Source organism: Dolosigranulum pigrum ATCC 51524 (assembly GCF_000245815.1).
Classification (GTDB): Bacteria; Bacillota; Bacilli; order Lactobacillales; family Carnobacteriaceae_A; genus Dolosigranulum; species Dolosigranulum pigrum.
The window spans coordinates 1013109-1128451 of sequence record NZ_JH601103.1 but is presented as its reverse complement, the minus strand read 5'-3'; the positions used below and the strand labels follow the sequence as shown (position 1 = coordinate 1128451).

General features: G+C 36.8%; 113 protein-coding genes (2 of these 113 cut by a window edge). 14 read left to right on the top strand and 99 right to left on the bottom strand.

Going from position 1 to position 115343, the window contains the following annotated elements:
• From pflB to parE, 3 genes are all read right to left on the bottom strand, one after another.
• Window positions 1-1306 carry the 5' portion of a formate C-acetyltransferase gene (gene pflB / locus HMPREF9703_RS05215; RefSeq protein WP_004636172.1) on the bottom strand. It extends 944 nt beyond the left edge of the window, so 1306 of the gene's 2250 nt are visible here — the first part of the coding sequence; it begins with the start codon at window positions 1304-1306; its stop codon lies off the left edge, out of view.
• A gap of 237 nt (window positions 1307-1543) precedes the next feature.
• Window positions 1544-4015, bottom strand: a complete 2472-nt coding sequence (parC, locus tag HMPREF9703_RS05210; protein WP_004636171.1) for a DNA topoisomerase IV subunit A — start codon at window positions 4013-4015, stop codon at window positions 1544-1546.
• On the bottom strand, window positions 4016-6043 hold the full coding sequence (parE, locus tag HMPREF9703_RS05205) for a DNA topoisomerase IV subunit B (protein ID WP_040376824.1): 2028 nt from the start codon (window positions 6041-6043) through the stop codon (window positions 4016-4018).
• A 206-nt stretch (window positions 6044-6249) separates the two neighbouring features.
• On the opposite strand from parE, the gene plsY reads away from it, so the two are divergent.
• Window positions 6250-6846, top strand: a complete 597-nt coding sequence (gene plsY / locus HMPREF9703_RS05200; protein ID WP_004636169.1) for a glycerol-3-phosphate 1-O-acyltransferase PlsY — start codon at window positions 6250-6252, stop codon at window positions 6844-6846.
• A 1065-nt stretch (window positions 6847-7911) separates the two neighbouring features.
• Here the strand turns inward: plsY and HMPREF9703_RS05190 are convergent.
• The 11 genes from HMPREF9703_RS05190 to HMPREF9703_RS05145 all read right to left on the bottom strand — a co-directional run bounded on the left by HMPREF9703_RS05190 (window position 7912) and on the right by HMPREF9703_RS05145 (window position 19806).
• Entirely contained in the window at window positions 7912-8244 is a 333-nt protein-coding gene (locus HMPREF9703_RS05190; protein ID WP_004636168.1) for a YlbF family regulator, read from the bottom strand.
• 69 nt (window positions 8245-8313) lie between these two features.
• Window positions 8314-8520 carry a hypothetical protein gene (locus tag HMPREF9703_RS05185; RefSeq protein WP_004636167.1) on the bottom strand — a complete coding sequence of 69 codons (207 nt, stop codon included), beginning with the start codon at window positions 8518-8520 and terminating at the stop codon, window positions 8314-8316.
• A gap of 575 nt (window positions 8521-9095) precedes the next feature.
• Window positions 9096-9326, bottom strand: a complete 231-nt coding sequence (locus HMPREF9703_RS08960; RefSeq protein WP_004636166.1) for a hypothetical protein — start codon at window positions 9324-9326, stop codon at window positions 9096-9098.
• A 93-nt stretch (window positions 9327-9419) separates the two neighbouring features.
• A complete protein-coding gene (locus HMPREF9703_RS05180) occupies window positions 9420-10628 on the bottom strand; it encodes a hypothetical protein (protein WP_004636165.1) in 1209 nt (402 codons plus the stop codon).
• A gap of 176 nt (window positions 10629-10804) precedes the next feature.
• On the bottom strand, window positions 10805-12742 hold the full coding sequence (locus HMPREF9703_RS05175) for a lantibiotic dehydratase (protein ID WP_040376822.1): 1938 nt from the start codon (window positions 12740-12742) through the stop codon (window positions 10805-10807).
• Window positions 12711-13727 (bottom strand): lantibiotic dehydratase, encoded by a 1017-nt coding sequence (locus HMPREF9703_RS05170; protein WP_004636163.1) that lies wholly within the window; start codon window positions 13725-13727, stop codon window positions 12711-12713. Before HMPREF9703_RS05170 ends, HMPREF9703_RS05175 begins: the two co-directional genes overlap by 32 nt.
• Before the next feature lie 12 nt (window positions 13728-13739).
• Window positions 13740-15392: an ATP-binding cassette domain-containing protein gene (locus tag HMPREF9703_RS05165; protein WP_004636162.1), complete on the bottom strand. Its 1653-nt coding sequence runs from the start codon at window positions 15390-15392 to the stop codon at window positions 13740-13742.
• 13 nt (window positions 15393-15405) lie between these two features.
• Entirely contained in the window at window positions 15406-16560 is a 1155-nt protein-coding gene (locus tag HMPREF9703_RS05160) for a lanthionine synthetase LanC family protein (RefSeq protein ID WP_004636161.1), read from the bottom strand.
• Between the two features lie 21 nt (window positions 16561-16581).
• Window positions 16582-17763: a hypothetical protein gene (locus HMPREF9703_RS05155; protein ID WP_004636160.1), complete on the bottom strand. Its 1182-nt coding sequence runs from the start codon at window positions 17761-17763 to the stop codon at window positions 16582-16584.
• 20 nt (window positions 17764-17783) lie between these two features.
• A complete protein-coding gene (locus HMPREF9703_RS05150) occupies window positions 17784-18887 on the bottom strand; it encodes a hypothetical protein (RefSeq protein ID WP_004636159.1) in 1104 nt (367 codons plus the stop codon).
• A 34-nt stretch (window positions 18888-18921) separates the two neighbouring features.
• Window positions 18922-19806, bottom strand: a complete 885-nt coding sequence (locus HMPREF9703_RS05145) for an ABC transporter ATP-binding protein (RefSeq protein ID WP_004636158.1) — start codon at window positions 19804-19806, stop codon at window positions 18922-18924.
• 488 nt (window positions 19807-20294) lie between these two features.
• On the opposite strand from HMPREF9703_RS05145, the gene HMPREF9703_RS05140 reads away from it, so the two are divergent.
• From HMPREF9703_RS05140 to HMPREF9703_RS05130, 3 genes are all read left to right on the top strand, one after another.
• Entirely contained in the window at window positions 20295-20912 is a 618-nt protein-coding gene (locus HMPREF9703_RS05140) for a phospholipase A2 family protein (protein ID WP_004636157.1), read from the top strand.
• Between the two features lie 37 nt (window positions 20913-20949).
• On the top strand, window positions 20950-21231 hold the full coding sequence (locus HMPREF9703_RS05135) for a hypothetical protein (RefSeq protein WP_004636156.1): 282 nt from the start codon (window positions 20950-20952) through the stop codon (window positions 21229-21231).
• 69 nt (window positions 21232-21300) lie between these two features.
• Complete coding sequence (locus HMPREF9703_RS05130) at window positions 21301-21588, top strand: hypothetical protein (protein WP_004636155.1); 288 nt, start codon at window positions 21301-21303, stop codon at window positions 21586-21588.
• Window positions 21589-21655: 67 nt separating this feature from the next.
• Here HMPREF9703_RS05130 and HMPREF9703_RS05125 read toward each other — a convergent pair whose 3' ends face one another.
• From HMPREF9703_RS05125 to HMPREF9703_RS05095, 6 genes are all read right to left on the bottom strand, one after another.
• A complete protein-coding gene (locus HMPREF9703_RS05125; RefSeq protein ID WP_004636154.1) occupies window positions 21656-22339 on the bottom strand; it encodes an ABC transporter ATP-binding protein in 684 nt (227 codons plus the stop codon).
• Between the two features lie 15 nt (window positions 22340-22354).
• Window positions 22355-23488 (bottom strand): ABC transporter permease, encoded by a 1134-nt coding sequence (locus HMPREF9703_RS05120; RefSeq protein WP_004636153.1) that lies wholly within the window; start codon window positions 23486-23488, stop codon window positions 22355-22357.
• 10 nt (window positions 23489-23498) lie between these two features.
• Window positions 23499-24527: a hypothetical protein gene (locus tag HMPREF9703_RS05115; RefSeq protein WP_004636152.1), complete on the bottom strand. Its 1029-nt coding sequence runs from the start codon at window positions 24525-24527 to the stop codon at window positions 23499-23501.
• Between the two features lie 130 nt (window positions 24528-24657).
• Window positions 24658-25593 (bottom strand): YncE family protein, encoded by a 936-nt coding sequence (locus HMPREF9703_RS05110; protein WP_004636151.1) that lies wholly within the window; start codon window positions 25591-25593, stop codon window positions 24658-24660.
• 376 nt (window positions 25594-25969) lie between these two features.
• Complete coding sequence (locus HMPREF9703_RS05105; protein WP_004636150.1) at window positions 25970-26476, bottom strand: GNAT family N-acetyltransferase; 507 nt, start codon at window positions 26474-26476, stop codon at window positions 25970-25972.
• Between the two features lie 803 nt (window positions 26477-27279).
• Window positions 27280-27627, bottom strand: a complete 348-nt coding sequence (locus tag HMPREF9703_RS05095) for a hypothetical protein (RefSeq protein WP_004636148.1) — start codon at window positions 27625-27627, stop codon at window positions 27280-27282.
• Window positions 27628-27783: 156 nt separating this feature from the next.
• Here HMPREF9703_RS05095 and HMPREF9703_RS05090 point away from each other — a divergent pair, with 156 nt between their 5' ends.
• Together HMPREF9703_RS05090 and HMPREF9703_RS05085 are read left to right on the top strand one after the other, a co-directional pair.
• Window positions 27784-28230, top strand: coding sequence for a flavodoxin (locus HMPREF9703_RS05090; RefSeq protein WP_004636147.1), 447 nt, complete (start codon window positions 27784-27786; stop codon window positions 28228-28230).
• An 80-nt stretch (window positions 28231-28310) separates the two neighbouring features.
• Window positions 28311-29546, top strand: coding sequence for an aminopeptidase (locus HMPREF9703_RS05085; protein ID WP_174263865.1), 1236 nt, complete (start codon window positions 28311-28313; stop codon window positions 29544-29546).
• 80 nt (window positions 29547-29626) lie between these two features.
• Here the strand turns inward: HMPREF9703_RS05085 and HMPREF9703_RS05080 are convergent, their stop codons facing one another.
• The 27 genes from HMPREF9703_RS05080 to HMPREF9703_RS04950 all read right to left on the bottom strand — a co-directional run bounded on the left by HMPREF9703_RS05080 (window position 29627) and on the right by HMPREF9703_RS04950 (window position 55980).
• Window positions 29627-30250, bottom strand: coding sequence for a GNAT family N-acetyltransferase (locus HMPREF9703_RS05080; RefSeq protein ID WP_004636143.1), 624 nt, complete (start codon window positions 30248-30250; stop codon window positions 29627-29629).
• Window positions 30243-30683: an OsmC family protein gene (locus tag HMPREF9703_RS05075; protein WP_004636141.1), complete on the bottom strand. Its 441-nt coding sequence runs from the start codon at window positions 30681-30683 to the stop codon at window positions 30243-30245. The genes HMPREF9703_RS05080 and HMPREF9703_RS05075 overlap by 8 nt, the downstream gene beginning before the upstream one ends.
• A gap of 91 nt (window positions 30684-30774) precedes the next feature.
• Entirely contained in the window at window positions 30775-31626 is an 852-nt protein-coding gene (locus HMPREF9703_RS05070; protein ID WP_004636139.1) for a metallophosphoesterase, read from the bottom strand.
• Between the two features lie 233 nt (window positions 31627-31859).
• Window positions 31860-33344, bottom strand: a complete 1485-nt coding sequence (locus HMPREF9703_RS05065) for a DUF1538 domain-containing protein (protein ID WP_004636137.1) — start codon at window positions 33342-33344, stop codon at window positions 31860-31862.
• Between the two features lie 16 nt (window positions 33345-33360).
• Window positions 33361-34026: a hypothetical protein gene (locus HMPREF9703_RS05060; protein WP_004636135.1), complete on the bottom strand. Its 666-nt coding sequence runs from the start codon at window positions 34024-34026 to the stop codon at window positions 33361-33363.
• Window positions 34027-34136: 110 nt separating this feature from the next.
• The gene (locus tag HMPREF9703_RS05055) at window positions 34137-34457 is read right to left on the bottom strand and encodes a thiamine-binding protein (protein ID WP_004636132.1); all 321 of its coding nucleotides are present in this window, start codon (window positions 34455-34457) and stop codon (window positions 34137-34139) included.
• 2 nt (window positions 34458-34459) lie between these two features.
• Window positions 34460-35293, bottom strand: coding sequence for a hydroxyethylthiazole kinase (thiM, locus tag HMPREF9703_RS05050; RefSeq protein ID WP_004636131.1), 834 nt, complete (start codon window positions 35291-35293; stop codon window positions 34460-34462).
• 139 nt (window positions 35294-35432) lie between these two features.
• A complete protein-coding gene (locus HMPREF9703_RS05045) occupies window positions 35433-35873 on the bottom strand; it encodes a hypothetical protein (protein ID WP_004636128.1) in 441 nt (146 codons plus the stop codon).
• Window positions 35874-36028: 155 nt separating this feature from the next.
• Window positions 36029-36838 carry an ABC transporter ATP-binding protein gene (locus HMPREF9703_RS05040; RefSeq protein ID WP_004636126.1) on the bottom strand — a complete coding sequence of 270 codons (810 nt, stop codon included), beginning with the start codon at window positions 36836-36838 and terminating at the stop codon, window positions 36029-36031.
• Entirely contained in the window at window positions 36835-37722 is an 888-nt protein-coding gene (locus HMPREF9703_RS05035) for an ABC transporter permease (protein ID WP_004636124.1), read from the bottom strand. The genes HMPREF9703_RS05040 and HMPREF9703_RS05035 overlap by 4 nt, the downstream gene beginning before the upstream one ends.
• 1 nt (window position 37723) lies before the next feature.
• On the bottom strand, window positions 37724-38698 hold the full coding sequence (gene trpX, locus HMPREF9703_RS05030; RefSeq protein ID WP_004636122.1) for a tryptophan ABC transporter substrate-binding protein: 975 nt from the start codon (window positions 38696-38698) through the stop codon (window positions 37724-37726).
• A 344-nt stretch (window positions 38699-39042) separates the two neighbouring features.
• A complete protein-coding gene (rnhB, locus tag HMPREF9703_RS05025) occupies window positions 39043-39816 on the bottom strand; it encodes a ribonuclease HII (RefSeq protein WP_004636121.1) in 774 nt (257 codons plus the stop codon).
• Window positions 39797-40669 (bottom strand): ribosome biogenesis GTPase YlqF, encoded by an 873-nt coding sequence (gene ylqF / locus HMPREF9703_RS05020; RefSeq protein WP_004636119.1) that lies wholly within the window; start codon window positions 40667-40669, stop codon window positions 39797-39799. The genes rnhB and ylqF overlap by 20 nt, the downstream gene beginning before the upstream one ends.
• 142 nt (window positions 40670-40811) lie before the next feature.
• Complete coding sequence (gene lepB / locus HMPREF9703_RS05015) at window positions 40812-41429, bottom strand: signal peptidase I (protein ID WP_004636118.1); 618 nt, start codon at window positions 41427-41429, stop codon at window positions 40812-40814.
• Between the two features lie 40 nt (window positions 41430-41469).
• Window positions 41470-42942 carry a S41 family peptidase gene (locus tag HMPREF9703_RS05010; RefSeq protein WP_004636115.1) on the bottom strand — a complete coding sequence of 491 codons (1473 nt, stop codon included), beginning with the start codon at window positions 42940-42942 and terminating at the stop codon, window positions 41470-41472.
• A 75-nt stretch (window positions 42943-43017) separates the two neighbouring features.
• Complete coding sequence (gene deoD, locus HMPREF9703_RS05005; RefSeq protein WP_004636113.1) at window positions 43018-43728, bottom strand: purine-nucleoside phosphorylase; 711 nt, start codon at window positions 43726-43728, stop codon at window positions 43018-43020.
• A 16-nt stretch (window positions 43729-43744) separates the two neighbouring features.
• The gene (locus HMPREF9703_RS05000) at window positions 43745-43972 is read right to left on the bottom strand and encodes a YozE family protein (RefSeq protein WP_004636111.1); all 228 of its coding nucleotides are present in this window, start codon (window positions 43970-43972) and stop codon (window positions 43745-43747) included.
• 25 nt (window positions 43973-43997) lie between these two features.
• Entirely contained in the window at window positions 43998-44612 is a 615-nt protein-coding gene (locus tag HMPREF9703_RS04995; protein ID WP_004636110.1) for a YpmS family protein, read from the bottom strand.
• A gap of 91 nt (window positions 44613-44703) precedes the next feature.
• Window positions 44704-44901 (bottom strand): CsbD family protein, encoded by a 198-nt coding sequence (locus HMPREF9703_RS04990; RefSeq protein WP_004636108.1) that lies wholly within the window; start codon window positions 44899-44901, stop codon window positions 44704-44706.
• 90 nt (window positions 44902-44991) lie between these two features.
• Complete coding sequence (locus HMPREF9703_RS04985; protein WP_004636106.1) at window positions 44992-45372, bottom strand: Rid family detoxifying hydrolase; 381 nt, start codon at window positions 45370-45372, stop codon at window positions 44992-44994.
• Window positions 45373-45391: 19 nt separating this feature from the next.
• Entirely contained in the window at window positions 45392-47224 is a 1833-nt protein-coding gene (locus HMPREF9703_RS04980; RefSeq protein WP_004636104.1) for a glycoside hydrolase family 13 protein, read from the bottom strand.
• Between the two features lie 86 nt (window positions 47225-47310).
• Window positions 47311-49746 carry a glycogen/starch/alpha-glucan phosphorylase gene (locus HMPREF9703_RS04975; protein ID WP_004636102.1) on the bottom strand — a complete coding sequence of 812 codons (2436 nt, stop codon included), beginning with the start codon at window positions 49744-49746 and terminating at the stop codon, window positions 47311-47313.
• A gap of 90 nt (window positions 49747-49836) precedes the next feature.
• Complete coding sequence (glgA, locus tag HMPREF9703_RS04970) at window positions 49837-51270, bottom strand: glycogen synthase GlgA (RefSeq protein ID WP_004636100.1); 1434 nt, start codon at window positions 51268-51270, stop codon at window positions 49837-49839.
• 3 nt (window positions 51271-51273) lie between these two features.
• Window positions 51274-52440, bottom strand: coding sequence for a glucose-1-phosphate adenylyltransferase subunit GlgD (gene glgD, locus HMPREF9703_RS04965; protein WP_004636098.1), 1167 nt, complete (start codon window positions 52438-52440; stop codon window positions 51274-51276).
• Complete coding sequence (locus HMPREF9703_RS04960) at window positions 52430-53575, bottom strand: glucose-1-phosphate adenylyltransferase (protein WP_004636094.1); 1146 nt, start codon at window positions 53573-53575, stop codon at window positions 52430-52432. Before HMPREF9703_RS04960 ends, glgD begins: the two co-directional genes overlap by 11 nt.
• 20 nt (window positions 53576-53595) lie before the next feature.
• The gene (gene glgB, locus HMPREF9703_RS04955; protein ID WP_004636092.1) at window positions 53596-55542 is read right to left on the bottom strand and encodes a 1,4-alpha-glucan branching protein GlgB; all 1947 of its coding nucleotides are present in this window, start codon (window positions 55540-55542) and stop codon (window positions 53596-53598) included.
• Between the two features lie 138 nt (window positions 55543-55680).
• A complete protein-coding gene (locus tag HMPREF9703_RS04950) occupies window positions 55681-55980 on the bottom strand; it encodes a rhodanese-like domain-containing protein (RefSeq protein ID WP_004636090.1) in 300 nt (99 codons plus the stop codon).
• A 119-nt stretch (window positions 55981-56099) separates the two neighbouring features.
• On the opposite strand from HMPREF9703_RS04950, the gene HMPREF9703_RS04945 reads away from it, so the two are divergent.
• Window positions 56100-56705 carry an NUDIX hydrolase gene (locus HMPREF9703_RS04945; protein ID WP_004636087.1) on the top strand — a complete coding sequence of 202 codons (606 nt, stop codon included), beginning with the start codon at window positions 56100-56102 and terminating at the stop codon, window positions 56703-56705.
• Between the two features lie 67 nt (window positions 56706-56772).
• On the opposite strand, the gene HMPREF9703_RS04940 is transcribed toward HMPREF9703_RS04945, so the two are convergent.
• Window positions 56773-57678, bottom strand: coding sequence for a DUF368 domain-containing protein (locus HMPREF9703_RS04940; protein ID WP_004636086.1), 906 nt, complete (start codon window positions 57676-57678; stop codon window positions 56773-56775).
• 133 nt (window positions 57679-57811) lie between these two features.
• Between HMPREF9703_RS04940 and HMPREF9703_RS04935 the strand changes: the two genes are divergently transcribed.
• Together HMPREF9703_RS04935 and HMPREF9703_RS04930 are read left to right on the top strand one after the other, a co-directional pair.
• Window positions 57812-58552 (top strand): ion transporter, encoded by a 741-nt coding sequence (locus HMPREF9703_RS04935; RefSeq protein ID WP_004636085.1) that lies wholly within the window; start codon window positions 57812-57814, stop codon window positions 58550-58552.
• Window positions 58553-58597: 45 nt separating this feature from the next.
• Window positions 58598-59653 carry a PTS sugar transporter subunit IIC gene (locus tag HMPREF9703_RS04930; protein ID WP_004636084.1) on the top strand — a complete coding sequence of 352 codons (1056 nt, stop codon included), beginning with the start codon at window positions 58598-58600 and terminating at the stop codon, window positions 59651-59653.
• Between the two features lie 67 nt (window positions 59654-59720).
• Here the strand turns inward: HMPREF9703_RS04930 and HMPREF9703_RS04925 are convergent, their stop codons facing one another.
• Window positions 59721-60947 (bottom strand): MFS transporter, encoded by a 1227-nt coding sequence (locus tag HMPREF9703_RS04925; protein ID WP_155800822.1) that lies wholly within the window; start codon window positions 60945-60947, stop codon window positions 59721-59723.
• Between the two features lie 180 nt (window positions 60948-61127).
• Between HMPREF9703_RS04925 and HMPREF9703_RS04920 the strand changes: the two genes are divergently transcribed.
• Window positions 61128-61334, top strand: coding sequence for a hypothetical protein (locus HMPREF9703_RS04920; protein WP_004636082.1), 207 nt, complete (start codon window positions 61128-61130; stop codon window positions 61332-61334).
• Between the two features lie 9 nt (window positions 61335-61343).
• On the opposite strand, the gene HMPREF9703_RS04915 is transcribed toward HMPREF9703_RS04920, so the two are convergent.
• Complete coding sequence (locus tag HMPREF9703_RS04915; RefSeq protein WP_004636081.1) at window positions 61344-62321, bottom strand: asparaginase; 978 nt, start codon at window positions 62319-62321, stop codon at window positions 61344-61346.
• A gap of 175 nt (window positions 62322-62496) precedes the next feature.
• Here HMPREF9703_RS04915 and HMPREF9703_RS04910 point away from each other — a divergent pair, with 175 nt between their 5' ends.
• Window positions 62497-63606 (top strand): AI-2E family transporter, encoded by a 1110-nt coding sequence (locus HMPREF9703_RS04910; RefSeq protein ID WP_004636080.1) that lies wholly within the window; start codon window positions 62497-62499, stop codon window positions 63604-63606.
• An 80-nt stretch (window positions 63607-63686) separates the two neighbouring features.
• On the opposite strand, the gene asnB is transcribed toward HMPREF9703_RS04910, so the two are convergent.
• The 15 genes from asnB to pepA all read right to left on the bottom strand — a co-directional run bounded on the left by asnB (window position 63687) and on the right by pepA (window position 80923).
• Window positions 63687-65540, bottom strand: coding sequence for an asparagine synthase (glutamine-hydrolyzing) (gene asnB / locus HMPREF9703_RS04905; protein ID WP_004636079.1), 1854 nt, complete (start codon window positions 65538-65540; stop codon window positions 63687-63689).
• A gap of 186 nt (window positions 65541-65726) precedes the next feature.
• Window positions 65727-66620, bottom strand: a complete 894-nt coding sequence (locus HMPREF9703_RS04900) for a DegV family protein (RefSeq protein ID WP_004636078.1) — start codon at window positions 66618-66620, stop codon at window positions 65727-65729.
• A gap of 86 nt (window positions 66621-66706) precedes the next feature.
• Complete coding sequence (locus tag HMPREF9703_RS04895) at window positions 66707-66988, bottom strand: DUF503 domain-containing protein (RefSeq protein WP_004636077.1); 282 nt, start codon at window positions 66986-66988, stop codon at window positions 66707-66709.
• Between the two features lie 71 nt (window positions 66989-67059).
• A complete protein-coding gene (locus HMPREF9703_RS04890; RefSeq protein WP_004636076.1) occupies window positions 67060-67803 on the bottom strand; it encodes a glycosyltransferase family 2 protein in 744 nt (247 codons plus the stop codon).
• A 26-nt stretch (window positions 67804-67829) separates the two neighbouring features.
• A complete protein-coding gene (locus HMPREF9703_RS04885; protein ID WP_004636075.1) occupies window positions 67830-70355 on the bottom strand; it encodes an LTA synthase family protein in 2526 nt (841 codons plus the stop codon).
• A gap of 24 nt (window positions 70356-70379) precedes the next feature.
• On the bottom strand, window positions 70380-71462 hold the full coding sequence (locus HMPREF9703_RS04880) for an EpsG family protein (RefSeq protein ID WP_004636074.1): 1083 nt from the start codon (window positions 71460-71462) through the stop codon (window positions 70380-70382).
• 38 nt (window positions 71463-71500) lie between these two features.
• Window positions 71501-72286 carry a glycosyltransferase family A protein gene (locus HMPREF9703_RS04875; protein ID WP_004636073.1) on the bottom strand — a complete coding sequence of 262 codons (786 nt, stop codon included), beginning with the start codon at window positions 72284-72286 and terminating at the stop codon, window positions 71501-71503.
• A 30-nt stretch (window positions 72287-72316) separates the two neighbouring features.
• Window positions 72317-73297, bottom strand: coding sequence for a hypothetical protein (locus tag HMPREF9703_RS04870; RefSeq protein ID WP_004636072.1), 981 nt, complete (start codon window positions 73295-73297; stop codon window positions 72317-72319).
• Window positions 73285-74481, bottom strand: coding sequence for a hypothetical protein (locus HMPREF9703_RS04865; RefSeq protein WP_004636071.1), 1197 nt, complete (start codon window positions 74479-74481; stop codon window positions 73285-73287). Before HMPREF9703_RS04865 ends, HMPREF9703_RS04870 begins: the two co-directional genes overlap by 13 nt.
• A 63-nt stretch (window positions 74482-74544) precedes the next feature.
• Window positions 74545-75966 (bottom strand): lipopolysaccharide biosynthesis protein, encoded by a 1422-nt coding sequence (locus HMPREF9703_RS04860; RefSeq protein ID WP_004636070.1) that lies wholly within the window; start codon window positions 75964-75966, stop codon window positions 74545-74547.
• A gap of 54 nt (window positions 75967-76020) precedes the next feature.
• Window positions 76021-77037 carry a glycosyltransferase family 2 protein gene (locus tag HMPREF9703_RS04855; RefSeq protein ID WP_004636069.1) on the bottom strand — a complete coding sequence of 339 codons (1017 nt, stop codon included), beginning with the start codon at window positions 77035-77037 and terminating at the stop codon, window positions 76021-76023.
• 219 nt (window positions 77038-77256) lie between these two features.
• Window positions 77257-78588 carry a UDP-N-acetylmuramate--L-alanine ligase gene (gene murC, locus HMPREF9703_RS04850; protein WP_004636068.1) on the bottom strand — a complete coding sequence of 444 codons (1332 nt, stop codon included), beginning with the start codon at window positions 78586-78588 and terminating at the stop codon, window positions 77257-77259.
• Between the two features lie 65 nt (window positions 78589-78653).
• The gene (locus HMPREF9703_RS04845) at window positions 78654-79190 is read right to left on the bottom strand and encodes a hypothetical protein (RefSeq protein ID WP_004636067.1); all 537 of its coding nucleotides are present in this window, start codon (window positions 79188-79190) and stop codon (window positions 78654-78656) included.
• A gap of 31 nt (window positions 79191-79221) precedes the next feature.
• Window positions 79222-79824, bottom strand: a complete 603-nt coding sequence (gene ytpR, locus HMPREF9703_RS04840) for a YtpR family tRNA-binding protein (RefSeq protein ID WP_004636066.1) — start codon at window positions 79822-79824, stop codon at window positions 79222-79224.
• A 25-nt stretch (window positions 79825-79849) separates the two neighbouring features.
• A complete protein-coding gene (gene pepA / locus HMPREF9703_RS04835) occupies window positions 79850-80923 on the bottom strand; it encodes a glutamyl aminopeptidase (protein WP_004636065.1) in 1074 nt (357 codons plus the stop codon).
• A gap of 201 nt (window positions 80924-81124) precedes the next feature.
• On the opposite strand from pepA, the gene HMPREF9703_RS04830 reads away from it, so the two are divergent.
• Window positions 81125-81463, top strand: a complete 339-nt coding sequence (locus HMPREF9703_RS04830) for a PepSY domain-containing protein (protein ID WP_004636064.1) — start codon at window positions 81125-81127, stop codon at window positions 81461-81463.
• An 82-nt stretch (window positions 81464-81545) separates the two neighbouring features.
• On the opposite strand, the gene trmB is transcribed toward HMPREF9703_RS04830, so the two are convergent.
• The 4 genes from trmB to HMPREF9703_RS04810 form a co-directional block, all read right to left on the bottom strand.
• Window positions 81546-82205: a tRNA (guanosine(46)-N7)-methyltransferase TrmB gene (gene trmB, locus HMPREF9703_RS04825; protein WP_004636063.1), complete on the bottom strand. Its 660-nt coding sequence runs from the start codon at window positions 82203-82205 to the stop codon at window positions 81546-81548.
• Between the two features lie 43 nt (window positions 82206-82248).
• On the bottom strand, window positions 82249-83037 hold the full coding sequence (locus tag HMPREF9703_RS04820) for a phosphotransferase family protein (RefSeq protein ID WP_004636062.1): 789 nt from the start codon (window positions 83035-83037) through the stop codon (window positions 82249-82251).
• 168 nt (window positions 83038-83205) lie between these two features.
• Window positions 83206-84411, bottom strand: a complete 1206-nt coding sequence (locus HMPREF9703_RS04815; RefSeq protein ID WP_004636061.1) for an ABC transporter permease — start codon at window positions 84409-84411, stop codon at window positions 83206-83208.
• A gap of 6 nt (window positions 84412-84417) precedes the next feature.
• Entirely contained in the window at window positions 84418-85149 is a 732-nt protein-coding gene (locus tag HMPREF9703_RS04810; RefSeq protein WP_004636060.1) for an ABC transporter ATP-binding protein, read from the bottom strand.
• 118 nt (window positions 85150-85267) lie between these two features.
• Between HMPREF9703_RS04810 and HMPREF9703_RS04805 the strand changes: the two genes are divergently transcribed.
• On the top strand, window positions 85268-85705 hold the full coding sequence (locus tag HMPREF9703_RS04805; protein ID WP_004636059.1) for an HIT family protein: 438 nt from the start codon (window positions 85268-85270) through the stop codon (window positions 85703-85705).
• A complete protein-coding gene (locus tag HMPREF9703_RS04800; protein WP_004636058.1) occupies window positions 85702-86046 on the top strand; it encodes a YtxH domain-containing protein in 345 nt (114 codons plus the stop codon). Before HMPREF9703_RS04805 ends, HMPREF9703_RS04800 begins: the two co-directional genes overlap by 4 nt.
• A gap of 93 nt (window positions 86047-86139) precedes the next feature.
• On the opposite strand, the gene HMPREF9703_RS04795 is transcribed toward HMPREF9703_RS04800, so the two are convergent.
• The 30 genes from HMPREF9703_RS04795 to comGA all read right to left on the bottom strand — a co-directional run.
• Entirely contained in the window at window positions 86140-87192 is a 1053-nt protein-coding gene (locus tag HMPREF9703_RS04795; protein ID WP_167535651.1) for a peptidylprolyl isomerase, read from the bottom strand.
• Window positions 87193-87365: 173 nt separating this feature from the next.
• The gene (locus tag HMPREF9703_RS04790; protein WP_004636056.1) at window positions 87366-88313 is read right to left on the bottom strand and encodes a 3'-5' exoribonuclease YhaM family protein; all 948 of its coding nucleotides are present in this window, start codon (window positions 88311-88313) and stop codon (window positions 87366-87368) included.
• Window positions 88306-91017, bottom strand: coding sequence for an ATP-binding protein (locus HMPREF9703_RS04785; RefSeq protein WP_004636055.1), 2712 nt, complete (start codon window positions 91015-91017; stop codon window positions 88306-88308). Before HMPREF9703_RS04785 ends, HMPREF9703_RS04790 begins: the two co-directional genes overlap by 8 nt.
• A gap of 11 nt (window positions 91018-91028) precedes the next feature.
• Window positions 91029-92246, bottom strand: a complete 1218-nt coding sequence (locus HMPREF9703_RS04780; protein WP_004636054.1) for a metallophosphoesterase family protein — start codon at window positions 92244-92246, stop codon at window positions 91029-91031.
• A 91-nt stretch (window positions 92247-92337) separates the two neighbouring features.
• Window positions 92338-92745 carry a YlbF/YmcA family competence regulator gene (locus HMPREF9703_RS04775; RefSeq protein ID WP_004636053.1) on the bottom strand — a complete coding sequence of 136 codons (408 nt, stop codon included), beginning with the start codon at window positions 92743-92745 and terminating at the stop codon, window positions 92338-92340.
• Window positions 92746-92809: 64 nt separating this feature from the next.
• On the bottom strand, window positions 92810-94897 hold the full coding sequence (locus HMPREF9703_RS04770; protein ID WP_004636052.1) for a PBP1A family penicillin-binding protein: 2088 nt from the start codon (window positions 94895-94897) through the stop codon (window positions 92810-92812).
• A gap of 95 nt (window positions 94898-94992) precedes the next feature.
• Window positions 94993-95961, bottom strand: a complete 969-nt coding sequence (locus HMPREF9703_RS04765; RefSeq protein WP_004636051.1) for a DHH family phosphoesterase — start codon at window positions 95959-95961, stop codon at window positions 94993-94995.
• A gap of 18 nt (window positions 95962-95979) precedes the next feature.
• The gene (locus tag HMPREF9703_RS04760) at window positions 95980-97278 is read right to left on the bottom strand and encodes a DRTGG domain-containing protein (RefSeq protein ID WP_004636050.1); all 1299 of its coding nucleotides are present in this window, start codon (window positions 97276-97278) and stop codon (window positions 95980-95982) included.
• Between the two features lie 11 nt (window positions 97279-97289).
• A complete protein-coding gene (dinB, locus tag HMPREF9703_RS04755) occupies window positions 97290-98420 on the bottom strand; it encodes a DNA polymerase IV (protein WP_040376959.1) in 1131 nt (376 codons plus the stop codon).
• A gap of 147 nt (window positions 98421-98567) precedes the next feature.
• Window positions 98568-100067 (bottom strand): sensor histidine kinase, encoded by a 1500-nt coding sequence (locus HMPREF9703_RS04750; RefSeq protein ID WP_004636048.1) that lies wholly within the window; start codon window positions 100065-100067, stop codon window positions 98568-98570.
• Window positions 100064-100756, bottom strand: coding sequence for a response regulator transcription factor (locus HMPREF9703_RS04745; RefSeq protein WP_004636047.1), 693 nt, complete (start codon window positions 100754-100756; stop codon window positions 100064-100066). Before HMPREF9703_RS04745 ends, HMPREF9703_RS04750 begins: the two co-directional genes overlap by 4 nt.
• A gap of 162 nt (window positions 100757-100918) precedes the next feature.
• Window positions 100919-101281 carry a YbaN family protein gene (locus HMPREF9703_RS04740; RefSeq protein ID WP_004636046.1) on the bottom strand — a complete coding sequence of 121 codons (363 nt, stop codon included), beginning with the start codon at window positions 101279-101281 and terminating at the stop codon, window positions 100919-100921.
• Between the two features lie 11 nt (window positions 101282-101292).
• The gene (locus HMPREF9703_RS04735) at window positions 101293-101949 is read right to left on the bottom strand and encodes a deoxynucleoside kinase (protein ID WP_004636045.1); all 657 of its coding nucleotides are present in this window, start codon (window positions 101947-101949) and stop codon (window positions 101293-101295) included.
• A gap of 180 nt (window positions 101950-102129) precedes the next feature.
• The gene (gene gnd, locus HMPREF9703_RS04730; RefSeq protein ID WP_004636044.1) at window positions 102130-103569 is read right to left on the bottom strand and encodes an NADP-dependent phosphogluconate dehydrogenase; all 1440 of its coding nucleotides are present in this window, start codon (window positions 103567-103569) and stop codon (window positions 102130-102132) included.
• Between the two features lie 340 nt (window positions 103570-103909).
• Entirely contained in the window at window positions 103910-105595 is a 1686-nt protein-coding gene (gene recN, locus HMPREF9703_RS04725; protein WP_004636042.1) for a DNA repair protein RecN, read from the bottom strand.
• A gap of 21 nt (window positions 105596-105616) precedes the next feature.
• Window positions 105617-106423 carry a TlyA family RNA methyltransferase gene (locus HMPREF9703_RS04720; RefSeq protein ID WP_004636041.1) on the bottom strand — a complete coding sequence of 269 codons (807 nt, stop codon included), beginning with the start codon at window positions 106421-106423 and terminating at the stop codon, window positions 105617-105619.
• Window positions 106424-107314 carry a polyprenyl synthetase family protein gene (locus HMPREF9703_RS04715; protein ID WP_004636040.1) on the bottom strand — a complete coding sequence of 297 codons (891 nt, stop codon included), beginning with the start codon at window positions 107312-107314 and terminating at the stop codon, window positions 106424-106426.
• Between the two features lie 10 nt (window positions 107315-107324).
• The gene (locus HMPREF9703_RS04710) at window positions 107325-107546 is read right to left on the bottom strand and encodes an exodeoxyribonuclease VII small subunit (RefSeq protein WP_004636039.1); all 222 of its coding nucleotides are present in this window, start codon (window positions 107544-107546) and stop codon (window positions 107325-107327) included.
• Window positions 107543-108898: an exodeoxyribonuclease VII large subunit gene (gene xseA, locus HMPREF9703_RS04705; RefSeq protein ID WP_004636038.1), complete on the bottom strand. Its 1356-nt coding sequence runs from the start codon at window positions 108896-108898 to the stop codon at window positions 107543-107545. Before xseA ends, HMPREF9703_RS04710 begins: the two co-directional genes overlap by 4 nt.
• 31 nt (window positions 108899-108929) lie before the next feature.
• Window positions 108930-109424 carry a transcription antitermination factor NusB gene (gene nusB, locus HMPREF9703_RS04700; protein WP_004636037.1) on the bottom strand — a complete coding sequence of 165 codons (495 nt, stop codon included), beginning with the start codon at window positions 109422-109424 and terminating at the stop codon, window positions 108930-108932.
• A 42-nt stretch (window positions 109425-109466) separates the two neighbouring features.
• Complete coding sequence (locus tag HMPREF9703_RS04695; protein ID WP_004636036.1) at window positions 109467-109838, bottom strand: Asp23/Gls24 family envelope stress response protein; 372 nt, start codon at window positions 109836-109838, stop codon at window positions 109467-109469.
• A gap of 22 nt (window positions 109839-109860) precedes the next feature.
• Window positions 109861-110418 carry an elongation factor P gene (gene efp / locus HMPREF9703_RS04690; protein WP_004636035.1) on the bottom strand — a complete coding sequence of 186 codons (558 nt, stop codon included), beginning with the start codon at window positions 110416-110418 and terminating at the stop codon, window positions 109861-109863.
• Between the two features lie 16 nt (window positions 110419-110434).
• Window positions 110435-111496 carry a M24 family metallopeptidase gene (locus HMPREF9703_RS04685; protein ID WP_004636034.1) on the bottom strand — a complete coding sequence of 354 codons (1062 nt, stop codon included), beginning with the start codon at window positions 111494-111496 and terminating at the stop codon, window positions 110435-110437.
• 244 nt (window positions 111497-111740) lie between these two features.
• Entirely contained in the window at window positions 111741-112574 is an 834-nt protein-coding gene (locus HMPREF9703_RS04680; RefSeq protein WP_155800819.1) for a coiled-coil domain-containing protein, read from the bottom strand.
• Window positions 112567-113001 carry a competence type IV pilus minor pilin ComGF gene (gene comGF, locus HMPREF9703_RS04675; RefSeq protein ID WP_004636032.1) on the bottom strand — a complete coding sequence of 145 codons (435 nt, stop codon included), beginning with the start codon at window positions 112999-113001 and terminating at the stop codon, window positions 112567-112569. The genes HMPREF9703_RS04680 and comGF overlap by 8 nt, the downstream gene beginning before the upstream one ends.
• Window positions 112985-113308: a type II secretion system protein gene (locus HMPREF9703_RS04670; protein WP_004636031.1), complete on the bottom strand. Its 324-nt coding sequence runs from the start codon at window positions 113306-113308 to the stop codon at window positions 112985-112987. Before HMPREF9703_RS04670 ends, comGF begins: the two co-directional genes overlap by 17 nt.
• The gene (comGD, locus tag HMPREF9703_RS04665; protein ID WP_004636030.1) at window positions 113292-113738 is read right to left on the bottom strand and encodes a competence type IV pilus minor pilin ComGD; all 447 of its coding nucleotides are present in this window, start codon (window positions 113736-113738) and stop codon (window positions 113292-113294) included. The genes HMPREF9703_RS04670 and comGD overlap by 17 nt, the downstream gene beginning before the upstream one ends.
• A gap of 6 nt (window positions 113739-113744) precedes the next feature.
• Window positions 113745-114068 (bottom strand): competence type IV pilus major pilin ComGC, encoded by a 324-nt coding sequence (comGC, locus tag HMPREF9703_RS04660; RefSeq protein ID WP_004636029.1) that lies wholly within the window; start codon window positions 114066-114068, stop codon window positions 113745-113747.
• Window positions 114065-115129 carry a competence type IV pilus assembly protein ComGB gene (comGB, locus tag HMPREF9703_RS04655; RefSeq protein ID WP_004636028.1) on the bottom strand — a complete coding sequence of 355 codons (1065 nt, stop codon included), beginning with the start codon at window positions 115127-115129 and terminating at the stop codon, window positions 114065-114067. Before comGB ends, comGC begins: the two co-directional genes overlap by 4 nt.
• Window positions 115083-115343, bottom strand: the 3' portion of a protein-coding gene (gene comGA / locus HMPREF9703_RS04650; RefSeq protein WP_004636027.1) for a competence type IV pilus ATPase ComGA. 804 nt of this gene lie beyond the right edge of the window; only the last 261 of its 1065 coding nucleotides appear in the window; its start codon lies beyond the right edge, outside the window; it ends in the stop codon at window positions 115083-115085. The genes comGB and comGA overlap by 47 nt, the downstream gene beginning before the upstream one ends.

Genomic DNA, 115343 nt, shown 5'->3' with positions numbered 1-115343 from the left:
CTTTTCCTAAGTTCGCACGCGCTCCGAAAAATTGCATTTGTTTTCCAATTTCCATTGCAGATACACAACAAGCAATTCCGTAATCATCACCGTACTCTGGACGCATGACTTCATCGTTCTCGTACTGAACAGCACTACTTTCAATAGATACTTTAGCAGAGTATTCTTTGAAGTTTTGAGGTAAGTCTGGTGACCATAGAACTGTTAAGTTTGGTTCTGGTGCAGGCCCTAAGTTTGTCAATGTGTGTAAGAAACGGAAACTGTTTTTCGTTACAAGTGGACGTCCGTCAAGTCCAACCCCTGCGATAGCTTCTGTTACCCAAGTTGGGTCCCCACTGAATAATTCATTGTATTCTGGTGTACGAGCAAATTTCACAAGACGTAATTTCATAACGAAGTGGTCAACGAATTCTTGAGCTTCTTTTTCTGTAATAACGCCTCGCTCTAAGTCACGTTCAATATAAATGTCTAAGAATGTAGAGACACGACCCAGTGACATAGCAGCCCCATTTTGTTGTTTAATGGCAGCCAAGTATGCCAAGTATGTCCACTGGAAGGCTTCTTGAGCTGTTTCAGCTGGACGAGATAAGTCGTATCCGTAAATACGGCCTAATTCAATTAATTCGTTTAATGATTTGATTTGTTCGGACAACTCTTCACGTTGACGGATAACCGCCTCAGTCATTTTGCCGTTACCATAAGTGCTGTGTTCACGTTTTTTGTCTTCAATTAAGAAGTCCAATCCGTATAAAGCCACACGACGGTAATCTCCGATGATTCGTCCACGTCCGTAAGCATCTGGCAATCCAGTAATAACTCCACTACGACGAACTTCTCTCATTTCCGGTGTGTAGGCAGAGAAAACTCCATCGTTGTGTGTCTTACGGTAGTCACGGAAGATGTGTGACATTTCTGAATCAATTTCGTATCCATATGCTTCAGCAGATAATTCAGCCATGCGGATACCACCAAATGGTTGGAATGAACGCTTGAATGGTTTATCTGTTTGGAAACCAACAATCGTTTCTAATTCTTTATTCAAGTATGCAGCGCCGTGTGATGTAATGGTAGATACAACTTCTGTATCCATATCCAAGACGCCACCTGCTGCAAATTCTTTACGGTTAAGCTCCATTACTTGTTCCCATAATTGTTTAGTTGCATCTGTTGCCTCGGCTAAGAAACTTTCGTCCCCTTCATAGAGATCATAGTTGTTCTGGATAAAATCTCTTACATCAACACTTTCTTGCCATTTTCCTTCTTTGAATCCGTCCCACTGTTTAATATCGGCTACTTTTGTATTCATAAGTATCCCCTTCCAAATTAGTTATTATTTATTTGTTACGTTCACTATATCACATTTATTTGTGAAAGACAATACTTTTTGTAACAGATATCAAAATAATTATCAAAAAACAGGATAAATACACAATAAATCTTGTTGTAACAAGCTTTTTCTTGTTTTTCAAGAAAAAATATCTGTTATAAAAAACAAAAAAGCACCCAAAAAGGATGCTTTAAAAATTATATTGTTCAGTAGTTATTAATTATTCGTTTCGATAATATCCAAGAGTTGGTAACGGTAACCCGTAATCTCACCATCTTCATCTGTATTTAAGATAAAGGAGCCATTATTATCGCGTGTAGCTGGTGTATAATCAGCCGGGTTAACGGCAAATAGCTTGTCTTTATCAGTTAACAGCTGAATTGGATCAGGTTCATTCATATCTACATCAATCACATATTGAATGCGATGTGGATTTGTTTTTAGTTGACGAATAATCTTCAAGCCTCGATTCGCACGTGACCCTTCATCGAAGCTTGCTAATGATAGTTTTTTCACACTTCCTCGGTGTGTAATAACCATCGCTTCTTTACTTGGATCTTCCCGTTCGAAGATAATCCCGCTCACAACAACATCATCATCTTTCAAGTTGATTGATTTCACACCAATCGCATTAGCTCCAACAGTTGACACTTCTGACAGCTGGTAACGGAGCCCGTAACCTTTCGCCGTGGCAATAAAGATATCCTTATGTTGATCACTTTCAATTCGATATAATCCCACAACATAATCTGCATCAGACTTTAATTTAATAGCTGTAGAACTCCGTGATTTGTACGTCCGTTTTGGTTCGAATTCATTCTCCAAGGTTTGTTTAATATAACCATCTCTCGTAATGAAGACATACTTAGCTGTATCACTCAATTCACGGTAACTGTAGACTGCTTTTATTATTTCGCCGCTTGCTAAGGACAGACTACGTGATAAATGTTCACCGACATCCTTCCACCGAATATCTGGTAGTTCATGCACGGGTCGATTAATCACATTTCCTTTGTTCGTAAAAATGAGCAAGTGGTCTAAAGTTGATAACTCTTCAGCAAATAGCAATATATCGTCTTGTTTCTTACCAAGTTCCTCAACTTTAGAAGCGGCATAAGAACGTAAGCTGGTCCGCTTTAAGTAACCCTGTTCTGTGACTGTTACAATAGCTTGTTCTTCTGTTACTAGTACTTCTGTCTCAACTTTTAGCTTCTCGATCTTATCTTCGACTTGCGTTAAACGTGGTGAGCCATAAGCTTTTTTAACAGCCAACAATTCCTCTTTGACAATTTCATCAAGTGTCGATGCATTGGATAAAATATCTTGATAATGTGCAATATTGCCAGCTAATTCATCTGCTTCTTCCTGTAGTTGCGTAATATCCGTGTTCGTTAAACGATATAATTGTAACGTTACAATCGCTTCTGCTTGAGCATCTGTAAATCCATACTCATCCATAATATTAGCTTTTGCATCAGCTTTATTTTCACTGCTACGAATCGTTTTAATCAACTTATCCAAGATAGAGACGGCTTTAATTAAACCTTGTACAATATGTTGACGTTTCTCAGCTTTGTTCAGCAGGAAGGTGGTTCGCTTCGTAATGACATCTTTTTTATGTTCTAGATACGAGTTTAATATTTGAGCTAAACTGACTTGTTGTGGTCGGCGATGATCGATAGCAATCATATTCAGATTGTACGACACTTGCAGATCAGTATGCTTCAAAATATAGGTCAAAATCCCTTCTGCATCCACATCACGCTTCATCTCAACAACAATACGAAGCCCTTCACGATCCGTCTCATCTCGCACATCAGCAATCCCATCTATTTTCTTCTGAATTCGAATATCATCAATTTTACGTACTAACTTCGACTTGTTTACCTCATACGGAATTTCAGTAATCACAATTTGTTCTTTACCGCCACGAATCGATTCAATCATTGTTTTTCCGCGAACAATAATTTTTCCTTTACCTGTTTTGTATGCTTTTTTCAGCCCTTTTGTCCCTTGCATAATACCACCAGTGGGAAAATCAGGTCCTTGAATGTAATCCATCAATGTCTCTAAACGCGCATTCGGATACTTTAATAGATGTATGGTTGCATCGATCACTTCAGCTAAATTATGCGGTGGAATATCCGTTGCATAACCAGCTGAGATTCCAGTTGCTCCATTGACCAGTAAATTTGGGTAGCTAGCTGGTAAGACAGTGGGCTCTTCCAGCGTATCATCAAAATTCAGGACATGTTGGACGGTTTCTTTATCAATATCACTCAACAGTTCGCCGGCAATTTTAGATAAACGAGCTTCCGTATAACGCATCGCTGCTGGAGGATCGCCATCCATACTTCCATTATTCCCGTGCATATCAATTAGGGGCTGTCTCATTTTCCAATCTTGGCTCATCCGTACCATAGCATCATAGACTGAAGAATCACCGTGTGGATGATAATTTCCAATAACATTCCCGACTGTCTTAGCAGACTTACGGAAGGCTTTATTGTACGTGTTATTATCCGCATACATTGCATAGAGAATTCGGCGTTGAACCGGTTTCAGACCATCTCGTACATCAGGCAAGGCCCGATCTTGAATAATATACTTCGAATAGCGACCGAACCGATCACTCATAACATTCTCTAATGTTAATTCTTGAATTTGTTGGGGTTGTTCCTGAGCCATTTAGTCATTATCCTTTCTACCTGTCATGTCTACTGTTTCATCTGGCACGTGATCTCCACCGACATTCGTCTCTAAGATACTGCCATCTTCAGCTAATGTAAACTCAACATGCTCTTCAATCCATTCTCGACGCGGATCTACTTTACTTCCCATTAAGGTCGAAACGCGTCGCTCTGCTTTTTCGCTATCTTCAATTGTCACACGGATTAAGGTTCGGGTTGCAGGATCCATGGTCGTCTCCCATAATTGATCAGCATTCATCTCACCGAGACCTTTATAGCGTTGAATTGTATAAGGTTTGCCCACCACATCCAACATACGCTCTAAATCTTCATCTGTCCAGGCATATTCAATTGTTTTTTTCTTGCCACGACCAGACTCCACCTTATAAAGAGGCGGCAGGGCTAAATAAACTTTACCGGCTTCAATTAATGGCTTCATATACCGGTAAAAGAATGTCAATAGTAACACTTGAATATGCGCTCCATCTGTATCAGCATCCGTCATAATAATGACCTTATCATAATTACAATCAGCTAAATCAAATTCTGGCCCGGCGCCAGCCCCGATCGTATAAATCATCGTTGAAATCTCTTCATTTTTCAAAATATCTTGGAGTGAAGCTTTTTCCGTATTGATGACCTTTCCTCGCAAAGGCAGAATCGCTTGAAACTTCCGGTCACGTCCTTGCTTCGCTGAGCCACCTGCTGAATCCCCCTCCACTAAATATAATTCATTCTTATCCGCATCCTTACTCTGGGCGGGTGTTAATTTTCCAGATAATAACCGTTCACGCTTTTTCTTTGAAGTGCCATTACGAGAGTTATCTTTTGCGCGACGGGCTGCTTCTCGTGCTTTTCGGGCTTTAATCGCTTTGCGTAAGAGTTTTTTAGATAATTCACCGTTTTCGGCTAAGAAGTAACTCAACTGATCACTAATGATGCTATCAACAACACCACGCGCTTGAGGCGTGCCGAGTTTTTCTTTCGTCTGGCCTTCGAATTGAAGGAGCGCTTCTGGCACACGAATGGACAATACCATTGCAATTCCTTCGCGCACATCACTACCTTCCAAGTTCTTATCTTTATCTTTCAAGAGATCCACTTTACGTGCATAGTCATTGAATGTCTTCGTAATGGCACTCTTCGCTCCTGTCTCATGTGTTCCACCATTACGCGTCCGCACATTATTAACAAAACTTAAGAGCGTCTCTGAGTAGCCATCATTATATTGGAACGAAAACTCGACCTCAATTCCTTGAGCAGTTCCTTCAAAATAAGCAATTTCTGATAGAGTATCTTTTTCTTCGTTCAGATACGAGACGAACGCTTGGATGCCATCTTCGAATAAAAACTCATCAGCTTCCTGATCCCCACGTTCATCTTTTAGCGTCATTTTTGTTCCTTTAACTAAGAAGGCTGATTCACGCAAACGTTCCTTAATCGTCTGATAATGAAAGGCCGTACTTGAGAAAATCTCCGCACTTGGCTTGAAGCGAATCATTGTTGAGCTTTTTTTATGCGAAATTTTTTTCTTCACAACACCGCCTTCCGGATGACCTCCATTAACAAATTGTTGTGTGTAACGATAGCCACCCTTCTCAACCGTCACCGTCAACCACTCGGAGAGCGCATTTACAACAGAAGCTCCAACACCATGCAGTCCACCTGACGTTTTATACGCACCATCACCGCCAAATTTTCCACCAGCGTGCAGTACGGTAAAAATGACTTGCATGGTTGGAATACCTGATTCATGCATCCCAACCGGAATCCCTCGCCCATTATCAGTAATCGACACACTACCATCTTTATGTACAACGACATCGACTTGATCCGCATAACCTGCCAAGACCTCATCGATCGCATTATCAACAATCTCATATACTAAGTGATGTAGTCCTCTACTATCCGTTGATCCAATATACATCCCTGGCCGCTTGCGAACCGCATCCAATCCTTCTAATATTTTAATCGACGCATCTGTATACCCTTGCTCTGCCACATTAGCCACTCCTTTTTTAATCATGCCTTTTTATCATACCATACTTACAACCATTTTTAAATCACACCATTTTTTACTAAACCATGACAGTTCCTACAACAAAAGCAACATAATTGTCTACCGATCATTCATCATTTAATTTTTTTTAACATTATTTTTATGATAAACTATAGATATTAAATAAAAATAAATTAAATTTCTACCTATCAATTTAAATAAAGGAGCATTTTATGATTAACTTACTGGCCATGATCATCGCTTACTTACTCGGATCGATTCCAAGCGGGATTTGGATTGGAAAATTATTTTACGGAAAAGATATACGGAACTACGGTAGTGGAAATTCAGGAACAACGAATACCTTTCGGGTCCTTGGCGTGCCAGCTGGGATTGCTGTCTTCATTATTGATACCGCAAAAGGAGCGATTCCTGTCTTACTGCCATTGGTGTTAGCAACGTCGGTTCATCCTCTTTTATTTGGTTTAGTTGCTGTATTGGGTCATACATTCCCAATTTTTGCCAATTTTAAGGGCGGAAAAGCTGTCGCAACAACAGCAGGTGTTGGCTTAGGAATCTATCCTGTCTTTGTTCTCACTATGGCTGCTGTCTTCGCTACTATCCTGTTTATTAGCAGCATGGTAAGCTTATCGAGTATGTTGACAGTCGGAATTGCTATTCTTGCTAGCCTCTACATTGGTGACACGATTTTTACTGGAACAGTTGTTGTCTTATTTCTCATCATCGTTATCCGGCACAAATCAAATATTAAACGAATCCTAGACGGCACCGAAAGCACCGTCCCCTTTGGCTTACGAAAAGACAAATAATTCAAACTATTAATGCTAAACTTAACTTATACGACTATTATGACGTATCTCTCCTTGTTTTACATTGCAATGCATTATCGTAAAAAGTTTAACACATATTGAAAAGATATTAGGTAAAAAATATTTTCTATTTTCTATAATGTATAATGGTTAAAATAGAAAAATGGGCGTGCTCAACATGCTAAATCAGATAAACTACCTATCAGTACTGATAAGTAGTTTATCTGATTTTTAATAGTGTTAACGTCATAAGTGTAACAGCTCAAACGGAGGCTGAATATAATATAAATGAAGAGAATACATTTGACACAACAGATCATGAAGAATTTCTAACAAATAATCCCGATATAAAATCCATGGTTGAATCAATAGATGCTTATATAATTCAACAGGAAGTTATGGGAATTACTGTGGAGAGCATGACCGTTGCTTTAAAGGATTTACAAACCCCGCTAGTAAACCTTGTAATAGAGCATTTGTAAAAAGATTATTACCTATCGTTCAGCTAAATAACGGTAAACTGACATATAAAGCTAACTATGCTCGAGCCGCCATGGTCTTGTTTAGCAAAATGATGTAGCTCAAGAATTGACCCCTATAAACATAATAAATAACAATATATACACTAATCCCAGCATAGTAAACACGTGAAAAATAATGATGGGAATAAAAAATATTTTAACCTCTTTCTTGTTTTTTACAACACTATATATGATTATTGCATTTAAAATGATCAAAAAACTAATAATTAATAATATTATAATCTTGTTTTCCGTAAGAAACACATGATACCCCCCTTTTTTATTATGTATAGATGATAACATTTTTTGTGAAATTTAATACTAAAAAGCCTCGGGACAGGAAGTATGAAGTGAATTTTTTAGAGGCTTTTTAGTGATAAATCGAGTAGGAGACTAGCCACTAATTGACTAGTCTCCTACTCGATTAAATTTTATGATCTTTATCCTTGTCTGATTGATGGACTCTTCAGCACATAATATTAGTAATGATAAAATTAGCACATTAGTAATAGAATGAGTACTTAACTAATACTATAATTATATTTTATTTATAACTATCATAAAAAGCTTCTTTCACCTCATCTCTCAACCCATCAACTAACTCTTCAATAAAAAAATATACTTTTGTATCATACTCGATAAAATCTTTTAATATCTCTTTTTTCGTTAGCATCCTTGTTACATCAGTGTATCTTTCCATCTCATCATCTGGAATATCCTCACCATTTTTCTTTCTCTCTATAAACAAAGCTGTTGTTTCTCTATACTCATCTAGTATGGCTGATGCTTCTTCATTATTAGATACTTGTTTCAAATATTTTTTGTAATTCTGAAGCATTTTAGATTTTCGAAATTCAGTTAAAAACTCCTCTAACATTCTCTTCTCTCCTCTAGTAACTTTATGACCTCAAAATTATTATAATATAGCGCAATGAGTTGTATTTTTTTATCTTCTATGGATTGTTGGACAAATCATTGTTTTTAAAGTACATCCTGGATTAGTATGTCTAGTAGATGGTTCGATTTTCCCAAATGATGGTGGTTCTATACATGGATTAACACCTCCTAAACCTCCTACAGCATTTTTTGATATTTGCTTGTCAACAGTATGAAGGGTTACGCTCTTTACGTTTAAATCAAACATATCTTTCATTATTTTTCCTTCCTCTCTTATACTCATTGCGCTACACTAATATTCTAACTTCACTTTATATCTAGCAAATCTTACACAGTCTTCTACTTTGTTATACATCAAGTAATCATAAAAAATTCCTTGAAACACAGGGATAAGTTTAGTGATTAATAGTTATCAAGGTTGTAAACTAGGCTTAATTCTCAATCATATCCTCTTGGTCTATCAAATGTGAAAAAATATCTATGGTAACGGTATCATTTTAGTGCAAATTTTAATTGACTTCTTCCGTTAAAGTGGACAATTTAAACTGATCAAAATGATACTCCCTCTTAATTTCTTTACAAACTAAAGTTACGACCCTATTGATACTCGAATAAAATACTTTTTTATCATCTTCCTTCATGATCACCTTTTAATAAAAGTAACTCACTTCCTGTAATCTTCACAGCTAGTAGAAGTAAATAGATTTTAATCTTTTTACCATAACTGGCCTTAAAAACAATTTGCTGTCAAAGACTACTATCCACTAAAATGACTATCAATATTTCAATATAAAAAGTATAGTTTTCGTCTATTTTTCTGTATTTTAAAAATTATTGGTTTCCATTATTGTTCTTAAATGGAGCTGGACAAATCATTGTTCTCAGAGTACATCCTGGATTTGGATGTCTGGTGCCGCCAGTATTTCCACCTACACCTGATCCATAGCCGGTCATAACAGTATTACAACCTGTTGTTGGGACAGTTAAGTTCTGCCGAGAAGAATTTTCTCCTATCGATTTTATTGTTGCACTTTTAATATTTAAATCAAATAAATTCCGCATTATATTATCCTCTCTTCTATTCTAATTTTTGAATATTTTCATTAATTTCCACATAATTTTCATACTGCTGAGATACATCTTATAGCATTAATTCTAAACCTTTTCTATCACACTTATAACTACATACGATAATAAATACACTGACACCAATGCTATACTCATAGATATTCCGAATTCCCTAAAAGAAAATGCTCCTTCTGTAAAAAAATGTTCCTGCACCCCCCAAACTAAGTTCCCTATTTCTACATAAGAGAACGGATTATACTGCATCCAACTTCCTTCCACTCCTAATACATTCACTATGGGAAGAAACAAAATCGCAAGTGAAATTATTATCATCGTTATAAGTTCTTCCTTAAACAATACATTAAACAACGTAATCAGTCCCGTTATCAATAGGTTAAAGAACCATAATATCAACAGACACAAGGTTAATACACCAAACACAGGGATGATTCGATAGTCTTTATTCCAGGTCCCACTCCAAAACGTTACTGTTGTTGCTGAAATATCACCAAATTCATTCAACATGCCATAAATAAATGTCACAACTAAAAACATACTAATCTCAAAAATGGTAACTAGCGTACCGTGACCAATAGCTGTTTTAACAGCTTCCCTTGACTTGTATTGGGGTAACACTTCTAAAAATGACTGATGTCTTTTTTCAGACAAAGATAAATGGCTACTAACAAGTAATGTCACCAACAATGTGATATGCCAAGTATATCGTCCTATAAAAGTCCAACTTCGAAACACGGAGAAAAGTTCAGTGAGCATAGTAATTGAGGTTGTAAATAGAGCTTGATCTTCAGTCAATCCCTCTTGGTCTATCAATTGTGAAAAAGCATGCTCCTGATAGCGGTACCATTTCAGTCCAAACTCTTGATTATCCTCTTCCGTTGCGGTGAATGATTTAGCCCAATCAAAACGATATCCCCCTCTTAGCTGGAATTGCTCATACATATGAGACAAAAAAATGTCTACTACACGATGTCTGGCTTCAACATATGTTTGATAGTCCTCCTTTATTAGGCTATCATACGCTTTAAGACTGGCGTTCAATCGTTGCTCATATAAATAAGCTTGTTCATCATCTTCTCCATAATGTTCTCTTAAAGAAAGTTTTTCACTTTCCGAGATCTGCGCATCTAACTCAACTGTGTACAGTTCACTTTCTTTACTATGATCATCTTTGAAAATAAATTGCCACCATAAACCGCCTACTAACAATACAACCAACAATAGTTTAAACCGAAAAACAGGTTTTTTCCATAGTAATTTTAATTCAAATAGACTCATAGTTCTCACAAATCCTAACATCCAATTTTCTACATAACAAAATAAATATTCTGCTCATATTATCATCCTCCTTTCTATTCTAACTATAGTATACTATTTTATTTCATAAAAAGTAACTAAAACAATCATTTTTTTTTAATAATTTTATATGTTTATTTGTGAAATAACATATTTACTTACCTAATTTTTAATTTTACGTAGGTATCTCTGTTAATAATACGAAGTAACAACTTATACATTTGATTTTCAGAAATGGTACTATTTTTTCCAATTCTGTTTACAAACATGTGTAAAATAGATCCTATAAATTTTCTTTTACTGACTGTTTTTGGTTCTAAATTTGCCATTTGAGTTAGTATCTTTCTACATTCGATTATATTCTTTCTTACTTCATAAACTTTTTTATTCTGTCTATCACTAATATATTTTTTATAAACTTCCTGTGTACTATCTGCTATCGGTTCCGTATTATCAATAATTGATTTCAATATTTTTTTACTTTCTACTAAATCACTTTTTGTTAACTCATTCAAAATTAATAACAAGCACTTAATACTAATATATATAATATCTTCTTCTTTACATGACAATAACTGAATAATTAACTTAGATTCTGCAATAAAATATTGTTCGACATATTTGTATAGTTTTTCCCCACCATATCGATTTATCTCTGGTAAAAAATTATCCGTTGTATATCTGAAAATTACTCCACTATCTAAATAACCTAATTTTTCTACAGCCTTTAATATTTCTTCAGTAATTATAAATTTTTTCTCTCCACAATTTCGAATACGGAGGCGCAGATGGAAAATCGGATCCCAATACCTAATAAAGAAAAAATCTTGCTCTTTCAATATCTTAGGTAACATTTCAGATAAATTAATTAATATCTCATCAGCATATATTTCTCGTGTATATAAATTGAGATATACCGTATCACTGTAATCTATCATTCGTACACTATCTTTAGGTAATAACACATCTTCATCCAATGTCTCAATGTAATTACAACTATTCTTTTTACAAATTGAGAAAACATATTGTGAAAAATGATATCCCTGGTGTTTTTCACAATCATATTCAAATCCTAATTCTTCTAATATTAACACTTTATATTTTTTAAGATTCTTATAGAAAATGTGTAGAAATCTATTATTTTTTAAATACAAATATTGTACATCCCCAAACTGTTCTATTCCAACATGATCAGGTAAGCCTTGTTCCTCCATGTATCTATAAAATTCATTTTTAAATAGATTAAAATTTTTTTGGCTTTCTTTTGAAAAATCATCTATCAATACCCTATATTTAGCTTTAGATATAACCATACCCTTATACGTAATTCTAGGCATATAGTTGCTATTTGAAATAAATTGATTAAGTAATGATTGATAGGGTTTAGCAACAGAAATATATATAAGCATTAAAAATTTTTCAACACGAGAAAATCCTGAAAACAAATTTACCATATTATTTAAAATAGGGAGCAAAATTTTCCCCTTATACTTTAAATATATTTCTCCGTTGGATAGACCAACTAAAATTTTATTTAAAGGGATTTCATTATTTACATTCACAGTATTACAAGTTATTTTTGGAATAGAACTTTCCACACTAGTAAAAAGATTGTTGATCTTACCACTTTTATCACTTAATGTCGTAATTTCTGCTTCTATAAATGGATGATTGTTGAGATATAAATTATTATCGTATTTTATTCGCAACTTATTATCAAACATATAAGCAAAACGACCCATTAAACTTTCAACTCTACACCCAGTTAAAGTGTGGTTAATAATAATATTTTCATTACACTCATCTAATGATTCAACAATTAATGTATAATCTACGGGGGTATTATTTACATATTTTCCTAAAGTATTTAATATCTCATCATTAATTTCTATACTCCTTCCTGAATTCTTATTAAACCAATTCAATATTATATTGATTCTTTTCGATAGATACTCGTCTTCTTCATTATATCCTGTAAAGACCAATTCTTTCATAGCATTTTCTGAATACAAAAATTCTAATAGTGGAATCTCATCATTCATCTCATAATATTTATTGAAATAATTAACAATTTTTTTGATTCCCGAATTTTCCATAATCATTGTACAGAAAATATTTATTTATTTGTTCTAATTGATCTATCTTTTGTTTTACACCTAATAATAATGAAGTATCTTTGCAATCTTTTGTATCAACATGGAAGTAATCTCCTTTAAAATCAGATAGTATGTCATCCATCATTCGCCTTATATCATCTATCTGATATAACGAATTATTTTCATTTATTCTAATAATTATTGTATTCAGAGACAACAATTTTTCATATATAATCTTATCAGTCAAGTTGTTTTTGATAAAAAAATTAAGTATTCTATCTAAAGAATTAATAAATGGTGGCTGCGGTTGAAGATTGCTAAATAACAATTTTTCTTTCATTAATTTTTTGAGATATCTTATCACATCTTCTCTACTAGCATTGTATTTATTTAATATATGTTTTATTAAATTTTGAACAGACATAGAATTATTTCCCATAAGATTAATAATATAACTTAATAGCGGTGTTAATTCTATAATTTTTGATTGGTTAGCATCTTTGTTATTCAATACTAACACAGAATTATTTTCAAATAAGATTTGTGGTGATATTTTCAAACTCAACACTTCAAATATATCCAAATTTTTTTCTAGTGAACTGATCAATTTTGATATCCACTGCATATTAATATTTAAATACATCTTTGTCTTCATCAAATTATATGGAACACTATTCTCTTTTTTATTTTCTGAAACAAAAATCCCTCTACCTACACTCGCAAATTTTCCATATGGAGTAGGTCGTAACGCCGCTCTAGAGGCATAATTAATAAGCGATTCATGTGTTTTTATGGACTGTTTAGTTCTATTCTTATCGTAATTACTGATGGCCTCTAATAAATTATTTGATGTAAACTTGATCGCTGTAACTAATCCTGGTAATTTCACTAATTCCCTTATTTCTTCTTCACTTTTTATAATATCATTAAAATATTTATCTATAGAGAGTAATGCCGTCCTTGTATAATAGGTCTCATTTATCATTATATTTGCCTCCTAAGTAACTATTTTTTTTAAATGTATAACATTATCATCTTTCTTAATTAAATGTGTTTTATGAGTTATTACAATTACTATATTCTCCTTTGCCAATTTTCTCAATTCATGATCTATTACTTTACATCCTTTCTCATCAATCATTGAATTAGGTTCATCAAAAATATAGATACTAGCTTCTTTGAATAATGTTCTACCAAATGCAATTTTCTGCCATTCGCCACCTGAAAAGTCTCTCGCTCCTTCAAACCATGATCCTAGCTGTATATCATTATTTTTTGATTCCCATTCAATAAAGTTTAACAATTCTTTGTTCAGTATCATATCTAAGCGATCTTTATTTTCTTTTTCTTTATAATCACCAAAAAATATGTTCTCTTTTAATGTATTTTCATACCGCTTAAAGTTTTGGAATAATACTGATGATTCTTGCTTTAAAATATCTGATGTTCTCTCACATACACGATTATTGATTACAATATTACCGCTATCTGGTTTATACAAACCAGATATTAATTTTAATAGCGTTGTTTTTCCACTTCCATTATCTCCTATTACAAAATACAATCCTCTCTCTAAGTGTAAATTGAAATTTTGAAATACTGGAATATCATCTCTAAAAAATGATATATTTTTCAATGTTATTGATTTTATTTTTTGATTGTACCGTACCTCTTTATCATTACGTTTATCTTTACTAATATTTAATACATCAATAAGTTCGTCAATATAGTAAGAATTTTTCTCCAGTGAAATAATGTTTCCGCTTAATTCTTTGCTAGAATCAAGAATCTGAAATGTCATTTGAAGCATCGCTACAATAGATCCCACTAAAATTGTTCCTATGATAGCCTCCCTAAGTAAGTGATATATCACTAATATAACAAGTAAAATATTAGCTAGCTCCGGGACGAACGATATCTTTGAATCAAATTTAAATAATTCTTTTGTGTCTTGAATAAAAGATCCAACATTTTTTCTATATTTTTGAATTAAATATCTAGAAAATTTAAATATTTTATTTTCTCTAAAGGCATCATCTTGTGTGAGTAAAAATGTAATATACCAATTAATTTTCTTTGGTTCAGTTTGCTTTATACTAACTCGATAATGTTCCTGATTAATTCTAATATATAGTTTATAGAACAAAAATGGAAAAATAAGTACAGTAATACCAATAAATATATTCCATTGAGAAATATATATTACTGATATGATAATAGTTACAACAGTTGTTAGTGTATTAATAAATATTGTAATGTTAGATACAAATACTCCCAGTGAGTTTTCCATAGCTCGTCGAATCTGATTCTGAAAATCATGCTGTTCAAATTGAAACAAAGTCAAATTCTCCGTTGATTCCATGATATTAATAGCAATCTGATTTCCAAGTGTTAATTCCATCATATCACTAGCAAACGAATTTATTTTCGTAACAATGTATTGTAATAAAGATACAGTTAAATATATCATAACAGCTACATTCAAGTCACTTACCGTAAAATTAGTTAATGAATTCAAAATATATCGTATGAAAAATATGTTAAAAAAAGGAAATATTGCTATGATAATAGTTGATATCCCATACACGTACATGTATACAGTACTATAATTCTTCAAAATATCATAATATTTTTTAATTTGATTAATCACCATTATCCCCCATCTAATATCCCAAAAAAGTATCTATTTTCAGTTTTTTTAAATTTTCAGCTTGTAAGGCGATAATAAAACTTCCTAGTTCTCCTTGCAGAAATGAATAATCTTCTATTGAACTGATAACATCAATCATCATATTAGCTAGTTCTTTTGTGAATATTTCATTATAATAATTGAACTTGTTCATCATTGTATATATAATTCCAAATGATCCATGACAAATAGAATTATTTTCAAATAATACATCTTTCTTAACTGAATTAAATAATTGGATTATATTCTCTCTCACATTTTGTGCGTTTTCTTCTTTTCCTAATAACTTAAATCCCTTGTACACCAATGTTGAAATGCCTACCATACCCCTACACCATGTAAATGTAGACACCTCTTTTATCTTATGTTTCCAAATTAACGTAATTTCATCGTTCCAATACCAATAATCATCTGTATATTTTCTGCTACTCATATATATCAATAATAAGCTATCTATAGCCTTTTTTATACGTTCAATAATTGAATCAAAATATCTATTCTCCTTATTTTCTTCATAGAAATCAATAAGAAAAGATAGTAGTCCTGCTAATCCATGACTCAGTCCTAGATTATATGTAATTGATGTAGCATTTATGCCTATCCCATTTTCTATAAAGAAATAAGCTACTCTATCATGCATAATTTTATCAACAAATTTTTCTGTTTCTAGAACCAATTTTTCAGTAAGTGCTAATAAATCATTTGCATACTTTTTTTCTCCTAACAGTACTTTTCCACAACCTATTAGTCCTCCATAAAGTTCGTAGTATACAAAAGTCTCTAAATGATTATTCTTTTCTATGATTTGAGAACACTTGTTTAAAGTATATTGATAAATCATATCTTCATACTCAGTTAACTCTGTACGTTGTTTAAAATATAATCCTACTCCGCTTATCCCGTCAAATATTCCTGGATAAATTGGATTATTCTTCAAATTATGCCATAAATATTTTAAGACTTTCTCGCGTTGATCCATATAATCAATAGTTGATAAATATTTTTGTTCATGGATTATATCCAGTAACAATAGCTTCCCTACATTACCGTTGTTCAAAGAATAATCATTATCGTGTATATTATTAAGTATCAATTTAATTTTTTCTCTCGTTTCCTCAGTATTTCCCATTATTTCCCCCCCTATTTCTTCTCAATTTCTTTGTTTAAAATAAGCAACTCCATATAGCATCCCATAAATAGCTGTGACAGTGAAGACTATCGACCACCAGAATTCTTTCAATGAGAAAGAACCTTCTGTAAAAAAGTAATGCTGAACTCCCCAAACGACATGACCAATCTCTACATAAGAAAATGGATTATATTGAAACCAACTAGCATCTACTTCTAATGTATTCACCATAGGAATAAAACAAATGAATAATACTACCACAAATAAAGTAAGCACTTGATTATTGAACAGTTGATTGAACAGAGCAGTTAATGCTGTAATTAACATATTCAAGCCCCACAACATAGCTAAACATAAGGCGATCACCACAATTAATGACATGAAACCACTACTACCAAACCGTCGAATAGTTACAGATAAATGCCCAAAAGAATAAACAAACGTATAACTTATCAAAACTAATATTAGTAATAGTATCTGAAATATTGTAACCACTACCGCATTACTGACTGTAGTAGCTATTGTATGAACTGCTTTAGATTGTGGAATAATTTCTGTAAATGACTGGTGATTCTTTCTCCCTTCTAAACATGTCTGGCTAACTAAAAACAGTGTCACTAAAAAGACTGCTAACCAAAAATTAATAAACTGAGGGCTCTCTCCTAAAAACAAACTCCGTACCATCATCGTCGTATGCTTACCTAATGCTTCAGGTTGTGATATTGTATCTTGAGCCAATAGTTGCTCCAATGAATGAGCTGTCGCCTGATACAGCTCCAAACCTAATGCCTCAACTTTATCAGTGGTTGCTGCTTCAAATGCAAAGTTATCTAGCACATTTGACTGGGCCCAATTTAATTCTTCAATTGCTTGTTGATGGGCTTGAAGAAATTTATATCTCTTTTGAACAAATGCCCGATAATCTTTCCTTTGAAGAGCTTGACTTTGATCTTCAGCCAAACTAGCTAACTGTATCATCATCTGTACATCTTTATTATTTTCTCCGTATGTCTGCATCATTTGATTGGCACTCGCTAAGTAATAATCTTGAGAGAGTTGATTAGATTCTATAATAGCCAATTCTCGTTCAGACAAATCTTCTATCATTACAAAAAATAATCCACACGTCAGCATCACTATCGTAAGTAACTTAAAGCGAAATAGACGTTGTCGCCACAAAAGTTTCCATTCAAAACCACTCATACTTATCCCTCCCTAAACTATCACAACTTAAATAATAGCCTTTTGGTTACCCGTAATTTATGTATCACCCAAATAATTAGTTGCAGTATTAAAACGTAACCAATAGATATCCCTAATTGTTTAGTTATATCTATCACTAAAGATCCACTTTGCTGATGAAAAACAGGATAAAGTATACTATGACTATATGGTAAATAATTAACCCATGCACTCGTAAAAAATATCGGTAAACTAACTAAAGCAATAAAGATTAATGCTGAAAAAATACTATCTTGCAGTATTGGAGTGACAATAAATAAGAACTGATAAGCTAGCGCTGTCGCAACTAATGTCATCAGTAGTGACCAAGCAATGATTTGCCAATTTGCCAGTGCAATATAGCTATCTCCTTGAGAAATTAAGTAAGGATGTTGCCAGACATGGCTATTCACTGCCAAAGAATAGCCTAACAGTACTAACAATATCGCTAGTATGGGTAACATAAAATAAACAACTACTGTATATCCATAGTAACTCATATGTCGTATAAATAATTTTTCAGGAATAGCTTCCAATAGCGTTTGCTTTAATTGATGACTAACTAATAATTCACTACTGAGCAATGCATAGATAAACAGTCCACCACCTAGCCCCAATAGAACAACTATATTTTGAACAACTATATTATTGGATGCATAATCACTGATAAGTAATTCATGATCTGATAAGTATTGTATGATAGTCTTGTCTTTTTGTATACCATCAATACTTTCTAAATACTCGTCTGCTAAATAGCCTAACAACTCATCTGCTTGTTCTCTTAGGACTATGCGCTCATCAATTGCGGCAGGTAAGGAACTAATATTTTTATCTACTTGGTAAATTCCGCGTTGTCGATTATATGTGCTACGATATCGCGATATAAAGTCAGATCGCTCATCTGTCAAAGCCTCACTATATTTCAATTCTGCCTCTAATTCTCTCACTTGATTAATCGCTTGATCTAATTCATAATAGATCTTGCCTTCTTGAAATAACTTAAAGTAACCCACTGACAACAACATACTGCAACAAGCCAACGCTAGAAATTTCCACATCAAGTGCTTCTTTAAGAAATTCTTCCAGTCCAACTGTATGAGCTTCATCTTTTTATACTCCTTTGCTAATCGGGCACATTAACTACCTATCATATAATTCTCTAAACAGTTTATGACAACCTTTCGTCCCCAATTTTACTTCACCCACTCTGTCTAAGTGAGTTGTCAACCATCTAAATATTTCCTCTAACATGAACTCATCGATCAATGGTACGTCAATATATAGACTATCATTATCAAACTGAATAGGAATATCTGTAAATGTATCTATAAAAGACTTCTGGTGAACTTCATCACTGAATTGCACTGAGAGCATCTCACGTTGAGATATCGCTGGTTCATATCTAAATGCCAACTGATGATCTTTCATAAAATAAACGACATCTGCAATCTGATCCAAATTTTCTAATAGGTGAGAAGCAATAAGCATCGTCGTACCTTTCTCTTTTAATTTAAATAAAATATCAGAAATCATATCAACATTATCTGGATCTAATCCATTCATCACTTCATCTAACAGTAAATACTGAGCTTTTGTCACTAACATAAGTGCAAAACAAACTCTTTGGCGCATGCCTAATGAATAAGATTTAATTGGATTATCACAATAAGATGACATATTCAAGGTTTGGATGACAACCTCTACATGCTCTTTTTCTACTTCCCACAAGCTAGCGTAATACCTCAAATGATCTCTTGCGGTGAGTTCATCATATAAATCCATTTGATCCGGCATTTTCACAATTTGACGTCGCATATAAATCAAATCAGTTTCATAAGTATGGCCATCTAAATTAATGTCTACTTCCGGAGCTGACAGATGACCTGAAATCAACTTGATAAAGGTCGATTTTCCCGTTCCATTTGGTGCAACTAAACCAATAATTTGTGGCTTTGTTAATTCAAGCGATATATCTTTTAAGATAAGATTTGTTCCATAACTAAATTCTGGTATCGTAATATTCATTTGTTGCCTCCCCTTATATAAGTTATATGAGATTATTTCTCTAATATACGCGATGAAGTAATTAGCTATATTATCACATATTGATTTGCCCATGCGTATGATTTCCCAAATGTAATCGCTATATTCAATCTTATTATATCATAAAAATTATTTGAAAGTTAAGTATTTTATGTTTATTATTTATTTTTTATTTTTTTAATTTCTAAAAACTCTAAACAAGATACATTAACTAAAATTCATTTAGAGTTCTCTTCAATATTTTTATTTCACTATTCCCCAGTAATATATCTACAAATTTACCGTTAACAGCAACATTATCTCTTTAAGGAATTTATCATAAACATGGCATAGAACTCATCATAATATAGTATTAATTTGTTGAAAGCGTTTTGCTTTATTGGTAAAATATACATAATAAATTATATATGCTCAAGGGAGATCATATACAGCATATTGACATATTGTTCTCAACCAAAGGAGGAAAATTAATGTTTAAACTAGTCAGAAAGTTTACAATCGTTATGTTAGTTACTTTAATAGGAATGTTTTCTGCAGCTCAGATTACCACTATCAGTGTTCATGCTCATGAGAATAAATATAATATAGAATCGTCGGAAAATATTGAAACTACAGAAGAAGATATTGCTGAACTTAGAAGTACCTTGGGAAGTGTAGAAGCATATATAGATATGGATGGAGATCAATTATTTAATGAAGAACTTGCACGTCAGAACAATGAAAGTCAAGAAGTGATTGAGGCTGGATTAACTTATAATGACATGATACTAACTGAACAAGGGGCTCTGACTAGTAGAAGCATTATAGATTATGGAAATTGGTGTGGACCTGGGGATAAAGGCTCCCCTCCTATCGATACACTTGATCGACAGTGCCAAAAACATGATAAATGTTATGAGCAAAATGGATGGGGAAATACAAAATGTGATATTAATTTTGTTCATAATATTGCCTCTAATTTTGGAAGTATAAAAGGAACTGGAGCTCAAGCTTATGCAATCGCTGCTATCATGACTTTTGCAGCTAAGGTCGGGGGTACCACAGCATTAGCTATTCAATACCCAATATTAGCGCCGTTCTTACCATAAGATAAGTATGTCTGAAAATAGCAAGTAGGTGATTCAAATGACTATCAGCAATTTGACAAATAATTGGAAAAACATGAATGGATTAAGTCGTACAGCTTTTGTAGCTGTTGGAACGCTGGTACTAACAATCATTATTACAGTAACATTAGATATAGGATTTGATTTTAACCTTCTCTCATGGACGCAATTGAACGATTTATATTTTCTTTGTTTAGGATTATGCATTATTGCTCGAGAATGGAAATTAATGATCTCGACAATAATTGTTATTAGAGTAATGTTTGCCCTTGTTGTTGGAATTGGTATGATGATTCCTTAATGGCCAGATAATCTTAGACAGTATTTTGCTAAACTACATCACACAAAACGTTAATTGAAGGTGATTAACATGAATGACAGACAACTAAAAACAAAGTGGGCACAGCTCAACTGGAGAAGCCGTATTGCTTATCTGTCAATTGTATTTGTTTTACTATTCATTCCATTTGTTAGAATTGTATTGGAAACATTATTTGGCGTTGAACTTAACAGCTTCCTTATCATTGTGATTGCCTGGGGATTCAGTGTATTAGCTAACCTAATTGCAGTAGAATGGAAATGGTTGATTTTCGCTGCCGTTGTTCCCATAGAGTTGTATTTATTTACCAGTCGAGTCATTGAATTACTCCCACTTTAACAGACGATGAACATCTAACTAACCCCCTCTACTTTTACTGCTGAAATCCTAGAGGGGGTTAGTTTATTTATTTAGCTACTTCCCACAACTGTCTATCTCGCAATTCTACTATCCGATTGCAGTTATGAGCAACTTCCAAGTCATGGGTGACAATTACCATTGACATACCTTGGCTGTTAATAGACTGAAATAGTTCCATAATATCTTGGCTGGTGGATGCATCTAAGTTTCCTGTTGGTTCATCAGCAATTAAGATGTCTGGCTTACTGACAAGCGCTCGTGCCAAAGCAACACGCATTTGTTGCCCACCTGATAAGTTAGCTGCCTTCTCGCTTGCTTTATCAGCTAATCCAATCTTCTCAACTATTGCCAGACTTCTCTCTTTTCGTTCAACCTTACTCACTCCGGCATATCCTAGTGGCATCTGGACATTTTCCATAACTGTCATATCAACTAATAAATTGTGATATTGGCACATATACCCAATATGCGCCATTCTCAGACTAAATAACTCTTTTGTTGTTAAGTGAGAAGTGTCTTCTCCTAAGAGTGAATACTGCCCATTATAATCAGTATCTAAGAGAGCAATGAGATTTAATAAAGTTGTCTTCCCTAAACCAGATTGTCCTACAATAGCCACACTCTCTCCGCATTTCATCACAAAATTGAGTTGTCTGAAAATATCTACTTCACTGCTTCCTTGTCGAAATGTTTTATGAATATTTGATAATTTAATAAGTGTCCCACCCATAAGATCTCCTTTCGATTAAATCAGCCAATTCGTCAATTTCAGTCGAGATAAGTTGTAAGTCATCCACACTGTATTAATCATAATGATGCTGATGACAATGAAACCCGTCAGTCCAACACTGCTTCCATGTGTGACAATTGGAAAGTAATCTGTTGACAACTCAGGTTGAATCAATCCCGCAGCGACAATTGACAAAAGAAAAGCACTAATCATCAAAATAGATAGCTCACTGGCCATTTGAATAGCTAATATTTGCCAAGTTGCACCGAACAAATGATGAATGATATAGGATTTTTGCCGTTTATGAAAAATTAACATCATGATTCCAATGATACCAAAGGCAATCATAATCATTGCCACATAGCCAATCCAACTAAACAGTTGAACGGTCGAACGCATATCAGCCACGCGACTATCGAAATGTCCGAGCAAATCAACCGCTTCATAGCGATTATTAGGATTAAGATGTGTCATCTCAGTCACTAAATCAGCTACGTCTGTTAATGAACTGCTTGTTTTAATAACTGGTATGCCTTCATCTTCACCATAGTGAGCTAAGTCAGATGCTAATATAAATAATGCATTGGACGTATCGATATCATCTGATCCAATCGCTTGAAATGGAATACGTTCCCTAGAAGGAACAATTGAATCATAAGTATACATTTTTTCCTCAATGACTACCTTATCTGAATAAAATGCTATCCCTTCTGTTAATGTCTGTCCATCAGCTTTTCCCAGTGAAACAATTACATCTTTATCTCCGTAAGCAACACCTTTTTCAACCGGTTGATCGGGAAAATATGTGTCGAAAAAGGCCTGATTACCTCTAACTAAATAAATACTTCCGATATCATCGTCAGTCGTCAAGTAGTTAATAAGCGACCGTTTATGATAAATAATGTATTGCCTATCCAGTAAATCATCAGGAACTGTCTGATTTAATAAATCCCCCTGAACAGATGAAATAGTGGTCAATTGATGGGACCTATCATACATCAACACATCGCGCCGATAAGCATAAGAGTGCTGTTCATTAAGACCCATCAAAATTAATGTCAAACAAATAACACACTGAGCAAAGATAAAGAGATACTTCCACTTCTCACGCCACAATTGATGCATAACTTGACTAATCTGATAGCCCATATAACCCTCCTTACCCTCTCAATAATTGAATCGTGAGTCTTCTCCCTTGCCACCTACTTAGTATAGCAGCCAGCACACTGCTGACAATAATGATCAGTCCCCAACTGATCGTATAGACCGGCCATGTCAATTCAAAATAAAAAAAGACTGGAATAGACCCGCGAATTATATAATACACTCCAACACCCAGATGAAAACTGACCGTTACCAATAGTAATGTATCAACCAACACTAACAGCTGCCGTAGTTTTTCTCCTTGCCCGAATATTGTTCGAACCATATCTGCATGTCTAACTTGCTCTAAAGTTGCTGCCAACACTAACGACACATTCATTAGCATGATAAAGAGCAGGAATAACGTCACAACACTTATAATATTCTGGACACCTCGCGTCGATGCTTCTAATTCTCTCGCTCTATCAGCCAATGTCGGATTTGACTGATACTGACTAGAAACCTCTGATATATTTATTAAGTACTCTGACCGTCTCAAACTCGTCTGGAGTTGATTATCTACCTCATCAAAGTGAGTTACATATCGATTTTGCAATAACGGTTCTAATGTAAATCCAATTAAGTGATAGATGCTCTCTCCAATATGAATCTCATCACCAATCGCCAAGTTATGTTGCCGCTTTAAATTTTCTCCGGCAATGATAACATCAGACCGAGTATCAAATAATTGCCATAAGTCTCTTTCTGACTGAAGCGGTGGGATATAGTTATGATAGTGATTCGTTATACCAGACACCATATTGTAGTGATCTCCCACTAATAATTCATCTGTCAGTATCCGTTCTGCGTTAGGTGACATATCAGGGAACAAATCATTCGTATAATCTGTTATCACTAATACGTCCTCATCCCGGTACAACCAATCAATACGATTTATCTCAGCTTTAGCATCTAACCATTTACTAACAAACATAATTACAAAGATAAATCCAATTGCTAGAATAACTAATGACAACAATAGCGACTCTTTATTAGCTAAGCGCTGACGAAACTTACTTTCTAAAGCATACAATACTTTATTCATAGGTTATCCCTCCACGTTAATTACTTGTAGAATTGTATGCTGAACTACTAGATTTTTGGGCACATGCAACGAACATGAGACAAAGCATAGCCAGTAGACTTAAATAACCCCATTTCTTCATAGTTTCCTCCTACTTTGAAAGCTTGAAGATTTGATCATACTGGCGTCCAAGCACCAATATATCATGATTGTATTCTAATAACACCGGCGAATAGTCAACATAATCAGGATCGAACGTAGCAAGGGAATCAATGAGGTTTCCTTGTTTATCTAAACGGACAACACTATGTCTAAAGTACGTATAGGTTATAATATGATCATCTTTGAGTAGGAAATCTAGAGCTGTTAATTTATACGGTAACTCTACCTCTTCAACCAATTTATTATCAATTACTTTATATAAACTATTCTCGCCACTTTCAAATCCTTCAGAGTCATTATCTTTGTAATATTCACCTAACTCTAATGCGTATAGGTCACCGAATTCATCTTCATGAATACTCCCCGAAAAAAGTTCACCTATTTCACTCACTTGTTTTGACTCCAAATCTATCTTAAAGATATGAGCCGTTTTTTCTTGATTACTGTCATACGTCAAAAATAATGCGGTATCTTTTACGACTAAACTTAAAAATTCAGGTTCATGAATTTCAACTGGAAATGGAATAGTTTCCACTATCTCATGGGTTTGTTTGTCGACGTGAAGAATACTTTTAAGTCCTATATCAATAATATAGAGCGATTCCCCTTCTCCTGCTAATAACGTTGGCGATAGAATAGAGTCCTGCTCTATTTCATCAATTAATTCGTAGGATTCATTATACACATTAATCTTTCCCGCTTCTTCATCTGATAAATATAACTCATTATCAATAACAACTCCACCACCTACTGATTCTAAGGATAAATCCTGTAGAGACATTTCAGTAGAAGTATATGTGGAATTTTCAGCTATTTCATGGAATGATCCCTCTTCTAATTCCTCTGATTTAGACCCATTAATTATAGAACAACCAGATAAAGATATTGTGAGCAAAGCGCCAAAATAAATGATCTTTTTTTTCATTTTTTTCCTCCAAACAAGATGCTTCATGGTACAAACAGCATCTTTTATTTAAGTAATCGTTAGCATTTACATCCTAGATCCCTAGATAATTTTTTGTTCTATTTTGACAACATTAGCAACATTAACACATTTTCGTTTGTAATGTACAGTCTGAAGTAAAGATTTCTTTTTACCGGTCCATCTGTATTTTTGAGAGCAACAATTAATGTATCGAAATGATGAGCAACTATATAAAACGCTTTCTATGGATAAATAGTAGCATATTCTTCAAAAAAATACAATACTTTTTTCTTTGATTTTTTAATCCGCCACTCACCGAATTAATCCAAATCAAAAAACTTTCACCTATGAGGATGAAAGTTCATTACTAATTTTTTTATGGGTTGATCGACTTCGCTAAGACAGTTTCTACAACTGAACTTTCTTGTAGTGTCAACATTTGATCGCCGATGGTAGAAAAGCCCATATGCTGGTAAAAGGCTTGTGCATTCGTATTTTCCTTCAGACATTTCACTAATAAACCTTTGTATCCTAGCTCTTTCATCAATGTTTTGAATGCCACGACTAACTTAGCTCCATAGCCCCTACCTTGAGCAGATAGCGAGACGTATAAAGCGTACAATTCTCCATCAATAAAGGGAAATTGTGCTGTTTGTCGATTATTTCCACCGCCAATAAATCCAATTAGTTGCTGAGCGTCATTTTCAAGAACTAACATGTTACTCATCTGGATAGCTGCCAGCATACGCTGTGTCTGTGTAGCTTGATCCAGATTATCGAGAAGAGATTGGGGAAATATACCTTGATACGTTTCTCTCCAACTGTCTATGAGTACACAGGCTACCGCAAAAGCATCTGATTGTTTAGCATGCCTAATTTTCATAGTGATTCCTTTCCATATCTAATTTCTAAAAATTGATAGGCGTACTACTTTCAATTTTCACAAGCACCGAAAGCGTCATCTTGCTGTCGAACCAATCAATAAGGTTAAATGCCCAGCACATTTAACAACACTTCTTTCCTGAGCTTCTGAGTGATTGACTCCATCTATTTGAAGATTAACGCCATAGGATCTAAAATGGGAAATTAATTGTTCTTCTTTACCTTCTTTCTGGAGTTGTTTCAGCTGCTTTTAAAAGAGCATAGAGTTTCTCTTCTTCAAAATGCTGAATGGTTTGCATAATTTCTCTCTTCTGCTGACACCGTTTCTGATGGAAAAGCCAATGACAACATAGATGCACAACTACACGTCACAAATCATTTCGACACAACTGTTCTCATAAAAAACCCTCCTAAGGTTTTTTCTTTACTTCTCTACGTCTACTATGTTATCGTGAAGGCAAACAATATGAAAGGAATAACAATTATGAACTCAAAAAAAGTTAGGATAGTTACTACAATTCTTTATGGACTCACTGTTATTGGCATTTTAGTCAAATTCAATATGAGTATATTTACGGAGTCAATTGTATATCTTTTAGTCGGGTTGGGCGGATTATTCTTTACATACACGGAAAAAGAAAATAAACTCATATGGGGAGGAGGCATTATTATTTTAGCAGGAAGCATCATAATTCTGTTATCCATATTATTTTGAATTTTTCAACTCAAAATAAGAATCTCCCAGATGACCGAACACCAACCGTTCCGACATCTGAGGGATTCTTTTATTTTTTAAAATTAATTCTACCTAAACTTTTTGTTCATATATAGTACGTATAACACGTCAATAACTAATCCAACACCAAAAGCAAGATAATTGTTAGTGAAATGAGAAGTCACTGCTACGATGATAACTAGCAACAACCCGATAACTCGCGTCGTGTCTGTTATTTTATGCGCAACTTGTGTACGGAAATGCTCCTTTAATTGTTTATTTTTCTTTCTAATTAACCAGAAAATAAACGAAAGCAAAACAATTTCTACGACTAATAGTTTACCCGGTGAAAGCATATTTAAAATAGCTCCAATAAAGATAACGAACATCAGTCCAGTATATCGTTGGATTTTAGTCATAATTAATATTTTTTTCACCTCCTTCACTTCTAATTATATTCTAAAAAAATATTATGTAAAGGCTTTTATATTAAATAATTTATTATTTTTTATTTATAATTGCTTTATTTGTGACTATTATCATTTTTTGATAAAATATAAAATGTAGAATGAGTGTAATGGAGGAGAATAGTGATGGTAAGTGCCTTAATTGTATATGCAAGTTTAACGGGAAATACGGAGGAAGGTGCCGAGATTTTAGAAGAGGCTTTTGTCGATCTAGATGTTGATGTTGAAGTACTAGAGAGTACGTTCGCAGATCCTGAAGATTTCTTAGATTTTGATATTGTCATCGTCGGAACCTATACCTATGGAACTGATGCTGATTTACCAGATGAGATTGTTGATTTTTATGAAGAGTTAGCCGAAGTTGATTTAAGTGGTAAAATATTTGGCACGTTCGGTTCGGGAGATACATTCTATGAGAAGTTCTGTCAGTCCGTTCTTGACTTCGATCAGCAATTCGAACGAACTGGCGCAACACGTGGTTCTCAGCCGGTCTTATATAATCTATATCCCGAAGAAGATGACATTGTAGCACTGGAGAACATGGCAAAAGAACTTGTTGAAGCGACTAACTAATTATATAATAGTCAGAAAAATTGAGTTACATGAAGAGATATGCTACACTTATATAAATAACTTTAAGGAGTGTTACTATGGTGCTAGATAATTTTGATCAGTTAATTAAAAAATACGCTAATTTAATTGTAACAACAGGAATTAATGTTCAAGAAGGACATACCGTTCACTTGAGTGTCTCGGTAGATAATGCACAGTTAGGCCGTGCGATTACGAAAGCTGCTTACGAGAAAGGCGCGCGTGAGGTTATTGTTGATTGGAGCGACGACCCACTATCTCGTTTAAGCTTCGAGTACCAATCAAAAGAGACGCTAACTGATGTGCCCGACTACCGTATTGAAAAAATGAATTACCTGTTAAAGCATGGAGCAAGTCGTGTTGGAATTATTTCCAGCGATCCGGATAACTTAAATGGTATCGATGGTGAAAAGATTGCAGCCGCTCAAAAAGCAAATGCAGAAGCATTAAAACCCATGCGAGAAGCTTCTCAAGCGAACAAAATTAGTTGGACGCTGGGTGCTGCTGCTTCGCCAGAATGGGCTGCCAAAGTATTCCCTGACTTAGAGACTGAAGAAGAGCAAGTGGATGCTCTCTGGGATGCGATTTTTAAAGCCATTCATCTATACGACGAAGATCCTGTCGCAACTTGGGCGAAAAAAGATAAAACCTTAACAACAAAAGCCGATGAACTTAACGATGAACAATTCGTAGCACTCCACTACACTGCCCCTGGAACAGACTTAACAATCGGCTTGCCTGATGGTCACCGTTGGGAAGGAGCCGGTAGTGACAATGTTCGTGGCGAACGCTTCATGGCCAACATGCCAACTGAAGAAGTCTTCACTGCACCGGATGCTAATCGTGTTGACGGAAAAGTTGTCTCTACAAAGCCACTAAGCTATGCCGGATCTGTCATTGAAGGGATGGAATTCGAGTTCAAGGATGGAAAAGTTGTCTCCTTCTCTGCTGACAAGGGGCAAGACGTTATCGAAAAATTACTTGAACAAGATGAAGGAGCTTCTCGTTTAGGTGAAGTGGCGCTCGTACCGCATGAGTCCCCTATTTCACAGTCTGGTTTAACTTTCTTCAACACATTGTTCGATGAGAATGCTTCAAACCACGTTGCTCTAGGTTCAGCTTACGCATTCAGTCTCGAAGGTGGAACCGAGATGAGCGAGGATGAATTAAAAGAAGCTGGCTTGAACCGTTCAACCACACACGTTGATTTTATGATTGGATCAGCCGACATGGATATCGATGGTATTAAAGCAGACGGCACTCGTGTTCCTATTTTCCGCAATGGAACTTGGGCCTAACACAGTCTAAATAATTAACAAAGCCCTCGTACTGACAGCATTATTGTTGTCGGTACGAGGGCTTTAGTTTACCTATTCAACTAGTGGACCTCCCCTTCATAGAGGAAATGTGTTGGTTCTGTTGTATTCTCATTAACGGTATAACTCTCTATGCGCTGGAGCCCTTTATAGTCATAGAAACCATAATTACACCATTTATCCGTAAATAAGCAATAATGCTCTATATGTTGTTGCTTAAACTCTTCTTGGATAAGTTGCCATAACCCTGAACCAATTCCCTTGCCTCGGTTTGCTGCGGATACAATAAATAAAACAGCTTCGGCCTCATAATGGCTAGTTATTTTATGTTTCATTGCTTGATTAGCGCTGTGTCTGTTCTGAAAAATTTGAGCTAATTCAGCCACTATCGGTGATTCTTCTGTTATCAGTGTTAGAATATTAGCCGTGATATCTTGAGTAAACATTGCTAACTTAGGCGCGTTAGCTTGAATGCGGCCTAAAATAACCCCTACAATTTCGTCATCCTTAACGGCAACATAGCCAAATGATGACTTCATTAGACAATTATGTAAATCTAATTGAACAAAGGCTTGCGTTATTTCCCGATCTTTCGCTACATAATGGTTATACCATTCATTTTGTAATAATGCCTGTAGCCCATCATAATCACTCACTTGAATCGGACGATAGTTTATCTCATTCATTATCAGTCTCTCTCCTTTCGATAGCTTCTCCATTATAAATTAATGTTACCTGAATGTCAGCACGAATTGTATTAGAAATAGTACAATACTTGTCATGACTTAATTGTAAAGCACGCTCAATACGATTTTTGGGAATGTCAGTGACAATATGAACTACTAAATCGATTGATTCGATGCGGTTCGGTAGATTATCTGCTTTATGGGCTTCAAGTTCCAATGTCAATGATTCAACGGCTGTTTCGTAATTTCTTAAAGTTGTCATCAAGGAAATTCCCATACAACCACCCAATGAACTGAGCAATACTTCGACCGGTGTTTGGCCGTTATGTGTCCCGCTAATGGGATATCCCGCATCTAATTGCACCGCATGTCCATCTGATTTATCGGTAGCTCTAAATTCCAAATTCGACTGCCATGTTAATTCTACTCCCATAATAGACTCACTCCTTCTTCTCTTCTAGCTAGTACTTGCACTCAATAAGAAAGATAGCCTATATCGTACAGGCTATCTTTATCATCCACTATCAATTTAAAATAACAGTTACAATTTCAATCCGATTATTTAAGCGTACTGGAATCGAAGCATTTCCCATCCCTCGGGTAACGATCATTCGCTTTGTTGGTTGATCATCAGCTACGAACAAACCGTAATCATAGGCCGGTAGTAATCCTTGAGTGGTCGTGATCAATCCCCCGAAGTAAGGTAAGACAATTTGCCCACCCAATGTGTGCCCAGAAAACGTTAAATCAGGTGCTTTAGCGGCATCTTCCAAGTACTTATCAAAATACTCGGGGTGATGCGCTAATAATATTTTAGGTTTATCAATCATCTCTGCATCTAGTTCAATATTTTTTAAATATGGATCAGCTATATTATTCATATCCCCGCGTTCAGCAAAGCCCATCAATACAAGCCCCTCATGCGGCTGTTCATTCTTGAAAGTTGCATAAACCGCATCATCAATTAATAAATGAGCGCCACTCTCGACCAACAATTGTCCTAATTCATCGAAGCCTATATTTTCAATATCATGATTTCCTGTCACAACGTACGTAGGGGCCTTCTGACAAAGACTCTCGAAGAATTCCTTCACCGGTGTCTCTTCCAAATATTCCACGGTAGAATAAATTGTATTCCCCGTCACCACAATCATATCTGGTTCTTGTTTTTCAATCTTTGATAAAATTGTATTGACAAATCCATTATTCATATTCGCTCGGAAATTCAAATCTGAAATATGGACAATTTTCTTCCCGCGTAAATCGGTTGGTAGATTTGCTACTGTTAATTTATACGCAGTTACGTTAATAAAGCGATTTTGATAGAAAAAATAAATTCCTAGTAGTATAATCGCAACGATAATAATCCAAAACATTCCTTTACCTCCCAGTATTTATCTCATGGTACAGTCAATCTTGCCATGTTTTAATAAACTTTTTCATCATGCTGTATCATTCATAATATCGGACGACAACCGTGCACCATCGATTCGTCACTGCAAAGTTGACGGCCTCCTTACTGATTATAGCATAAAAAATTAGCCCAATGAACATGGATTTTGCCGTTTTATGTAAAAAATGCTGCACAATCTCATGTGCAGCGTTCGTATTAAGTGCTTGAAGTTGTGTGTTGCCGTTTCAGTTCATAGATAAATCCTAATAGTTGTAACGTCAAAATAGGCATTAAAGCTACCATTGCAATCATCCCGAATCCTTCAATCATAACGGAAGCAGTTGGAATGGTATCAGCAGCTCCTTGGATAAAAGCCAGAATGAAAGTTGCTGTAATCGGACCCGTAGCTACACCACCTGCATCAAAAGCCATACCGACAAATATCTTGGGGACAATAAACATCAATCCAATGGCGATAGCATAACCCGGTAATAAAATATGCCACAATTTTAATCCAGGAATTAACATACGTAAGACAGCTAAGAAAATTGCTATTCCCACACCGGAAGTCAGAGCAATTAATATCGGACGGCGCTTAATCGCTCCTGAAGTAACATCTTCAATTTGAGTCGTTAAAATGTTTGTTGCCGGTTCAGCTAGTATCGTCACAACTCCCATTACAGCTCCAACAATAGCTAACTCAACATACATAGCTTCACTAGCAATACGGTGTCCAATTATACGTCCAATATCCATAAAACCAGCATTCACACCCGTTAAGAAGATAACGAGTCCTGCAAAAACATAGATCGAGCCGATCCAAATTTTTTGTAACACTCGCTTAGGTACCTTAAGCTTGAATTTTTGATAAAAATAAAATAGGCCGACAATTGGCATGATCGTCATCAGAACATCTTGCAATTGTTTTATGAATACTGATATATAGCGTGTAAGTAAGGATGTGTCCCCATCTACTTCAATAGACAATGAGCCTGTAAGTTCTCCAATGGGCATCAGTAAATTAAATAACATCACCGCTATAATGGCTCCAACAGAAGCAATCGCCACTAACCCAAAACTGTCATTATTTGATTGTGAGGTGCCTTTTTTCAAGTTAGCCACACCCGAAGCCATCGCGAGCACAAAAGGTACAGTAATAGCGCCTGTTGTTGCTCCAGATGCATCAAAGGAAATCGAAATAAATTCTTCAGAGGTAAAAATTGCCATCATAAACACTAAACTATAAGCACTTATGAGTATTTTAATTAATGACCAATCATACACAATTCGCAACAACCCAATAACTATCATAATGGCTAGTCCTACTGAGACAACACTTACAATCGCCATGGCATTAACAGCGCCGCCGGATATAGCAGCAATTTCCTGTCCTAATACATTAATACTAGGCTCAGAGGCCGCAATCAAAAAACCTAGCACAAAACCAAATATGACAACAATGCTCACCTTATTAGATCGAGCAATACCTTTTCCCATTTGCTCACCAATTGGGGTGATAGCTAAGTCAACTCCCGTCAAGAAAATAGTCATTCCCGCCATAATAAAAAGAGTGCCGACAGAAAATGCGAGTAGTGCCTCTTTAGGTAAATCAACAATAAAAAAATGGATAAGTAAAACTAAACTATACGTTGGGATAACTGCTTGCAGCACCTCACGAAATTTTTGCGTTAATATATTCACTTATTTATCATCCCTCCTATTCATAAATACCACGTAATTCACTGATATCTAACGTAAACATAACACCTGAGTTTTCTTGTTCGATATTTAGATGATCAGCAATACCGTTCATAATGGATGGAGCCTGAGCAGTCGCTGTAATAATTAATAAAATATCTTTTTCTGGTTCAATTTCCATATTAAAAACTGTTGTGATATCTTTTGAACTCGCTCCACGCCCATGAATAATGGTGCCTCCTGTCGCACCACGATCTTCGGCAACAGTCATCACTTCTTGAGCGGTTCCACGTTCAACCACTGTAAAAATTGCTTGATACATTGACTGGCTCTCCCTTTCTGTCTGCTTTAATGGGGTTCTTCGTTCCTTCTGGCGATTTGATAAGCCTAGTACGTTATTTAGCGGTAATTGGGCACCGATGCCATGATGTTTTTTATACATTTGTTTTGTTCTAGCAATATGATCTAATACTTTGGTCGCCATGGCAGTCGGGGTTAAAATTAAGCATATTTCACGACGGACACTATCAAGGCAAAGCTTTCGCAAGAAACCATTTTTAATTGTTCCCTCAGCTGGAATAATCGTTCCTCCAGCAACTCCCCGCTGCCGGGCATCAATCATTAACTGTTTGGATTCATGTTCATTTACTATAAATACCAATAAATCCATTGCTAAATGCTCCATATTCACACCTCTTATCTTTTTATGTTATTTATAACATAAAATGTGTCGAAGACAATTGCACTCTCCAACACATTTTATTTATATTTAAAACGTCATTCTGTGAACCAAGATTATTTTGCTGTTTCTTCATTTAAAATACGATTAACTTTTTCGACTTTTCGCTTCATTGTCCCAGAATGACCTGGACGAACATCGGCTTTTACGTTTACAATTGTCCGAATACCGCGATCAGTTAATACTTGTGTCGCTTCTTTCACAATCGCCATCACTTCATCCCAGGGTCCTTCAATTTCAGTAAACATGGAATACGTTTGGTTCGGTAAGTGTGATGAGCGAATCACTCGAATAACTTCAGCAATTTGTGGAGCTAGTTCTTCTTGACTAGCAATGGGGGCAATGGATACTGCTACTAATGTATTCATATCTGACATCTTTATTCCTCCACCAGTTCAAATTCATTATCAGCAATTTCTTCTGGCGTTAAGTTATGCAAGTAATCTAAGAAGCGAGCTTGGAAAGTACCCGGCCCCTGACTGTCTGCAGCTGCTTTCTCTGAAGCTTTCTTAAAGACTTGTACGCCGGTAAGTGCTGCTATGAATGGATCTTCAACTTGAGTAGCGTAGATAGCAATGACTCCACCGAGTGCACAACCTGATCCGGTAATATTGGCTAATATTTCATGACCGCCCTTGACACGTACGACACGTCGTCCATCAGTAATCAAATCCTCTTTTCCTGATACGACACAGACTCCTTCAGTATGTTCAGCAATTGATTTAGCCGCTTCAGTTGCTTCTTCGACCAGTTCGGTTGAATCTACTCCGCGAACTTTTGAAGCAGCTTGTCCACCTTCTAAGCCCCAAAGCCCAGCTAAGGCTAATATTTCAGAAGCATTTCCTTTAATAATAGTTGGTTTATAGGCATTGAATTGGCGCAATAAACGTGTGCGCAATGATCCAATTCCGACTGCAACTGGATCAAGTACCCAATTTTTGTGGGTATCTGACAGTAAGCGACCAGCTTGCGGAAGCGTATCTTCATAAATAGGTAAAATAGTCCCTAAGTTAATGTAAAATGAGTCTCCTTTTTCAACAAGTGTTTCTGCTTCATCTGGCATGTAGACACAAGAGGCAGACCCACCGACAGCAATTTGTGCATTGGCTACAAAATTAATGGTCACCGTATTCGTAACGGATCCGACCATCGGATTATTTTTTTTCACATCTTCGACACACTGTATGATTCCTTGTTTCAATTCACTGACCATTATAATATTCCAGCTCCTTAAATTCTAAAATGATATCTTATTAACTATTATAGCGTAAATCAGGCAATATTTAAACTACAAGCGATTTAACAAAGGGGTTCGCTAGAGATAATGCAATAAAAACCGGACGTTCTTTAACTTATTGTGCAATATCTTTAATTAATTGTCCTTCTTCATTGTAAACAAACTGACGTGCTTGTTTAACATTTCCCATGGCTTTGATTAGACGATCACGATAAGGTTCAGCTAATTCATCAAACAAAAATGTATAGTCATCTAAACTCAACTGTTGGCGCTTAGCATCTATTTCACCTTTTGTACGTACGGTATAGCTAGTTGATGGCAGAGACCCTTCAATCTCTTCTTTTTCAATGCGATAGAAAGAAAACTCATCAATGTAGGAAATTTCCAGCGCACCCGTGTTAGTTCGGTATGCTTCATAATCATAATTTTCTCCATTAATTTCCCACCAAGCAATAATAGCCTCTTTCGCTGCTTCCTCGCTCTTATATGTGCCGTGTTCTTTACGTACGTTATCACGCTTATTAATCCAGTAAGTAGTATACACTGTCTGACTCATCTCGATCCCATCCTTCTATGCTATTTTCTCTATTATAACGTATATCTGTACCCGGTTACAATTATTTCCCTTGAAGTCATGCTTGATCCCCGTCATTTATGAATGATTGAACATCTCCAGCAGCATATAAGATCAATATTGTTTTTCCGTCTTAGTTATGATAAAAGTAAACGATCCGATAACTCAGAGTGATCTGCATGTTGGCTGAAGTGTCTCAGTAATTCAGCGCTAGTAAGTGATGCCTTATCTTCTCCGGCAATATCAAGTGCAATCTGCCCACGATGCAACATAATCAATCGATTGCCGTAATGAATCGCATCCTCTAAATTGTGAGTAATCATTAAAGCCGTGATGTCCTCTGATGTAACTCGTTCATTAGTTAATTCCATTACAGTGTGCGCTACTTGAGGATCTAGTGCCGCTGTATGTTCATCAAGAAGCAAAATTTCCGGTGTTTGAATAGTTGCCATTAACAAGGCGATTGCTTGACGCTGACCTCCTGAGAGATATTGTACTTCTGTATCCAACTTATCTTCTAATCCCATGTGTAGTGAGGCGACTAATGTTTTGAACTGCTGGCGAACTGCTTGGTTCATCCCAAAGCGCAAGCCTCGTTTTTGTCCACGTAAGGCAGCAATTCTTAAATTTTCGGCAATGGTCATTCGTGGTGCTGTTCCCATAGTTGGATCTTGAAAAACTCGTGCCATTTTTGTTGCCCGCTGTTGTTCTGACTGATGTGTAATGACTTGGCTTCCTAAGCGGATATCACCTGAATCCGGCGTTAAATTTCCTGAAATAATGTTAAGTAACGTTGACTTCCCAGCACCATTTCCACCGATAATTGTTATGAAATCACCAGGATAAACTGCTAAATTAAGTGATTGAATAACGTGAGTTTCATTCACCGTTCCCATATGAAAGCTCTTATCTATATGCGTTAAACTTAAAATAGGTTGTCTTTTCATCGTTGTTCCTCCTGACGATATGTTGAAAACTGCATTCCATATTTATGCCACATTGACGGCAATATCATAATAATAGCTAATAAAATAGCTGAAATGAATTTTAAATCATTGGGGTTTAAACCTAGCGAAAGAGCCCCCGAAATAATTAGTCGATAGATAATAGCCCCTAAAGGTAGCGATATTAAGCGTGGTAAGAACGCAATATTACTCATCGTGACTTCAGCAATCATCACAGACGCTAACGCGATAACAATTGTTCCAATCCCCATACTAATATCCGCATAGCCACTATGCTGTGCAATTAAAGCACCAGATAGTGCCACTAATCCATTAGACAACATCAAGCCCGTTATTTTCATCTGATGTGTCCGAATGCCCAATGATATAGCCATTCGCTCGTTATCTCCCGTCGCAATCAAAGCTTGCCCATAGTCGGATAAGAAGAAAGCATATAATATAACAATAAAGAAAATTAAGAGAATCATTCCTATTATTATTGAGTTATAATAGTCATTCATGCCTGTCAGAGACGTTACACGCGGTTGATTTAAGAGACTAATATTTGATCGCCCCATCACACGCAAATTAATTGAATACAGTCCGGTCATGGTTAGAATTCCGGCCAAGAGCGGTTGAATGCCGCCTTTTGTAATGAGCAATCCCGTAATTAATCCCCCCATCATCCCTGAAAGAAGAGCGATTAAAGTGGCATAATAAGGATTTAATCCATTAGTAATTAAAACAGCTGCTACACTTGCTCCGAGGGGAAAGGTTCCTTCCATCGTTAAATCAGCTATATTTAAGATACGAAAAGAAATAAATAAGCCGAGTGCCATAACTCCCCACAGGATGCCTTCTGCTACAGATACAATAATTAAGTTCATCTTATTCTCCTTTCACTTTTTCACGCACGGTATCCGGCAAATGAATGCCCAGTTTATTCGCTTGTACTTCATTAACAATTAAGTCCAGTTCACTTGGGAATTCAACTGGCATCTCATTAATCTTTTCACCCTTCAAGACTCGCGCCGTCATTTTCCCAGTAAGATATCCCAAATTGTATTGATTAAGGCCCATTGTTGCCAATCCTCCTTGCTCTACCATCGTATCCACTACCGGAAAAATAGGTGTCTTCGTACGATTTGCTATCTCTACTAAGGTCGGAAAGGCACTAGCAATCATATTGTCCGTCCCAACCCAAACCGCATCTACTTGCGTTAATAATTGTGTTGCAACTTGTGCTAAATCATTGGTTGAACTAATAGTTGCAACTACTGGCTCTATCCCAATAGATTGCATATATTCCGCCGCTTGTTCACTTTGTTTCCTTGAATTATCTTCAGCAGTTGAATAAATGATTCCTATCTTCTCTACATCAGGTAAAATTTCTTGCATTAAATCGAGTTGTTCTTTGATCGGTGTTCGATCAGAAACACCAGAAATATTGCCTCCAGGGTGTTCTAAATTTTCAATCAACCCAGCATTTACCGGATCAGTCACTGCTCCCATCACAATCGGAATATTTGTTGATGCATTAGCCAGTGCTTGGACAGCAGGCGTGGCAATTCCGATCATAACATCAGCATCTTCTCGCACAAACATTTGCGACATCGTACTTAAGTTATTTTGGTCTCCTTCTGCATTTTGGAATAATAATGTCATGGACTCTCCGTCTATGAATCCTTCTTCCGCTAAAGCATCAATCGTTCCTTTCTTAATATCATCGAGTGCAGGATGGCTAACCAATTGTAATAACCCAACAGTTGGTAGACGGCCTTCAATTGAGCTACGTTCCTCAACAAAGATGGCCCCACCAACTAGCACCAACAATACCGCAATTACTCGAAACACTTTCTTCATAACATCACTCCTTCTATATTTTTTATACAAAAAAAGACAACCATTCATCTACGGTTGCCTAAAAAATATAGAAAACCGCACAGACTCTATGATCCATGCGGTCGATAATGTTAATACTCACCCCATAGATACATCCCTTCAATTGAATGAATGGCTGCATCTACGTCAAAACTTAAGACACAGCATCTATACGGCTTTGCCAACGTATTCTATTTAATTGTTTAGCTTGTCCGATCAACATCGTGTCTCCCCATTTCTTTTTTGTATACATTAATAGTACACTGCTTGTATTAAAATGTCAATTAATTTTTCAAAAATTTTAATCTTTCTAAGGGTATTTTACCTTATTGTTGCACCATAGATTTTATCGGTTCAAAACTTCGGCGATGAATCGGACAAATACCAACTTTTCTTAAGGCTGCTAAGTGAGCAGATGTCCCGTAACCCATATTAGAGTCAAAATCATAGGCAGGATATTGTTGGCTGAAGTCAGTCATTAATTGATCACGATATTCTTTAGCAATAATACTGGCAGCCGCAATGCTGTTACTATGGGTGTCCCCTTTAATAATAGATTGTTGTGGTATATCGACTGCAATTGTCATGGCATCAATTAATAAATGTTCAACTGGATGGTTGAGTTCAGCAACTGCTCGCTCCATAGCTAACTTAGTTGCTTGATAAATATTCAGTTGGTCGATTTCTTCTGGGGTAGCTTGAGCAATTGTTACGGCAAGTGCTCGTTCATTAATTGTATCTACCAACTGTTTTCGTCGGGTTGCACTCAATTGTTTCGAATCATTTAAGCCCAGTATTGGTTGGGACGGATCTAGAATAACGCAAGCTGCTACGACGGGGCCAGCGAGCGGACCGCGCCCCACTTCATCCACACCACCAATCAATGTAATATTTTCATCATACAACTGTTGTTCGTACTTATTCCGTATTTGAAAATCTACTTCGAGTTGTGCATGTTTCTCCTGTTTTTTTTGCCAGCGTTTGAGCGCTTGTTGCACACCTTTGCGCTGATCATTTTGCAATTCCTTTATAACAGGATGATTCGCATCTTCCATAGTCTGCAATAAAGCTTCAATTTCTTTAATTGTCTGATGAGCCATCTGAATCCCTCATCAATGCTGGAGTTTCCAAAGAGAATGGACCGAGTAAACCTTTGCGGACTTCATAAATCATCATCTCAGCGCCACGTTCATAATCATCGCGGTAACCTCTTTTTTTCGTAATGAGCATCAATAATTCAGGCAATGGCATTTCTGTCTCTAATTTTTTATCAAAATTATAACGTTTAGCTAAACGCCCCGGATAGTGTTCGGTGAAGTATGCCATCATAAAGAGTGCCACATCATCTAAGTGAAGTAGTGTATCTTTAATAGCGCCTGTCACCGCTAGACACTTACCTACTCGTTGATCTTCAAATTTAGGCCAAAGAATTCCTGGCGTGTCTAATAACTCTAATTTATTTTTGTATTTAATCCATTGCTGCGCTTTAGTAACGCCCGGACGATTTCCTGTTTGGGCAATATTTTTGCCCGCAAACCGATTAATCAATGTTGATTTACCTACATTAGGAATCCCCACACTAACCGCACGAATCGCTCGTGGTCTTAAGCCTTTATCTATCCGTTTTTGTTTATACTCAGTTAAGACATCATCGGCTGCTGCTAAAATAGGACTGACATCTTGATTACGCTTTGCGTTATAAGGAACAACTGCAATATTATTTTCTTTATAATAGGTTAGCCATTGTGAAGTGATTTGTGCATCTGCTAAATCTGATTTCATCAAAATTTTGACACGTGGTTTGTCTCCAATAATTTCATCAAGTGATGGATTCGAACTGGATAAAGGAATACGGGCATCTAATAGTTCGAATACTACATCGACTAGTTTTAATTTTTCTTGAAATTCACGTGTTGCTTTGGCCATATGACCGGGAAACCATTGAATTGTCATCATCTATCACCTTTCCATTTAAATATAAATCTTTTTGGTTGTTGTGTTTCGTAACGTTAACATAAAATGAGAGCTAAGCTACATAACATGGACTAACTATGATCTAGCTAGACACATGCTCGTTCACTTAGCCCCATTAGTATCAATATAAGAAGCCGACTTCTGATAATGGCCAGAGTTGTAGTCTTGTTTCACCAGAAATTGCTTCTTCTGAAATGAAACCAAAACTTCTTGAATCTCGGGAATTTACCCGATTATCTCCCATGACAAAATACTGTCCTTCTGGTACGGTTTCTTCTCCAGTAATATCAACCATCGAAAAATTAGCGGTATACGTTCCTGGATAGGCATCGATAATCTCATTCAGGTATGGTTCATCAACTGGTTCGCCATTTAGATAGAGTTGATCTTCAGTAAATTCAACATGATCGCCTGGTATTCCGATCACACGTTTAATATACTGTTTATCCGGTTCATCCGGCGAATCAAAAACCACAATATCAAAGCGCTCAATCGAACTTATTTTGTTAGAAATCAGTCGATCATTCGGTTGCAATGTTGGCGCCATCGATTGCCCATCAATGCTAACTTGTGCGAATAAAAATGTTTGTATCAGAAGGAATATACCTAAAATAACACCAACATATATTAGCGTACTGATAATCTCTTTCCCTAACCAAACAAGCGTTGACTCTTCCGATTCATGTTTGCTCATTCGTGAAGACATTCTGTTGGTGTTCTGTTCTCGGTTACTTGCCATATCATTCCTTCTTTCTATAAGGGTTATTTAATTTGACTCATTAATCTTGAAGTTTGTCTACTGCATAATCATATTGATCATCATGTTCACTGAAGTATTCTTGAACAAGTCGCATTAAGGTCATTGCTGTACTATCATGCACAACGCCAGTTACATTTAATTGATGCTCCGTTTGAATTTGTTCAATGGCAGTTTTAGTCTGTTCAGTAAATTGATCACTAACCATTACATCATAACCTAACATGTTTAATATGCGGTTAATATTCTCAACTTCTTGTGATTGATCACCAAGTTTATACGTTGCTTCAGCATCAACGATTAATAAATCACCATACTGGCTACGCTCTACTTCTTCATCTGGCATTACACCTTTTTCATTAATAAAGTCTCCTGAAGCTGTTAGCCATATTTGGTGGGTAAACTTCACTTCCGTATGGCCACTTAGTTCCTGGATCGTTTGAACTGTTCCTTTACCATAAGTTGGTGTTCCAATAATAGGATAACCAGCATGCTGCATAGCTCCTGCTAAAATTTCTGAAGCACTTGCACTACCTTCATTCACCAACAGTACCGCTTCATATTGACTACGATCAAACTTGAAGTCACCATATTCATCACTGGCAAGGAATACATGCGGTTGTTCCGTCTCATCAGCTTGAATTTGCATAATCGGCTCACCGTTATTCACGAAAATATTGCCCATCTTTATTGCCACATCAAGTAGCCCACCTGGATTCCCTCTAACATCAAAAATAAATTTCTCAACATTTTGCGACTGCAACTCTTTAATCGCTGCAACGAGTTCATCATAAGTTGTCGAATTAAAACGTGTAATATGAACATGCCCAATTGATTGATCACTTTCGTCAATGTTGGTTTTAACAGATTCAAGTGGGATGGTGTCCCTTGTTACTGCAAGCGTAAATTCTTCCTCATTACGACGCAGTTTTAAATTGACCTCGGTGCCTTTCTCTCCTCTAATCAGTTGAACGGCTTCAGTCACATTTAGATCTTGAACAGACTGTCCATTGACTTCTAAAATTAGGTCATCCGCTTGTAAGCCGGCTTTATCAGCTGGTGAGTCAGCAATCGGCGACATGATACGAACAGCATCCCCATCTTTCATCACCTCTGCACCAATGCCTTCAAAAGAACCGCTAATAGAATCATTTAATTCGGCCGTATCCACACTATTTAGAAATGCTGTATGGGGATCGCCTAATGAGTCGGCCATTCCTTCCAGTGCTCCCTCAATTAAGGTCTTAGAATCAACCTCTTCGTAATAGTGATTCATCAAGGTATGATACATTGCCTCAACGTCATCTAATGACAACTCATCATCAAGGGGTTGCCCAGTCACGGTGATACTAGTGGAGCCTGACTGACGAGCAGGACTTCCTTGCCATACCCCGACAAAATAAGCTCCACCCGCTCCTAATACACCGATAATAGCAACAACAATAAGTGATATAATATAATTGGTCTTACTAACAGTTTGTTTCTCTTCGGTCATTCCACACCATCTCACTTCTTACTGATCATTTATGAAACAATACATTAATTTTATGTTTCAATAGTTATTAGATATTTATAGACGAGTAGCTGCTTCTAGCGCAATAATCATCATATCCTCAAAGGTTGTTTGACGCTCTTCTGCTGTTGTTTGCTCACCTGTTATTAAGTGGTCACTGATGGTTAACATAGCGAGAGCTTTTTTATTATGTTTAGCTGCTACAGAGTATATACCAGCAGCTTCCATCTCAACAGCTAACACACCATAATCAGCTAACTTCTGAGAATCAATTTCGTCATTGTAGAATCGGTCAGCAGACAAGACATTTCCGACACGAATATTCATTTCTTTTTCTGTACCAATGTCATATGCCGTTCTTAATAAGTCAAAGTTCGCTAATGGAGCATAATCTACTTGACCACCAAAAATATTGCGGTGTAAGCTAGAGTCTGTTGTGGCTCCTTGTGCTAATACCACATCACGAATTTGGATGTCTTCTTTCATTCCACCAGCAGAACCAACACGGATTAAGACCTCAACATCATACTCTGTAATCAACTCTTCCGCATAAATCATTGCACTTGGCATACCCATGCCTGTTCCTTGGACAGAAACACGGACACCTTTGTATGTCCCTGTGAAGCCAAACATATTACGCACGTCATTGTATTGCTCAACATCTTCTAGGAATGTCTCAGCAATATATTTTGCTCGCAATGGGTCTCCTGGTAATAAGACAATTTTTGCGATATCCCCTTTTTTAGCATTAATGTGTGGTGTTGACATAGTAAATCTCCCTTTCTTATTGTGTTTGTTTTTTATCCATATAGCGTTGCCATGCTTCATCGAAAAGTGTCATACTCTCAACATAATCAACATGCGTTTCTAAATAACGACTTATTTCGTCATAATCGGTGGATGTTTTGGGAAACATCCCATCTGCTGCAATAGATCGAGCAAGTTTCGACAAAGCTGTAGGTGTTACGGTGTTGCGTTCGGTTAAAATATAATGATAAAACGATTCTCTCACCCTATCATCTACCTCCTCCAGTATATCATTGAAGACCATCTTTAGGCAAATAAACCGACAGCTCCAATTGATCAGCCGGTAAATCAATGACTTCAGCTCCGAATGAAATCCCATTATCAAGCGTTAGTTCAGTTAAGTTCACACCGATATAATTCGCTTCTGCATTGATAGCAATAAAGTCAGGAAATGTATCACGCGTTGATAAAATCGTCAAAATAAGTTCCCGCGGCAATTCAAAATTGCTCACTGTAATCGATTCAATATTTAGCTGGATATTGCCATTATCGAGTACTTCTGGAGTTGTCTGCATCTCGAACGGATACGTCATTCCTAAGTACGATACATTCCCTGCCACATAGAGACCATCTTCTTGCAGATTAATATCATAATGGAAATTCTCATCCTGATTCATCTGAGCTAAATATTGATCAATAAAGTGTTCAGCATTCTCACGCGTCGCCTCCACCTTGATATGAGCAACTTCGCCTGCCTGTTCTCGTGACGCTTGATTAATCGACGTCGAATCTGCTGACACAAAAAAAGCTACATAAATATACAGCCCCACAATGAGAGCAAAAATCGTCAAGCAAATATATTTCCAAATATTGAATGATTTTTTCTGTCGTTTTCGTCGACTCATTTTCGTCCTCCTTCCTAAAACAAGTCAAAACATATTATTTTAAGTGAAAAAACGCCACTACACATAGTGGCGTTTTTTCACTCAGTTATGATTAGTCATTAAAAGCATCTTTAACTGCGTTTTTTGCCCCTTCAAAAGCATCTTCAGCTTTTTCTTTCAAGTCTTTCGCTGTATCTTTTGCTTTAGAAGCAGCTTGTTGTGCTTTACCTTCTAATTCTTTCCCTTTATCGTCAGTCGCTTTCCCTTTAACTTCTTTAGCTTTTCCTTTTACATCATCGCTTAATGGCATATGAATCATCCTTTCATTGTTATATTAGAATTATAAGTCAATTAATCCCCTCAATCAACTCAAATCATTTGAAAAAAATATGATTTATCCTTAATTCTCTGAACGGGCGGCAATCACTTCAATCTCAACAGCACCACCTAAGGGTAAGGCTGCCACTTGGAAGGCACTGCGAGCTGGGAACGGTTCACTGAATTGCGCTGCATAAATGTCATTCACGACTGCGTAATCAGCCAGATCAGCTAAATAAACGGTCACTTTCACCACATCAGCTAATGTTAAATTAGCTTCAGCTAAAACATAACTGATATTTTGGAAGGCTTGCTTCGTCTGCGCTTCAATGCCCTCGACTAACTCTCCTGTCTGACGGTCAATTCCTAGTTGTCCTGATAAAAATACAAAATCACCATTGACAATCGCTTGTGAGTAGGGTCCCACTGCGGCTGGCGCTTTCACTGATTCTAATGATTTCATCCAATCAACCTTTCTTTTTTTATGATATATATAGTATAGCACGTTTAGGTGGCACTTGTGCAGTCGGAGCTATTGATTCTAATCCATCTGCCGTAAATTGATGGGCAAAGCTTTCTAACTCGCTAAATATCACATCTTGTTCCACATCAGTCGGGTTCAGCACCAATAATACCCATTCTTCGGCATTCTGATAACGTAAAACACCTAGACAATCGCCTAAAGCAAATGGTACAAATTCCCCTTCAGATAATGCCGATAAATTAGTACGGCGGTGCGCCCACTCTCTCACTTCATCACGAAGACTGATATCTTCTCTGCCCCAAGGATACGGACGACGATTATCTGGATCTTCTTCCCCAGATAGTCCAACTTCATCTCCATAATAAATCGTTGGCACACCAGGTAAGACAAACATTAAGCTGAATGCTAATTTAACTAGCTCCGTTACTTCGCCCAAAGCAGTCTTAATACGCACGGAATCATGAGTACTAATATTATTCAAGTTACTATGGAGCATCGCTGACGGATAATTTTCCTTCAGATTCATCAACGCCTTCACAGTACTATGCGCCGATAATTCACTAGTTAAAAAGGCAATAATAATATCTGTAAACGGATAATTCATCACCCCATGTAACATATTCCCAAGTATATATTCGCGACGTTTACCATAAGCAATCTTGTTCGTCGCATCTTCCCAAACTTCTCCAATTAAAACGGGCTGATCAAGTGCACTCTCTTCCAAAGCTTGACGCAATCCAGCCAAAAACTGATCTGACAATTCATCTGCCACATCGATGCGCCAACCGCCTAAGCCCATCCGTGACCAAGTACGAACCACACTCTCGGCTCCTTCAAAAATAAACTCACGCACAGATGGTAAATCCGAATTCAACGTTGGCAAGTCCTTAATCCCCCACCAACTTTCGAATTCATCCGGATGTTGCGAAAAGTCATACCACTCATAATACGGGCTCTCGGTCGATTGATAGGCCCCCACGGTCTCATATGTCCCTTCTCCATTAAAGTAGCGACTGTCGAAACCGGTATGATTAAACACACCATCCAAAATAATTTTCATCCCAAACTCATCCGCATGATCAATTAACTGTTGAAATGTCTCTTCATCGCCAAACATTGGATCAATTTTTAAAAAATCTGCTGTATCATACTTATGATTACTTCGTGCTTCAAAAATAGGACTTAAATACAAGATGGTCACACCTAATTCCTGTAAGTAGGGTAATTTTTTAATAATCCCTAGCAGATTACCTCCATAAAAATCCCATCGCACAATTTCGCCGGCTTCATTCTTTATATAATGAGGCCGTTCTGCTCCTTCAGTGTAAATAACGGCATCGCGCTTAGGTGATAAAATGCGTCCATCATCAGTCCCATTAAAGAACCGATCGACAAAAATATGATACACTACCCCTTGGCGGAACCAGTCTGGTGCTAAATCGTCTCGCTCAACTGCAGTTATCTGATACTTCCTTACCTCTTCGTTTAGTACATATAACTGACCAACACCACCCAATTCATCCGCATGATTACCTAAAAAGAACTGATGATCTTGCCCGTCCAAAGTGACTTCAAGCCGAAATGAATAAAAATATAATCCTGCTCCTTGATTTAATTGATAGCTTCTAGAAAATTGCTCTTCCGATTGCGTTAACTTCACTTCTTCATAGGTACCATAATCTTTATGTACTTGTAAATAAATCGCCCGAACACCTGGATGCGTTCGATATACGGTAAAATTAATTGTCTCCCCCGCTTGACTCGCTCCAAACGGTTGCTTGCACGATTGATCCCATGAATTGTAATAAACTAACTCCATTCCCTCTGTCATATGATTCCTTTCTTGTAACATCTATCCCATAATGAAAAGCGGAAAGACTACTCCTTCCGCCTCTCGATTTCATCTATTTTTATGCATTAAATCGGTTGATCAAAAGAGACCACTTGATCTTTTTTCGCTTTGTGAACAGGTCGTGCATTCCAAATATCAGTCGCATAACGAGCTACAGCAAAGTCACTGGAGAATGGACCGGCACTGGCAATATTCAGCAGTGATTTACGGTTCCATTCTGTTTTATTTTGATATAATTTGTCAACATCCTCTTGAACGTGAACAAAGCTATCAAAATCTTTCAAGCAGTAATATTCATCCCCATGTACTAAGAACGCGTCATAAATATCACGTCCTTCGTGAGTCACATTTGGAATCGTGCCATCAACTAAAGCATTAATAGCGCGCTGTAGACGTGGATTGGTCTCATAAAATTCACGTGGGTTATAGCCACCACTCCAATTCATATCACGAACTTCTTCGCGGTCCATTCCGAAGATATAGATATTGTCTTCACCGACATAATCATGAATTTCAACGTTAGCACCATCCATTGTTCCGACTGTAATCGCGCCATTCAGCATCATCTTCATGTTCCCTGTTCCACTCGCTTCTTTTCCAGCGAGTGAAATTTGCTCACTAATCTCAGCAGCTGGAATAATATATTCAGCTTTGGAAACATTGTAGTTCTCGATGAAGACAATTTGAAGCTTGTCATTAACCTCATCATCATGATTAATCAAGTTAGCCAATTCATTAATCACTTTAATGACTTGCTTAGCGAAGCGATAACCGGGTGCTGCTTTAGCTCCAAAGATAAACACGCGAGGTTGAATATCGGTCTCGCCATCCACTTTAATGCGTAAGTAACGATCAATAATATGCAAGAGTTGTAGTTGTTGACGCTTGTAGGCGTGAAGTCGTTTAATCATCACATCAAAGATAGCATCCGTATTAATCTCTAACCCTTGTTGTTCTTTCACATATTTAGCTAGGCGTTTTTTATTGGCTAACTTCACTTTTTCTAACTCTTTTAAAGTTTGTTTATTTGTTTCTTGCCCTTTAAAGATTTTCAGTTCAGAAGGGTTGGTTTTCCATTCATTACCAATTTTTTTCGTAATAAGCTCAGTCAGGCCTGGATTGCATAAGTGCAAGAAGCGACGTTGGGTAATTCCATTTGTTTTATTATTGAAGCGGTGCGGGAACATTTCATAAAACTGTTTCAAACTATCATCTTTTAAGATTTCAGTGTGTAAGCTTGCTACACCATTTGTGCTGTGTGAACCGATTATCGCCAAGTGTGCCATATGAATTTGGCCATCTTTAATGATTTGAGTGGCATATGTCAAGGAACGACCGTAAAGAGGGAGTTGTTCTTGAACATGGCGACGATTAATTTCTTCAATAATTTGGTACATTCGTGGCAAGAGTTCTTTAAACATGCCAATTTCCCAGGTTTCCATCGCTTCGCTTAGGATAGTATGGTTGGTATAAGCTACTGTGTTAACCGTAATCTCCCACGCCCGTTCCCAAGATAACTTCTCTTCATCAAGTAAAATACGCATCAATTCGGGAATAACTAATGCAGGGTGTGTATCATTGATTTGAATCGCGATTTTATCTGGAATTTGTTTACGCGGTAAGTCGTATTTTTTGAACTGGCGAATAACACTTTGGACGCCTGCTGATACGAAGAAATATTCTTGTTTTAGGCGCAGACGCTTCCCTTCATATGTCGTATCATCCGGATAAAGATTTTCATTAATTTCTTTAATTTGCAAGCGAGAATGTTTATCCAACTTGCCTTCATCTTCGGGTGTCACTTCCGCTGACCATAAGCGTAAATTATTGGTGGTCGCTTCATTATAGCCAATTAACGCATTATCATACGGTACTGCTAAAATATCTAACGTATCTTCGTAGACAGGTTCTAAGCCACCAATCCCGTCTTCACGCATCCAGACATTTCCACCCATACGAACGGTTACGGCTGAGACATTGTTACGAATCTCCCATGGGTAGGGATCCTTCAACCAGTTATCTGGCAACTCAACTTGGTGACCATCGACAAATTTTTGCTTGAATAGTCCGTACTTGTAACGAATTCCATTTCCATGAACCGGCAAGCCGAGCGCTGCTCCTGAATCTAAGTAACAAGAAGCTAAACGTCCTAAACCACCATTCCCAATTGCTGGTTCTGGCTCAATTTCAACAATCCGATCCAAGTCAAGATCTAATTCTTTCAACCCTTCTTTTACCGTTTCAAGAATCCCTAAGTTATAAGCATTCTTCAGTAAGAATTTCCCAGGTAAGAACTCGATCGAGAAGTAATACACTTGCTTGCGGCGATTATCAATATAATTATCGCGCATATTTTTCCAGCCCTTAGAGGCATAGCTTCTGATCAAAGTTCCAAGAGCATAGTACAGTTGCTCATCAGTTCCAGTTGTATACTCATTTGAATATTTATTAAAGTAACGTTCCTTAAAATCTTTTACAAATTGTTTCGTCGTTAATTCCATTCATGTTCCCCTTTTATACGTTATTTGCACTCCTATTTTAAAAACATCGTAATGATTTAATTATAGATTAAACTTTAAAAACTGCAAGCCTTAATAAGCAATTGATTGATATAAATTAATATATTTTTGAGTTGATTGTTGCCAACTAAAATCAGTTTGCATCGCTTGTTTTTGAATAGTTTGCCAATTGTCATAATGATTGTAGTATACACCTATTGCATCATCTAATGTATTTAATAACACCCACCAATCAAAATGATTGAAACTAAAACCGGTCCCCGTGATGTCATATTTGTTGTATGGAGCAACTGTATCTTTTAAGCCCCCGATTTCATGTACAAGTGGTAATGTGCCATAGCGCATACTAATCATCTGTGATAAGCCGCATGGTTCGAACGCGCTCGGCATAAGGAATAAATCAGCGCCGGCATAAATTTCTTGTGCTAATTTAACATCAAAATCAATAATGGCCCGCACCTGTCCATCATATGCCCAATCAAAATACTTAAAGCTATCTTCAATCGACTTCTCACCGGTTCCCAATAAAATAATTTGGACCCGACGATTGGTTAAAGCATCCATAATTATCTCAACTAAACGAAACCCTTTTTGTTCTGTTAATCGACTCACCATCCCGATTAATATAACCTCTTCATCAACTGGCAAACCTACTTTTTCTTGCAAATATGTTTTATTTTTTACTTTCTGATTGATAGTATCGACATCATAATTGTGTTGAATTGTGGTATCTGTAGCTGGATCATTCACTGCATAATCAATTCCATTCAAGATACCACTCAACTTGTAATCCACATCACGTAGCACCCCATCCAAGCCATGACCAAATTCGGGCGTCTTAATTTCTTCTGCATACGTTGGACTCACTGTCGTTACACGGTCAGCATAGTAAATCCCACCTTTTAAGATATTGACAGCATCATAATGCTTAGCACCACTATCCATATAAATATTATAGCCAATTCCATACCAATCACTTAAAATCGACTCCCCAAATTCACCCTGATATTTCAAGTTATGAATCGATAAGACTGTTTTAATATCCGCATATGCGTCGATCCAGTGATACTTATCACGTAATAAGAAGGTAACTGCTGCGGTATGCCAATCATTCGCATGCAGCACATCTGGAATAAAATCAATCTTCTCCATCATCTCCAAAACAGCTAGTGAAAAGAAAGCATATCGCTCACCATCATCTTCGTACCCATAAACCGCATCACGGTTAAAGTATCCTAGATTATCTACAAAATAATAGGTCACATCATCTAAGACGAGCTGTTTTACGCCACAATACTGTCGACGCCAACCGACATCCACTGTAAATTCAGTTACTAACTCTAATTGTTGGGCATATTTTTCTGGCATAACACCATGATTCGGGAGAACCACACGAATATCAACTCCCTGTTTTTTTAACTCTTTTGGTAGCGAACCTGCCACATCTCCTAATCCACCCGACTTGAAGAATGGAGCAGCTTCTGCTGAAGCAAATAATACTTTCATCACTTACACTCCTAACGTCTCTGCCACATTAGCTGTCACGTGCATCCCTTTCTGAACAATAATAGGGTTATCTGCCGTGCCTTCTAAAGTAATATTATCATCAATAGTCACATCTTTATCTAAGACAACATGTTTCAGGTGTACATGTTTTCCAATGTCGCTACCACTATTAATGATTGATTCTGAAACCGTAGATCCTTCTCCAATAGTTACTTTTCTGAATAAAACTGATCGTGTGACATCCCCATAAATATTACCACCACTTGCAGTGAGTGAAGCTGTTACATTGGCTTCTTTTCCATAATATGTGGGTGCTGAGTGGTGGATGCGAGTAATAACAGGACTGTTACGATAAAATAGTGAATTGAATTTTGCTTCTTCTAGCATGTCCATATTCGCCTGATAGTAATCCTTAATGGTCTCAATAGATTTCAAGTACCCAGTATATTCGAAGCTTGCAATTTCAATCGTCTCTACAAAGGCATATTGCATAAGTTCATCAGCATCAATTGTCAGATCATGTTCTTCTGCATAATTAATAAAGTCCTTAAACAAGCTTTTATCGACTAGAACCATTTTTAAGTTAGCAGCTACTGTCGTCTCATTCTCAGTCTTAATCTTTTCGATACCAGATACAAACTCATCTTCTGAAAATTGTAAAGCAGTCACCGCTGTATTTTGGGGTAATTCATTGCGCTTCAACCGTTTGAAGACAGCTGAAATTTTTGCTTTATTTTCTTTATGCGATTGGAATAGGGCGTTCAAGTTAACATTAAATAACAGCCCGCCTCCTGCAATTAACACCTGCTCTGCTGATGTTTTATCAATATATTTGCGGTGATTTTGATAGTATTGCTGGTGATCCTCCCCGCTGAGTTCATCGTTTAGCTTCAAACGAACTTGTGAATGGGTAAATAACCCGCCACCAACATTAGAGTCTAATCCCCATTCTGATCCCGAACGTACATGGTCATATAAGGAATGACCACTGCCCGACAAAAAGAGAGCACCGGAGACAACTTCTGCATTATACATACTGGAGAAAATAAAGTCGACTAAGCGATAACGTCCGGCAATGGGTAACGTTGCAATCGGTCGATGCTGCGTCAAGGGTCTTAATTGCGTATCATCTTGAATATAATTTAATATAACTGCCATTTTATTCCGCATGAGGTAGTCCTCCTAATTCTTCTCCATAGCCAAGAACTGCAATTTCATCCAACGTTCCAATCACCGTCGCATCATCATATACCTTGGCATTCTCACCAATGATGGCATTATCAATCACAACATTTTCACCAATTATAACGTCCGGCATAATGAAACTATTGGTTACCGTACTGCCCGCCCCAATTTTTACGTTCGTTGAAATAATTGAATGATTCACATCCCCAGCAATATATGCACCATCAGCAACCAACGAATTAGTAACTGTTCCGGTTGGGGTGGTATATTGTGGCACAGTATTCGAAACACGTGTCAATACGCGCCAATTCGAACGTTTTTGGCGTAATTCATGAGCGGGATCGATCAATTCCATATTTGCTTTCCAAAGTGATTCGATAGTCCCCACATCTTTCCAGTAACCATTAAATGCATACGCGAACATATTCTCGCTATTGCTCAAGTAAGCTGGAATTACATGATGACCAAAATCAATCATTTCGCGATCTTTTGATTGATTATCAATTAAATATTTTCGCAATTTGTCCCATTTGAAGATATAAATTCCCATTGAAGCTAAATTGCTCTTAGGATGTTCTGGCTTTTCTTCGAATTCAATAATGCGATCTGTTGAATCTGTATTCATAATTCCAAAACGAGATGCTTCCTCCCAGTCAACCGGAATAACGCCTACTGTCAAGTCAGAGTTCTTCGCTTGGTGGAAGTCTAACATTTCCGAGTAATCCATTTGATAAATATGATCCCCCGATAAAATCAATACATTTTCCGGATTAACTCGATCAATATAATCAATATTTTGATAAATCGCATGCGCGGTCCCTTCGAACCATTTTTTCCCTTCTGTACTTGAATAAGGCTGTAAGACGGTTGCTCCTCCACTGTGACGGTTAAATCCCCAAGGTTCGCCACCACCCACATGTTCATTTAAAATTTGAGGTTGATATTGAGTAATGACTCCGACATTTTTAATTCCTGAGTTTGTACAGTTACTTAATGCATAATCAATAATGCGGTATTTTCCACCAAAAGGAACGGCTGGTTTGGCAATGTGATTGGTTAATTTACCTAACCGTGATCCTTTCCCTCCGGCTAATACCATTGCAACTACTTCTGTTTTCATAGGCTGTTGGAAAGACTTAATTAATCTTTCCTGCCTCCTTTCTTATTAATAGAACGTTTATTAACGCCTTTAATGCGTTTTGGGCGAATAATTAAGACACTTAATGCAGGTAATATCACATCAATTGAATAAGGTTGATTATTAGCTTCTTTATTCAGTGTTTTCATTGGTGGTTGCGGCACACTCCACTTACCACCAAACTCTGCCATTTCTGTATTTAAAATCACTTCGTATATTCCTTCATACGGCACGCCTACACGATATTGTTGATGTTCATGTGGCTTAAAGTTGCAGACAATCACTAAGAAATCACGTGGATTCTTTCCTTGACGTATATAACTTAAGGTCGCATGCTTACGGTCATCTGCTTCTAATACCACCAAACCATCCCAGCTATGATCAATTTCCCAAAGAGATCGGTGATTGCGATACAATGTGTTCAGTGTTTTCATAAAGTGTTTATGCTTAATATTAACGGGGTCTGTCAAGTTCAACCAGTCCAGCTGATCTTCTGCATCCCACTCTAGGAACTGACCATATTCCGCTCCCATAAAATGTAAATTTTTACCTGGATGAGTCATCCGGAAAGTTTCAATTGTTCGCAGTCCCGCAAATTGGTTATACCGATCGCCGAACATCTTATGCATCAATGATTTTTTCCCGTGAACAACTTCATCATGTGAGAATGGCAAAATAAAATTCTCATTGAAGACGTACATAAAGCTAAATGTAATCAACTCCAAATGATACTTGCGAAACTCTGGATCCATCTCGAAAAATTTTAACGTATCATTCATCCAACCCATATTCCATTTGTAATTAAATCCTAGTCCACCTTCATGTACCGGTGCAGTCACACCTGGATAAGCGGTACTTTCTTCAGCCATCATCAGAACATCACTATATTCGTTAAAAATAACTCGGTTCATCTTTTGAATAAAGGCAACACCTTGTCTATTTTCATTCGTTCCATCTTCATTCGGTGTCCATGGCCCATCATCATAATCCAAATACAGCATATTACTTACCGCATCTACACGAATGCCATCTAAATGAAATATATCTAACCAAAATAACGCATTGGATATTAGAAAACTATGAACTTGGGGTTTGCCTAAGTCAAAGTTAAGCGTACCCCATCGATTATTATTCGCCCGATCAGGATCAGCATATTCGAATTGGGGCGTCCCATCGAAGTAAGCCATCGCATAATCATTCCGGTTAAAATGACTGGGTACCCAATCAACTAAAACCCCTATATTCTGTTGATGGCAAGCCTCTACAAAATCTTGGAAATCTTCCATCGTGCCATATTTAGAAGAAAAACCGAAAAATCCTGTAATCTGATATCCCCATGAACGGTCAAGAGGGTGTTCCATCACTGGCATGAATTCAATGTGCGTATAGCCCATCTCCTTTACATATGGGATCAATTCAGCTTGTAAATCTTTTAGTGAGTACCACGACCCATCTTCATGGTGCTTCCACGAACTCAAATGCACTTCATAAATATTCAACGGCCGTTCGTAAATTTTTAAGCGCTTACGATTTGCCATCCAAATATTGTCCGACCAAGTCTTCTCTGGTAAAACTTTAACTACCGAAGCATCTTTCGGCCGGACTTCATAGGCAAATGCAAACGGATCCGACTTCAATTTCACCGTTCCATCTGCTTGTGTAATTTTGAATTTATAACAATCATTTTCCTGAGCTGTTGGAAAAAAACCTGTCCAAAAACCCGTATTCTCAATTAATTTTAACGCTTGACCGGATTCCCAATCAGTAAAATCACTGACCACCGACACGTGCTGAGCATTCGGTGCCCATGTTGTTAGTCTGAATCCCTTAACATCTTCTCTTGTCTCTCTATGACAACCTAATGCATGATAACAACGAAAATGTTGCCCAGAATTAAACAAATAGGCATCCTTTTTCAATTGCTCGTCAATAACTCTCTCATCATACATTAACGTCCCCCCTTTAAACACCCTTTATATAAAAAATATTTAGAAAACGATTCCTTTTTATCATTATATCACATTTCTAAATATTGTCACATTATTTTATTGAAATGAGAAAATTTATTTTTTAGTTTTCATTTTATTTTATGTGGTTGAGTTAAATTGAGTATAGCCTCCTTCAAGGCTGTAAACATCTTCGAACCCATTATTGATTAATAATTCCATCACTCTTTTAGAACTATTTCCTCTATAACAATACAATATAATTTTTTTATCTCGCGGTAACTGATCGATATGGTCTTTGATTGCAGCTTGAGGTATATTCATGGCCCCACTGATACAACCTTCTTTATAATCATTCGCACGTCTCACATCAATAATCATTAAATCTTGTTCTACTTGTTGCATTTGTTTAAGTTTTTCTGGTGTTATAATCTGTCCCATCTGTATCCCTCCATACGTTCATTGTAACAAAAACCCTTACAAAAGTCTTGTTATAAAAATGCACTCATTGTCTTTTCACAAGAATGAGATATAATGAATGATATAGAAAGGAGTTTAATATGTTATCAATTATAAAAGAACAACTCCAAGAGTATATCCCTTCAATCATAGGGGTTAAGCAGTCCTATGCAGTCTTGCTTCCACTCATTGAGGTTAATGGCGAACTACATATTCTCTATGAAGTACGCGCTAGTCATATTTCTCAACCTGGTGATGTTGCTTTCCCTGGCGGTAAGATTGAGCTAGGTGAAACAAGTGCTGAGGCAGCAATTCGAGAAACAGAAGAAGAACTCGGAATTTCTTCTCATAATATTCAACTATTGGGAGAAATGGACCAAATTATAAGCGGATCTCATCTGATTCAATGTTTTGTCGGCAAAATCTCACTAACAGAAGAACAAGATTACACTTTAAATGAAGAAGTGGCCCGTATCTTCACCCAACCATTACATTATTTTCAAACACATCCACCACAATATCATGAATTAGTCATGGCACCAACCTTAGAGGATGATTTCCCTTATCATCTGATTCAAGGGGGTAAAGACTATTCATTCCGCAAACATACACGCCGTATCCCTTTCTATCAACTTGATGAACACCAAACTGTACTCTGGGGCTTTACTGCTGAGTTAACTCAGCGCTTCATCGAACTAGTGACCTAACTATTAAGATCATGAAAAAACCAAGAGCTTCTGAAATCACTTTTCAGTCACTCTTGGTTTTTTATAGTTATAAATCAGATGATGTTTCTGCCTGACCTAAATAATACGTTATAAAAAATGCTAGAATCCCCAATATCAAGCCACTAAGTAAAAATAGCATAGCTGATGGGCGTGATAAATCATTTAATGCGGTCGTGTTGAGTATAATAGCTATCGGCGAGGCAATGACTAACCCTAAAATAGCACTGTAAGTCAAACTGGCATAATGATGAAAAAGATATTCAATCAATTTACTAATGAGTGCTCCTCCAAGTAAGACGCCAATCCCAAATGGTACTAACAATACCAGACCATTCATTATATTTGCCATATCGACATGACGAACTGCTTCAAAAAAAGAACGCAATGTATTAATTAGACCGTAATAATAACCAATAATCATCAATACTAACGAGCCGCTGATACCGGGAATTACCATCGTAGCTGAAGCAATCATTCCAATCAACAACATCACTACCATATTCATGCCAGATACCTCAATAGCACTTAATGTGTCTCCAGATTCTTGCACTAGCGACATCACAACAATAATAGCAAAAAACAAACAAAAAACAAGCCAATGTTGCCCTCTTATCGACTCATTTTTCTCACGCAAAGCATGGCGAAATGAATGGAATAAAATAGGCACTCCCCCCAAAATAAGTCCCACAAAAGTAAGTGCTGTTGGTAAAGTATACTGGGTTAACAATAATGTAATTAAATAAGAAAATAAAATAACACCCGCCGCAGCTCCAACTACAATAGGTGTCAGAAACTGAATACTCTTTTTCCATTCTTTGACTAAATGAGTAATCGAGGCAATTAAATCATCATAGATTCCTAACGAAACAGCCATTGTCCCTCCACTCACTCCAGGAATAATATTAGCCACACCAATAAACATTCCTTTGATAATTAATAATACCGTTGTCATATGACTTCCTCCTTCTTTCATCCTAGAATAGTTTACGCTAAATGATCCATTTCAGCAAGATATTGAGAAAATTCTTTAAAAAAATTTCAGAATCTTTTAAAATAAGAGTATAGCATAAATAGGAGGCTCTCTAATGAAATTATCTATTTTACGTATTATTGATGTTGAAGACCATACTAGCCAGGTCAGTAAAATTTACAATATCATGAATATTATTGTTATTTTACTCAGTACACTCCCACTCTTATTTAAAAACCAACCCACATGGCTAATACTGATCGATCGCATTGCTGTTAGCTTATTTATCATTGAATACGGTCTTCACCTATGGACGGCTGATCTAAAATTCTCAGAAAAATCTAAACTTACCGCACGACTCTATTACTTAATTACCCCTGCTGGATTAATTGACTTATTTTCGATTTTACCGTCGCTCACTATTTTAAATCATGGTTTCCGTCTGTTTAGAATTTATCGTCTTGTGCGCTCTTTTCGAATTTTTCGGATTTTTAAAATTTTTCGTCATTCAAGAAGCACTGATTTACTTATTAATACAGTGAAGCGTCAGAAAAAACCATTATCGTTTGTCTTTTGGTTGACAATTATTTATATTTTTATTTCATCCACAATTGTGTTCAATGCTGAACCAGAAACATTCCCTTCTTATATTGATGCACTTCATTGGGCAATTGGAGGTCTGACAACAGCTACTTATGGTGATGTTTTTCCAAAAACTATTGTTGGGCAAGTCCTATCTATGCTATCATATTTAGTGGGCGTTGTGATCATTGCACTACCATCCAGTATAATAACAGCTGGCTATATTGAAGAGCTTGAACGCCACAAAAAACAGCATAAAAACTATCGCCCATAATAGTAAAATAGCTATACAAACAATACATTACAGAAAAGGTGTTTTATGAGTAAACGTATTACAACAAATGATTTTTTTATGACCCTTCTAAATGGAGTTGCCATTGGATCTGTCGTCGTTTTAATTCCGAGTGCTTTCTTATCTGAATTGGTAAAAGCACTGCTTCCCTACTTCCCTGCCTTAGAACCTCTACTTCATGCAACATTATTATCTAATTCACTTATGGGGGTCGTTATTGGTATTGTGGTAGGATACAAATTCAACTTCACTCCAGTTGAATATATTTCAATCGGATTAGCGACTCAGTTTGCTTCAGGGGCAGTTATTTTTCAAGATAGTCAAATTATATTGCAAGGTACCGGTGATATATTGAGTATGATGTTTACGAGTGCTATTGGAGCGGGCTTAATTTTTCTAATCCGTGATAAAGTCAAGACCTTTAGTTTATTAGTTATTCCGGTATTGGAAATCGGCATAGTGAGCATGATAGGTTATCTAGCACTGCCTCATATCTTAAAAATCACCTCGCTTGTTGGGCTCTTAACGGAAAAATTATTAACGATGCAGCCTTTATTAGTAGCCATTGCTTTATGTGTCTTATTTGCGTTCTTAATCTTATCGCCCATTACGACAGTTGGTTTAGCATTAGCTATTTCATTGTCTGGTGTGGGTAGTGGAGCAGCTAACTTAGGTATTACTGCAGCAGCAATTGGTTACAGTTTGATGGGCTGGCAGGTCAATAATACTGGCGTTAATTTAGCTATTATGCTGGGATCTCCTAAGATTGCTATGCCCGTTATTGCTCGCAATGTGAAGACCTTTATTCCTATCCTTTCCACATCAATTGTCCTTGGTGTACTGGCTTCAATATTCAATATCGTCGGTACGCCGATGAGTGCTGGATTTGGAATTAGTGGGTTTATTGGTCCACTTAACCATATTAATTTAACAGACGGTGGCTATAGTCTATACAATATCGTTGTTACGATAGGAGTCTTTATTATTGCTCCTTTTGCTTTAACATTGCTGTTCAAGTATCTCTTCACCCAAGTCATTCCAATTATCTCTGAAGAAGATTATAAAATCGATATTGAAACATAAAACGCCGTACTCATGCATGATAATAAGACGTCATAATTTTATTCAATTGATTATGATTACGAGGCCTTTACTGTGAAGTAAGGGCCTTTTTCGTCTGAGTACAATAAAAGAGAACCGCACTGTTGATGAGAGCAACTACCATCATCATCACAAATGCAGGCGTATAGGTCCCGGTAAAGTCATAAATAAAACCAATTGCAGAAATTGAGATAGAGCCGCCCATACTAATGGCAAATGAAATAATCGGATATAACGTCGTAAAATGATAATGACCGAAGAAACGTTTTGTCAGTAAGACAATGCAGACAGATGGAATAGCAAACACACCGCCAACTAATCCTGCTGCTACATATAACGCCATCTGTGATTCTTGATAGAAGAGTAGCAGAAACCCTGACGCTAAGATCAACAACAAGACACTGTACGTACTATATACCGACCCAATCTGATCACTAATGTAACCCATTAAAATTTTGAAGATAAAGCTTGTCATTAAAGTTATCGATAACATCGTTGCGCCAAATTCTGAAGTTAAGCCAATCGACATTGCAAAACCAGGAAAGTGTTGAGGCAAACTAATAAAAAGCGAAATTAATGTTGAAAATAAAATCATTAAGATCAAAAGAGACATTGAATAATCATCAGCGTCCCCACGACGTACAACATTGCGCTCCTTCTCTGACCTGTCAGAAGCGCCATACGGTAAATAACCACTCTCTCTCGGATCTAACGTATAAGGGGTTATCATTGCTGGCAAAGCCAAGAGAATAATGGTCAAGCCCATTAACTGATAACCTAAGCGCCAGCCACCTGCTTCGATCACGCGCGTGAAGATAGGTGAAAAAATTGCCCCGCCAATACTACTAAAACTCAGCATAATACTCATGGCTAATCCATTTTTTTCTTCGAACCATTCATTAATTATCACAGTAGCCGGCACCCAAGTCATCATACCTGCACCCATACCGCGTAGCAAACCAAATAAATTAAATAACCAAACATGACTAACTAAGCCAAGCATCATATTGGACAATCCCGCTACAAGTCCTCCGGTAATGATTAAATTTCGAAACTTAAATTTCTCCAATAATTTGCCTGAATACAGGGTCATTACGGCTTTAGCTATTAATGTGAGCGTATTATGCATCGCGACTGTCCCGCGGTACAGCGATAATTCTTCAGCAATTGGGGTGATAAATACCCCGCTTGAATGAACAGTAATCCCCACACCACTCATCGCTACTCCACAAAAAATAACTAATATTAGCCAATGCTTCCAACTTTTCTGTTTCATTTGCACACTAAAACTCCTCCAATTATCCTTGTACTCCCCATTATACAAGAAACTAGAGCAGTCTTAAATGAATATGACAAACCTCTCACATACATACAGCACCTCTACATGCTTTAGACAGATATTTATGAGTTGATTATTTATGTTGTCTTTATTACACTTAATAAGAGGTGAATTCATATGGACAATAAATATATTGCACTGCTTTTTTTAACTACAACACTCTTAGGTCTTATTGTCACTGCATTTGGTGATATGTTAAATGATCAAGTGCTGACTATTATTAACTATATCATGCTATTTTCAATTATTGCCTTTGTAATTTTTGGTGCTTACTTTATGTACCAAAAACTATTTGGCAAAAAAGATCGCAATAAACGCTATTAATCAATACTATTAGAGTGCAGGTTGACTAAAGTCGCTTACAATCTGTTCCATCTCCGACCAGGGAATTTGATTGGCCAACATTAAGCCTAACAGAACGCGTGCTTTCTCCCCTGCTAGATCCCCGGCAAACCAGGCACCACTGCGCTCTAAGTCTTTTCCTCCGCCATCACCATAGTACGGCTTTACTTCTCCCCGTAAGCACCGCGATGTAATGATAACAGGAATACCTGCTTCAGTTAGAGCTTTCACTTCCTTTTGAACAGTGATGTGCGCGTTACCTCGACCGAATGCTTCGATAACAACGCCTTTATAATCACGGCTCATTTTCCTAATGTCTACATCTGTCATTCCAATTCCTAATCGAATTAAAGCAACGGGAGCTATCTTCTTGGGAGATAGTTGAACAGATGGACTTGGTTGTCGTGCAATGATGACTTTCTCATTATCAACTCGTCCAATCGGTCCCCAGCCAGGTGAATCGAAGGCTTCTAAGGAGTTCGTATCAACTTTGATTACATCACGAGCTGCATAAATAAAGCCTGCAAATACAATAACTGCGCCGCATGACGCTAATTTCGGGGATTTAGCTGCGTAAATTGCATCGTGCATATTTTTGATCCCATCACTAAAGGAATATGATGGGTCAAACTGCGCCCCGGTCAAAATAACTGGCTTATTATAATTGTAGGTCATCAGTGATAAATAAAAAGCTGATTCTTCCATCGTATCTGTTCCATGGGTCACCACTACACCCGTAACCTCCGGATCTTCCAGCGCATCAATCACATCACTTGCTACTTTCAACATCAAATCATAATCAAAATTAGAACTATCTATTTTAACTGAATTCTTAACCGCAATATTTTTCTCAATCCCAAAATAAGTAATTAGCTCATCCCCACTCATGGTGGCTAACACGTCACCGTTCTCATCTGGTAAAGAGGCAATTGTTCCGCCTGTTGTAATAATTTTTACTAACTGTTCCATCCTGTCACCGCTTTCTATGTCGTCTTATTATATCAAAAATATCAACAGACCGCCATCAATTATAAAGCAATTTCGGTCACAACGAGTCATATATTCCACAATTTTCCTTCTACTCTTTCTACAATTTATGATACAATAATTACAATAATTAATTTTTTTAAAAGGAGCATGTCACTTGAATTATTTAAAGCAATCAAAATTATTTTACGGATTAGTGTTAGCCATTAGTATTGGGGTCATGATTTGGATCTATACGAATGTGAGCTATATATTTGAACCGCTACAAGCTTTAATTGGTAGTATTTTCGTCCCACTTATGATCGCACTCTTTTTGTATTACACTTTTTTGCCTATATATCACTGGCTGAACAAAAAAATCCCCTCTGAAAAAGGTGCACTGCTTGTACTACTACTTATTATTATCGGAGTAACAATTTTCTTCCTCTCAATTATTGTTCCAAACTTAATTAGTCAGATGGAATCTTTCATCCGAATGCTGCCACCAGTCATTAATAACGTGCTCAATCAGGTTGAAACACTGACGATTGATTTGAATGTCACGACATTAGATATCTATGAATATTTACAGCAACTGGATATTTCAATTACTAATGTTGCTACAAATGTTTTAAATACATTAAGTGCGAGCTTAACGTCTATCATCTCAGGAACGATTAGCTTCTTCGTTGTAGTTGCCACTTTTCCTTTATTCTTAATTTATATGTTCAAAGATGGCGACAAAATAGTCGATGGTGTGCTCACAATTATTCCAAAATCATACCAATCACTTACAAAAGATGTCCTAGCTGCAGCTCATACTAGCGCACGTCAATATATTGGTGGTCGTATTTTAATTATATTATTAGTGGCAATTGGTTCCTACCTTAGCTTCTTATTTATCGGCTTACCTAATGCTTTATTCCTAGGAATTATGTGTGGCTTATTCGATATCATTCCGTACTTCGGACCATGGATTGGCGCATTTCCTGCCTTTATCGTAGCTGCCGCCTACAGCTTACCAGCAATGATCTTAGTTGTTATCATGATTTTTATCTTACAGATGATTGAATCTTACATTATCACCCCATTTGTCATGGGAAACAACTTAGAATTACATCCCGTTACTGTTGTTATTTTGGTTTTATTCGCCAAAAATTTCATCGGAATCATTGGTATGATTTTAATATTACCAGTTTTTGCTATTGTAAAATCAATTATCCAAGTCGTTATCACATATCGACATACAATGAAACAATCAGATACCTCTGAACACAAAATAACATAGTAGCAGCTAAAAAACTCCATTCAATGCGTTATCATCCACATTGAATGGAGTTTTTATTGACGATTCATAAAATGGATACTTTAAGCAACTTCATCAATAAAGTAACGCTTGTACCATACAAGGAAGACTAAGACCGTATAAATCTTTCTAGCATTATTCACTACTCCCTGATAATGATCGTCCAATAACTGATTAATTTTTTCTCGATCGAAGAATTGGTCAACATAATCAGCTTGGAAATATTCTTTTACAAACTGATAATATTTTTCTTCCTGGAACCATAATTTAATAGGTACAGGGAAGCCTTTTTTCTTACGTTTAAACCACTCTTCAGGTAATGATTTCTCAGCTGCTTTTCTGAGAACATATTTTGTCGTGCCATTGGTAATTTTCTGCTCGCTACCAATTTGTTCTCCGACCTTCATAACTTCCTTATCTAAGAAAGGAACTCGCAATTCTAGCGAATGAGCCATACTCATTTTATCAGCTTTTTGTAAAATATCTCCTGCCATAAATAATTTAATATCCAAAAATTGTTTCTTTGTGACATCATCTTTGCCTTGGACAAGACTATAAACCTTATCGGTAATATCTTTGACCGATCGAGACTGCTGGTAATCACTGTTTAAAATGTCTTTTGCCTCATCTTCTTCAAACACTAATGCTTGACCAATAAATGTTTCTTCAACCGGTCGTCCAGCACGTAATAATGTGGTCTTACCACGGAAATTTGGTAAATGTTTAGCTAAAGACGCAGCTGGTTTCAAAATAAAACTTGGTAATTTCTTCAACTTCTTCTGACCTTCATCCAACCCGTACCATTCATATCCACCAAATATTTCATCAGCACCTTCTCCTGAAAGCACAACAGTAACATCATTATCCTTCACTAACTTTGATAAGAAGTATAATGGCATAGTTGATGGATTAGATTGTGGCTCATCCATATGATATTGAATCGTCGGCAACATGCCTAGACAGTCATCCGCATCAATTGTTCGTTTAATATTTTCAATATTTAAGATATTAGATAAATCTTCAGCATGTGTTGTTTCATCAAAGGTATCTTCAGCAAAACCAATCGAAAATGTCTTATCCGGCATTAATCGCTCGGTAATATAACTTGAGTCAACTCCCCCTGATAAGAATGAACCAACTGGCACATCTGATTGTTTATGCATCTTAACAGAATCATCAATTACCGCTCTAATATCTGCAATATTTTCTTCCAACGTTTTATGCTGGTCATTAAAGTTCACTTCCCAATATTTTTGGATATTCATTTCACCATTTTGGTAAGTAAAGTAATGTCCTGGCTTAAGACGCTTAACCCCTTTAAAGAAGGTTTCATCTGGTTGCGCTGAATATTGGAACGTTAAGTAAGGCTTCAATGCCTTTTTGTTCACTTCTTTCTCGAATGACGGGTGGTCTAAGAAGGCTTTAATCTCAGAAGCGATCATTAATGCTTTTTGCCCGTTATATTCATACTCGTAAAAATAAAACGGCTTAATTCCAAAATTATCTCGCGCTGCAAAGACTTTTTGTTCTACTTTGTCCCAAATACAGAAGGCAAACATCCCACGTAATTTATTAACTAGTACTTCGCCATATTCATCGTAGCCATGGATGAGCACTTCACTATCTGTGTTACTCTTAAATTTATAACCTTTTGACATCAGATCTTCTCTAATTTCGGTATAATTATATATCTCACCATTAAAAACTAATATTTTATTGCCATCTTCACTGTATAACGACTGAGCACCCGCTTCAGACAAATCTAATATTGATAATCGTCTAAATCCTAAACCACAGTGAGCATCTATATATTTCCCACCCATATCTGGACCTCTATGAATAACTCGATCCATCATACGTTCAACAATGACTTCTTTATTCTCACGGGTATCAAAAAAACCAATAAAACCACACATAAATCATAACATCCTTCCATTAAATCTGTTCCATTTTATAACAAATTTCTTCTAAAAACTACCATTAAATTACGTTAAAAGTATTAATTTTTTGTGTTTTTAATACAAATGAACATACTCCCTTCAAAGTAGACTAACATAGCCTATCTCGAAAGAAGTATGTCTGATGTATCCTAAGTTATACTATTAGTGTTTTAAAGCATTGGGAATACGGTACTCGTTGGGCACATGATTTAAAAAGAAAACACCGGCTCCACCAATTCCAATATGAGCTGCTGTTACGGGACTAATTTCTGTAATCAGAATAGTTGCATTGACAGCTTCTTTTATAGAGGCTTTAATTTTTTCAGCAATTTCTACACGACCGACATGACTAACAACAACAATTTGTTCAGAAGTCTGTTGTAATAGATCAATACTTTTCTCGATCATTTTTGTATAGACACGATCTTTCCCACGAACAAGCGCTTCTTTTATAATCTCACCGTTATCATCTAAGCTTAGGAAAGGTTTGACTTTCAACATTGAACCAATTGTACCGATTGCTTTCGGTAAGCGTCCCCCCTTGGCTAGCCAGTTCAGGTCATCCACACATAGGAATGTCACCCCATGCTCAGCCTGGTCATTTAACAGCTCAACAATCTCATCGAAAGGCACATCTGCTTTAATTAATTCTTGGGCTTGAACATATAAAATTGTTAACAAGCCAGCAGCTGACTTAGAATCTATTATAGCTCCTTTGAAGTCTGGATACTCTTCTTGGACTTCTCGCAAGGCATTCATTCCCACTTGATATGTTCCCGACAAGGCGCTACTGAGTGAAATATAAATGGCATCATCACCTGCTTCAGCAATTTCGGTAAACTTATCGATCGCTGCTTGCGGTGAAATTTGCGAGGTTTTAGGCATATTACCGTCTTTCATATAATTATGCACCTCTTGTAGAGTAACATCCACGCGATCTGTGTAAGATTTTCCATCCATAATAACAGAGAGCGGAATAAAATCAAACTTGTCTCCATACAAGTCTATAATTTGTTGATTAATATCTGTTGCTGAATCAATTATAACTCGAATCATTATGCTATCCCTTTCATGTGTAAATTCATTTTATCTTATTCAAACGTATCTGCTGAGCTGAATCAGTTTATTCAGCTCATATTGTATTAAAATTCAGTCCACACTATTCGGACAATCTCAACTTGATATTGATCATCAATTAAGTGAATAACTGACCGCAAAACTCGTTCGCATTGACCGTATTGATTGCTAACTGAAGAGAAGGCCAGCACAGCTCGATTCAATATTTCTTGTTCACTCACCTCTGCTGCGGCAACATTGTACTTAGCTCGTGATTTATCTAATATACTTTTGAGTACACGTCGCTTATCTTTCAATGAAAATGATTCCTGAATAATTAACTCCACTTCCAAAGCTAATCCTTTCATCATGGCCTCCTATTTATTATATCATTTTTAAAACAAATAATCAATTTTCAACGATAAAAATATATCATTTTCTAAGTGAGCACATCAATGACTTTTAAGATTAATAATTTTAAAGAGGTGAATACTGATAGCTGTTCGATTTCGCGATATAACTTCCACTGATAACGAATTAAGGTTAATTTGTTAGCTGATAATGAATCTCCTCGCTTACGGTAAATTGTCAATGGCTCCTGCATTCCGTATAAGTAAGGTGTTTCTTTAATCACTTGCAACCACATTGTTATATCGTTGCGTCGCTTAATGTCAGGAGAATAATACTTGCCTAACACTTGACAATTATACATAATGGTCGAATTCCCCGCGTTATTCTTGAGAATATCCATATAACTTGCTTGGGGCTTAACTGTTTTTATTTCTGAGATTTCGCCGTTTTCTTCTAGCACACCATGTTCAGTACAAGTGAATAAATATCCATGCTCTTTCATAAATGTGAGCTGCCTCTCTAACTTATTAGGTACCCACAAATCATCACTATCAAGAAAGGCCAAATACTCCCCCTTAGCCTGCGTAATAGCTGTATTACGGGCAATAGCGGCGCCACTATTTTTCGCTAATGGGATTAATTTAATACGATGATCTTCCAAGGATCGAATTTTATCTATGGTATCATCTGTTGAAGCATCATCAACAATGAGTAGCTCCCAGTTCTGATAAGTCTGGTTAATCACAGACTGAATCGTTTCTTGAATAAAAGTTGCTGCATTATACGCTGGCATAATAATTGAGACTAACTCTTTATATGATTGTCTATTCATCTACACTTCTCCTCTTCAGTATTTTATCAATTTTCTGTCGGTTCCATCAGATATCGCTTATCGATTGCACGATAATATTGTAAGCTACTATATTGACTAAACACTTCATCATCTACTGGATTTTCAACATATTCATCTGTATTTGGATCGTAATAGCCCCAAGTGGTCATAACCGGCATTGTATCCATTGCTTCTAATAAAAATTGGTAAAAACTATTAACATCTAACGCATAATCCGTCTCAGCTAATACATCCAGTAAAACAGGCATTAAATAATTGGGACTGATTGTGCCGTAATCTTTCTCAGGCAAATCAAAATTAGCCCAGATCACATAATTCGTCTTATACTGATACGGAATTTCCGCACCCGGCATATATTTGTTATAAAATTCATCCGATAAGGTCGGTTGGTGATCGCCATACATCATCACAATAGTTGGCTCATCGGATTGATTCAACTGATCCATCAATTGTCCGAATCCTTCATCCGACTCTTTCATTGTTGAAAAATAGACACTTTCTTGCAATAAATCAGCATCCCCGTTGACTAATACTTCTCGATTAGCTTCTGGTTGATCATACCCGCCGTGTCCTTGCATGGTCGCTACGAATGAAAATATTGGCTCTTCTCTATCATTAATTAAATTCATCGTACCTTGGTAGAGGGTAGCATCAGATACATAATTTCGAACATGATCATACTCAACAAACGAGGCAATGTCTGGAGTCGAATCAGTAAAGTACGTCTCATTGATGCCTAAATTCATCCAGGCATTATCGCGATTATAGTTCGTCAATGTTTGTGGATGCATGCCAATTGTCTTGTAACCTTGATTAGCCAATTCAGTTGCAATACTTGGACGCCGATTGGACTTGTTTAGTAGCTGTTGGAATGGGAATGTACCTGGAGGAAAAATAGATAACGCATGACTAGATAAGACTTCATACTCAGAATTAGCTGTTCCGCCACCATAAACCGAGACAGTTAAGTCACCAGCAATTCCTTCTTCCGCAGCGCGATGCATATGAACAAAAGGATTGGGCATTAATTCCATTCCTTCAAATGAGTTAAAATCATACAATGATTCATTCTGAATAAGAACAATATTCGGTTGTAGACCAGATGCAAGGTTACCTGGATATTCTTGCAAAATTTCCTCCGCCTTAGCGATAGAATAATTATCAGGCTCTGTAATTTTCGAGCGATTATATAACTCGATGAATGAGAATAAAAATCCTTTCTCAGCATAAGAATTCGCCATTCGCCAAAAATAAAACTCTGTTTCCACCTGTGAAGTTACCGTTGTTGTCATGAAAGGTAATAACAATAAGGCAACTGCCCCCGTCAACGATGCTTGCCATCTTTTTAGCTTTGGTATTGTTTGGCGTTTCAGTGGTAGACTAATTATCCCCATCATAAATAAGGTACTAAATAAAGTCATTATAATAACCTGATGATTTAACTCAATAACAACCGTATCAGCGACATTCAGTCCGTCCTGTACCTGGCGTAGATGATAGGACTGCAGCGGAATATTACGTGTATCAATTAATATTTTATTTATAATTGATGTACCATAAGCAATCGCTACTAAAACAACACTTGCCATTCGAATAGATGTTAAAAATAGGGATAACACAACTATTATAATACTAATTAACAAAATATTAATCATAAAAAAGGGAGATGCTATATCTTGATATGTAGACCATGCTGCTTGTAATAAATATAGAACAAAAAATGGAATTCCTAAATAAACTACACGTAGCCATTCAACATAATGCTTTAATAACACCTCTAAAACTGTGCTATTAATTAGTAAAAATATTCCGATTAACCCCATTCCTACTGTAACTGAATGAATTGAAAACGTAGATGTTAACCAGTGGATACTATTGACATGATAAAACCGTGAAATAATTTTCAATACACCATATAATCCAACTGTAAGGATTCCAATAAGCGTTAACTTCCACTTAAAATGATCGTTTTTCCATAAATTATGTTTTATTAAATACACCCCTGCAAACACTGTAACCATAACAGCTAAGTACCAGCCAATATTATGCCTAGAAATTCCAATACCTGTAGACAAATCATTATAGTAATAATTTGTATGGTAATATTCAGTATATGTATCCATCTCTTCAATTAATTGATCATCAATATAAATCTGTATAATGCCATGATAACTACCCGAAACATAATCGAAAGATAATGTACTTACGGAAGAAATTGGGAATCTTACTTCTTGATTGGGTCCTTCCATAATGATTCCACGCGTTCCAGTCGTCATTAAATGAGTTTGATCTGTTTCCACCATAGATTGATTCATATCAACATTAGAACCATTTATTTTAATATTCCTTAAGTCTTGGTAATGACCCAGTGCCTCTTCATTATTTTTGTCTAAAGAAACAATTCGCATTGTTGAACCTTCGATACCCGTATAAAATTCACTTCTGAAAATATAAATAAATAACACGACAAACGATACAAATAAAATAGACACGATTTTCGAAATGTGTGGGTATTGGGTCATTTTTTTCATATTAAACTCCTTTCTTACGACTGATTACTCTCTCATTAAATAAAAGCGATCAACTTCCCGTCTAACAACCGGCTTTGGTCTTTTTTCAAATAATCTTAACGGTTCGAATTCATACGGATAGATATCATATGGATCTGTTAAAATAATACCTCCAAAAATGCCTAAGAAAAATAACACCACTACCGTTTGAATTAAACGAGTAGACGTCCCTTTCAGGCGATCAGCATAATAGACTAAAAAGACAATCTCAAAAACTTTAAAGTAGGCACTTACCCGAATTAACAACGCAAATTGAAAACTCATACCATATAACAAAATATTTAACAACATACCATTCAAGATCATTCGTTCAATGGTTGTTTCATTAAACTTATCAATTTTCAATATATAATACAAAGCTACCAACGCTAATCCATAAAACTTAGCTAAATGAAAAGGACTTAGACCAACATTATAGACACTATCTAAATAACTGGCATAACGTGAAAAAATACTTAAGTTAAAAATAAACTGAATATTTATTAATGGTAGCATTAATGAAATTCCTACTAAGATAAGTGCCACTTTTCGTGAAATTTTCATTTTTAAAAATAAAAATATCGACATAAAAATAGCTGACATATGGAATCCTGCTGCTAGAATAATATGTATAACTGTTTTAAAGTATTTCTGCTGAAACATGTAATAAAATGCTAATGTAAAAAAACTAACAGCTACATATTGTCGTAATTGTGATAATTGCGCTACAAATATTTCTGAGAATAAAAATAATGCGATCATCATGACAACCTGTTTATCTATCTTCTTAAAAAATGAATAATAGTTATGCATAATTATAAATAGTATAAGAAAAATGAATAATCCAAAATAAATATTGTGAGTTGCAAGTAATTCCTGTAGACCAAAATATAGGAATTCTGTTCGTCGTGTAAAACTGGTTAAGTAATATAGCAAATAATTGGGAAAATCTGTTCCTGATAACCAACGTTGCCCATAAACAAATAAAATATAAATAAATGAACTATAAATAAATATTTTTTCGTTTTTAAAGTATCTTGCGATTATTAAAAGAATACTCAAAAAGAAAATATGTGCTATCCAAATCATAAACTCCCTCTTCTATGCTGTTCAAGTAAATTTGATCCTTACTGACTGAAGGTTCTAGCCCCACGTAACATAAGCTGAATACTTTCAAAAACGGACATATTTTCTGGAAACGTATGTCGTTTTCTAATAGCATATTGCCAAATTAAAAGTTTATAAAATCGTTTACTTAAAGCTCTATAAAGCGCTCCGCGATCTAGAAAAAATTTTTCGTCGAATCCCTTAAACCACGTGGATTCTTCATTATAAACATCAGCAATAATTTTTGTTGATTTACGAATATTCATATTAGCTTTTAGGCAATCCCACAAAAAAATAGAATCTTCGCCATTCCCATATTTGGCACCACCAAACAACTGCGAAAAGAATATATTGTGACGGAGCACCGAATCTCTTCTAAATGAAAAAGTTACTGTGCCATATCTTAGACTATTAAAGTAATGCACTTTTCCATTTTGATCAACTTTTTCCTGTGTCCCTTTTTCATCATGAATACGAACATTGAATAAAATCATATCTGCATCTGGATATTTTTCATACTCTGACTTTACAAGGTCCGGGTAATTATCAACATATACCATATCATCATCTGCCATCATACAAATATCTGCTGTTGCCCGTAGTAATGCATTATTACGACTTAAACCAATGCCTCGCTCATTAAACTGATATTCTTGAATAGTATTTTTATCCAAATGAAACATGTTATACTTTACTTGATTTGTTTGATTAATGACAATTGCATTCGTTTGGATATTCATTTTTTTTACCAATGATTGACTATCGGTATTCATTGTCGATATAAGCATTTCTATTGAATCATTCATTATTACACCTCGTTAGTTACCTTCATACATTTATTTTTTGAGATCATTTAGTTGTAAGATACTCATTGGTAGTTGATGCCATTTACATAATTGAAGTTGTTCTTTATACCATTGTTTTTTAGTATAAAACGGTTCAATAACAATAACCGCTTTAGATAAGTTTTGAATATCATTTGGCGTCACCTTTGATACAGTTGCTAATGTATCATTTGCAAGTATAATTGGATCTCGTTCAGCTAACCAAAGCGTATGGTCATCCTGCAGTAAGAGTGATTGGAAATTATCTGGATTTTCTTCAATTTCTTGTTTACTTAATACAATTAATTGCTCATGTTTGTCAGCATCATAGCTAAAGACATAATTTAGTGTTGGACTGAGCCATTCTTTTATAATAATCAAAACAATTGAGAGAGAAATACTTATTATAATCATTAGAAGAATATATTTAGTCGTTAAATACTTCATGCCATTAATGCCCCGGGTATTTTCCAATATTTTTTCTTCATCTTGCAATAAGCGAACATCTCCAATTAATGAAACTTTTCTATCCTCTAGCACTTTTAATTTTTTCCCTACAACTAAGTCTCTAAATAAATGAGCTATTTCGTTACTTTTTTGTTGGTCAGGCAAACTAATGGTTAACTGATGTAACCCAGAATCATTGCTTGTAATGGTGATATTTTGATCGGCATCAACAAGTTCAGGAACGAGAGTGACATCATATGAAGCTTCAATTTCCTTAACCAAGCCAGTAAGTTTTAGTTCTTCTTCAATTAATTCTGGATTGTTCACCACATCGCCTTGACTATCTTCTACTAAAAATGAAAATTGCTGTTCATAGTATTCGGATACAGCCTGATCATCTTTAGATTTATAGTCACGGCCATTCTTACCTAATAGACTCCCTGCAACTAGCACGCCAATTAAAATCACAGAAAGACCCAATGACCATACAATCATTTTTTTTATATTATTTTTGATAAATCGAACGACTTCATTTATAAAATCCATATTTTCTCTCCATCTCTATTTGTATGTTTATGATTAAAATTTGTTAGTCCTATTACAAGTATAAACAACCAGAACAGTGGATTCAAGTAACCACCTTTCGAGATATTCATTAGAGTGAAAAATACCCCTTCACGAAGACCAAATGTAAATATAATCCCAGTCCCTGCTAATAAACCTAACAAGCCAATTATGCCAAAATCACTTAGAGCGTAAGCATACATATTCGTAATATTGGTGGAATGTGCGGCACCTACTCCGAATAACAAATAGCCAGAGTCAATTTGTTGCCAACTTCCCATCAATCGAGCTATTGCTGATCCATCTTCACCAGATAGAATATTCAATGTTCGAATATAGATTGCTTCGTATAAGAATTCTCCAAAAATGAGAGCAATCAGTAACATAACTGCCACAACAATTAAGTAACGTCCGTCCCACTTAAACTGAGATAACTTCACATGTTTTGCAATTGTACTCATAATTAACCAACTGCCGATCATTATCATACTATAACTCAAAGTTAAGACTATACCGATACTAATTAATACAGCATAAACCAACCAATATTTATTTCTTTGTTTTAACACGAAATAAAGTGAGATATTTAAATAAAATCCTAAATGAGCTGGTTCAGCAAATAGACTGCGCATACGAATAATATCACTGCTTCCTAAGTGATAACTTCGATCATCTATACGCGTAAAATACCAAATTTTGTGTAAAATATCCAATTGATCCGTTAATATAAAATAAATAATAACGATACCAATTGCGATGACCAATAAACTCATGTACGTATTTATTCGCACAAACTTAGGCTTCAATCCTCGACTACTAATATAATTGTAGATCATCATTACCGTCCCAATATAAAACATTAATTTCACATTTGAAAACAACAATAATTTGATATTCATATCTGCTGGACCGGTAATATAGGCTAGCAATGTTATCAGTATAATACTGCTAGTACTGATAGTAAATAACTGCTGCTGTTTTTTTGAAAAATCTATGGGTACATTACTCAACAATAATAGAACGATTCCTACTAATAAAAAATCACCGAATGAAACATTTAAAACAGACCAATCACTAAGGATCATCACCCATACTAATAACACTATCAGCGCTGTATTAAATATTGTTGGATATAACTGATAAATTTTGGACGCTGTATGTCTCATTTATAAATCTTATCCTTTCACAATCCCAATAGCTACTAGGCTGTTGGGATACTCCCGCAGTTTTTAGCGGATTAAATCACGTTTTAACTTAAAGAACTCTCCAGAAATAAATAATCCCACAATCCAAACAACAACAAATATAAATCCTTTAATAATTAAATTTTGGAAGGGTGCGAATGGTAGAGTTGGCAATAAGATAAATACGACTAATTCTAAAACACCAATAAGAAATGGATGTTTCAATGGCTTGATAAACTCTAAGATTGAACTGCTAAACTGTACAATAAGTAAGAAGTAATTAACTTGCATTAAATTAATGAAGAACGTAATAATTAGTGCTACTGCAACTGATTCAATCGTTCCTATCAGTAACCCAATAACAATCCCTACTACATTCAAAATAGTCGACAATATCCCGGAAGTAAGCAATAAATCGGTCCGATTGCCTGACTGAAAAATTCCACCTGTACTAGCTAAAATCATTTGAGCCCATACAGATAAGGCTAAAATTTGGAATACAGGAACACTATTGCCCCATTGATTACCAAATAAGAAGAAAATTATATCATGCGCATTGTAGTATAAAAATACGGAAAGTGGTACCCCCACTAATGCTAGTAAATGAACAATTTTCAAGTAAACTTGTTTAATTTTATCTGTCTCATCTTGATACTCAGACATAATAGGATGAACAACTGAAGTAATAAGGCTTGTCAATACTTGATTTGGATAGAGCGAAACTTTGTATGCTTGATCATAATACGCCAATTGACTCGAACCAAAATAACGCCCAATTAATAGGCTATCTAAATTACGTGAAAAATAATTAACAAAATTAAATAAAAATTGATTTCTAGAATAAGCATAAATCTTCTTCAATGGAGTAAAATCAAATTTAAATTTAAAGGTTGGTTTTGTCAGTAAGTAAAAAACAGTAAAAAACGAAGCTGCTTTAACGGTATTCCCAATAATAATAGCATAATAACTGAAGTTTAAATACGCTAGTAAAATTGAGGTAACCCCTCCGATAACAGCACCAATTACCGTAGTCATATTTAAAAATTTAAAATTTTGTTTTTGTAAAAGCAGTGATTGAGGTACCACTAATATCCCATAAAAGAAGGCAGTAATTGCCAGTACATAACTAACATTAATAAAAACAGGATTGTTATAAAATAAACTGATCGGATAACCAAGCAAGGCAAAAACAATAGCAAGTGCCAACGCAAAATAAATACTAAAGCTAAAAATTGAATTAATATCACTATCCGTTAAATCCTTGTTTTGTACAATAGCAGCACCTATTCCAAAATCAGAAAGTAATTGGAAAAATACTAAGAAAATATTGATTGCAGATACAATTCCAAACTCTTCAGGAACCAACAACCTGGCTAGAATAGCTTGGACAAACAACTGAATAATAACGAGAGAATATTTTCCTATTGCAGTATATAATATTCCTTTTTTAAATTGTTCAAATAACATCTATCATGTTTCCTTTCGAATAAAACTCTTCTACTATTGCTATTTTGTATTACACTATAATTTATTGAATTTATGTTTAATAGTCATATACAATTTTACTGCTTTTCTATACAGTGCGGGTGAAATTTTCCCGAGATATATTTTAGTTAATGTCCGACGATCTAATATTGCTTTGTATTCCGACACGTTAAAGTTTTTAATATCTGTCATTAATTGCTGTTTTATCTTCGCTAAATGTTGATTATTTCGAGCTTTATCGGTCGTTTGCTCTGCTAATTCTATCTTACTCAAGATTAATTTCACTTCGATTAACTGACGCTCTCGAGCTGTTAAATCCATAGTTAATAAATCCTGATAGATTTCTAAAATATGTAGCTTTTTCTCTGAAAAGGGGCTACGCATTAAAGAATTGCCACGTTGTACATAAGCATACTTGTGTGCGCTATTATCAATGACTACTGTTTTTGCTGCTTTTAATGCTTTAATTTTAAAAAATATATCTTCATTTATGTGATCTTTTTCTCTGAAATAGGTCTGTTTCAAGATTTCCTTCTTAAATAATGATCCACATACTCCATATCTCAAATAATTCTCTGGGATAAGAAGATCATGTAAACTATCTTCAAAATTATTAAAAACCTTCGTACTAGTGTCACTAGTTGTTTTTACTTTCTGACCATCTTCGAAATAAGCATAATAATTAATTTGTGCTATGTCAGCATTATAGCTTAATATTAGATTCAGTAAGATCTCCATACAATCATCTTCAATAAAATCATCTGAATCTATAAATGTAATATAATCTTCTTGGCAATAATCAAGACCAGTTATTCGAGCAGCAGCCAATCCACTATTTTCTTGTGAAATAACCTTAATATTATTGTATCGCTTAGCAAATGATTGGCATATATTTAAGCTGGAGTCTGTGCTACCATCATTTACGACTACAATATCTAATTGTTTAAAAATTGTTTGATCTACTACCGATTGCAAACATCGTCCAACATACTTTTCGACATTATACACAGGAATAACCACACTAATTTTTATATTATGAAATTCCTTACTCAATATTTTTAACTCCTTTCGCTACTATCTTTGAAATATACACTATAGTTGATTTTATCATATTTCTTTGAAGAAATCATTAAGATTATAATTGACTTTAGTCATAGCCTTGTATAATTTTAATTTAATCAATATACTTGATTAATCAGTACAAAAACTCCCTTTTGTTACTATGAAATAGCAAAAGAGAGTTATATTATTGTTTTTAGTAAGTCGCTTATTTTATAATTGTGAGCGTTGCGTACTAGACAATAATTTTTCGAACGCAAATTCAAATTTATCAACATCTCCCGCTCCCATAAAGACGATAACGCCATCACGATGATCTAATAGTGGTGAGACATCATCTTCATGCAAGACTGATCGCCCTTTATCTGTTTTGGTTAATAAATCTTCAATCGTAATGTCGCCACTTGCTTCACGAGCGGAATTAAATATATTACATAAATAAACACTATCTGCTAAGTCTAATGCTTCAGCAAATTCAGTCAACAAAGCAATAGTTCGTGTAAATGTATGTGGTTGGAAGACCGCAATAATTTCTTTATTGGGATACTTCTGTCTAGCTGCATCTAACGTGGCTCTAATTTCAGCTGGATGGTGAGCATAATCATCTATAACAATTGTGTTTTCAAATATTTTTTCTGAAAAACGACGCTTCACCCCTGCGAACGAACGTAAGTGTTTTGCCACATGCTCCCGCTCTAGACCTTCGTAGTGAGCTACTGCAATAACTGACAGTGCATTTTGGATATTGTGCTGGCCAAATGTTGGAATGTCAAAATGTGCATAATATTCTCCACGAATATAAACATCAAAGCTTGACCCTTCTGTCGTTCGCTCAATGTTCTCAGCGCGGAAATCATTATGTTCGCCCATTCCATAAAAAATAATAGGAACCGAGCTTGCCATATTTAAGAGACGTTGATCATCTCCACATGCGAAGATTGCTTTCTTCACTCCAGAAGCAAATGAGGTGAATGCTTCTTGTACATCCTCAATGCTTGTATAATAATCTGGATGATCGAAGTCAATATTTGTAATTACTGCATAATCTGGTGTATAAGATAAGAAGTGACGGCGATATTCACAGGCTTCGAAGACAAAATAATCTGCATCTACTTCTCCACGGCCGGTTCCATCTCCAATTAAATAACTGGTTGGTTTTATATTTCTTAAGACATGCGCCATTAGACCGGTTGTCGATGTTTTTCCGTGTGAACCAGTGATGGCAATACTAGTCGATTCGGTCATAATTTCTGACATAAAATCATGATAACGAATTATATTTAAGCCGAGTTCACTTGCTCTCACCAGCTCTGGATGATCATCTGAAAACGCATTACCCGCAATAATGGTCATACCTTCACTGATATTTGCTTCATTAAATTCCAATATTTTAATACCGTTATCTTCTAATCGTTTTTGCGTGAAGAAATATTTTGCGACATCGGAACCTTGTACAGTTAATCCGCGATCGTGTAGGATGGTTGCTAAGGCACTCATACCCGATCCTTTAATTCCTACAAAATGATATATTGTGTTCTGGTTCATTTTTGTTCCTCCCAAAATTCTCTATCTATCAGCCTTATCATAATAAATGAAATCTTCAAAAAAAGCTAGTGTTTCTTTTTCTTCGATCCGGATGAGCGCTGCTTTGACTGAGAGGTGGATAATTTGGAGGTCGATGATTGATTCTTTTTCGGTCGAGAACTTTGCTCAATACTTGGTGTATGCTTTTTCCATTTTGAAATAGTGCGCGGTGATAGACATTCTTCAGTTATAATAAAATCTTTATGTTTCATTTTTTGGGTCATATGGGATTTGAGTCGTTGATAATTCCATTCTAGCTCAAACTCTTCTCTCCCAGCTACTTCTCCCATGCGCTCTCGCTGTTTTTTACTATAGCCAAACATGGGAGATGGGATTTCAGTTGCTCGAAAAATGGGTTGATAGGCCTCTCCTTGCTCCACAGTTAATGGTTGATCATCTTCTAGATAATCAGCTGGTTGTTTATGTTGCGGTGAAACATGATTGCTTAGTTTATCTGCTGCAACAGGCTGGGTTTTGGAAGACTGCTCATTCTTCTGAGTGACTTTAGTTGTTTTATTTGTATATTGTTGTTTAAAAATACTCGGTCCATCATATTTTCCCATGTCAGACTCCTTTCGTTAGAACTTCTACTATTTAAAATTGGAAGGCTTGTCCGACTTCATATTCGTCGTCCAGAACAAGAATCCCTTTCTTCTGATTGGACTCAATCCCCAACTCTCTTGCCGAACAAATCATACCTAAGCTCTCAACACCGCGTAGTTCGCCTGGATAAATGACCATTCCATCTGGCATAATAGCACCCGGTTTGGCAACAACAACTGTCTGGTCTTGCGCAATATTACTGGCACCACAAACGATTTGTAAGACGTCACCACCGTCCACTTCTACTTGCGTGATACTTAAGTGATCACTATCTTCGTGCGGTTTACACTCTTTCACATACCCAACGACAAATTTGGGTGATGTATCAGCTTCTAGTCGACCATCGAATCCTGCTACTTGAATGGCAGAATTTAAGCGGTCAACTTGATCCGCAGTTAATTGAACCGGGCCACTCTCTGATAAATCAATTAATTCTGATACTTGGAAAATATTGTACCCAACAACCTGATCCTTCCGTTTAATCTCAGTAATATTTCCCTTGCGCTTAAATGTTTGATCCGCTACATCGGACTGTGCCAATGTAATAATTAATGTATCGGTTAATCCTTTATTATTATAACTTGTTGCAATCATTATAGTCTCCTTATACTCTTATTATTTATTTTACGGTTAACGTGTCCAGTGTACTTTGGTCAAATGTTGTGATAATTTCTCGGAGTAATGCTTTCGCTGCGTGATAATCTTCAATATGGAATAATGTCTGATGGGTATGGATATAACGGCCAGCCATGGCAATCACACCAGTGGGAATCCCCTCAAGTAGTTGGTGAGCCGCTGCTGCATCAGTTCCACCTTTTGACGTATAGTATTGATACGGAATATCATTCGACTCAGCTGTATCTAAGAGATAATCACGCATTTCACGGGACATAATATAACTTGGATCATAAATCCGAATCAATACCCCATCTCCCATACGACCATTTGCATCCTTCGCTCCACTCATGTCATCAGCCGGTGAGCAATCAACAGCAAAGAAAACATCTGGCTTAAACTTACGGACAGCTCCTTTAGTTCCACGCAAACCAACCTCTTCCTGAACGTTTGCTCCTGCAATTAAAGTTGACTTCAGTGGCGTATCTTTCAAGTCACGGAGCGATTCTAAAACAGCTGCTGTTCCAAAGCGGTTATCCCATGCTTTACTAGCAATAACTTTTCCATTTGCCATCTGAATTGTCTTCACATCAGGCACTATTGGGTCTCCCGGTCGTACACCGAATGACTCTGCTTCATCCTTAGAAGCAAATCCTCCATCAAATAAAATATCACTCACATCAATAGAAGTGTTACTATTTTTGCCCCGCAGCAAATGTGGTGGAACGGAGCTTGATACGATTGGGTAATCACCAGCAGACGTTTGGACGGTAAAGCGTTGTGCTGAGACAACGTATGGATTCCAGCCACCGAGCGCTGTGACTTCCAGTAACCCATTGTCTTTAATTGCCTTTACCATAAAACCAATTTCATCCATGTGAGAGGCAATCATCAACTTCGGTGCATCCGTATCCTTATGACGACGAATACCAAAAATACCCCCAAGACCATCGACTTGTACCTCATCAACAAGTGGTGTCATTTCTTTTCTTAAATAATTACGAATATTATGTTCGAACCCAGCAGTACTCTGGAGTTCAGTTAATGTTTTAATCGTTTGAAATTCTGTATCATGCATTCTTTTGCGAGTTAGTTCCCTAACTCTTCCCTCCCTTTTATCATTCATTAATTCCATTATACAATAAAACGATGGCGCATTAAATAAATGATTGCCTTCCCATAAATATTATAAAAAATTGCCTCATAAATTATCCATTAAGAGTTGACTTCCTCTTAAAATTCTTTAAAATGGAAATAAAATGAAGAATGGAGGAAAAGTATGTTTGATGAACTCTCAAATAAACAAAAAAAGGTGGCCAGCAGTCTCATTGGATTTATTATCGCATTTGGGCTAGGTATAGTCGCAGAACATCAATTAGCCAAAAAACGAACACTAAAGCCAGAGCAAATTCTTAACCAGATGAAACGAGAATTTAAAGTAGATGGCCCTATTGAAGGCTCTTGGATTGAGATGCAGCGAGTGCCTTGGAAAAAATTTACTTACGAAACTTCTGTATACTTCGGTGGTATCACGCGTTATGAAGAAAAAAAACTGGTGCAATATGAATTTATTGTTGATGCCTACACAGGTAGCTTGATCGATATGTACCGCCTTTAAACGCATAAATGATGAATAAAATACCTGATCAAGGCTCGTCAACCAAGTTATTTTGACGAATTGATCAGGATTTTTTTAATTTTTAATGATTAATCGGCGGAAAATGAGCATGTACACGATAAATTCGCTGTCCTTTTTCTGAGAATTTTTCTTCATATTCTGTCATGACATTATCTTCAAAATCACTCGCATGCAAGTCTAGATATACTTCATCCAAGATCATCCCGTATTGTGAAAAACTAGCTAGAGAGTACTCGAATAGTCCTTGATTATCCGTCTTGAAATGTAACTCACCCGACTCATGCAATAACTGTTCATAAACAGCTAAAAAATCTTTATAGGTCAATCGGCGCTTTTCATGCCGATTCTTTGGCCATGGATCACTAAATGTTAAATAAATACGATCTACTTCTCCGGGCGCAAAATAATCTGTCAACACACGACCATTTTCACGTAATAACCACACATTGTCCAAATCTTCTTCTATTTGCTTCTCCAATGCACTGACCATCACGCTCGATTGACGTTCAATACCAATATAGTTAATTTCCGGGTGACGTTTAGCACTTTCAATAATGAACTGACCTTTTCCCATACCAATTTCGATATGGATCGGTTGATCATTACCGAATCGCTCCGCCCACTTACCGCGCAAATTTTCTGGATGATCGGCATCGTGAATGACGTAATTGGGATAATCTGCCAACATATCATTCGCCCAGGGTTTATGTCTTAATCTCACAATCTCATCTCCTTAAAAGAGCGCTAGAATAAAGATTCTAACGCTACACTGTTTCTTCTATCCATTCATTAAGTTGAATAATCATGGCATTCATTTTATGAAAACGACCACTCATATATGCTGCCTTAATATCAAGTAAACTCATCATTAAACGGTACCAGTCTAATCGTCTGCGAAATGCCTCTGTCAATTGAGCATCGTACGCATTAAGCCATTGTTCCGCATCAATCTGCTTGCAGTACCTTGCCAAGTATTGTCCCATATCGTAGGCTGGATCAGCTAAAACAACAGAATCCCAGTCTACCAAATACAATTCATGCTCATCAGACAATAACCAATTCTTATGTGAAGCATCTCCATGACAAACACAATACTCCGAGGGTACTGGCAAAGTATCCAGTTGTTTTTTTAATAACTTGGTTGCTTGGCTAAGTGTCGGATGATATCTTAAATCAGCCGGTAAACCAGTAAAATAGTCAGTCAAACAATCCTCTGCTTGGTAAGTCTGACCACCCACTCGCTTTAACATCTTCTTCAATGTCTCTGAGGCATGAATGCCTTTTAATTTTTGCGCAACTCGTACCATATTCATTTCTGTTTTGTACAAAGTGCGTCCATTGCACCATTTTTGGGCTGTTAAAATATCACCATTGCTCGTTCGTTTCGTCCATACTAGCTTAGGAGATATTCCTTCTAAAGATAATGCCGCCAAGAAGGGGGAGGTATTCCGCTTTAAAAATAACTTTTGTTCATTCTTAATTCCCATATATGCTTGTCCTGTTTCGCCATTTAATGGGTGAAGCGTCCACCCCGTTTCTTGTTCAAAATTCATTATCTCAATCCTTATCTCTTGTATTTTACATCAACTGGTCATCTCTAACGTCCACTTCTTATTTTATAGCCAAACGGACTGTCCGTCAACCGATTAAATGTTCGGATAAGAAGTGTAACTCTTAATTTTTTGCTAAAATCAACCGTGTCCTCTACATTAAAATAGGAATCAGGGACGTAAATAATAAGGTAAATATAAATAAATAAATCCCACAAACAATACAAAATTTAGTCCTAAAATGGTGCTACCTATTGCAAAAGAATGTAATAGCCCTGCACACCCAAACAATCCAGTAACTACAAGTGATAATTGTCTGAGAAAATGCTGCATATCTTGTCTAACTTGCCCCTCCTCTGGTGGATAATAAACAAATTGAGCATGCTTTAGAAGTCTTTCACGTAATGGTAGCAACTGAACAAGAATTAAATAGTGGCTTAACAAGCTAATGATATAAATCATGAATGGCTGTTCAATCAACGTAATAGTCAGTAAACCGATCATAAGTAGTCGAATAACTAACCCACTATATGTTCCCTGTCGAACAAATTCACGGCGCAAATAATAACCAAAGTGACTAACATGTTTGGGCTGTAGCCATTCTATCATTGGATCTAACCAGCGTAAACGACGCGGCTTTTGCTGGATATAAGGTACATCGGTAAACAAATTGAAAAAGTAGTAGATCCGCTGCAGACGAGCTTGCTCACGACTAATTAAAGTTTCAAGGGAAATTTGTATTGTGGCTGGCAACTGAACAAAGCCATAATATACTACTCCGCCGCCTAATAGTAAGCTAATAAAGGCCATTATAATTGCAAAATTGGCACTTAATAGCGTCATCATATACATCATACCACGCAAGAGCCATTTATAATGATTTAAGCGGTGATTCCCACTCATATCTATATAAAATAAATAGGTCACATCGATTGCTTTCAGGCTAAACCACATAAAACAAATAGCGCCTATCTCATACAACCCAAAATGAGCAACTTCCTTCAATATAGGCGTAATAACGATTAAAGTAATCACTGACGGAATCAGATGGATGACATAACTTTTTATTGTTTGGCGTTTATAAATAGCAATATATTCCCTCTCTTTTGGTAGAAGAAATAGAGCATCAGCCGGTTCCAAGTAAGTCGCGGTACTTCCCAAAAAAATTGACATAAACCCAACCGTCAAGGCAATAAAAACTAAATGGGTAGCTGAATCATCAATGGTTTGTAGCCATGTAGAATAGGTATACCCGAGCGCGCCAACAAACAGCACCAAAATTAATATAAAATGATCATTAAAAACTAATTGACCATACTTCACCAGCTGCTTCATATAATGAGCTTGTCGTTTTTTAAACAGTTCATGAAGAGTCATCAGTGATCACCCATCCTTTTCCAACAATTGACGATAAATATCAACTAAATGACCACCTATCAAACCTGTTGCTTGTTGGATATCCAATAATGTACCCACGCATTGTAATTCCCCTTGATGCAAAATCGCAAAACGATCGCAAATTTGTTCCGCATTCATTAACACATGCGTTGACATTAAAATAGCCGTCCCTTTATCTTTACACACTTGAATCAATTGCATAAAATCATGAATCGCTAACGGATCAAGCCCAATAAATGGCTCGTCAATAATTAAGACACTCGGTTCCGTCACCAGTGCACAAATAATCATGACCTTCTGCTTCATCCCTTTAGAAAAATCAGTTGGGAACCAATCTAGGTGTTCAGTTAAACGAAATGTTGCCAAGAGTGGTCGAGCCCGTTGCCATATAACGTCTGATGCAATATCATACGCTAGTGCTGTCATTTCTAAGTGTTCTCTCAAAGTGAGCGCACTATATAACATCGGAGATTCAGGAATATAGGCGAGTGCTTGCCGGTAACTTGCAGGTTGCTCCCTCAATGACTGACCATTGACCAAAATCGTCCCACTAAATGGTTGTAATAATCCCATAATATGTTTCATAGTGGTACTCTTCCCCGCCCCGTTCAATCCAATCAGGCCCATCACTTCCCCACTCTCAATCTTGAAAGTTAAGTGATCAATTACTTTTCGCTGGCCATAACCTCCACTGACTTGCTTCAATTCTAATGACATAAACAAACGTCCTTTCTACACTTCTTTTATGATACCATAGAAAAATAGTTTTTGTAGTGTATTTTTGTTTATCGTTTATGTTACAATGAAACTAATCATTAACGAAATGAGGGATTTTATGACAGACTGTTTATTTTGTGCAATAAAAGAGGAACAAATTCCTGCACGAAAAATTTATGAAGATGATACTGTTTTTGCGATAATGGATATTTCACAAGTCACGCCCGGTCATACTTTAGTCATTCCGAAAAAACATGTTCGTAATATCTTTGATTATGATAGTGAATTAGCTGCAAATGTCTTTTCACGACTTCCTTTAATTGCTAAAGCAATTAAGGCCCATAACAAAGAAGTTAAAGGGATTAATATTTTAGTGAATAACGAAGAAGTCGCTTATCAAACGGTCTTCCACAGTCATATTCATGTTGTACCGCGTTATAGTTCAGAAGATGATTTTGGCCTGCAGTTTGCGGATCATTCGGATGATTACAGTGATGATGAGCTAGATGCCATCAAACGACAATTAATTCAAGCAATAGAGGAGGAAACCGCATGAGTTTTTTACTAGGAACATTAGCCGGTGTTGCCCTCGGTGGTGTTTGGGGATTAGCTAAAACACCTAAAAGTGGCGCAAAAAACCAAGAAGATATAAAAACATACTTCAAAACGATTGAAGAAGAATCACAATCCTTTAAGGCAGAAGCTAACAACTTAAAGGATGCGATTGTCGCTATTCAAGAAGAAATTTCATACTTGCAAGGCCCTGTAAAAGAGGAAGTCGAAGAACTTGTCGATAACTTTACAAGAGAGGCCCAACCCCGATTAAAATCCATTCAGCGTCACCAAGCTAAACTACAACAAACTATCGAAAATATGTCCGAAAAACTAGAGGACTAAACTTGAATATATAAACTATTCAATAAGCCGGCCACTCTGCTTACTTTAGAGTGACCGGCTTATTCATTATTATTTAAATGACAAATCTACTGACTATTCTTTATTTTCTTCTGCGTCCTTATCTTCCTTGTTCTCATCTTTAGTATCTGCGTCTTGACTTTCTTTATTGTCATCTTGCTGAGATTGTTCCTCTTTTGATTGGTCTTCAGCTGGTTTTTCGTTAGCAGCAGGGTCTTCTACCTGTTCTTCTTCACCTGGTTGAGCAATAAATTGAGCGACAGCATTTTGTAAGTCTTCATCTGCAATTTGAACATTCGCTTCTTGAATAAGTTCGGACAAGACCTTATTAATAGTTGCACCATCTCGCATCAGTTTTTCTTGCACATAATCAGAGGTCGCTTCATCTTTTACCTCTTCGAAAGGCTTCACTTCACCTTTCGTAATCATCTTAATAATGTGGTAACCGAATTGCGTCTTAACTGGTTCTTCAGTCATTTCGCCTTCTTCTAATTGTAAAGCTGCTTGTTCGAATTCAGGTACCATCTGACCAGATTGTAATTCGTATTCCCCGCCATTTTCAGCACTACCTGGATCAGTTGAATGTTCTTTAGCTAATTCAGCAAAGTCCGCTCCATCGTTTAATTCCTTGATTAATTCCTTAGCTTGATCCTCTTCTTTTACTAAAATATGGGCAACTTTTGTGCCTTCAGGGACTTGTGATTCGTGATATGCTTTCACATCTTCTTCAGAAAATTCAGACTTATCTTTCACCGCTTCAGCTAAGAGTAAGTTTGTTTTTACAGAATCTTTCACAACTTGTAAGGTTTGACCACGTTGTTGAAGCAATTCTTCTAATTTTTCGCGTCCACCTGATTGTTCAGCTAATTTATCAATCTCTGCTTCAATTTCTTCATCAGTTACTTGATCGCCATAGCTTTCTTCCAAAATTGTTTCAATTAACATCTGTTGTAGGACGATTTCACCAAATTTACCTTGCTCTGATTGGTGCGTTTTCAATCGCTCATAGAATTCATCTTGACGAATGCGACCTGCTGTAGTTGAAGCAACTTCTGGATTGTCTGCACAACCAGCAATTAACAGTGCTGAACCAATAGCTGTTCCGAGTAATAACTTCTTCATTTTCATAATCTTATACACACTTCCCAATTTTAATATTTTATCCAACATTTTCTTTATGTCCAAAACTAAATATACCATACTTTAGTTCAAAATTAAAATGATGTTGCAAATTTACTAAGTTTATTTATCTTTTTGTTACATTTTAGTATTATATGATCATTTTTGAGCTGATATGACTGTTAATCTTCAGTGGGCTTGTAGAAGCGACGATTATCCAGTGCCCAAACTTGATTAGAAAAACTACCTGGTTCTACTTTTTCCAAGGTGCTATCAACCATGTTCATCGTTGCATCAATCATATCAATCTGGTGCAAGATTTCTGCTTCCTTCAACTGCGGACGAACCGGTGAACCGTATTCAAGCTTACCGTGATGCGCTAAGACCATATGTTTTAATAACAACACATCTTCCGCTCTATCATCAATCGATAGGGTCTGACAAGCTTTTGTAATTTCTTCTGATATTATAACAATGTGACCGACTAAATTTCCTTCCAGCGTATACTGAGTTGCAGTCGGTCCGGTTAGTTCAATGACTTTTCCTAAATCATGTAAAATCAAGCCAGAGAATAGGAGAGATTTATTAATACTTGGATAAATCTCCGTTAAAGATTGTGCAATCTTCAGCATGGTCACTGTATGATAGGCTAATCCCCCGTAAAAAGCATGATGATTTGCTTTAGCAGCAGGTGACTGAAAGAATTTCTTCTGATAGCGATTCATAAGTTCACGCACAATGCGATTCATAGTTGGATTTGTAATTTCAAAAATTACTTTATTTAAATAATCAATCATTTCTTCTTTTTTTAGAGGGGCACGCTTCACATATAGTTCTGGATTATTCGGCTCACTGTCATCTGTTAGGCGCAATGTATGAATCCGCAGTTGAGGTGTTCCTTTATATTCATCGCGCTTCCCTTCTAGATAAACCACTTGCCCTTCTTGAAATTTTTCAACATCTTCTGTAGTGGCATCCCAGTGATTACCAATCATTTCTCCTGATCTGTCTTGAAAAGTAAATGAAATAAATAATTTTCCATTGCGAGTTGTTTTTTCTTCCGCTGTTTTAATTAATAAGTAAAGTTCAACGCGATCATTCATCGCATAGTCATATAACTGTTTACTCATGTGTTTTGCTCCTTTGTAGTCGTGTCAGTTGTTCTTCCGGTAAGCGTTCTAACAGCTCCTCATCAAACGTAAATAGTAATACTTGATGAGTTTCGGCTAATTCTTCAATTATATTATACATAATGTGACGGCGATTTGCATCCAGATTTACGAAGCCATCATCAATGATAATCGGCAATTGTAACAAATTCGCTTGATGCTGGATAAACGCAAACCGAAGCGCGATATAAAGTGGCTCCGCCGTTCCGCGTGATAATTCTGAAATAGTATACGTTCGCTGATCTTGCGTCAATACAGTAATTGTCGTCTCATCCAGTCGAATCGCTTGATATCTCTCCTCTGTTAGGCGCTTAAAATAAGCCGAAGCTTGTTCGATAATATACGGCAAATGATCATTGACGCCAAAGCGAATCGTCTGTTGCAATAACTTGTGAGCGGTTCGCTGAATCAACCACTCATCAATATATGCTTGTAATTCACTCTTTTTGTTCTCGAAAGCCTGCAGTAAATGTGAATATTGCTTTCCGTCTTCCAATTGTTCGAGGTCATATTTAGCTGAGAATTTAGTCTCTAAATCGGCTTCTTTTTTATCCTCTAACGTCTTTATTTCCTCTTGATAAGCCTTTATTTTTTGGGTAAGCTCCTCCAGAGAGTTCACTGGATATTGTGTCAGATAATCATTAAATCGTTCTGATAAATGCTTCGCCCGTTCTTTATTATGTTGGTACTGCTCTGTTTGTCTCTGTTGATCATAAAAAGCTTCATCACTTGCCACTTGGTATTGTTTAAATAATTGCTTCTTTTGCTTGTTTAACTGTTCTTCTTCATGAGCCATCTCTAGGAGTTGTTCAGATAGATGATTCTGTTGTTGATCGAATTCAGTCATGGTTTGCTTTTCTTGCTCAATTTTTTGGAAAAAATAATTTAAATTTTCCAAACGCAAATCAGGTGTATGATTATTAGGTAAAACAGCTGATAACTGTTGAGCGGGGGCTGTTTTTTCAGATAAGGATTGTTGTATTTCTTCATACGCTACTGCCCATTGATTGATATGATCTTGCACTGCTACAATAGCATCCACTTGCTCCTTCTTGGCTGGCAAATCCAGAATGGCCATCGACTCGGGTATGTTCTGTTCGGTTCTGAAATCGATTAAATATTGTTGAATAATCTCTGATCTGCTCGTCACTTCTTGTTCTTGTTGCGCTAACTGATGGTATTGGCTACTTAATTCATCTAATTCAGCCAAAGTTTCTCGCCATTGCTCTTTTGATTGATGAGAAGATTTTTTCCCGAGCGCAATACTCAACATCACCACACTTGTTACCAAACCTACTATGCCGAATATACGGCCTATATTATTCGAAAACAAAGCAATTGTGCTAAGTAGTCCGACTATTGCCCATACGATATTTTTCCCAGTGAGATAGGACTGGCCTGTTTCCCAAGTTGCTTCCAATTGGTCTGCTTTCTTTTGTGTATGGGTTATATGATAAGCTATTTTATCTTGTTGACGTTCTATAGTTGCCTGTACCGATTGAATCTCACGCAATTCTTCTACCCATTGAATCAACTGGTCTTGTTGTTCAAGCGACCAGGGTTCAATCATCTGTGCTTGGTCGAAGTTCAGTTGTTCTTGACTAATTAACTGCTGCAATTCTCGCTCAAGTGAGTCTAACTTTACTTCTAGAACATGTTTTTCTTGCTGCAAATCTGCTAACTGTGGTAATTGTTGTTTTAACAGCTTGTATAGCGATTTGTGATCAAGATAATGCTCATACAAGCTTGAAATATTATACGTTTGTTTTAACTGAGCTAATTCGGTATGTTTGGTCCGTATGTGCTCTTGAATAACTTCTAATCGTTTGTTAAGTTGTAAAAATTCAATTCGATCATCTTCTGTAACTGGTCGAAATTCATTCGTAGCTAAGGTTTTATTCAATTCAGATAACGCTTCAATCTCTGCCCAGTGTTGTTTCATATATGTCAAGTCTTCTACTTTAGACTTCAGCGATTGTAGCTTATATTCAAGTTGTCGAAGTGCTTCGACCGCATCTGAAGCTTGGTCTAAGAGGGTTAAATATTTGACATTTTCTTCTTTGGCTTTTTGGAGTTGTTTAGCTTGCTCCGCCATTTGTGAAGTATAAGCATTAATAACAGGAACGCGTCCTTGTTTTTTATACAACGAACGTGCTTGGTCATAAAACTGATCCGCCAATGTTAAGTAAGATTTTGCCCCCAGAGCGCTCGCACTAATAAAGTGTTCCTTCACCTCTTCTGATGTCAATGAATAAATATGCTCTAAATCTGTCAAATTAAACGAATAGAAAGCTTGATACATCGTCATATCCATATTATAAAGTAATTTTTTTAATAAATTTTCTGATGTCAGTTGTTGATCGGCCAATTGAAGTGTTAATTCACCTGAGGATTTACGCCCATCAACCCGTTCAATATAACCCGAGCCAAAATCTTCATGTTGGAACATAATCCGCCCCCCATACCGACTACTCTCATACGGCTCATAACGTAATCGTGAGCTGTTTCGAGGAGGAAACCCGTATAAAATACTATGAATAAAGGAGATGAGTGTTGATTTTCCTGATTCATTCGGCCCCCAAAAGACATGTAATCCATTAGATAGGTTGAATGACTGATCAATCCACTTACCATAACCGTAAATATGTAGTTGTGAAAGCTTCATTGATGCTCCTCCTATTCATTATCCACTAAGGCCTGTTCAATTGCTTGAATGGCTTGTTGTTTAATCCGTTCTTTAAAGTCATGATCCCAATCTTGTTGCCAATATTTCAGTGGAACTTGTGTTTGTAACTCTTGTTGCAATAATGTAAAATGATCGTCATCGGTCACTGAATGAATCGCTTTTTGCCAAGCAGACGGATAGCGCTCAATAAAAGAATCAATTAAATGTTGATCTGATTGCTTCTCGCACGTTATATGAGTTATCCAATAATCAGAACTGTCTATTAATTGATTGATTTGATCAGTTGTTAACATAGAAACGAGAGCAGCATCTAATTCTTCAAATTGACAAGTTAAATCAATGAGATATCGTTTATTCGCTTGCCGTTCAAGTTGTTCATGAAGGATTTGTGTTATTTTATTTAGGGCTTGTTGCAAGCTAGTTGCTCCAGACATATTTACCGTAATAGCTTCCCAAATTATGGGAGCAGCTGAGATAAATTCAGGATGACACTGCCCTTGCTCACACTTCACGAGATAACATCCTTTATCTCCCAATTCCTTACGATGACAGCCTTGAATGTTTCCAGAGTAATATGCTGGCAAACTCGAATGGATTGAACCCCGCTTATGAATATGGCCTAAAGCTAAATAATCATAATTAAGACGTCTCACATCTGCTACTGAAAAAGGAGCATAGACACTGCTAGGCGTTTCAATTCCTTGACAGTTTCCGTGCAATAAACCAATATGATAATCAGCCGTTATATCTCTTGGTGGATATTTTTGTAAGCGGTTATCTTTAATGTGCTGTTGATCATAACTGAAGCCACTAATGGCCACTGTCTCTCCTTGAGCTGATTGATAATAAACGGTCTCCGGTGTTTCATCAAAGATATGCACATTTTCGGGCATATCGATATACAAATATTGTCGATCGATAAAATCATGATTCCCATAAATTATGTATACATTGATCTGCGCTGTATTTAATCGCTTAAATTGTTCTCTTAAAAAGGTTTGGGCACGAATACTGCGCTCAGATGCATCGTACAAGTCCCCAGCTATTACGACAAAATCTACAGCATTCTTAATCGCCTGCGACACAATTTGCTCGAAAGCTTGAAATGTTGAGTTCTGAACTGCCTCAAACCATTCGTCAGATAAGTGAATTAATCCCTTAAAGGGACTATCTAAATGTAAATCTGCCGCGTGAATAAATGAAACCATCAGATACCTCCTTAACAATTGTAGAATTTCATTACTAGATTTATATGTAATAAAAGAGCCCTGAAACAGAGCTCTTTTACGCGTGAACTTATTAGTTGTCTTCTGAGTTTTCCGCTTCATCCGGCACAACACTTAAATCAGGTTGCTTAGGTTGATTGGCTTGGTATAGCTCTTGAATTGGTTTCAAGGCAATTTGATTGATTTCTTCAATCATTTGACCAAGTTCTTGCTCAGCTTGAATTAACTCAGATAATACATCGTTGTTGCCAACTTTTTGTGATAATTCTTGTGCTTGTTTTGCTTCATCTTCTCCGATTTCTTGACCTGTCATTTGTTTCTGTTGTAAGGTCTGTTGTGTTAATCGGAACTGATCGAACAAGGCTTTTGCTTCATCATCCTTCTGAAGGGTTTCAAAAGCTTCCTCAAGTTTCTTGTACTGATCAGTCTTACGCAAATCACGCTCTAATTGATTGGCTGCATCGTAAATATTAACTGACATTATTCCACTCCTTTAATAAGTTTTCACTTCGTCAGTATAGCATGAATGATAAGAGAACTCAAACTTATTGGCCTCTAAAGCGTCTAATATCTTCCTCAATCGCTCTCAGCCCATCTTGGAAACGCTCAATTCCTCTTTGAATCGATTCATTAGCATCCCGTAAAGCGGGCTCAGCAGCGTCTCTAAATTGATCGAAGAACTCAAATCCACTCGTATTATTAGGTTGTTCTTCAACAGGCACATCTACAGCAAATTGACTCTGTGTCGTATAAGGTAGTATGCGGGCTAATTCATCATGGATAATCTGACCTGTACCATAGACCGCGATATCATCAATATAGTGTTCTTCCGTCGTATCATCAAAGCCCATCCACGTTGCAACAACAACATCAGGTGTATAGCCGACTACCCATTGATCGGTTACACCGGGTTGACCATCTGCTCGCTCGGTTGTTCCTGTTTTTCCAGCAACACGGTACCCACTTGGAGTAATTTCAGAAGAATAAGCATTCAGTAGCATCCGATTCATTTCATCATTAACCGCCGTGGACATCACTTTTGTTTGTTTAGGGTTTGTATTATCTACAATGACTCTTCCGGTTGCATCGACAATTTGAGTAATAAAGTGTGCGTCCATTCGTACACCATTGTTTGCAAAAGCACCGTAAGCAGCTGCTAATTGAACAGGCGATACACCTTTAGCCATTCCCCCTAAGGCGACGCTTCCTAGATGTTTATCTTCATCTGCAATTTTAATGCCAAATTTTTTCAGCATGGCCACGCCTTTATCGATACCAATTTCATTAAGTAACCAAACTGCTGGCTGATTCAAACTTTCTTGAAGCGCATAATTCATGGTCACTTCACCTAAATATTGATCATGGTAGTTTTTAGGGGTGTAATCAGTTGGCCCATAACTCTGCAATTGATCTGGCAGGATAGATTCGGATGTATAGCCTTGCGCAACAGCTGGAGCAAAAACGCCAAGAGGTTTCATCGTTGATCCGGGCTGTCGTCGCATCTGTGTTGCCCGGTTGAAGCCGCGCAAGGTATATTCCCCGCGTCCACCCACGATAGCTGATACGCCTCCTGTGACCGGGTTAATAGCAGCAGAGGCACTTTGCGCTGGCGTACCATCTGTTGCTTGAGAGAATAAGTAATCTTGTTGATAGGTCATATCCATTTGTTGCTGGTAGTTCTGATCCAACGTTGTATAGATGGTATAACCACGGTTCAATAAGTCTTCTTCATCTATCCCATAACGGTTAATGGCTTCATCTATGACTGCATCGAAAAAATAAGGGTAACGATAATCATTATGTTCTTCATATGCATTGACTAGCTCAAGACCGTATTGCGTTAACTCATTGAACGTCTCTTGCGTAATCACTTCTGTCTCAACTAAGACACTTAGGACTGTATCACGTCGATTAATCGCTGCTTCATAGTTATCAATAGGATTATAATAACTTGGCGCTTTCAACATGCCAGCTATCATAGCCCCTTCTGAGATAGACACATCTGATGCTGACTTGCCAAAATAACGCAACGAGGCATCTTCCACGCCCCAAACCCCATTTCCGAAGTATGCATTATTTAGATACATTTCTAAAATTTCTTCTTTTGAATAATGTTTTTCGATTTCGATGGCTAAAAATAATTCCTGCAACTTACGTGTGAACGTTTGGTCTGCCGATAAGTACGCATTTTTAGCTAATTGTTGCGTTAAGGTACTTCCTCCCCCAGCAATTCCTCCAGCCATCACGGACCGAACTGCTGCTCGACCGATCCCAATTACATCAAACCCGCGATGATCTTCAAATCGGCGATCCTCTGTTGAGATAACAGCTTCTTGAATATTAGGCGAAATAGCTTCTAACTCAACAAACGTTCCTTGCTGTGAGTAAAGCGACCCAGCCGTCTCTCCACGAACATCAACAATCGATGTCTTCTGTTCTAAACCGGCCTGAAGTGTATTAACATTCGCCGCTCGTGCTAAGAAGTTCAAGTAAATACTGAAAATCAAGGCGACTATTAATACAGACAAAATCGACACTTTTGTTAAGTGGTATTTTTTCCAAATTTTCTTAAACCACTTCCAAAACCGAATACATCCATCTTTAAATTGTTGCAGCACCTCAGCATCTTTCATTTTTACACCTCAATTTACTTGAAAGTTATAGCGAATTAGTCATCTTCATTATACGCATCCTTCGATAGTCGAACATCCATCCTAAGTCTGATTTTTTATGCCTGATCCCATTCTACGGCAACTTTTCTAAATTTATTTAAAATTTCTTGGACTTCTTCAAGATTTTCAGCGTTTGCACCACTGGCTAGTGGGTGTCCGCCACCATTATGTTCTTTGGCAATTGTATTAATAATTGGGCCATGAGAACGTAAGCGACAACGATAAGTGCCATCCGGTTGCTCAACAAAAATCCCCCAACATTTCACTCCAGAGATTGGGCCCGGTGTACTAACCACTGCATTCGTATGTTCATCTTCCAAGCCTAACGAATGTAGGAATTCCTGAGAGAGAATCAAATGACCGACCCCTTCTGGTGAAACTTTGGTATGCTCTAATGTGTACCCTTGCAAACGGGCAACAGCTGGTGGCATTTCGTATAATTTGCGGAGAACCACCGTATGATCGAAATCAAAGCTTAACAAATCTGCAGCTATTCGCATCGTCTGTGGTGTAGTATTATTATATTGGAATCGACCAGTATCTCCCACAATTCCAGCATACAGTAGGCGTGCTCCTTCATTATTTAACGTTAATTCATCTTTAAACGTTTGCCAAAAATCAGTAATCATTTCGGACACACTGCTAGCTGATGTTCGAATCCATTCAATTGAGCCATAGGAATCGTCTTTAGGGTGATGATCAATTTTGATTAGATCAGCTCCCTCGTTATAGTATTCTCCATCAATTCGCGCAATATTAGCGGTATCTGTTACAATAACTAATGCATCTTCATAATCCGAAATCGTGATCGGTTCATATGTATGCAAGAAGTTTAAACTTTCGCTACCTTCTCCCGCATATTTAACCGTTTTTTCCGGAAAGCTAGCTTTAATTAATTCTCCTAGGCCAACTTGTGAGCCAATTGCATCGGGATCTGGGCTGACATGGCGGTGAATGATAATATTATCCCATTGTTTGATTTTTTCCAATATTTGTTCCATAAGTTGTTTTTCTGTTAGTGTCATAAGTATCTCTCCTTATATTTAATCGATGTATTGACAGGTAATTAGCGCTTTCGCTGCTAGTCCATTCATATCAATCACTTCAACATCCATTCGGGCAAATCGCCTTGATTCATCAAAAATAGTGGGCTTAATAATGACTTCTGCACCTAATTGAATGAGCTTGAAGTAATGAAGTTGAATTTGTTCAATACTAATATTATTCACCCGGTTCTTCGCTAGCATGATTTGGCTCGTTGATGTAATAATTTCAGTTAAAACGCCATAAGAAATCGTCCCCAGTTGGTTCGTCATTTGTGGCGAAACAGTGAAAGTGAACTGATCGTTGCCGACATCTTCAATTAATGTTCTCACTTGATCCAAAATTGTATCATGAATATGGGCTTGTTGTTGCTGTGACTGCATGGCTTTCATAATGTCTTGGCGTGATATAATGCCGGTCAATGTTAAATCATCCTCAATAACTGGCATAAATTCCAACCCTTCCCAAATCATCATATGAGCAGCCGTCGCAACACTCATGTACGGTTTAGCAACTTTAGCTTCACGTGTCATAATCGTATCAAGTGGTGTGTTATCTTCTTTACCAATAATATCGCTGGCTGAGATCACTCCCACGAGGCGATTTTGGTGATTAATAATCGGAAACTTAGAGTGGCCATCTTTTCGATTAAGTACTTTGTAATCAAAGACTGTTCCTTTTGCCAAGAGATAATCTGTATCTTCCATTCGCGTATAGATATGGCTCACTAACAAAATTTCCTTCTTAATTAATTGATCTGACATTGCGCGGTTAATCATTGAAGATACGGTAAATGTATCGTAAGAAGTTGACATCAGAGGCAATGCCAACTCATTAGCCAATTCGATGATCGCTTGATCTGCTTTGAACCCACCAGTAATTAAGACTGCCGCTCCCGTTTCCAAAGATAACTTCTGGGCTTCTTGTCGGTTACCGATAATCATTAACGAATGATCTGCCAAGTAGCGCTCCATTGCTTCTTCTGTCATCGCCCCGATAAAAAAACGATTCAGTGGTTTATCTAAGCCAGCTTCTCCGCCTAATATTTCACCGTCAATAATTTTTAAGATTTCACTGAAGGTTAACGTATTAATTTTTTGTATATCGCGTCCATCGATTCGAATAGTTCCAACACGTTCAATCGTTGTGACTAATCCCGAATCCTCGGCACTCTTAATAGCACGATAAGCAGTTCCCTCACTCACGTCTAATTCTTTGGCAATCTTTCTTACGGACAATTTTTGACCAATCGGGAATGCTTCAATATAATTTATAATCTTATTATGTTTTGTTGTCATTGTGATATGTTTCACCTCTTTTTTGAATGATGTAGTGGCAATGCCATATTCTCATAACTCATTTTATTCAGATTAGTTACGGTAACTCCTAGTAGACGAACCCCTTGCTCTACATCACCTTCTTCATACCATAGATCGGAAGCTATATTAAACAAATCCTCAGCAGAATGAATGTAATTAAATAACGTTCTCCGCTTAGTATGTGTACTAAAGTTGCTATATCGATACTTCAATACTACCGTCTTCCCATGCAAACGATGCTTCTCCAAACTGGCAAATGTTTGCTGGCTTAACCGACGCAATTGTTGAATCACTTCATCATCATGAGTGATCACGTGCGCATAGGTGGACTCTTTCCCAACTGATTTACGTGTGCGGTCAGCCACGACTGGACTATTATCAATTCCACGCACCTTATGATACAAAGAATAACCCATCTTTCCAAACCTGTGCATTAAATCATCCAATGTTTGCTGGTACAAGTCTTCTCCCGTATAAATATTAAGAGCATGCATTTTCTCCAAGGTCTTCTCACCCACGCCAAAAAATTTCTCTATCGGCAGTTGCATCAAAAAGTGATGAGCTGATGCGGGGGTCACCACTGTTAGGCCACTTGGTTTTTGGTAATCACTAGCAATTTTAGCAATAAATTTATTGTATGATACGCCAGCTGAACAAGTCAGTTGAGTCTGCTCATAAATGATTTTCTGAAGTTGCTGGGCAATCATGGTAGCTGAAGGCATACTCTTTTTATTATTAGTTACATCAAGATAAGCCTCATCGAGTGATAATGGTTGGACCAAATCAGTATATTGATAAAATATGTCATGAATTTGGGCCGATATTTGACGATATAACGTAAAATTCGGTGGAATAAAAATGGCACGTGGACATAATTCATAGGCCTTGGCTGCACTCATCGCTGAGTGAATCCCAAACTGACGGGCTTCATAACTGGCCGTAGTGACTACTCCGCGACCTTCTGTATCTTTTGGGTGGCGAGCAATAACGACCGGCTTACCTTCGAGTGATGGATCTTCACGCCGTTCAACCGACGCATAGAAGGCATCCATATCAATATGGATGATTTTCCGCGACGTATCTCGGGTTGGCTCATCGAATGTTAATATCCCATAATCCATCTCACCACCTCCTACAATATCTCCATTATACAACAAAACATCCTGTATGTAAGTCATTTACGGAGTTTCCCTCTATTCGATTGAAAAACAGCTAATCGCAATGTCTCAATTAGCTGTTTTTTCATTCTTATTCTAATGCACATTATATTAAGATTTTGTCGGCTTCTCGTGAGGAGGCATATCCTTTAATAAAGGCAACTGTACGTGAAATACTGAGCCGTGATTTAACGAACTATCCGCCCAAATAACACCACGGTAGCCATTAATTAATTGCTTAGCAATAGATAGCCCCAAGCCATTGCCCCCCTTATTCCGACTGCGTGCCTTATCTACTCGGTAAAATCGATTGAAAATTTTATGACTATCTTCCTCAGTCATCCCTTCACCAAAGTCCTGAACGGCAATATTAACTTGTGCATGATTCGTCGAAACTGATAAGTGAACTTCCTGTCTATCTGTTGAATATTTAACGGCATTATCGAGCAGAATCATCAGAACTTGCTCTAAATGGTTACGATACATATTCACATAAGCAGGATCTGTTATCTCAGTATCAAAAATAAAATCGAAATGAGGATGAACTAACTGAATATTCGTATGAGCTTGTTTACAAATCTCTAAGACATCCGTTTTTTCATCTTTGTACTGAATGTCCACTTGCGAAGCGCGTGATAAGTCTAACATTTCTTGGACTAGACTCTTCATCCGACCGATCTCTTGGACGGATGCTTCAATTGATTCATCGAGAATCTCAGGGTCATCTTTTCCCCAACGTTTTAGCAACTTCAGATGCCCCTCAACCACAGCTACCGGTGTTCGCAACTCGTGTGAAACATCTTCTACGAATTGCTTTTGGCTTTCAATATTATCTTGCATCCGGTTAATCATCGTATTATACGTATCGGCCATATCCGTAAACTCATTTGGCCCACCTTCGATTGTAATACGCTCAGTTGACTCGGGATCTTTCGTAATTGTATTCATCACTCGGGTCAGATAACGCACCGGCTGTAGGAAAGTTGTCGTAATTAACAAACCAAAAATAAAACTAAAAAATACGGCTAAGAACCCAATAAAGACAATAGCTGTTCGAATTTGGTTAAGTAACTGATGATAACTCCCCAATGTATTAATGAGTTGCAGGTGCCCAATAATATCGCCTGCATCATTATAAATCGGATCCATTGTTGACAGTGACTTACTTCCATCTGTTTGGATTGAGAATGTCTCTGTGGCCACTGTCTTAGCAAAAGTTGCCTCAACTTCTGATGATTGATAAACAACATGATGATCTAAATCAATCACACGCAAAATTAAACTATTCTGATATGACATATATTGACTCTCTTGTGACGAATCGCTGTTGATAGCTGTTGTCACAAGAGAGTCGATATTGACATTAGATGATTCAAAAATTTCCTCAACTAACTGTTCATCCACGGTGGATTGACTCGTCTCAAAGTTACGCGTTATCTCAGTGACTACTCGCTCCATTCCTTTTTCTTCACTAGAGAGCATGATGCGGACGACACTCATGTATAAGATACTTGAGAAAATAGCATACGTCACAAAGAATGCTAATGACGTTGCTAATGTCCATCGCCATTTAACTGACAGACGTTTATCGTCCACTTCTTTTAATGTCATTTCCGCATCACATAACCAGTTCCGCGTACCGTTTGAATGTAACTTTCTTGTGATGGGACATCAATTTTGTTACGTAAGTATCGAATATACACATCAACCACATTTGTTTCAATCCCTGGTTCATAACCCCATACAGTATTCAGCAATGTTTCACGGGATAACACAACATTGATATTTTCCATTAACTCAACCAGTAATTCATATTCACGTTTCGTTAATTCAATGACTTCATCACCACGACGTACAATCCGATTTTCTTTCTCAACTAATAAATCTTTGTACTTGATCATCGCTTGATTGCTGATGTTGTTTTCAGATTCAATTTCGATTCGACGTAGCAAGGCACGCATACGCGCTAATAATTCTTCAATCGCAAACGGTTTAACCACGTAATCATCTGCTCCATGGTCAAACCCAGAGACACGATCAATCACCGAATCACGTGCTGTCATCATAATAATCGGCACATTGCTGACTTGACGAACTCGTCTAGCCACATCAATCCCATTCAATTCTGGCAACATTAAATCAAGTAAAATAATGTCCCATTCTTCATTTTCATCGAGTGCCGCTTCCACTCCAGAACGACCGTCGAAGCGAACTTCTGTCTCGAATCCTTCATGTTTTAATTCTAACTCTACAAAACGCGCTAAATTCTTCTCATCTTCAATAATTAATATTTTTCCCATGATGATCTCCTTTAATTACTCATTCTATTCTAGCTGATTGATCAATGTCAATCAGTCCTATTCTATCATACTTTTATCATTTACGGGCGCATTTCACTTAAAAAAAGCAATTTTCTTACATTTTTTAAATAAAAGTCGTAATTGTTACGCCTATTTATCCTGTTACTCTTCCGGCTCATCGATCACGTTAAATAAATAATACGTAATAAACACAGTTAACGCACCTAATCCCATTTTTACCGGCCATAAGGGGGCAAAATAAATCGAAATTCCCATTAATATATAAATTTGAATAATAATCTTTTTCTTCCGCTCACGCGCAATAGTCTTGTTTTCAGCATAATCAGCCACATAGAACTGATATACTTTCGTCTGTTTCAACCACTTCTCGAATCGCTTAGAACTACGCGCAAATAAATACCCTGACAAAAGTAAAAAGGGAGTTGTTGGCAAAATTGGCAAAGGAATACCGATGATGCCGAGCAGAAATGAGATAAAGCCTCCAATAATATATAATATACGCATCAGCTATCTCCTTACACATGTACACCGCGATCGGCGCACCATTGTTTAATATCACTAACAATTTCTTGACGATCCGCTTCTGACGTCTCAATATCATACTTATCCATATCGATAATATAAACGTCAGACTTGTCATAGTAATTCTCAACCCAATCACGATAATCTTTCCATAACGTAAAGTAATAATTTTTCAATGCTTCATCTTGTTCAAAGTCACGACCACGCTTAGCAATACGTTCCATCGTCTTTTCGAAAGAAATATCGAGAAAAATCATCAAATCCGGTGCTTTTTTCGGTAACTCTTCAAGTTCTTCCATCATATTATGGAGCAACTTTTCATAAATTGAAAACTCTACATCACTAATATCGCCAATCTGATTATTGATACGCGCAAAATAGTGATCTTCATAAATTGAACGGTCCATAATAGCATGCTGTTCATCTAACAGGACATCTTTAATCACACGAAAACGACTATTCAAAAATTCAAGTTGCAATAAGAATGGATATCGTTTACGTTCTTGCTCTTCTGGCGTTGCAGTATAAAAGAGCGGTAAAATTTGATTATTATCAACATCTTCATAATAAGCGGTAAAATCGAGTCGATCAGCAATTAATTTCGTCACGGTCGTCTTACCAGCTCCGATCATCCCTCCAACAGTTAACACAATATGTTTTCTTCCTTTCACTAATTACGTCACTCTTTCTATATTCAGACTAAATTACACAAGTAACTCCATTTTATCATACTCAGATAAAAAATTCGAATGGCACTATCAAGGAAATTCTTCATAATAAAAGACTCCCTCAAATGAAGGAAGCCTTTTATGTTATATTCTATTGCTAATTTAATCCCACTGTTGCTCGCCGTCGTTACCATACCAGTCAAAGTGGAAGTGACCTGGTTTGTCCACCCGCTCATAGGTATGTGCTCCGAAGTAATCGCGTTGTGCTTGAATAATATTGGCTGACAAGCGTTCTGAGCGATAAGAATCGTAGTAGGCAATAGCGCTGGAGAAGGCCGGAATCGGTACACCTGCTTGTGTCGCTAAACCAACTACATCTCGCACAGCTGCTTGATATTTGTAAGCAATATCTTTGAAGTAGTCATCCAAAACTAAATTTTTCAATTCAGGATTATTTTCATACGCTTCGGTAATTTTTTGCAAGAAACGCGCTCGAATAATACATCCTGCACGGAAAATTTTTGCAATCTCTCCGTATTGTAGGTTCCAATCATATACATCTGAAGCAGTTCGCATTTGGGCAAATCCTTGCGCATAACTCATAATTTTACTGAAGTATAAGGCTTGGCGAATTTTTTCTAATAACCCGTCTTTATCCCCTGTAAATTCGCCCACATTAGGTACAGGAAGAACTTTACTTGCTTCAATACGCTCTTCTTTGAAGGCAGAGATGTAACGAGCGAAAACAGCTTCTGTAATCAATGGCAATGGGTGACCCAAGTCAAGAGCACTCTCAGATGTCCATTTTCCGGTTCCTTTATTGCCCGCACGATCTAAAATAACATCAACCATATGTTTACCCGTCTCTGGATCACGTTTGGTTAAGGCGTCAGCGGTTAACTCAATTAAGAAACTATCCAACTCACCCTCATTCCACGCTTTAAATGTCGCCGCGATTTCATCATTATCCATATTTAAGACATCTTTCATAATTTGGTATGCCTCAGCAATTAACTGCATATCGCCATACTCAATGCCGTTATGAACCATCTTAACGTAGTGTCCTGCCCCATTTGGACCAATATAAGTCACACAAGGTTCTCCATCTTCAGGAGCTTTAGCTGCAATTTCTTCTAAGATTGGTGCGACTAAATCATAGGCTTCTTTTTGTCCCCCTGGCATAATTGATGGACCATTCAAGGCACCTTCTTCCCCACCTGATACGCCGGTTCCAATAAAGTTAATACCGGATTCAGCTAATTGTTCACTACGGCGCATGGTTTCTTTATAGTTCGTGTTCCCACCATCGATTAAAATATCCCCTTCATCTAAGTGAGGGAGTAACGCTGCAATTGTCTTATCTGTTGCTACACCTGCTTTTACCATTAATAAAATACGACGTGGCGTTTCAAGTGAATTGACAAATTCTTCAATTTCATACGTTGGGTGCAAATTCTTATCTGGGTTCTCCTTGATTGCTTCACGCACGCGATAGTCACTGCGGTTATAGATGGCAACCGAATAACCTCTGCTCTCAATATTCAAGGCCAAATTTTTCCCCATAACGGCCATCCCAACGACACCAATTTGTTGTTTACTCAATGTAATATTCTCCTTTCAAAACTGTTCCAATATCCATATTTTACCATACTTTGCTAACAAAGCTTAAATATTTGATTTCTTGACAATTTCAATTGAATTGGATAAAATGATTTTAACGTTATGTTTAAAGAGGTGAAAAACATGTCACGTAAGAATAAAAACAGAAAAAACAAAGGAAATACAAGCTTACTCGTTAAAATCTTTATTATTGTTGTATCTATTTTAATGTTAGTCCCGCTATTAAGCTCATTAATTGTACAAATTTTTTAATGACCAACTTGATCAACGATTAAAACGCATCATTTCAATTTTATGGAATGATGCGTTTTAATTTAAAGTATTATCGATATAAATCGCGTGCCGCTTCTAAGGATACCTCTGTAATTTCAGCGCCAGAAAGCATACGCGCAATTTCTTCAATTTTTTCTTCTTCCCCTAATAACTTCACGTGTGTTCTAGTTCGATCATCTTCAATAATCTTGAAAATATATAAATGATGATTGGCCCGCGCTGCTACTTGCGGCAAATGCGTAATACATAGGACCTGTGAATTTTCGGCCACCGAATAGATTTTGTCGGCAATTGCTTGTGCCACGCGTCCACTTACACCCGTATCCACTTCGTCAAAGATAATACTGGTAATTCCTTGTGCTGTTGAGAAAATTGTCTTAATCGCTAACATCATTCGCGATAATTCCCCACCTGATGCAATTTTATTAAGAGGTTTCAATGGTTCACCTGGGTTAGTCGCAATGAAAAATTCAATTTCATCCAATCCATCTCCCTTTATATCGCGACTTGTATAGGCAGTTATTTCACGACTAAAGTAAACCTTGAACTGAACTTTTTCCATGTAGAGAGCTTGCAGTTGTTGATGAATTCTTTCTTCTAGGACTTGCGCTTGTTGGCGACGCATCTCTGAGAGTTCTTTTCCCGCCTTTAAAAGATCTCGTTCCAATGCTTCTAATCTTGAATTGAGTTGACTTACTTCTTGTTCACGATTCTTTAGACGCGATAATTCCTGAGTAGCTTCTTCATAATAATCTAAAATATCATCGATTGATTGCCCATATTTGCGCTTCAATTTTTGAATCGCATCCAATCGCTCTTCAATCTCATACAACCGCGCATCATCAAATTCTAAATTATCTAACTGATGATATATATCGCTACTTGCTTCTTGTAATTGAAAAAATAGTGAAGATAATGTTTCCGCTAACGTATGATAGGCAGGATCAATTTCACTAATTGACTCTAACTGATCCATTGCCACTCCGACTTGCTCTAACCCGGCTTTTTCTCCTTCTTGCAAAGCATCATAGCTTCTTTGTAAGGCTTGTAAAATTGTTTGAAAATTTGCTAACTTTTTAGATTCTTCTTCTAGTTCAACATCTTCATTACGGCGCAAGTTCATAGCTTCTATTTCATCAACCTGAAACGTCAGCATATCCAACCGTTGTGCATAAGCTTGCTCATTCGTTAACCATTCCTCGTAAGACTGTTTGACAGATTTATATTCGTCGAGAAGGAATTGATACTTTTGCTTTAACGGTAATATTTCTGTCCGATTAAAATCATCTAATAAACGAATGTGCGTATCTGGACGCATTAATTCCTGGTGTTCACTTTGTCCATGAATATCAATTAAATGTTCTCCAATTGACTTCAATCCAGAAACCGTCACTATCGATCCATTGACACGACAAACTGTACGGCCACTCGCATACATCTCACGTTGTAAATGGATAATGGAGCTATCCATTTCAATTTCGAGTGCTGATAAAACTGTCGCTAGTTTGTCTATTCGAGCAGGATTTACTTTAAATTGTCCTTCAATCACACATTTCTTAGCTCCATGGCGAACAAATTCTGTCGATCCACGTCCACCCGCTAATAGACCGACTGCATCAATAATAATTGATTTTCCTGCACCTGTTTCACCAGTGAGTACTGTCATTCCCGACATAAAATCTAAGCTAATTTCTTTAATAATAGCAAAATCGCGAATATGTAACTCTAATAACATCGCTCTCCAACTCCTTCGCTCTTATAAATGACGTGATTCTTCTACCGCCTGTTCAATCAATATTTTAATTGATTTTTGTTGCGTCTGACCGACTTTTAAGTAACTAATAAATTCAATATTTCCTTTACCGCCTGTAATTGGAGATGGATGCAATCCCTCAACTGCATAATTGAGGTCCGTCATAAATTGACAAACATGCTGTAAAATAGTGGCGTGATCTGCTGAATCAGTGATGATTCCTTGATTTTCTGTTACTAACTCACGAGTAGCCTCAAATTGTGGCTTAATTAAAGCAATTACCGGTGATCCAGTAGGTAATATGGTATTTAAATTTTCTAAGATTAATGCCAATGAAATAAAAGAGACATCAATCGTAGCAAAAGTTGGCTTATCAAACACAAAATCATCCACTGTTGTATAACGAAAATTCGTCTGCTCCATCACAACGACTTGCTCATGAGTTCGCAGAGACCAGACTAATTGATTGGTTCCCACATCTAACGCATACACCAACCGTGCGCCTTCTCTCAAAGCAACATCAGTAAATCCTCCCGTCGAAGCTCCAATATCCAGAACAACTTCTCCATTAAGAGAACAGTTGTATAATTCAACTGCTCGTTTTAACTTCAACCCTCCACGACTGACATACGGATGGTCAGATCCTTTTACATACAATTCAGTTGTATGTTGCAATTGTTGGCCTGCAGTCAAAATTTTTTCTTCTTTTGTTGTAAATACATTCCCTGTCATAATTATCGCCGCCGCTTCTTTTGGACTATCGGCTAATCCTTGTCGGAACAATAATTCATCAGCTCTTAATTTACTCATTTAACCTTCCTTTATTTCTAGTTGCACAATGAAACTATCCAATAAACCATCATTAAGTCCAGGATGAATCGTTTTAATTTTTAACAATATATCTTGGCAATTTTGAAGTTCCTGTTCAAATAATTTTCTAGCTTGTTCTAATCCCAACAAGGATGGATAAGTACTTTTATTAGCCGCTACATCAGATCCGGCTGGTTTTCCTAGTTCGTCCTGTGAACTGATAATATCTAAAATATCATCGCGAATTTGATACGCTAAGCCTAATCTTAAACCTAATTCACTTAAGTATGCTTTTGTCTGATCAGATCCATCAGTTAAAATCCCTCCAGCTGTACATGCGAATTTCAATAACTCACCTGTTTTTCGCAGGTGAATGGATTGTAGCTCTTCTAACGAAACCCGTTGCTCCTCGGCATTCATATCCGCTTGTTGTCCACCAACCATCCCCTGATATCCTGCTGTACTCGCTAATAAGCAAGTAAGATCCATCGCTTGTTGCGGGGGAATATTAGCTACAGCTATTTGTTGAAAGGCTTCTGTCAATAAGGCATCGCCCGCTAAAATAGCGGTTGCTTCCGAGAATTTCTTATGCACGGCTGGACGTCCTCGTCTCAAATCATCATCATCCATTGCCGGTAAATCATCATGAATCAATGAGTATGTATGAATCATCTCTAAAGCAGCCGCCACTGGATAAACTTGTTTCATATCTACTGTACTATCAAGGGTTGCTACTACAGCAAATAATAAGAATGGACGTAATCGTTTCCCGGGTGCTAACAAAGCATAATTCATGGCTTCTTCCAATTGTGTATCACTAGTTAAATCGACAGACTGGGCTAAATAGCTCTCAAAATCAGATTGATATTTATCTTTAAATACACTAAACATAGCTGCCATCCTATTCTAGTTCAAGAGGGACTTCTTGCCCATCTGCATCGACAATTTTTTTAAGAAATTTTTCTGCATCATTTAATTGTGTTTTCAGACGTTGACTTAATTGGATACCTTGTTGAAATTGTTCTAATGCCTCTTCTAACGGCACATCGCCTTGCTCTAATGTTTCAACAATGGCTTCTAGTTCTTGTAATGATTGATCGAATGTTTTCTCTTCTTGACTCATTGATCATCAGCTCCTTCTATATGTTTATCATTTACCATTACAGTCAGTGCTCCATCTGCCATATGCACGCGTAACTGTTCCCCAGACTGAACGGATTGAACAGATTTTACTATTGCATCCTCTTTTGTTGTATAGCTATAACCACGCGATAAAATATTCAATGGTGATAGATGATTAAGCGCCTCAATTAGATAACTAACATGCTTATCATGCGTTTCAACTTGTTGGGTCAACTGATTTATGAGCCGTTGTGTTAACTGGTTGGTTTGTTCTTTTTTAGCTTGGACTAACGCATCAGGGGTCCGACTATCCAGCCGTTTAGTCAGGTTCTGCAAAGATATTTGTTGCTGCGCTACTTTTCCCTCTATTAACTGAGTCAACTGAGCTGTTTGTTCATCGACTTGTTGGACATACTTTTCATACAATCGATGAGGTTGCTTAAAAATGTATGACTTTTGCGTACGATCTAATCGTTCCTGTAAGTAAGCTACTTGTTGAACAAGCTGTTTTTTTAATCGTTGCTCATGATTTGAAATAGTTAGTAATAAATCAGCTTGATTGGGGACAGCCAATTCTGCAGCAGCAGTCGGTGTGGGGGCCCTTAAATCAGCTACTAAGTCGGCCAGGGTCGTATCTGTTTCGTGTCCAACCGATGAAATAATGGGAGTTTTTGCTTCAAAAATAGCTCGAACCACTTTTTCATCATTGAAGGCCCATAAATCTTCAATTGAGCCACCTCCCCGTCCGATAATAATCGTATCGAATGAACCAGTCTGGTCTGCTTGTCGAATATTTTCAGCAACGGAATCGATCGCTTTTTCTCCTTGAACCATTGTTTCATACAAAACAAGTTCAATATGCGGAAAGCGTCGATTAATCGTCGAAATAATATCTTGGATCACAGCTCCGCTCTTACTTGTGACAACAGCAATTCGCTTCGGGAATGGCACAATATGTTGTTTATGGGCTTGATCAAATAACCCTTCTTCTAATAATTGTTGCTTCAGCTTTTCGTAAGCTTGATATAGTTGACCAATTCCATCTTGCTGCATATCTTCAACAATAATCTGGTACTGACTTCGCGGTCCATAAGTGGTCAAGCGTCCTGTCACTAATACACTCATGCCATCTTCTAGTTGAAAAGGCAGTTGCCTAGCTTGGCGTGAAAACATCACCGCATTTACAACCGCTTGATCATCTTTTAGACTGAAATAAAGAGTTGAGTTCACACGATTACGTGCACTATTGGAAATTTCACCTTTAAGATACACTGTTTGCAAATAAGGATCGCGATCAAATTTTTTCTTTACATATTGACTTAATTGCGAAATACTCAAATATGAATTATTCATTATGTCATCCTTACGTAAAAGGAGCCTGGTATCAGGCTCCACTATTTTCGTTTAAGATACTTTGTAAAATACCATTAATAAACTTACTTGACGGCTCATCATTGAACAGCTTCGCTAATTCAATTGCTTCATCCATTACAATGCTAGGGGCCAATTCATCTTCATAGATTAACTCATAGGCAGCTAATCTTAAAATAATAATATTGGCCAACTCAACTCGGCTTAATGTTCGCTTGTTTAAATGTTGATTAATTTGATCATCGAGTGTAGCTTGGTGTTCCTTAACACCTTGTATTAACTTACGTACATAATCTAATGAGTCGACTGCAATTTGAGTTGTCCGCAATTCTTCAGGCAAGAGTTCCTTATATAAAGCGACAAGATTGGTCTCCTCGATGTTCACATTATTGTTTTGAACATTTAAAACTTGCATCAAAGCCTGGTCTTCCGTTAAGGCCGGTAATACATCCATCATATAAAGAGCTTGAAAAGCCCGTTCTCTGGTAATTCGTCTAGCTGTTGTCAATATGAGTCATCCTTTTCTGTCTAAACTTCCCTGTCATCGCTCCTATACTTTATCCGATACCATGGATACAATATGCACATTAACTTCAGATAATTCAATATCTGTCATGTGGTAAATTTGCTCTTTTACACGTTCTTGAATTTCAAGTGCTACCTTAGGCACATTAACGCCCAAATTCAAGTTACAATAAACATCTAAATTAATGCCATCTTGTTCGTAAGAGAGCTGAACACCTTTTTTATAGTTCGTTTGATTGGTAAATAATGCTTTCATATCAGTTGAGAAGGTACCCTTCAGTGCATAGACACCGGATACTTCATTAGCAGCGATATTAGAGATTACTTCTAATACTTCTGGTGCTAATTCAATATCGCCCAATTTATCATGATTATATGTTTTAGCTTGTTTAACCATCCTGTTTCCTCCTTAAAGATTACTATGCTCTAGAGTCGTAGGTTCCTTCTTCCGTATTAATAATAAGAAGTTCCCCTTTATTAATAAAGAGCGGAACTGTTACGACAGCACCGGTTTCTAATGTAGCTGGTTTAGAACCACCACCACTTGTATCTCCTTTAATATTAGGTTGCGTCTCTACAACTTCTAATGTTACTTTTGTCGGCAACTCTAACCCCAATACTTCGCTCTCGTTAAAGATAATATCAACTGTTTCATTTTCTTTTAAGAATTTCAATTCATCCTCGATAGTTGCTGTAGGAATAGCGACTTGTTCATACGTTTCTAGATCCATAAACGTATGCATCCCATCTGCTTCGTACAAGTATTGCATTTGTTTGGATTCAATTAGAGCTTGGTCTACTTTATCTCCTGCTTTAAAAGTAAATTCCTGCACAGCACCATTGCGTAAGTTTTTTAATTTAGAGCGGACAAATGCTTGTCCTTTACCTGGTTTTACATGTTGAAAATCCAAAATTTTCCATAATGAGTCTTTGTAAATAATCGTCATACCTGTTTTAAATTCATTTGTTGAAATCATATAAGTCTCCTTTAGTTTAAATAATAATAAGTTCTTTTGACGTACGGTTAATTGTTTCGTGGCCATCTTCAGTAATGATGATATCATCCTCGATACGCACGCCACCGAGTCCCGATACATAGATACCTGGCTCATTCGTCACCACATTACCTACTTTTAACGGTTCATTATTTTTCTGGTGGAGCGCAGGCCCTTCGTGAATTTCCAGACCAATGCCATGTCCAAGCGAATGGCCAAAGTTGTCCCCGTACCCATTCTCAGCAATGTAATCACGAGCAATTTTATCCAACTCAGCACCGGTCATCCCTGCACAGATCGCTTCATCGACTTTCAAGTTAGCTTCCAGTACAATTTGGTGAATTTTTTTCAATTCTTCACCGGGATCGCCTAATGCAATGGTTCGAGTCATATCTGAGACATAGCCATTGTAATAGCAGCCAAAGTCAATTGTAATCATGTCACCTTGTTCGATTTTTTTATCGCTCGCTACTCCGTGAGGCATGGCAGAACGCTCACCACTTGCGACAATCGTTTCGAATGATACACCTGAAGCTCCCAATGACCGCATATAGAAGTCCAATTCATTGGCCACTTCGATTTCAGTCATCCCTTCTTCAATGTAATCTAATATATGTTCAAATCCTTTTTCAGCAATTTCAACGGCTTTACGGATAGTCGCTAATTCCTCTGCATCTTTCACTTCACGGAAAGACTCAATGAATCGGCCAATAGGTTTTAACTCTGCATCGAAGGCTTCTTGCATCGTTTCATAGGTATCGAATGTAACATGATGTTTCTCGAAACCAAGCGTTTTAACCTGAGCTTGTTCAATTAATTCCGCAACTTTTTCAAACAAACCATTCTTATGCTGGGCAATCTCAAAGTCAGTGGCCTGCTCAGTTGCTTGATCAACATATCGAAAGTCCGTAACAAAGAAAGCTTCTTCCTTCGTAATCAAGCATGCTCCAGCTGTTCCAGTAAAGTTAGAGACATAACGTCTATTATACTCACTGGAAATTAATAACGCGTCAATGCCTTGTTCCCCTAATTTGGACTGAATCTTACTTACTCTTGACATATTCATTCCTCCGTCTATTTATACAATCTTTAACTTCATAATTCATGCTTCCTTATTATACCAAATATCGTGCATAAATAAAATTATTCCAAATGTAAATTCTATTTTTTTGCATATCTAACCGAGAACAAAAACCTAGTCTAAGTATAACATCTGTAACATTTATACTCCGACTAGGTTTGCCTTATTCTTCTAATTAAGTTTCTCGCACTATTTCTTCTGGCTCTGCTACTGTATTATTTCTCTACTCATCCATATTCCCTTCTCGAGGCTTAACGTCAGCTAAAGCTTCTTCAACATCTGGCAATATAACCGTATACGTATAATTTACAGTATAGCCACTTTTTAACTCAGTCGTCAGTTGAAAAGTATCTCGTTGCGGACTGGTCAACGTTACTGTCCCATGATTAAATTGAAAAACTCCACCACCAGTAAGTGGTTCATTATCAACTGTGTCAATATCAGCCAGTTGCTTATGGATATCTGCTAGCTGTTCTTCTAACTCTTCGCGTTCTTTTTTCAAATCAACCTCACGTTCTTTTAGCTCATCATCTGATTCAAACGCTTCAATTTCTTCATCTATCTCGTCTAAGAGCGCATCAACTTCCTCGTCTTCTTGATCACTTCCTAATGATTCAGCTTCTTCCAATCCTAAAATATCGTTCACACGTGCTTGTAATTCTTCAATATCAGTAGCTTCTGCTTCAATTTCTTCACGACGCGCTTTGGCTTCTTCCAGTGCTTGTTGGGCTTGTTCTTGCTTTTTCTCCCATTCAGCCATTGCTTCATCATTTTCATTAAGCAGTTTTTTAACCTGTTCTTTTTCAGCTAAGATGGCTTCCTTCTCCTTTACTTGAGCCTCAAGTTCAGCTTGTACTTTAGCCAATACATCTTCGCGCGTTAGTTGGATCGATTTTTGGATCATTGTTTTGGCTAAGTAACTCTCTTTCACTTGTTCGAAGTGTGTCACTTGATTGGTAACCATAATAGCCACTCCATTGACTAAGAATGCCATAAATCCTAAAAACAACAACGCTGAGACTAAGATGCTTCCTTCATTGGCTCTAATTTTATTCATCATGCCAGCTACTCACCCAAATTCTTGCTTCATACACTTCACCGCTAGAAAAAACACCCGTAACTGTCATGGAACCACCCCGTCTATGCAAAGCTACCTGTTCAATATTCATAATCATTTGTTGTGTGCCATTTTTACGACGACGAATAAAGTTGCCATTAATTTCTCTGTATTCTACAACTTCTTGATCTTCTTCACGCACAACTAATTGTCCGGGTTCGAAAGCCATTAACTCACTGCCTTCAAGATAATACTCGAACTGATTAACGAAGATGTGCCAATCAATTTGTCGGTCCGTCTCGATACCTTCCTGAGCTTTCGCTAAACTGTTAATCCCACTCGATAATAGGAGCAAACACAATGAAGTAATACTTAATGCAACGATGACTTCTAATAACGTAAAACCTTGGTCATTCCTCCAATTCATAACTGATCAACTCTACTTTCTCAATCACCGCCTGACTATCTTCTACTCGGTGCGACCACCTATCAGAAAAAATATAAAATGTCTCATTCATTCGCACCGCTTCATGTTGTTGCACATCCCCATTCCATTCTGACGTGTAATCATAAAGCAGACGATAGGTTTCAACTTCCACTTTTTTCTGTTCACGTGTTTGGTACAATGTAATGACTAAAGGCAAAATCAAAACTAACGCCAATGTAATAATACTGAGGGCCGATAAACTTTCCAGTAGGACAAATCCATCCTGCTGCTTAAACTTTTTGGACATAAAATCGCCCGCTTCCTAACTGAAAAACAAATTCATATACTCCATCTGGCGCCTGAAATCGTGCACGACCAAGCCGGCCAATATTCCCTGAATAAGCACGGAATCGGTAACGGTTCGAGGTCAATACGATGATGCTCTCTGGAGGAGTGATTGTCCGATTTAACGAATGATTCGGCTGTCCTTGCACAAAAAAATCAATCGTATTGTTCTCTGCGCGCACTTGGATTTCGGTCGCTTGTCCATTAAAAACAGCATGATTTTGCATCAATGTCACATTATTACGAACTTCCTCAATAAATAAATCAACCTCAATTTTTTCTTCATAAGATTGAAACGTGATCGTTGGTAGAAGAAATAACATACTGACAATAGCCAAGACAACTGCCGCTTCAATTAATGTTAACCCCTGCTCATCCACTACTCTTTTCATATTAAATTACCGTGAAATCGTCAAATTAGCTTCTTGTGCTTTTTGCAACTGATCATCCGTTAAATAACCACCATTGTGCAGGGTTTGTAGTGAATCAGGTCGCGTGTTTTCTGAGAGTTCATAAAGATCTGCTTGTGTATCAATTACTGTTTGTAATGCTTCATTCCCCGTATCGCTAGCTGATTCTCGGTGACTCCCAATATTGGGAATAATAATTAAAAGTAGCGCTGAAATAATAAACAGGACAATGGCCATCTCTAGCAGTGTAAAGGCCTTTGTACTTCTTAGTTTCTTAATCCAATTGTTCCATTGTTGTTTGAATGCTTTCATCCTAATCCCTCCATTAAACTAAATGTGGGAAGTAATAATGCAGCATAAATTGCTACAATCATTACTGCCACGCCAATAAAGACAACTGGTTGAACGAATGACATTAGTCGCTCAACTTTTAACTTTAAATCTTCCTCACATTGATTTGCGTATAGCATCAACTCCTTTCCTAAATCGCTGGACACTTCGCCGTGCTGAATAATTTGGGCTAATTCTTCTTTTAAGAATTCATACGACAAGATAACTTCATAAAAGGATTTTCCCATCAGCATTTGTTCTTCCATATTATTGGCTAATTCTTGCAAAAATAATGAATTCTCATCTTGTTTCATAATCCGAATAATTTCACGAATACTAACACCATGCTTAATTAACTGGCCCCACTCATATGACAAATATTGACTGCGTGCTAATTGTAACAGGCGACCGACAACCGGTAATTGCGTTAAAAATAGCTGTCGTTCTAAAGGAGTGCGTTTCGCTAGATATGCCCTAACTCCTAAAATGGCAAGAATAATCACTATGACACTACCGACAATAATAATTGGTGACCAATCAATAAGTTGCATCACCAACTTTGTCCCTAAACCGAGATGATCTGTATTACTGGTGGTAATTTGTCTAATATGTGGCAAGAGAATATAACGCATGGCAAATAGCATCCCGATAATGAAAATCACTAACATGACCGGATAACTAAGCAGTTGTTGCATTTTCTTCTTACGATCCATTTCATTAATGATTTGTTCCCCGCAATGATAAATGGTTTCGCCAAAATTGCCATGTACGACCGAAAAATATATTTGGGAACACACTTGCTCAGAAAAGCCAAGTTGCTTCAATTCATAATGAAATTCATTGCCTGCTTCCATTCCGCTCTCAATTGCTAAAATCCATCGTTCGATTTCTATATCAGATATCGTTTTTAAAAACTGAAGTGCTTTCTTTATTGAAAATCCTTCCAGCAACAATACGCCCAGTCGCTTTAAAAATAGCCCTTGATTATGCAATGATTTAAGGGATTTGGTAGCGTTGATAGGTTTTTTCCGAAATGTAGCCATAACTTAACACCTTCCTGAGTAATTGATTAAATGTTCGCATCGATTGTTTACCTTCTTGCACAAGAGAGGCTGGGCCCAACATAGATAATAACTCATTGTCTGCGCGTACATCATAAAGAACGGTTCGCTTCGATGTCTGTCCTTGGTGCGTACAACTAGCGTGACAACTTCCCTCACATAACTGACAATATTGTGGCAATAATTTTTGGAAGAC

What these genes read in the sequence shown, in the direction of transcription:
- parC (WP_004636171.1), bottom strand. Translation starts at nt 4,015, where the DNA reads ATGGCTCAGGAACAACCCCAACAAATTCAAGAATTAACATTAGAGAAT.
- parE (WP_040376824.1), bottom strand. Translation starts at nt 6,043, where the DNA reads ATGATTAAAAAAGGAGTGGCTAATGTGGCAGAGCAAGGGTATACAGAT.
- plsY (WP_004636169.1), top strand. Translation starts at nt 6,250, where the DNA reads ATGATTAACTTACTGGCCATGATCATCGCTTACTTACTCGGATCGATT.
- HMPREF9703_RS05190 (WP_004636168.1), bottom strand. Translation starts at nt 8,244, where the DNA reads ATGTTAGAGGAGTTTTTAACTGAATTTCGAAAATCTAAAATGCTTCAG.
- HMPREF9703_RS05185 (WP_004636167.1), bottom strand. Translation starts at nt 8,520, where the DNA reads ATGAAAGATATGTTTGATTTAAACGTAAAGAGCGTAACCCTTCATACT.
- HMPREF9703_RS08960 (WP_004636166.1), bottom strand. Translation starts at nt 9,326, where the DNA reads ATGCGGAATTTATTTGATTTAAATATTAAAAGTGCAACAATAAAATCG.
- HMPREF9703_RS05180 (WP_004636165.1), bottom strand. Translation starts at nt 10,628, where the DNA reads ATGAGTCTATTTGAATTAAAATTACTATGGAAAAAACCTGTTTTTCGG.
- HMPREF9703_RS05175 (WP_040376822.1), bottom strand. Translation starts at nt 12,742, where the DNA reads ATGGAAAATTCGGGAATCAAAAAAATTGTTAATTATTTCAATAAATAT.
- HMPREF9703_RS05170 (WP_004636163.1), bottom strand. Translation starts at nt 13,727, where the DNA reads ATGATAAATGAGACCTATTATACAAGGACGGCATTACTCTCTATAGAT.
- HMPREF9703_RS05160 (WP_004636161.1), bottom strand. Translation starts at nt 16,560, where the DNA reads ATGGGAAATACTGAGGAAACGAGAGAAAAAATTAAATTGATACTTAAT.
- HMPREF9703_RS05155 (WP_004636160.1), bottom strand. Translation starts at nt 17,763, where the DNA reads ATGAGTGGTTTTGAATGGAAACTTTTGTGGCGACAACGTCTATTTCGC.
- HMPREF9703_RS05150 (WP_004636159.1), bottom strand. Translation starts at nt 18,887, where the DNA reads ATGAAGCTCATACAGTTGGACTGGAAGAATTTCTTAAAGAAGCACTTG.
- HMPREF9703_RS05145 (WP_004636158.1), bottom strand. Translation starts at nt 19,806, where the DNA reads ATGAATATTACGATACCAGAATTTAGTTATGGAACAAATCTTATCTTA.
- HMPREF9703_RS05140 (WP_004636157.1), top strand. Translation starts at nt 20,295, where the DNA reads ATGTTTAAACTAGTCAGAAAGTTTACAATCGTTATGTTAGTTACTTTA.
- HMPREF9703_RS05135 (WP_004636156.1), top strand. Translation starts at nt 20,950, where the DNA reads ATGACTATCAGCAATTTGACAAATAATTGGAAAAACATGAATGGATTA.
- HMPREF9703_RS05130 (WP_004636155.1), top strand. Translation starts at nt 21,301, where the DNA reads ATGAATGACAGACAACTAAAAACAAAGTGGGCACAGCTCAACTGGAGA.
- HMPREF9703_RS05125 (WP_004636154.1), bottom strand. Translation starts at nt 22,339, where the DNA reads ATGGGTGGGACACTTATTAAATTATCAAATATTCATAAAACATTTCGA.
- HMPREF9703_RS05120 (WP_004636153.1), bottom strand. Translation starts at nt 23,488, where the DNA reads ATGGGCTATCAGATTAGTCAAGTTATGCATCAATTGTGGCGTGAGAAG.
- HMPREF9703_RS05115 (WP_004636152.1), bottom strand. Translation starts at nt 24,527, where the DNA reads ATGAATAAAGTATTGTATGCTTTAGAAAGTAAGTTTCGTCAGCGCTTA.
- HMPREF9703_RS05110 (WP_004636151.1), bottom strand. Translation starts at nt 25,593, where the DNA reads ATGAAAAAAAAGATCATTTATTTTGGCGCTTTGCTCACAATATCTTTA.
- HMPREF9703_RS05105 (WP_004636150.1), bottom strand. Translation starts at nt 26,476, where the DNA reads ATGAAAATTAGGCATGCTAAACAATCAGATGCTTTTGCGGTAGCCTGT.
- HMPREF9703_RS05090 (WP_004636147.1), top strand. Translation starts at nt 27,784, where the DNA reads ATGGTAAGTGCCTTAATTGTATATGCAAGTTTAACGGGAAATACGGAG.
- HMPREF9703_RS05080 (WP_004636143.1), bottom strand. Translation starts at nt 30,250, where the DNA reads ATGAATGAGATAAACTATCGTCCGATTCAAGTGAGTGATTATGATGGG.
- HMPREF9703_RS05075 (WP_004636141.1), bottom strand. Translation starts at nt 30,683, where the DNA reads ATGGGAGTAGAATTAACATGGCAGTCGAATTTGGAATTTAGAGCTACC.
- HMPREF9703_RS05070 (WP_004636139.1), bottom strand. Translation starts at nt 31,626, where the DNA reads ATGTTTTGGATTATTATCGTTGCGATTATACTACTAGGAATTTATTTT.
- HMPREF9703_RS05060 (WP_004636135.1), bottom strand. Translation starts at nt 34,026, where the DNA reads ATGGAGCATTTAGCAATGGATTTATTGGTATTTATAGTAAATGAACAT.
- HMPREF9703_RS05055 (WP_004636132.1), bottom strand. Translation starts at nt 34,457, where the DNA reads ATGTCAGATATGAATACATTAGTAGCAGTATCCATTGCCCCCATTGCT.
- thiM (WP_004636131.1), bottom strand. Translation starts at nt 35,293, where the DNA reads ATGGTCAGTGAATTGAAACAAGGAATCATACAGTGTGTCGAAGATGTG.
- HMPREF9703_RS05045 (WP_004636128.1), bottom strand. Translation starts at nt 35,873, where the DNA reads ATGAGTCAGACAGTGTATACTACTTACTGGATTAATAAGCGTGATAAC.
- HMPREF9703_RS05040 (WP_004636126.1), bottom strand. Translation starts at nt 36,838, where the DNA reads ATGAAAAGACAACCTATTTTAAGTTTAACGCATATAGATAAGAGCTTT.
- HMPREF9703_RS05035 (WP_004636124.1), bottom strand. Translation starts at nt 37,722, where the DNA reads ATGAACTTAATTATTGTATCTGTAGCAGAAGGCATCCTGTGGGGAGTT.
- trpX (WP_004636122.1), bottom strand. Translation starts at nt 38,698, where the DNA reads ATGAAGAAAGTGTTTCGAGTAATTGCGGTATTGTTGGTGCTAGTTGGT.
- rnhB (WP_004636121.1), bottom strand. Translation starts at nt 39,816, where the DNA reads ATGGCTCATCAGACAATTAAAGAAATTGAAGCTTTATTGCAGACTATG.
- ylqF (WP_004636119.1), bottom strand. Translation starts at nt 40,669, where the DNA reads ATGACAATTCAATGGTTTCCCGGTCATATGGCCAAAGCAACACGTGAA.
- lepB (WP_004636118.1), bottom strand. Translation starts at nt 41,429, where the DNA reads ATGGCAAGTAACCGAGAACAGAACACCAACAGAATGTCTTCACGAATG.
- HMPREF9703_RS05010 (WP_004636115.1), bottom strand. Translation starts at nt 42,942, where the DNA reads ATGACCGAAGAGAAACAAACTGTTAGTAAGACCAATTATATTATATCA.
- deoD (WP_004636113.1), bottom strand. Translation starts at nt 43,728, where the DNA reads ATGTCAACACCACACATTAATGCTAAAAAAGGGGATATCGCAAAAATT.
- HMPREF9703_RS04995 (WP_004636110.1), bottom strand. Translation starts at nt 44,612, where the DNA reads ATGAGTCGACGAAAACGACAGAAAAAATCATTCAATATTTGGAAATAT.
- HMPREF9703_RS04990 (WP_004636108.1), bottom strand. Translation starts at nt 44,901, where the DNA reads ATGCCATTAAGCGATGATGTAAAAGGAAAAGCTAAAGAAGTTAAAGGG.
- HMPREF9703_RS04985 (WP_004636106.1), bottom strand. Translation starts at nt 45,372, where the DNA reads ATGAAATCATTAGAATCAGTGAAAGCGCCAGCCGCAGTGGGACCCTAC.
- HMPREF9703_RS04980 (WP_004636104.1), bottom strand. Translation starts at nt 47,224, where the DNA reads ATGACAGAGGGAATGGAGTTAGTTTATTACAATTCATGGGATCAATCG.
- HMPREF9703_RS04975 (WP_004636102.1), bottom strand. Translation starts at nt 49,746, where the DNA reads ATGGAATTAACGACGAAACAATTTGTAAAAGATTTTAAGGAACGTTAC.
- glgA (WP_004636100.1), bottom strand. Translation starts at nt 51,270, where the DNA reads ATGAAAGTATTATTTGCTTCAGCAGAAGCTGCTCCATTCTTCAAGTCG.
- glgD (WP_004636098.1), bottom strand. Translation starts at nt 52,440, where the DNA reads ATGCGGAATAAAATGGCAGTTATATTAAATTATATTCAAGATGATACG.
- HMPREF9703_RS04960 (WP_004636094.1), bottom strand. Translation starts at nt 53,575, where the DNA reads ATGAAAACAGAAGTAGTTGCAATGGTATTAGCCGGAGGGAAAGGATCA.
- glgB (WP_004636092.1), bottom strand. Translation starts at nt 55,542, where the DNA reads ATGTATGATGAGAGAGTTATTGACGAGCAATTGAAAAAGGATGCCTAT.
- HMPREF9703_RS04950 (WP_004636090.1), bottom strand. Translation starts at nt 55,980, where the DNA reads ATGGGACAGATTATAACACCAGAAAAACTTAAACAAATGCAACAAGTA.
- HMPREF9703_RS04945 (WP_004636087.1), top strand. Translation starts at nt 56,100, where the DNA reads ATGTTATCAATTATAAAAGAACAACTCCAAGAGTATATCCCTTCAATC.
- HMPREF9703_RS04940 (WP_004636086.1), bottom strand. Translation starts at nt 57,678, where the DNA reads ATGACAACGGTATTATTAATTATCAAAGGAATGTTTATTGGTGTGGCT.
- HMPREF9703_RS04935 (WP_004636085.1), top strand. Translation starts at nt 57,812, where the DNA reads ATGAAATTATCTATTTTACGTATTATTGATGTTGAAGACCATACTAGC.
- HMPREF9703_RS04930 (WP_004636084.1), top strand. Translation starts at nt 58,598, where the DNA reads ATGAGTAAACGTATTACAACAAATGATTTTTTTATGACCCTTCTAAAT.
- HMPREF9703_RS04925 (WP_155800822.1), bottom strand. Translation starts at nt 60,947, where the DNA reads ATGAAACAGAAAAGTTGGAAGCATTGGCTAATATTAGTTATTTTTTGT.
- HMPREF9703_RS04920 (WP_004636082.1), top strand. Translation starts at nt 61,128, where the DNA reads ATGGACAATAAATATATTGCACTGCTTTTTTTAACTACAACACTCTTA.
- HMPREF9703_RS04915 (WP_004636081.1), bottom strand. Translation starts at nt 62,321, where the DNA reads ATGGAACAGTTAGTAAAAATTATTACAACAGGCGGAACAATTGCCTCT.
- asnB (WP_004636079.1), bottom strand. Translation starts at nt 65,540, where the DNA reads ATGTGTGGTTTTATTGGTTTTTTTGATACCCGTGAGAATAAAGAAGTC.
- HMPREF9703_RS04900 (WP_004636078.1), bottom strand. Translation starts at nt 66,620, where the DNA reads ATGATTCGAGTTATAATTGATTCAGCAACAGATATTAATCAACAAATT.
- HMPREF9703_RS04895 (WP_004636077.1), bottom strand. Translation starts at nt 66,988, where the DNA reads ATGAAAGGATTAGCTTTGGAAGTGGAGTTAATTATTCAGGAATCATTT.
- HMPREF9703_RS04890 (WP_004636076.1), bottom strand. Translation starts at nt 67,803, where the DNA reads ATGAATAGACAATCATATAAAGAGTTAGTCTCAATTATTATGCCAGCG.
- HMPREF9703_RS04885 (WP_004636075.1), bottom strand. Translation starts at nt 70,355, where the DNA reads ATGAAAAAAATGACCCAATACCCACACATTTCGAAAATCGTGTCTATT.
- HMPREF9703_RS04880 (WP_004636074.1), bottom strand. Translation starts at nt 71,462, where the DNA reads ATGATTTGGATAGCACATATTTTCTTTTTGAGTATTCTTTTAATAATC.
- HMPREF9703_RS04875 (WP_004636073.1), bottom strand. Translation starts at nt 72,286, where the DNA reads ATGAATGATTCAATAGAAATGCTTATATCGACAATGAATACCGATAGT.
- HMPREF9703_RS04870 (WP_004636072.1), bottom strand. Translation starts at nt 73,297, where the DNA reads ATGGATTTTATAAATGAAGTCGTTCGATTTATCAAAAATAATATAAAA.
- HMPREF9703_RS04865 (WP_004636071.1), bottom strand. Translation starts at nt 74,481, where the DNA reads ATGAGACATACAGCGTCCAAAATTTATCAGTTATATCCAACAATATTT.
- HMPREF9703_RS04860 (WP_004636070.1), bottom strand. Translation starts at nt 75,966, where the DNA reads ATGTTATTTGAACAATTTAAAAAAGGAATATTATATACTGCAATAGGA.
- murC (WP_004636068.1), bottom strand. Translation starts at nt 78,588, where the DNA reads ATGAACCAGAACACAATATATCATTTTGTAGGAATTAAAGGATCGGGT.
- HMPREF9703_RS04845 (WP_004636067.1), bottom strand. Translation starts at nt 79,190, where the DNA reads ATGGGAAAATATGATGGACCGAGTATTTTTAAACAACAATATACAAAT.
- ytpR (WP_004636066.1), bottom strand. Translation starts at nt 79,824, where the DNA reads ATGATTGCAACAAGTTATAATAATAAAGGATTAACCGATACATTAATT.
- pepA (WP_004636065.1), bottom strand. Translation starts at nt 80,923, where the DNA reads ATGCATGATACAGAATTTCAAACGATTAAAACATTAACTGAACTCCAG.
- HMPREF9703_RS04830 (WP_004636064.1), top strand. Translation starts at nt 81,125, where the DNA reads ATGTTTGATGAACTCTCAAATAAACAAAAAAAGGTGGCCAGCAGTCTC.
- HMPREF9703_RS04820 (WP_004636062.1), bottom strand. Translation starts at nt 83,037, where the DNA reads ATGAATTTTGAACAAGAAACGGGGTGGACGCTTCACCCATTAAATGGC.
- HMPREF9703_RS04815 (WP_004636061.1), bottom strand. Translation starts at nt 84,411, where the DNA reads ATGACTCTTCATGAACTGTTTAAAAAACGACAAGCTCATTATATGAAG.
- HMPREF9703_RS04810 (WP_004636060.1), bottom strand. Translation starts at nt 85,149, where the DNA reads ATGTCATTAGAATTGAAGCAAGTCAGTGGAGGTTATGGCCAGCGAAAA.
- HMPREF9703_RS04805 (WP_004636059.1), top strand. Translation starts at nt 85,268, where the DNA reads ATGACAGACTGTTTATTTTGTGCAATAAAAGAGGAACAAATTCCTGCA.
- HMPREF9703_RS04800 (WP_004636058.1), top strand. Translation starts at nt 85,702, where the DNA reads ATGAGTTTTTTACTAGGAACATTAGCCGGTGTTGCCCTCGGTGGTGTT.
- HMPREF9703_RS04795 (WP_167535651.1), bottom strand. Translation starts at nt 87,192, where the DNA reads ATGAAAATGAAGAAGTTATTACTCGGAACAGCTATTGGTTCAGCACTG.
- HMPREF9703_RS04790 (WP_004636056.1), bottom strand. Translation starts at nt 88,313, where the DNA reads ATGAGTAAACAGTTATATGACTATGCGATGAATGATCGCGTTGAACTT.
- HMPREF9703_RS04785 (WP_004636055.1), bottom strand. Translation starts at nt 91,017, where the DNA reads ATGAAGCTTTCACAACTACATATTTACGGTTATGGTAAGTGGATTGAT.
- HMPREF9703_RS04780 (WP_004636054.1), bottom strand. Translation starts at nt 92,246, where the DNA reads ATGGTTTCATTTATTCACGCGGCAGATTTACATTTAGATAGTCCCTTT.
- HMPREF9703_RS04775 (WP_004636053.1), bottom strand. Translation starts at nt 92,745, where the DNA reads ATGTCAGTTAATATTTACGATGCAGCCAATCAATTAGAGCGTGATTTG.
- HMPREF9703_RS04770 (WP_004636052.1), bottom strand. Translation starts at nt 94,897, where the DNA reads ATGAAAGATGCTGAGGTGCTGCAACAATTTAAAGATGGATGTATTCGG.
- HMPREF9703_RS04765 (WP_004636051.1), bottom strand. Translation starts at nt 95,961, where the DNA reads ATGACACTAACAGAAAAACAACTTATGGAACAAATATTGGAAAAAATC.
- HMPREF9703_RS04760 (WP_004636050.1), bottom strand. Translation starts at nt 97,278, where the DNA reads ATGACAACAAAACATAATAAGATTATAAATTATATTGAAGCATTCCCG.
- dinB (WP_040376959.1), bottom strand. Translation starts at nt 98,420, where the DNA reads ATGGATTATGGGATATTAACATTCGATGAGCCAACCCGAGATACGTCG.
- HMPREF9703_RS04750 (WP_004636048.1), bottom strand. Translation starts at nt 100,067, where the DNA reads ATGACATTAAAAGAAGTGGACGATAAACGTCTGTCAGTTAAATGGCGA.
- HMPREF9703_RS04745 (WP_004636047.1), bottom strand. Translation starts at nt 100,756, where the DNA reads ATGGGAAAAATATTAATTATTGAAGATGAGAAGAATTTAGCGCGTTTT.
- HMPREF9703_RS04740 (WP_004636046.1), bottom strand. Translation starts at nt 101,281, where the DNA reads ATGCGTATATTATATATTATTGGAGGCTTTATCTCATTTCTGCTCGGC.
- recN (WP_004636042.1), bottom strand. Translation starts at nt 105,595, where the DNA reads ATGTTATTAGAGTTACATATTCGCGATTTTGCTATTATTAAAGAAATT.
- HMPREF9703_RS04720 (WP_004636041.1), bottom strand. Translation starts at nt 106,423, where the DNA reads ATGAGTAAATTAAGAGCTGATGAATTATTGTTCCGACAAGGATTAGCC.
- HMPREF9703_RS04715 (WP_004636040.1), bottom strand. Translation starts at nt 107,314, where the DNA reads ATGTTTAGTGTATTTAAAGATAAATATCAATCTGATTTTGAGAGCTAT.
- HMPREF9703_RS04710 (WP_004636039.1), bottom strand. Translation starts at nt 107,546, where the DNA reads ATGAGTCAAGAAGAGAAAACATTCGATCAATCATTACAAGAACTAGAA.
- xseA (WP_004636038.1), bottom strand. Translation starts at nt 108,898, where the DNA reads ATGAATAATTCATATTTGAGTATTTCGCAATTAAGTCAATATGTAAAG.
- HMPREF9703_RS04695 (WP_004636036.1), bottom strand. Translation starts at nt 109,838, where the DNA reads ATGGTTAAACAAGCTAAAACATATAATCATGATAAATTGGGCGATATT.
- efp (WP_004636035.1), bottom strand. Translation starts at nt 110,418, where the DNA reads ATGATTTCAACAAATGAATTTAAAACAGGTATGACGATTATTTACAAA.
- HMPREF9703_RS04685 (WP_004636034.1), bottom strand. Translation starts at nt 111,496, where the DNA reads ATGTCAAGAGTAAGTAAGATTCAGTCCAAATTAGGGGAACAAGGCATT.
- HMPREF9703_RS04680 (WP_155800819.1), bottom strand. Translation starts at nt 112,574, where the DNA reads ATGAATAAAATTAGAGCCAATGAAGGAAGCATCTTAGTCTCAGCGTTG.
- comGF (WP_004636032.1), bottom strand. Translation starts at nt 113,001, where the DNA reads ATGAATTGGAGGAATGACCAAGGTTTTACGTTATTAGAAGTCATCGTT.
- HMPREF9703_RS04670 (WP_004636031.1), bottom strand. Translation starts at nt 113,308, where the DNA reads ATGTCCAAAAAGTTTAAGCAGCAGGATGGATTTGTCCTACTGGAAAGT.
- comGD (WP_004636030.1), bottom strand. Translation starts at nt 113,738, where the DNA reads ATGAAAAGAGTAGTGGATGAGCAGGGGTTAACATTAATTGAAGCGGCA.
- comGC (WP_004636029.1), bottom strand. Translation starts at nt 114,068, where the DNA reads ATGAAAGCATTCAAACAACAATGGAACAATTGGATTAAGAAACTAAGA.
- comGB (WP_004636028.1), bottom strand. Translation starts at nt 115,129, where the DNA reads ATGGCTACATTTCGGAAAAAACCTATCAACGCTACCAAATCCCTTAAA.